The organism is Tardiphaga sp. GW821-FHT12E02 (assembly GCF_058807155.1).
On sequence record NZ_JBXAQK010000001.1, the window covers coordinates 5,130,830 to 5,246,172 of the forward strand.

The following is a 115,343-nucleotide window of genomic DNA, read 5'->3' on the forward strand; positions in this document are numbered from 1 at the left end:
CCACCGAACAGCAGCGATGCGCGCGCCGGCATTTCCTGCCAGACCTTGCTGACATCGGCCATGCCGGCGCCGGTGGGCGCGGCGAGCTGGTTCGGGCCGACGACAAGACCGGTCAGCATTTCGCCATCGAAGATACGGAATGCGTCGCGCGCCTGCGCGCCTGCGGTGGCGGCGTCCCTGCTGACGTCCAGTTCCAGCCGTCCAGCCGATCTCCCTTCGACATAGCCTCGGACAAATCCGGACAACTGCCCGCGATCGAACACCGACGTGTGGATCTCGGTCATGCCCCAGCGCGGGCGCATGACCACGAAGCCGCGCTCCGACTCGATATAGGTGACGCCGGGCACCGCGTCCTCGATACGCACGCGGCGACCGGTCTGATCCATCAGGATGGTGCTCTTGATGTATCCGTCGCCATAGCGCACGCTGCCGCCGGACAGATCGATGGTCGAGCCGTCCCGCGCGATGATTTCCTTTCCACGCAGGGCGATCGTACCGCCCGTGGTCATGAACTGGCCGATGTCGCGCGCGATCAGGTCATAATAGCCCGCCACATCCGCGATCCGGACGCCGAACCGCGCATCGAAAGTGATCTTCCGGCCGCGCAATGCGCTGTCGCGCAGAACCGGATTGATGCTCAGCTCGGCCGCGCGCAATTCCGCCTGAATGGCGTTCTGCTCCATCGCAACCGATACGTCGCGCAGGCCCGAGACGTCGATCCGCGCGCCCTGCCCGATATAGACCCGGCTGTCGAGGCCGGTGGTGGCCGCCTCGGGCAGTGTCCATAGTCCGATACGGCCGGATGGCAGATAGAGCGTGGACTCATCAAGGGCGAGGATCTTGTAGCCGGCGACGTCCATCATCGACTGCCGATAGCCGATGGTGCCGACCGCCTTCTGCCCGCTGTCGTCGGGCGTGATCGCGGTCACGCTGCCTGGACCGAAGGTGACAGTGCCACGCCGCTGATTGGCATTGGGGGAGCCGATATAGCCGCTTTCGGGCGCGGGCGGGACGACCTCGGTAAAGGCCTGACGGTTCGGCATCCCCTCGACAGCCCGCATCACGATGGAGCCATTGGCTTCCACGCCGGTGGTGGCCAGCAACACGCCGGTCTGATTGATGGTTTTTCCGGTCATGGTGATATTGCCGAGCGGCGTCGACACCAGTCCGGAATTCTCCGCCACGCCGCCACGATCGACAGCAAGCAGATAGCCGCGGATATCCGGCAGCGCGCTCTTGTTGATGACGACGCCGCGGCCGGCGGCGAACACGACCTGACCGTTTGGCGCTTCGATGGTGCCGCGATTGACGACATTGTGGCCAGCCAGGAACGCCTGGCCGTAATTGCCGATCCTGATCTGCGCGCCCGCGTCGATCGTTACGCCGTCGAGCGGCGCGAATACTTCGCCGGCCAGTGAGCGTTGCGATGTGGTGGTAAAGTCCTCGCCGAAAGCGACCGGGAGATCGCCGGTGAAGGACAGCAGGCCATTGAGGAATCGCGCATTGCGCGCGGTCACATTGGCCGGTGAATCCGACAGATAGCTGGCGCCGCTCAGGCCCGGCAGTGCAATTTCGAGACTCGATGCGACCAGTGTCGAGACATTGATCTGGCTCGATCCGCCGAAGACGATGCCGTTCCTGTTGATGGCATAAACCTGGCCCTCGGCCTTGATGGTTCCAAGGATGCGGCTCGGCGCCAGCGACGGATCGATGACGCGATTCATCACGATCCAGTTAGGCACGTCGCTGCCACCGGCGGTCTGGTTGAAATAAAGATCGGTCTCGCGCCCGATATTGAAGCTGCTCCAGGTCAGGATCGCTTTCGGCTGGGTCTGCTTCACCTCGACCTGGATACGTCCGCCCTGCGGCGCGGATGTCGGCGCATTGGCGCCCTGCCACAGGGTCGGATCGGCACCGGCATTCGGCGCGACAACCAGCCCGCCGGCTGTCAGCCCGTTCGGCACCGCGCCGGATGCAGCCATGGCCGCCGCGCGGTCGAGCTGCAATCTGGCTCGCATCGCGGCCAGGCTGGCATTCGCGCGGGCCATGGAGATCGATGTCTGCACAGCCGCCGCTGCCGCCGCCTGCTGCGCGCCCGCCTGCGCGGCGGCAGCGGCATTTGCGGAAGCTGCACCGGATCCGCCACCGAGGCTGCGTGCCTCAACGGCAACAAGCGATCCCATCAGCAATGCCGTCACGCTGGCGCCTGTCAGCAGAGCACGGCGAAAACGCAAGTCCGGCCGCTGCGCAAGCTTGCGGATCATCTGGGGCCGAACGGTCATGGCAGGTCCTTATCAGAACGGATGGCCATCATTGACGATGCGCCGGGAGAGCTCCGCTTGATGAGTCGCTTTTGATCGCTTCAATCCGCACAGGCTTGTGCAAATAAATTTGCGCCGGCCGGCCGGCAGACGATCAGCTCAGGATCACAACTCCGGCGGGAAACCATGTCGCCCGAGCGCCGAACGCATTTGCGAGCTTGGGAACCACGTCTTCGATCCGGTCGAGACTGAAGCGCGCCGTGACCATCCGGCGTCCGAGCGCCTTGTTAGCGACGATGATTTTTCCGCGGCGATAGCGATTGGCTTCCGCCACCACATCGCTGAGCGGCGCATCGAGAAAGATCAGCTGTCCGCTGCGCCACGCCGTAACGACCTCGGGATCGATCGACATCACGGAGCCAAGGTCCTGACCGGAATAAGAAATCTGCTGCCGTCGACCGATCGAGGTCACGCGATCGCCGAGAGCGATCTCGATCACGCCTTCGAGGCAGGTCACGCGCACGTCGGAAGCGATATGCCGGATACAAAAGACGGCATTGCGCGAGCGCATCCGGCCATCTGCCGCGATGACTTCGAAATCCTGCGCGCCCGTGACAATCGCCCCCTCGCCTGAAATGAGTTCAATCCGGCGCTCGCCATCCACTGCAATGCTGGTCTGCGTATTCATCTCCAGCGTCACATTATCGGCGAGACTAAGCCGCCGTTGTTCCCCTGTTGCGGTCAGGTAGTCGGACGCCAGCACGTCCGGAAGCGAAGGCCATAAGCCGAGCGGCGGACTGATCATGGCATATGAGGCAGCAGCGGCCATTGTGCCGCCGAGAAAAACGCGGCGATTGACAAAGCGACGCGGCATGATCGGCTGCGCAACAGCTGCGCGACGCGCCGCCACGTTGCGCGCGGCAGGCGCCAGCTCGGACCACAATTGCTTTGTCTCGTTAAACGCCCGGGCATGGTGCGGGCTTTCACCAAGCCAGCGCTTGAATCTGGTGAGATCGCTGGCACTTGCGCTGCCCGGCCGCAGCTTGAGCAGCCAGGCCCGCGCTTCCTGATGCGGCAGATCGGTCTCGCGCTCGGTCATTGCCCCAGATTGCTCGATAGTATCGTCAAAACCGGTCATCGCCAGTCCTCCCTGCGCTGGAGGCCTTCGATGTCGCTTTGCGAATACGTCGCGTTGACGGCCGCTGCAACTGCGCGGCGCAATGATCCAGCGCCTTTCTGAGCTCGCTCTCGACCAGCCGCGACGAAATCCCGAGCGACGCAGCAATATCGAGGATTGGCGTCTCGTCGAGTCGGGCAGCAAGGAAGACGGCCCTTTGCCGTGGCGGCAATGCCTCGATCGCGCGCTCAAGCGCCGCGATCTCGAAGCGGCCCTCGGCCATCCGGTCAGTTTGCGCCATCTCGTCGGCAAGGTTGATGGCTGCCTCGATCTCCACGGGCGATGCTTGCCGATCTTCTGATCGTCGTAGCACCACGGCGATGTTGAGCGCGATCCGGTACAGATACGCATCCGGGCGTTGGACGCCTGTGATATCACCAGTGCGGTTGAGCCGCACATAGGTCTCGTGCAGCGTTTCCCGGGCGAGATCGCTCGATCCCAGGCGACGCCGCAGCCGCAGAAAAAAGTCATCATAGCGCACCACGAGAAGATCGCGCAAAGCTGCCCAGGTCGCGGTCATGATGCGCTCAGTGTCCCATCGCCACGCAATTTTCGGTCAGCGGACCCGCCACGTCAGCACGCCTCCGCAGCAAGCGGCAGGATCAGCATCATGATCGGCTGTGGCAGATCCGACGGCGGCGGGACGTCGAAAGTGACACGCTTCAGCGCTTCCACCAGACCATGACGCGACGACTCATCGGTCGCGTCGAGCATTTCCAGTCGCTCCATCGCGCCTGAAGCGGCAATCCTGAATCTGACAAGCACGCGCTCCCTGCTCACCACGGCTGCTGGCGTGTGGCAGAATGCCCGTGCAAAACTCCCTTGGATTTCGGCGAAGAATGCAGCGTGCCGACTGCTGGTCGGTCGGGAGGCTTGCTCGACCGGCTGCAGATCCGATAGCGCCACGATCGTGATCGCGCCCGGCGCGACCGCGCGGGCGGCGAGGCCCGACGCAGCCAGGATGAGCAGGATCGCTTCGTCGGCGGTGAAACGTCCCTTCAGACCGGAAGAGTGGTGGCGATATGTCAGCGCACTGTCGTAGATCAGCTCGATGCCCGTCGCGGCGCCGAAGGCGACCAGTGCCGGGCCGAGCGGCTGCGCGGCAATCTCGAAATCGAAACGGTCGGTGCGCGCGGCAGGACTACCGCCCGCTGCCGACATGACCCATAAAACGCAGATGCCGAGGGTCACAACGATCAATACACTCAGCCGCCTGGCAGCCTGACCGACGACCAAAGGCCCGCCGCTGCGCAACTGTCGTGATTGAAAACGCTCCAAACGCATGCGCTGACGCCCCTGCCGCCCGCGACTGAGTTTGACTATCCCGGATCAGGCTACCACCCGCCTTTTAGATACTCTGTATGACAGTTTTCTGATGGTCCGCTTTGCGCCAGAAGATGCTCGGCGCCTGCGCGGTCGGAATACCCGCTCTCGTGCCCTTGCACCGATTTTCATCTAACAGCGGACGTCGAGCACAAGCCGACATCGTCAAACCGATGATCCGTACAGCGCCGCGTGTTCGGCCTGATACGGCCCGTAGGATTCCTTCAGTGTCGCGAGATTGAGCAGCATCGTTGCCACCAGCGTCTGACTGGCGTCACGAACCTCCGTGCATACCCACAGGCTCTCGGTGCGCTTGCTGCCGGACATGGCGACCACCTCGCGCTGGACGCTATAATCCTCGCCGACAAAGAGCGGCCCCTTGACCACGCGGATCTCCTGATCGGCGAAAAGACCGACAGCAGGGCCCTTTACGGGAAAGCCGTCCTTCTTGCTCGTATGCTGGAACAGCACGCTCAGCATTTCCATCGGGATGACGGCGCGCCGCCACGGGGTGTCATTGCCGCTGTAATAACGCGATGGCTCGGTGATCACCTTTAGCTTCTGCGCCAGTGAAAATGGATAGAGGTCGCCCATATGCTGGTCGAGATCCATCCGCACTGTCTGCGGCGCCGTGGTCATTCCGATCGTGACGTCGCGCAGGATGACCGGATCGGTCAGAGGCTTCAACTCGGTCAGTCTCACGTCGAGCGCAGACGGCGACGCACCGCCGCCGATCGATGCGCTACCGCGCAAAATCTCGGTGCCGTCGCGCTTGATCGTACGGATCGCCGTATAGCGCGCGCCGACGGCAGGATTCTCGACAACTGCCTGCACCTCCTCGCCTTCATAGGCGGCATTGCGATAATGCGCCGAGATGCAACCGCTTTCGAACCATGCATCGCCCCACAATCGCGCGCAGAGCGGCGCGAACTGGCTGAAATGCGTCGGACCTTCGATGGTGCCGCCCTTGAAGCCGAGTTTCTGCGCGGTCGCATCGTCGTGGATCGAGGCGTGAGAATCATAGGTCTGTGCGTGCAGCATCTGCCGCGGCTGACGCCACGGGCCATGCAGCGCGCCGTCAACATCCTGTATCTCGGTATCGAATGCAGCACTCGTCATCGCATCACTCCAAGCAGACCGTTCACTACCAGGTATCGACACAGGGGCGCTTACGCGTCTCGCGTGCGGGCGGCGCCGGCACCGAGCGCAAGCCGGCCATGATCCAGCGCCGCGTCTCTGCAGGATCGATCACATTGTCGATCTCCATCACCGACGCGATCGACGTGGCCTTGCCATTGGCATAGAGTTCGGCGACCTTGTTCTTGTAATAGGTCTCGCGTTCAGCGGGATCGGCGATCGCCTCCATCTCCTTGCGGAAGCCCAGGCGCACATAGCCTTCGAGACCCATGCCGCCGAATTCGCCGGTGGGCCACGCGGCCGTGAAGAACGATGCATGGAAGCCGCCGCCGATCATGGACTGTGCGCCAAGCCCGTAACCCTTGCGCAGGACGATGCCGAACAGTGGCACTGTGATGCTCGCCCCCGTGACGAACATGCGCGCGACATGGCGCACGATCGCGGTCTTCTCCGCCTCCGGCCCGACCATGAAACCCGGCGTGTCGCACAAGGAGACCATGGGAATATCGAAGGCATCGCAAAGTTGAAGAAAGCGCGCCGCCTTGTCGCCGGCCTCGGCATCGATGGCGCCGCCCAGATGTTTCGGATTGTTGGCGATCAGCCCGAACGGCTTGCCCTCAATGCGGATGAAGGCGGTGACCATGCCGACGCCAAAGTCGCGGCGGATTTCGAGCACGGACTCCTCGTCCGCGATCAGATCGATGACCGCACGGATATCATAGACGCGCAGGCGGTTTTCCGGGATCGCACGGCGCAGCAGGCGCTGATCGGCCACTTTCCAATCGGCCACCGGCCCCTGGAAATAGGACAGGTATTTCTGTGCAATGCGTGTCGCCTCTTCCTCGTCCTCGACCAGGATATCGACGACGCCATTCGGTGACTGGAACGTCACCGGGCCCACTTCGGCGGGATGATAAACACCGAGGCCGCCGCCCTCGATCATCGCCGGGCCGCCCATGCCGATAGAGGCATTCTTGGTCGCAATGATAACGTCGCAGCAGCCGAGCATCGCCGCATTGCCGGCAAAGCAATAGCCCGACACCACGCCGATCACCGGCACAAGGCCGGAGAGTTTTGCAAATTGTACGAAAGACGGACCGTCGAGGCCCGTGAGACCGAGACGATCGGTATCGCCGGGACGGCCACCGCCCCCCTCTGCATAAAACACCAGCGGCATCCGCCACTGCTCGACCAGCGTAAGCATGCGGTCGATCTTCTTGTGGTTCATATGGCCCTGGGTACCCGCCAGCACGGTGTAGTCATATGAGATCACCATGCAGCGCGCATGGCGTTCACCGAACGACTTCGCGTTGACCGTGGCGACACCGGCAATCAGGCCGTCGGCCGGGGTGTTCTTGATGAGATCGTCGATCGACCGTCGGCGGCGCTGGCCCGCAATGGCGAGGCTGCCATATTCCATGAAAGAGCCGTCATCGACGAGTTGCGCGATATTCTCGCGCGCGGTGCGTTGGTTGGTCTTGCGCCGCCGCTCTACCGAGCCAGGACGGTTCTCGTCATAAGTGTTCGCTTGTCGCGCCAGCATCTCTGCGAGGTCGGGACGAATGTGATCGAGATCGACCGCCGCTTCCTCGGTGACCGCATCGCCGGCGACGTCCTGCGGTTCGAGATAAAGGATCGCTTCGTTCTGCATCAGCGTAACACCATCCGCTGCGACGATACGCATGACCCGCCCCCCCTGCCCGGCGGTGACGAGATGCTCCATTTTCATGGATTCGATCACGGCCAGCTGCTGGCCGGGGCGGACGACATCGCCCTCCTTCACCTGGATCGCCACGATCGTGCCCTGCAGCGGTGCCGCGATGGCGATGCTCCCTTCGGGCACGGGCTCGGCAAGTGCCGCCGATGCCGCTTGATGCGCCGCTATGCCACTTGATGCGAAGAGCGACGAACTCATCCCCTGCGCCGCGCCGACGAGATCGGCGACGTTTCGATCGATGAAACTGGTGCTGACACGGTTGGCGCGGAAATCGCCATGAGCGAGAATCGCTTGAATGAAGGGGATATTGGTTGCGACGCCTTCGATCCGGAATTCGCGCAGCGCCCGCGTTCCCTTAGCGACGACATCAGCAAAGGCGAGCGGCGTGTGCACGATGACCTTCGCGAGCAGCGAGTCGAATGCGGCGCTGGTGCGATAACCGGCATAGCCGAACGTATCGACGCGCACGCCCGGGCCCGACGGCGGCTCGAACACCGCCAACGTGCCGCCGGTCGGCTGTGTGGCGCCCGATGCATCCATGGTCTCCATATTGATGCGAAGCTGCATCGCAAAACCACGCGGCTTCGGCACCTCGGCCTGATCGAGATGCAGCGACGCCAGCGTCGCACCATCGGCCACTGCAAGCTGCGACTGCACGAGATCGATCGCCAGCACTTCCTCGGTCACCGTATGCTCGACCTGCAGGCGCGGATTGGCTTCAATGAAGGCGAACGCGCCATCGCCCTCGCCAGCTTCGCCATCGACCAGGAATTCGAACGTGCCAAGGCTGTCATATTTGGCTTCGCTCGCCAGATGCTTGGCCGCCTCGACGATACGGTTGCGCAGCGCATCGGTCAGCGACGGGCTCGGCGCGATCTCCACCAGCTTCTGGTTCCGACGCTGGATAGTGCATTCGCGTTCCCAGAGATGGCTGACATGGCCGTGGCGATCACCGATGATCTGCACTTCGATGTGCCTTGCATTGCGGATCAGTCGTTCAGCGTAGACACCGTCATAGCCGAAGGCGGCCTTGGCCTCGGACTGACAGCGCGCATAGGCATCGTCCAGATCTGCGGCGCGTTCGACGACGCGCATGCCGCGGCCGCCGCCGCCGGCCATTGCTTTGATCATGACAGCGGCGTTGTCGCCGAGCGACGCAAAAAACGCCTTGATCTCGTCCAGCGTCGATGGCCCGGTGGTGCCGGCGATGATCGGCACGCCGCAACGCTTGGCGAGCTGTTTTGCGGCCACCTTATCGCCGAACAGCTTCAATGCCGCGGGTGACGGACCGACAAAGGTGATGCCCTCATCGGCGCAGCGCTGCGCGAGCTCGGGGTTCTCGCTGAGAAAGCCATAGCCGGGATGCAGTGCGTCGCAGCCGGCGGTCTTGGCGGCACCAATGACGCCATCGATATCGAGATAAGCGCGCGCACCGCGGCCAGGAATCTCCTGCGCTTCGTCGGCAATCCGCACATGCATCGACTGCGCGTCGTCGGCGGGATAAATCGCCACAGTGGCAAGTCCGGCATCGGCGGCAGCGCGCGCAATGCGGATGGCGATCTCGCCGCGATTGGCGATCAGCAATTTATGAAAGGACATCTTGTTCTCCGTCAGCAACGAATGATCGGCAATGCGAACCGCTCAGCGCGGCGCGTTGGCGTTCAGTTCCTGCTTTTTCACCTTGCCGGTGGCGGTCATCGGCAGCGCGTCGATGATGCGGACTTCCGGCACCTTGTAGGTGGCCATCCGCTCCGCGCACCAAGCCTGGATCTCGTCCGGCGATGTGTTTCCGATCGCTTCCGGCTTGAGCTGGATATAGGCCACCGGCACCTGACCCTTGTCCGCATCGTCGCGTCCTACCACGCCAGACCCGAGCACCTTGGGATGCTGGCCGAGCAGTGCCTCGATCTCTGGCGGGAATACGCTCATGCCTTTGACCTTCAGCATCTCCTTGCGGCGACCGAGGAAGTGCAAAAAACCCTGTTCGTCGATGGTGCCGATATCGCCGGTGCGCAGCCAACCATCCACCAGCGACTCTGCAGTCGCCTGCGGCTTATTCCAGTAGCTCTTCAGCAATGACGGCGTGCGGACGCGGATCTCGCCTTCGCCGCCGAGTGCAATGAGTTCGCCAGTTTCGAAATCGGTGATCTTGAACTCGGCGCAAGGCACCGGCAGGCCCACAAAGATCGGCTGCGACAACAGATCGAAGTCATTGTCCTGGAAGCCGGCGACGAATGTATTCGAGGTATGGGTCTCGGTCATGCCCCAGGATGCTTCGGCGAGAATGATGCCGGTGAGATCCTTCCAGCGTTTGCGGTAGTCAGGATTAAGCTTCTTCACGAAGGACACGACACGGACCTGATTGAGCGAGGAAAGATCAAACTCCTTGAAGCGCGGATGATCCATCAGCTCAACGGCGCCATCCACCGGCATAGCGGTGATATTGACCTTGTAGCGATCGATCGCCGACAGCGCGCCAACCGCATCCCATCGCGCCAAAAGCACCAGGGTCGCGCCGGCGAATAGCGGGAAGATCAGACCGAAATTCTCACCCGCGATCCAGAATTCCGGAAAGAACGATAGATAGACGCTGTCTTCGCGCGACACCACCGAGATGCCGTGATTGGCGGCAGCGGTGTAGACCATGTCGCGTTGGGTGTGAACGCATCCCTTCGGCATGCCCGTGGTGCCGCCCGTATAGTTCAGCGCGGCGATGTCATCGAGGCCGGCCGGCGGCAGCGGCTTCGGCTCGGGCAGCGCGGCCAGTGCCGGCAGCAGATCGGTAGCGCCGGGAATGGCAATACGCGGCGCGCGAATGGAATCCGGCACCGGAATGGTTGGCTGATCCGGAATGACATCGGCGAAAGATGTGACGATCACCTCGCGTAATTTCGTCTCCCCGCGGACCTGATCGACGACAGGCGCGAGCTGGTCCAGCGCCACGATGACTTCGGCGTTGGTGTCGTTAAGCTCATAGGCCAGTTCAAACGCGCGCGAGAGCGGGCTGACCGGCACATGGATGGCACCCAGCTTCAGAATGCCGAAGAATACGATATGGAATTGCGGACAATTCGGCATGAACACGGCCACGCGGTCGCCCTTGCGCACACCTTTCTCCATCAGCAATGCCGCGAAGCGATCGCTCTGGCGATCCAGGTCCCCATAGGTGGTGACGTGGCCGTAGAAGATCACTGCAGGTTTTTCCGGTTGCCGCTTGGCCCAGGCGCGCAGATATTCCGTCAGCGCCACTTCGCCATGAATGTAATTCGGCTTGGTCGGTGTCCCCTTCGGCCAAGCCTTAGCCCACAGGTCGTGCAATCTGGCCAGATAGTCAGCTTCGTTGAGCTTTGCGGTCATCACCGTTTTCCCCGGTTTTTGTCAGTTACGTTTCATGGTCGGATCGAGGGCGACGCGCAGCGATTCACCCAGTGTATTGAAGGCCAGCGCGGTGAACAGGATCGCAAGGCCGGGCGGATACATCTGCTCCGGCGCGATCTCCATGTTCTGATAGGCGCGCGCCAACATGGCGCCCCAGCTCGGATCCGGCGGCTGGATGCCGAGGCCGAGGAAGCTGAGACTGGCTTCAGCGAGCAACGCGGCCGCGAGCAGCAATGTGACTTGCACAATGACCGGCTGGATCGCATTGGGCAGCACATGCCGCCACAGGATGCGCATCGTCGAACCGCCAAAGCAGCGGGCAGCATCGACATAGAGCTCGTTCCGCACCACCAGAGTCCGCGCACGAACGAGGCGCGCGAGCTGCGGCGAAAACACGATACCCACCGAGATCATGCCATTGGTCAGGCCGATGCCGAGCGCACCCGTCACGGCGATCGCCAGCACGATCGCGGGGAAAGACAGGAAGCTGTCGATGATGCGGCTGATGATCGTATCGACCCAGCCGCCAAGATAGCCAGCAAGCACACCGACGGGGACACCGATCAGAACCGCGATGGCGACCGCGAGGAAGCTGGCATAGAGCGATGCCATGCCGCCATGGATCAGCCGGCTCAGCGTATCACGGCCAAGATCGTCGGCGCCGAGCCAGTGCTGCACCGACATGGTCGCCAGCGAGGCATCGAGATCCTGCGCCGTCGGCTTGTAAGGCGAGATCCAAGGCGCCAACACCGAGATCAACATCAGTGCGACCAGGAAGCCGAGGCTCACTGCACCGCGAATATCGGTCAGCAGCCAGCGACCGAAGCCCGCGAGACGACGCGGGCGCCGCGGTTGCGGCAGGGTCAAAGCAGCGTCGGTCATGATGAGATCCTCGGATCGAGGACGCTGTAGAGAATGTCAGTCAGCAGGTTGAGACTGACAACAATCAGCACCATGGTGAAGACGACGCCCTGCACCACCGGGAAATCGCGATTCATGGCCGCATTGACGATCAGGCCGCCCATGCCGGGAATGGCGAAAACGGCCTCGACGACCACGGTCGCCGCCAGCATGCGGTTGGCGAGCAGGCTGACGACAGTGAGCAGATTGACACTGACATTCTTTAAGCCGTGTCGCCACAGGATCGAGGATGGGGGCAATCCCTTGGCATGCAGCGTTCGGACCTGTTGAGACGACAGGATCTCAACCAGCGACGAACGCAGCTGACGCGCGACTTCGGCAATACCGCCGGACGCCAATGCGACCGCTGGCAGAATGGCGTGACTGAGTGCAGCCCAGGGATCCTTCATCAGCGATGCAGCCCCAGTCGCCGGCAACCAGTTGAGTTGCAGCGCGAAGAACGCGACCAGCAGCATGCCTAGCCAGAAGTTTGGTACGGCCACGCCGAGCGAAGCGATCGCCATCACGGTGCTATCGATCCATGAGCCGGGTTTGGTTGCAGCGGCGATGCCGAGCGGGATGCCGACGATGAGCGCAATCAAGAGCGCCAGCGCGACGATCAGCAACGTATGCGGAAGGCAGCGCTGGATCGACGTCAGAACGGCCTCGTTGGAGATCAGCGAATTCGACAGGTCACCATGCGACGCCTTGAACAGCCATGCGCCGTATTGCACGAGGAACGGCTGATTGAGCCCGTAGATTTCGCGGATCTCCGCGATGCGCTGGTCGGACGCATTGTCGCCAGCAAGCGTGACGGCGATATCGCCCGGCACCAGCTTGAGCAGACCGAACACGATGAAGGTGGACAACACGATCACCGGAATCGCCTGTAACAGGCGACGACCGACGATACGGAGCCGTGCTGAATGTCTCATAGAGCGGTTCACTCCGGAGGCAGGAGCCGCGCCATGCGCGGCCCCGGCGCGTTATCCGAGGGAGATATTTTCGAACTTCGGCTTGCCGAGCAGGTTGGGCTTGAAGCCCTTGACCTTGGCGGACAGCGCATCGAGTTCGAACTGAAATGCCAGAGGGGCTGAGAGCGCGGTCTCCACCGTGATCTTCTGGATCTTGGCGAAAACTTCTGCACGCTTGGCCAGGTCCTCGCTCTCGCGACTTTCCTTGATGAGTTTCGACAGCTCGGGATCGGCGGTGCGGCCGGCGTTGTAATAAGCCCCCTGATCGAAACCCAGTGCATAGGTCATGCTGGGATCGGGACGACCGGTCCAGGCTGAGACGAGCAAATCGAACTTCTTCTCCGTGGCGAAGAACTGCGCGCTGATCTCGGCGATGGTGCCGCGGGTGAACTTCAGGCGGATGCCAGCCTTGCCAAGCTGCTCCTGGATCACCTCGCCGCGACGGACGGAGTCCTGATCCGTGTAGCCGCCGATGGTGAGTTCGAGCCCATCCTTGAAGCCGGCTTCGGCGAGCAGCTTCTTCGCCTTCTCGGGATCGTGCGGATAGGTATTGGCTACGGCCTTGTTGAACGCCCAGTGTGAGCTCGGCAGCGTCATCCGAGCGGGCTCACCAAGGCCGCTCAATGTCGCCTTGACGAAGGCATCGCGATCCAAGGCGAAATTGATCGCCTGCCGGACCTTCACATTGTCGAGTGGGGCGCGGGCATAGTTGAAATAGAGCTGCACGCAATACAATGTCGGCGAGGTCACAGTCTCGAGGTTCTTGGCGCGCTCGATCACCGGCTTGAGGCGCGCCGGCAGCTGGAACGCCATGTCGTTCTGGCCTGCGACCACCGATCGCAACGCTGTGGCATTCTCGGTGATGATATTGAACTCGATGCCGTCCAGATAGGGACGGCCCTTGCGCCAGTAGTTCTCGTGGCGGGTGACGACGATGATCTCATTGTCGTTCCATTTGACGAATTTCCATGGCCCTGCCCCGACCGGCTTGCGATCGGTCTCGTTGCCCAGCGCCTTGATGTTTGTCGGCGACACCATCATGCCAGCGCGATCGGACAAAATTGCAGGGAGTGCGGTATCCGGGTTCTTCAGCTTCAGGGTCACCTGCAGCGGGCCGGTCACCTCGACCGCCTCCACGCTCGACAGATCGGGCTTGACGTTCGAACGCTGGTCCGAGCGGCTGCGTTCCAGGTTGAACTTGACAGCTTCGGCATCCAGCGCCGTACCGTCATGGAACTTGATGCCGTCGAATATCCAGCACCATGGTCTTGGGATCGGGGAACGCCCATTTCGCCATGCCGGGCTTCGGCTTCAGCGTGTCGTAGTCCCACTCCACCAGAGTGTCATACATGGTCCAGAGAATGCTGTGATCGGAGCCGGCGCCGCCGGTCGCGGGATCGAGCGACGACGGATTGGCAGGAGCGCCAACCTTCAGCACGCCCCCCTTCTTGGCCTCTTGCGCAAAAGCCGGCATCCCGAGCGCACCGGCAGCAGCCACGCCGCCCATCAGCGCGAGAATATCGCGACGGCGCAATTGCCGCGGGCCGAGATCGATCACACGCATGTCGTTTCTCCCAATGATGATGACGCGTTTAGCGTCTTCTGATTATTCGGTGGCGGCCCATCGGCGGTGGCGAAGTGGCAAGCAACACGATGTCCCGGCTTGACCTCTCGCCATTCCGGGACTTCCGTGGCGCAGCGCGGCTGCACCGATGGGCAACGCGTGCGGAAGCGGCAGCCGGAAGGTGGTGCAACAGGGCTCGGAATTTCGCCTTCGAGGATGATGCGGCGATCGACGCGCAGATGCGACGGCAGCGGGATCGGCTCCGCCGACAGCAGCGCGCGCGTATAGGGATGCAGCGGATGTTCGACTACCTCTTCCCCCGGACCGAGCTCCATCAGCTTGCCGAGATAGGTCACGGCAATACGATCGGAGATATGCGACACCACTGAAATATCGTGAGTGATGAAAACATAGGTCAGGCCGAACTCGCGCTGCAGATCAGCAAACAAATTGAGGACGTCGCCACGAATGGAGACATCGAGCGCGGCCACCACCTCGTCGCAGACGATCACTTTGGGCCGCAGCGTCAGCACGCGGGCGATATTGACGCGCTGCTTCTGGCCACCGGAAAGCTGGTGCGGATAGCGGCCCGCGGCTTCCGAAGACAGGCCGACACGCTCCAGCACCTCGATGCCGCGGCGGCGACGCGTTTCCGCATTGCCCTCCCGCATGATCTCCATCGGCTCGACTACGCTATCGATGATCGTCATGCGCGGATTGAGCGCGGCGTTGGGGTCCTGGAAAATGATCTGATAGTCGCGGCGATGCTTGCGGAATGCACTAGTCCCGAGCGCCGACGGATCGGTGCCATCATGCAATATCTGGCCTTCCGTCGGCGGCAGCAGCGACACCAGCGCCCGACCGAGCGTGGTCTTGCCCGAACCGGATTCGCCGATGATGCCGAAGGTCTCGCCCGCCTGCACCTCGAAATCCATGCCGTCGATCGCCTTGACCGTGTCGCGGCCGTCGCGGGTCGGGAACAGGATGCGTAGATCGCGAACCGCGAGCACGCCGTGGTCTTTGCCCGGAGCTGCCATCAGTTCACCGCTCCCGGCAATTCGAGCTCCGGCGCGCGCCAGCAGCGCGCAGCGCGATGCGCGTCGGTATCGATCATCGCCTGCTCGCGCTCGCAGCCGACAACAGCATGTTTGCAGCGGGCGCGGAACCGGCAACCGGCCGGCATCGCGTTGGGCGATGGCACGCGGCCGGGAATGGAGGCCAGTACGCCACGGCGCTCGCTAAGACTCGGCAACGAACGCAATAAACCTGACGTATAAGGATGGCGCGGCCGCATCAGCGCATCGTCCACCGGCGCATCCTCGACCACCTCGCCGGCATACATGGTGATCATCCGCGTGCACGTCTCTGCGACGACGCCAAGATCGTGGGTGATGAAAATCAATGCCGTGCCGGTGCGTTCACTGAGAGAGCGCAGCAGGTCGGTGATCTGCGCCTGGACGGTGACATCGAGCGCCGTGGTCGGCTCGTCGGCGATCAGCAGTTTCGGTTCGCAGATCAATGCCATGGCGATCATCACGCGCTGGCGCATGCCGCCGGACAATTGATGCGGATACTCATCGCAGCGCCGCTCCGGCGCCGGAATGCCGACGTCGCGCAATGACTGGATCGCGCGCGCTCGCGCTTCCGCCCGGCTGACGGGAAAATGGATGCAATACGCTTCTGCGATCTGATCGCCCACGGTGAATACCGGATCGAGCGCGCTCATCGGCTCTTGGAAGATCATCGCGATTTCACGGCCGCGAATGGCGCGCAATTTCCGCGGCGATAGTGAGGACAGATCGACACCATTGAAAATGATCTTGCCTTCGATGCGCGCTGACTGCGGCGGCAGCAGGCGCAGTAGCGACAGACCGGTCACGGTCTTGCCGCAACCGCTCTCACCAACGAGACCAACGCGTTCACCCGGTGCGATGCTGAAATTCACATTGCGTGTGATCGGCAGCGCTCCGCGCGCAGTCGCAAAGGACAGCGACAAATTGCGCACATCCAGCAACGGCTGCGCAGACGCGGTTGCGCGCCGATGCGTGCCCGGATCCATTGCCGTCGAGATGTCGGTAACACCCGTCACGGCGACCTCAACCGGCTTGCGGATGACGATGACGTTCGACGCGCGCCAGACGGTCCTGAGGATGGTGGCGCTCAAATGACGGGCGGCCGACACAATGCGGCTGAAGCGTAATCGACTGGACCATAGCCAGCGTAGGCGTTGTCGCCATCGTTGCCTCCCTTGCATCCCGGTCTGTCGCCGGGACTTATCGCCGTACATCCGGCTTTCCGCCGGTATCGTTTGCACGACCGTTCACCAATGAAAGGTCACCAATTGTCAATTGTCAACAATTGACTTCCGCGATAGCTAGAGATTGTTGTCGCATGACCGCGGGCATTCCGCGGCTCGGAAAGACCGGTGAAGGAGGACGTCATGGCCGCGGTGCTACGCAAGCCATCGACCGAACGAGAAGGTGCGAGTGAACGCAGATTTGCGCCGCGCACACTGCCCGATCAGGTGGCGGAGGAGCTCGGCGCCGAGATCGTGTCCGGCCGTCGAAAAGCCGGCGAGCGCCTGGTCGAACTCGATCTTGCACGCGACTTCGGCGTCAGCCGCGGCCCGATCCGCGAAGCGATCCGCATCCTGGAGCGTCGCCGCCTCGTCGAAGTGCGGCCGCGCCGCGGCGCCTATATCAAACCACTGTCGCTAAAATCGGTAGCCGATCTCTTCAATGTGCGTACTGCACTATCGATGCTCGCCGTGCGCACTATGGCGACAGCGCCGATCGAGAGCTATATCGACACCCTCACCCGCCGCAGCGACGAACTCAAATCACTGATTGAGGTCGATGATCCTATCGCTTTTGCGCGTACCATGACCCGCGCCGTCAAGACGATCGCACGCGGATCGGGCAATGAGTTGCTGGTCGAATTGCTGACCGACCTCGCTAATCACACGGTTTGGACCACGATCTGGAAGACTCCGCTAGACTATCAAACCAGCGAACTCCGACGCATGAGCGCCGACTTGATGGCAGCAACGTTGAAGGCGATCCGGCAACGCCGGCCCAATGCTGCAGTTACGAATCTCGGACAACTCCTCGACGGCGACCGAGACCGCGCAGTGACCACACTATCGCGCCTCCGCGGCGAAAACCTGGACCTGAACGCGCTATCGCATGACGATCAACAGAACAGCGCAACGATTGAATATGTCCTTGCGTCTTCGTTACAAGCGTAAGGACGCACCTGCCGTAGTTCGGAGCTAAGGCCAAGCCGCCAAACGTCCACCTTGCGTCAGGAGCGAACAGCCGCACTGGGCGATGTTTCAATGAGATGCGTCAAGGCTCTTTCGCCAATGCGTCGAGCGATTGGGCGAGGCCGCGGAACGACATCGGCAGCGCGATCTCCTGCTCGCCAGCGTTTTTGTAAACGATCTTGCCGGCTTCGGCCTGCGCGCCCAGCGTCTTTGCCGCATCGTTGGACAGCGTGACCGAAGCGAAACAAGCACCAGGCGTACAGCGCTGCCAGGTGAATTCGACTGGCGTATCGCCCGCTTTCGCAAACACGATCCTCGGCTTGCTGGTGAGCGAGACATTGTGAGGCAAGACAATAGTGGTCGGCTTGCCCTCGGCGGCACCAACCTTTCCGATGGCAACTTGCGCGATCGGCGCGTTCTGGCCTTGGGCCGTCAGGATCAGGGCCACTTCACAAACACGCTTCGCCGGTGCGCCTATCGCTTCGCAGCGCATGATCCAATCGCCGAAACTCGCCGTGGTGCGCTCCGGCGCCGAGGAAACCGGGGCAGGCGCCGCGGGTTTTGCCACATCTTTCGCTGCGTCTTTCGTCTGGGCTGAGGCCACACCGGCAACACATAGCATTGCCAGCGCAACTGCGATCGTTCGATTCATCATGTTCTGCTCACGTCCCTGCTCGATGCATCGGGCGCTCACGCAGAACCCGAACTCATTCAAAGTTAGCGCTGCTGACTTTCGCCGTCAGCCGAAAATAAACGAAATAATTCGGCTGATCCGAAATCACGTTGGTCAACGGCGTGCCTGCGGAAATATCGGCCACCCAATATTTCGACGCCTTGTAGCTGAGCCCTCCGCCCACGGACGTCAGATAGACTGAGGCAGGAAAAGTGCTGTAAACGGCGCCGTAATCCACAAAGGCGAAGGCATCGAGGCCCTCGGCCAGTGCATTCAGATGGTGATGCAGTTCAACATTGCCGTAATAGCCGGCATAGCCTGCAACACCACTGGTGGGATAACCGCGCACGGTGGTCGGGCCGCCGATCTGTAGAAGCTGGTCGCCGGCGAGCAGCTTGGTGTCGGCCCACTGGCCGTAATTGAACGTCGTTGCGATAAAATCATATGGCAGCCGCAGCGCCGCAGAATAAGTCGCGTTAACGGTGTGGAAATCCTGCGCTGTTTCCACCACTTTGAAATTTGTATGAGCGAAGGAGAAGCTCGGCGAGAAGGTCGATGAGAATTTCTCGCTGGTATAGGCCATCGTGAAACCGACAGTCTGCTTGCGCGTCTCATTGTCGGTGATCTGCACCTCGGCCTGGCTCGACGCCGAATTCGACTGCGACAGCGCGCCATTGAGCAAGAACGCGAAAGCGGAGGTTACCACGAGCGGCTGGCTCATATTCACGGCCACGGTCTGCGACCGGCCGGTGATGTTGAGATCGCGATAGGCGCCTTTGTAAACGCCGATGCGGCCGGTGGAGTAGCTCACGCCGGCGCGGCCGCTCCATGGATTGACCGGCATGTCATAGGCGACATTGATGTTCTTGTTGCCTTGCGCGTAGATGCCATAGACCGTCAGCCGGTCGTCGAGACCCAGCATGTTGTAATGCTGGAAATTGGCGCCGCCCTGGAATTCGCCGACCGAATAGATGCCCTGATTGTCGACGAACATCTGCAACACGTTCTTCGGCGGCTCCAGCACCGACAGATCGATATTGGTGAGGCCGAAGCTCACGCCTGGCTGCAGCGCCGCCTGCAATTGCGACAGGTGACCGCGATTATACCAAGCAACCTGATCCTCGAGTTTTGGCACATCGACGACCGTCCCCGGAACAAGCTTCACTGCGTCGGTGATCGCTTCCGGCTTCACGCTTTTGCCGCCCTGAACGTTCACTGCGCCGACGCGCCCTTCCACAATGCCGATGCGCAACGTGCCAGATTTGAGATCCTGCTTGGGCAAGAAAGCAATCGCCGTGATCTGGCGACGCTCGGCATAGACATCGTTCACCGCCTTCAACAGGCGCTGCAATTCGGCATTATCGACGCGGCGGCCGATATAGGGCGCAGCAATCGCATCGAGTTCCTGCTGCGAGAGGAACTCGGATTTGTCGAACACCACTTTCTTGAGCACGAAAGTCGGACCGCCGCTCGGCCCGATCACCGTGGGCGATGCAGCGGGGCCGATCACGCCAGGTATGTTCGGATCCGGATCGGTCTCGCGACGGAGCAATTGCTGGCCGCGCAGATTCTCATTCGACACGCTGCCGGGATCCGGCAACGGCGGGAGATTCTGAGACCAGACTGACGAAGATGATACGCAAGCAACAACGAAACCGGCGACTGCCGATAGTGATCTCGCTCTACGAATCACGAATCGCTCCCGACGTTTGATTCACATCAATCGCCGAGAGATGTTGTGGATGCAAGGCCTTTCAGATTGACAACAGGCCCCTTGATCGGCCTGCGCACACGACGATCGCGCAAGGCTTCCATGAAGTGCACGAACGCATCACCGCGGAAGAACGCGCCGCTATAATCGGGCGAGTCATCACGCAGCAGAACCGAGCCGACGCCGGTGAAAGTACCGATGCGATCGAAGTCGCGCACCATGCTGCCGCCCGGCATGGTCAGGCCGTTACGCCATTCGATGACCTCTGCGCGCTCGCTATATTGAACGACCGCCGCATTGGTGAAGGTGCGGACACCGTTCTGGAACATGTAGAACTGCTTCGACGGCTGGAACAGCTGCACGTCGAAACCGAGCACCGGCTTCGGCGTGCGATTATCGGCCCAGACCACTGCCAACGGCGCGGTGAACTTCATCCAGCGGCCGATATAGGCATCGGGCATGGCGTAATCGAGCGCGTTGGTGCGGATGTCCGCCTCGTTCTCGCGCAGTAGCGGCATCACGACGCCCATGGGGGCATCCACATAGACGCGGGCGCGTTCGCCAACGCCGCCGCGATAACCGGTCAGCGTGAAGATCAGCGGCGTCGACTTGTAGCCGCTGGCATGCAGCGCATCGATCTCCGTCACCTGCGCAGCGATGGTGAAGGGATTATCGACCGTGGCATCGCGGAACCGGGCCGCGGCCGGCGTCTGCGCGAACAGGCTGGCCGAGCGCGAGGTTCCGATATCGATATCCGCACCGGCGCTGAGATCGACATGGCCGCGATTATCGGCGCTATCGCGCGTCGCCAGCACATTGGCGGAGGCGAGTGCGCCGACCGCGGTGACGAGGATATCGCCATGCAGGGCGGTGAGGTTGGAGACGCGGAAATCCTGCTGCGCATCCACATCGATGCTGCCATTGCCGGTGACGACGGAACCCGCATTGATGCTGGCGAGCGTGACCAGGTTGATGTCGCCGACCGTGGCCGAGGCATCGATGGCGTTGGTGCGGATGCGCAGCGGATTGGCGAGATTGGTGATCAGATTGGCGCTGCCGACGGGCATGCCCTTCTGGTCCACCGCATAGCGATCGGCCTGGGTGACATCGCCGACGCCGAGCGCAGAGACGATGCGGATGCCCGCGCCGGCCGCGGTGGTCGTGAGATCCACCAGCCGGTCCGGATTCTCACCGCCAATGACATGGCCGCCGGCGGTGATGTCGATGGCGGTCGCACTGCCGCTGCCGGCGACGATGCCGCTGACCAGCGCATTATGCACGGTATCGACGCGCACCGAGCCGAGCTGCGCCGTGACCCGTGCGCCGCGCAGCATCTTCAGCGTATCGGCGGCGACATCGATATCGCCGGCGGCGGAGATAACATTGCCGCTGGCGGTAATCACCCAGCGCTGGCCGGCCGACATCAGAATATCGGTGCCGGCGGTGACCGGGCCGGCAATGGTGCCGTCATTGGCGGCGACCAGCGTGGTGGAGGTGCCGGACAGCGCCGCGCCGATGGTGAAATTGAGACCGGCGACGCCGTAGAGATTGATCAGGCCGAAATCGGCCGTCGCGCGGATGGTGCCACCCGGCGAGGTGCCGACATTGAGCGCATTGCCGAGCGTGCCGATGGAACCGCTTTCGGCGGTGAGCACGATATTGGCGCCGAGCACATTGACCTGGCGATCCTTATTCGCATTGAAGATCGAACCGGCGGCGCGGATATCCACGCGGTTCGGCGAATAGACCGTATCGATGAACGCATCGGGTGAGCCGTTCACACTGCCCGGCAGGGCGTAGAGATTAACCGCATTGAGCGCGCGCGCTGTGATGGTCGCGCCCTGCTGCAGGTTGAGCAGCAACGGCGAGCCGAGGCCGATGGAACTATAGGCGGATTCCAGCACGATATTGCCGGTCTTGATCGATGACACGCGGCCGGGATCGATCGACGCGAGATCGGCATTGGTCAAAGTCCCCAGCGCCTTGATGCGGGTCTCGCCGGGCACCGCGATCTCGCCCAGCGCAAGGCTGCCGCGCGACGCGATGAAGGCCTGCCCCTGGTCGATATTGCCCGTGGTGGTCACCTGATCCGTAACCGTGGCATTGAAGCTCGAGGTGCTCGCCACATTGAGCGGACGCTTCGACAGCACCGTGAGATAGGTGGAGGTGCGATCGAATACGCCGGCTGCCGCCGCATCGAGCGCCGCGCGCTGCACGGCGGTCATGTTAGCCTCGTCGAGGCCCGCCGGAATATCGACAGCCGTGTTTTTCAGCCCGAGCGCCACCGCGGCATTATAGGCCGCGATCTGCGCCGCCGACGCATTGGTTGGCAGCGACAGGCCACCAATGGTGATCACCAGGTCCGAGCGCTCCGCCGTGGCAAGTGCGATCTTCTGCGCATTGCTGAGCTCCTTCACCGGATCGTTGACCGGGGTCACCACAATGCCCGGCTTGCCGTTGACGATCATCGTTTCACCGATGCCACGATCGGCAAGGATGGTGACGTTGCGGCCGGAAACGTTCGGATCCTTCAGCACCGGATTGGTGTTAGTCACGGTCTTCAGCGCACCGGCATTAAGCGGGAAGCCGAGCGCCGTGGAACTCCAGGTGGCGCCCTGGGTCAGGCTGGTCTTGTCCGCCGCCGACGCGGCATAGCTGTAACCGGCGTCGTAGCTCGTGGTGAACGAACCGACCTGCGCATTAAGCTCGCGATAGCGCGCCGTGTCTGCCGCCGCCTGATTGGCGATGTCGTTGGCGATGCGCGTGGCGATATCGGCCGGTTCGACGCCGCCGTTATTGACGATCTCGATATTGCGATAATAGGCGGACAGACTCTGATACAGCGTAGTGCCGGGCTTGTAGGTGACTTGGTAGCTTGGGTCGTAACTCGCGCCACTATCCGCCTGGCCGAGACGAAGCTGCCAGTATTGGCGATAGGCCAAAGTCTGGCTCTGCTCGAAGGCAGCGATGGCGGCATTCTGGCGATCCTGGTTCTGCGTGCCCTGCCCCTTGATCAGGCCGAGCGATTCCCAATAGGCGATCAACTGGTCGGCAGTGCGCTTGTCGATCTGCTCCACCGGATTGCCGTCGAGGACCTGCCCCGCGGTCTTCAGCTTGACGTCGCCGCCGGCCGACACGATGGAATTAGCGAGGATGGTGCCGTCGCTGTTCTTTCCGCCAGTCGTATATTTGCTAGTCCAGTCGGTCGAGTAGATATTGATATCGCCGAGCGCGCTGGCGCTGAGGCCGTAAGAGGCCAGCAACTGGTTCGCAGGCGTGGTGGCCGGATCACCGAACGGACGCTGCGACTGATCGGTGGTGAAACCGGTATTGACGTGCAGCGCGACATTGCTGACCACGGAGCCGATCGAGCCTGTCAGCGAGGTCAGCGCCACGCGATCCGCCTGGATCAGCGACGATGACGAAGCGCCGCTGATGCTGCCATTGGCGAGCAGCGTGACGCTGCCCTTGCCGGCCACTTCATTGTCCGCCGTGACCTTGCCAATGACGAGATCGCCCAGCGTCTTGATCGACACGACGCCATTATTGGCCACCGCATCGAGCTGGCCGCGCACGCCCTTGAAGCTGGTGAGCATCACAGACACCGGCGCGCCGATCGCCGAGCCGCCCTGCTCTGCCACGCCGCCGATCGACTTGCCCGCTTCGAGCTTGATCGACTGCGCCGTGATGGTCGGCTCGGTCGAAGCCTGGATGATGGACGAGTTGTTCGCCTTGATCGACACGTCACCGGACACATTGGTGACGCTGCCGCGCAAAGTGATGTCGGTGCCCGAGGTGACGTTGATCGTGCCCTTGTCGGAACCGATGAAGTTGATCTTGATCTGGTTATCGGCCTTCAGCGAATGCGTGGTGATCTGCCGGTAATCGGACGACAGCGTGTAGAAGGACGTCTGGCTCTTGTCGTCGCAAGACGAGGTCCAGCTGCAGCTATTGGTGAGCGCCGTCTGGGTCAGCTTGGTGTCGCCCTTGGCGATCAGCAGCGTATCGACGACCTCCTGGAGCGTGATATCCTTGTTGGACACGCTGCTGGTCGTGGTATCGCCGGTGATGAGCCCCGTCTTCGGGTCGATGGTCTGGACCGTCTGCCGCGTCTTGTCCACCGAGACATAGGCGCCCGGCAGCATGTTCATGGACGGCGTTTGCGATTTGCCGCTGCCGCTCCATTGCGCTTGGCCAGCCAGCGCCGAATCGGCGTTGGTGTAAGAATTGTTCGCCGACACGTCGAAGGCGTTGGTGATCGTGTAATCCGCCACGGTCTGCCAGATATAGCGCTGGCCCTGCATCGGATTGTAGACCGCCGTGCGCGTGCCATCGCCCGTAATCTGGGTCAGGCTTGTGAGCGGATCGATCTGGTCCTTGATAAATTTGCCGTCTTTGTCGAAGCCGCCCGGCACGAACTGGCCGGTCACCGCATCGATGATGCCCTGCTGCTGGTCGATATTCACGAGGCCGTTATTCCGGGTGATCACCGTATGCGTGGCATCGACGATGGCTGAATTGCCGGCATGCAGATGCACATCGGTGATATCGATCTTGCCCGCGGTGCCGCGGCCGTCCCCCTTCGGATCGGCGCCCGCATTCAGCGTGGAGAGCACCACCGGAACATTGATGTTGTTGGTGATGTTGATGGTGCCGAAACCGTCCAGCACATTCAGGCTGCCGCTGTTTGGCGACGTATTGATGATCTGGCCGAAGATCTTGATATAGCCGCCGCGCACGGTGGTGGCATCGACCACCACCTGCTTGGCATCCGCGTCATAGCTGGCGCCGACCTGGGCGGTGTAGATGCCCTGGCTGTTGCGCGCGCTTTCGGTATCGGCGAATTTGTAGGTTTCCTTCAGGCCGAGATAGTTCGCCGTCGCGATCGAGAAGCTGAGCTGGCCCGTGACCAGATTGAGCGTGATGTTCTTGCTGGGATCGCTGGCATCGACCACGAAATCATAGGTCGTCGGCGGGTTCTTGGTTTTGTCGGCACGGCCATATTCAGCCAGCTTCTGGGATACCGTCGTCGAAGTGAGGCCGCTCACGCCGGTGATCTTGCCGGCGTCCGTGGTGACGAGCTTGGTGGTCTGTTCGAGCGTCAGCTGCCATTCGGCGATGCCGCTCTGCACTGTGCTGTTGATGTTGAGATAGCGCGCCGACAGGAAGATCTGACCATTGGCGATCATGCCGAGGCCGGTCGGGACCAGACCTTCCGGCGTGATGGTGCCGCCTGGCACCAGCGTCTGGCTCGCCGGGTCGCCGCCGACATGATAGAAGCCGTTCACATAGCTCGTCACCAGATCACCATTGCGGGCGACGATGGAGATCGAGGCGGCATTGATCTTGCCCTGGATATAGATGTTGCCGGCAGCGCTGGTGATGTCCACCGCGCCGGTCGGATTATTGATCATCTTTCCGGTCTGCAGAATGATGTCCGGCGCCATCTGCAGCGTCTTGATATAGTCTCTATTTTGGGTGTCTCGCGGATTGTAGTAGGTATCGCTCTCCGGATTGTAATTGCTTTCGATCGTCACGCGGCCCGTGCTGAAGCCGCCCGAGGTGACGACGTTACCGGTCGCGAAATTGGCCGCCTTGCCGGTGGCCGCGGAAATGCCCGCCGCCGACGACACTTCGACATTGTTGACGATGATCCGGCCGGAATTAGCGATCGGAATATTCAGATTGTTGAGCTTCAGCGTGGCCGCGGTCTCGTTGATGATCTTGATCTGCGCATCGCCCGGCGCGATGAGCTGGCCGGGGCCGGTCGTCTTGCCGTCGCCGGTCTTGATCGTGTCGGCGCCGAGATAGATGTTGCCGAGCTGCACCGTGACATCGGGGATCTCGATATAGGTGCTCTTGTTGCCAACCGATCCCGGCGTGCCGGCGGCTGCGGCCTTGGCCTTGTCGTTGAGCTCGGTCTGCCACGCGGCGACGGTCTTGCCCGAGGCGGGCGTCATGACCGCGGCCTTGTAGTCCGCGATGCGGGACGCCATGCCGATGACGGTGGTAGTCGTCTTGTTGCCGCCGGAATCCATACCGGTCAGCGAGCCGCCATCGATCTGGGTCTTGATGTAGTCCGCACTGTTGTTGACGCGGGTGATGGCTCCGGTGCTGCCCAGATTCGCCTTGTCATCAGCCAATGCCACATTGAGCGTGGCGATCAGCGTCTTTTCGTCGGTCGTCCCCGTCGTCGCTGCATTTTGGATGTCAGTGAGGTTCTTGCCGATTGTCGTCGCCGAGTCCCTTACGGCATTAACCGACGTCAGCAGAGAGCTGTTGCTCTGGACGATCGTGCTCTGGCCAGTAGAGACGCCGCTGAACGCGGTCGCGATATCGAAGCTGACCGAGTCGAACGGCTTGGCGCCTTGTGCGACATCGTTCTGGATGCTGACGATGGCGCGGACGCTATTGTTGATATCGTCCGCCGCCTTCTTCACATCCTTAAGGGAATCAATCGCATTTTTTAACGCCGTGCTGCCGGTGATCAGCAGCGAGTCGATGCTCGAAACCTTGCCCTGGAAATCCCGCGCGGTTTGGTCAGAGCCCCCCATCAGGGTGTCGTAGTTGAGAAGCCCACCGAGGCTGAGAAGCGCAGACTGGGCGTTCTTCTTGACCGCGTAATTTGCAGCCGTGGCATCGATCGTCGCCGTCAGCGAGTTCGGGTCGAGCTTGCTGCCATCCCAGGACAGAGCCACATTGCTCAATCCGGATGTCAGATAGGTGCCGATATTGGTCGTCACCTCGCCCTGGAACGTGGCGAGTGCATCGGTGAGCGCCTTCACCGTCACCGCATTGCTGCCAGCCGGCGCGCCCGCGGTGACGCCGTTCTTCAGGGTGAAGACACCTTTCGGATCCGTGGTGGTATCCATGAAAGCAAGGCCGAGCGACACCAGCTTGTCCTGCAGGAACACGCGCTCGCTCTGATAGGCAGCCTTGGCGATCGTGTCCTTCTCGTAGAGCGCGATCAACGAATCGATCTGGCCGAGCCGATCGAGGATCGCGCCGCCGGCCTGGAAGGTGCCGATATTCGCAGCTGGAATGGCGATATTGCCCGATGTCTCGATGCACAGGTTTCCGCCAGAGAAGCTGCAGCCGTCCTTGTAGGTGATCAGCAGCGACTTGGAGCGCGAGATGCCGGTATCGACGAGGCTGTCGATGATCATCGTGCTCTGGCCGGTCTGGGAAGCGCTGCCGCCCTTGATATCGAGGGTGACGTCGCCACCGCCGAACAGGTTGCTGAAGAAGGACAGGAACTTGCTGGCGCCTTCGCGATAGATGTCTTTGCCGGTGCCGGCGGCGGTCGCGCTCAACACGCCCTTGTCGGCAAACAGAGCGATATCGCCTGCGGCATGCACGCCGGCCGTGGGGCTGACGTTACTGTCAGGCACGGCGAAAATGGTGAGAGAGGCATCGCTGGTCAGCGTCGAGACCGCATCCGGCGAGGTCTTCACAGGCAGCGCGGTGTCGTTATAGACATCGACCACTGTGTTGACCGACATCGCCTGCGCCTGATCGAGCTGGCTGCGGCCGGCCAGCAGCGTGACCGTACCGCTTTTCGGCAGCGAACCATCTGATGGCGAGGTACCGTTACTGGCTTCGACCTGCGCATTGCTGCCGACGGAGAGCATTGCAATAGCATTGACCGTGGCGTTCGCCGCACCTTCGGCTGCGCCGGCAAGGCCGCCGGTGGTGACGCTGGTGCGCGCATCCACATTGGCATTGTTCCAGGCTGCTGCCTTTACGTCGCCGACATCGACGATGAGGCTGCTGGAGTCACCGAATGTCACGCTGGCCTTGGGCGTAACCAGGACATTCGACTCGCCGCGCGGCAGCTGGATCGCACCGAGGGCGTCGACCTTCGTCTTCTGATGAACGATGATGTCGTTGCTGGCATTGATCTTGGCCAGGCTGACGCCGGTGGCCGGCGCCAACAGGTGAACGCTGCTGTTCTCGCCGATGCCGGCCATTGTGGTGGCCCGCACCTCGGTGCTGCCGACTGCCGCCGCCGCGTTAAGGAAGCCACCTGCGCCGGCCTTGACGTCCCAGCCCATCTGATCGACCGAGGTGACATTGCAGCCGGTCTCGCAGACGAAATAGCGCCGCACCGTATTCATCGCATCGATGTTCAGGTTCTGCGCATAGGCGGTGACATTGTTGCCGAGGCCCGCGATCACGGTGCTGTTGGTGAATTGCGTGAGCCGCGCGCCGGTCTTGCCGGCCACCGCTGCCTGGGAGCTGTCGGCAGTGCCGGAGAACACATCGGTGTGGCTCGCAGCAAGCGACAAGGCGCCGCTAGTCGCTTGCACCAGCGTCTTGCCAGATCCCGATGGGTTGGCGATCTGCGCAACAGTGGTCGCGAGCGATGTGGTGCGCGCATCGGACGACGCGCCGGCCACCAGGCCGCCGCTGCCCGTCGCCGAACTCGCCGAGGTGTCGTGGCTACTGGTCGCGGCGAGGCTGACCGAGCCGCCTTGCACCGACACCATATTGGTGAAGGTGGTGCTGGTGGTCGTATTGGTCGTGGCGTTGGCGTTGTTGGCACCCGCGGCGACGATGCCGAAAGCGCGGCCATCCGCGCCGGCACTGGCCTTGCTCTTGTTGCTGGCGTTGAAGGTTAGCGCGCCGGTGACATCGATCTTGCCGCTATTGCCGTTGGCGATCGCCTGCGACGCATCGGTGGCATTGGCGGAGGTGGCGGTGATGCCGGCGAAAATAGCCGCCGATGTGCCGCCGGCCGTCGCTTTGGCGCCGCCGGATTCCACCTGTGCATTGGCATTCAGCGAGCCGCCCGTGAGGCTGCCGCCGGTGAGATCGATCTTCACATTCGGCGCCAGGCTGGCCGTGGCAACCGAGCCGCCACCGGCAATGCCGCCCGCAAGCGCGAAGCCCTGGGCGTTGGCGGTGGCGCTGTTGGCGGCATAGGCGTTCAGCGTGACGTCGCCGCCGGTGGTGATTCTGTCGTTCTTGATCGTGACCAGGACTGGCAGTTCGACCTTGGCGGTCGCGTCCGCGCCATTGGCTGCAATGCCGATGCCGCCAGCGACAGCCTTGGCTTCGGCATTGGCGGTGTCGCGCGAGGCCGCCTTGGCGGAGACCTTGCCCGAAGTCGATGTACCGCCATCGACCGTGAGGTTTTCCAGCGTGGTGTTGACCGAGCCGCCCACCACGGCGGAGGCCACCGACACACCGGCGGCACCGAGACCGGCGATGGAGAGGCCGGCGGCGCGGGCATCGAGCGCGCGCTGCGCATTGGCCTCGGCGGACAGGCCATTCGTCATGTTGATGGCGAAGTTCGTGATGCCGGCACGCGTGACCGAACTGTCGTTGATGATCGCGACATCGGCCTGCAGCGCGGCGACGAGGCCGGCACTGCCGGCATAGGATTTGACGGTCGCGGCGTGAACCGTATTCGCCGCAACGGACACCGATGCCGCGTCAATGGTGCCGGTACCGCTGCCGGTGATGGTGGCCGTCGTGGTGCTGCTATTGGTGAGGATGCCGACGCCCGCGCCGGCGCCGATGCCGCCCACGGCCAGCGTGCCGGTCAGCGCATTGAAGCCGACCTGATCGCGGCCGTTGAGCGCAACGGTGCCGCCAGCGGTGATATTGGCATTGCCGATGGTGGCGGAGGTGCCGGCAACGGCGGCATTGGGCTTGGTCACCTGGCCGGTGACATTGACCGTGCCGAGCTTGTCGGTCAGCGCAGCATTGGCATCATTCGCACCAGTGGTGGAGGCGGAGCCGCTCGCATTCTTCTTGTTGGCGGCGGCGACCGTGCCGGTGGCCGAGGCGCCCAGCTGGCTGCCCACCGACAATTTGTTGCCGGCAAAGTTGGTGACGCCGCCAGACCCGTCCGTCGTGTTCAGCTGGCCCATTGCATCGCTGTTCGGCGCAAAGCCGTCGCCGATCGAATAGACCGAGACGCCGGCCGACAACGACACCAGCGAGACCGCCGCGCTCATGGCGGAGGAATCGATCGCCTTATTGGCGAGCGCCGTGAGGATGACATCACGGCCGGCCTTCACATTGGCGCCGTCGCCGATGGAGGCGCCGACATTGCTGTTCAGCACGCCGACATCGACCGCGCCGGCAAGGCTGGCGAGACCGGACAGCGAGGCCCCGTAATTCTGCGAGACGATGCCCGTGAGATCGCGGGCGGTGACCACTACATCCTGATTGGCGCCAGTGCCGTCGCCATTGATGATGGCACCGGAATTGATCGTCGCGAAGGTGTTGGTGTTGAAGACATTGACCGTGATGGCACCTGCCGCGGCCACGAAGGCACCGGCGCCGCCGCCGACGGAGAAGATATAGGCGCTCTCGACGGACTCGGCATCGACCAGCACGCCCTGGCCATCGCGGGTGGCCGTGAGGTCGTCGCCGGTGAGGGCCTTGAAGGTGGTGCTGCCATTGGCGAGGCCGGTCACCCTGGCATTGGACGCAATGGTGGCCTCGGTGGTCTTCTTGATCAGACCGACGCTCACCGCGGCGCCGACGCTGCCGCCGCTGGACAGTGCAATGCCGCCGGAGAAGGTCGCCTCGCGCGTGCTGTCGCTGGCGACGACGACGACATTGTTGCCGGCCTTGACGACGGCATTGCTGTCGATCAGCGCACGCGTGATGTTGTCGATGGAGGTCAGCGACAGGCCACCAGCAATGCCGGCATAGCCGCCGGCCGCACCAGCCGCAGCGATCATGGCCAGATCTTCGGCCGCGAGCGCCGTGACCGAGATGTCCTTTTTCGCCGCCACCTCGGCGCCGTTACCGATGGTCGCTGTCGTGAGATTGTTGATGACCGCCGTGCTGATGCTGGCACCGACACCTGCCGCGCCGCCGACGCCCGCAGCGCCAACGACGTTCAGCGAATAGGTGTCGCTGGTGGCCGCCACCACGACCGACTGGTCGGTACCGGCGTTGGTGGGATCCTGATTGATCTTGGCATTGCTGCCGATGGTCGCTGTGGTGGTGTTGAGAACGATCGGCACATTACCGGACAGGCCGACGCCGGCCAGACCGCCGACCGCACCGCTGACGACCACCGAACGCACGGTATCCGCCTTCGCAGCATTGACGACCACGCCGCGCGACGTCGCCGTCGTGGCGTTGATGGTGCCCTTCTTCAGCAGCAGATAGGAGCCGATATCCTTGACGTCGCCGGTGGTCAGCGGCGTCAGCGACTGCTTGCCATTAGACACGCCGTTCAGCTGGGGCACGCCGATCTTGTCGCCTGAGATATAGTCGCTGAACCCGGTCTGATACGCCTTGATATATGTAAAATCGTTGTTGGAGCCGAGGCCCAGCGCCGTCACCACAGCGTTAGCGCCGATCATTGCTGAGACCGTCGAGCTCAGCACCGTGACGCCGATCGAGCCGCCGACGCCGCCGGCGGGACCGATGGCGCCGCCGCCGAGCGCCAGATTGTCCTCACCGGTGGAATTGGCGATGACACCAACATTGCCGGTGGCCGTGATCTCGGCCGCCTTGATCGTTCCCGACGAGGTCGTTTTCGTTCCGGCGACTTCGGCCTTGGTGGTCTCGTTGCGGGTCAACACGGTGACAGCACCGCCAAGTCCGTCGCCGAGCGCCACGCCGGCCGCAAGGCCCAGCATCGCCTCCGTGGTCGTCGCGCTGACGACGACATTGCCGGCCGCCAAGTTACCCTGGCTGTTGCTCAAGACACCCGAATTGATCGTGGTGCCGGCATCGACCAAAGCGATCGTGGTCGGGAGTTCCGTCACAACCGTGAGGCCGACACCGCCGCCACCACCCGCCGCAATCCCCGCAGCGCCGCTATTGATGTCGATGCTGTTCGCCGAGCTGACTTCGACGGTGCCGTTTTTCTCAAGCGCCGCATCGACAGTCGAACCGCCATCAATCCGCGCCTGGGTATCCGGCTTGAGGACGACAAGATTGAGGCCGCCCGCGGCGCCCTGCGCCAGCGTGGCCGTGCCGATGATGATCTTCTCGTTGTTCTCCGCATGGACGCGGACGCCGCCATCGGCCTTCACCGTGGACGCGGTGATGGTCGCTGCGGTCTTGGTCGCATCGGTGAGGCTGACCAGCGCGGCGGAGACACCGGCCGCGGTGGCCGCGACGCCATAGCCGTCCATCTTGCGCTGCGACAGCGCCACAACATCCATGGCACCCGCGGCGATATCGGCGCCATTGGTGACGGTCGCGGTGTTGTTGACATTGACCACGGCCACCGCGATGCCGGCGCCGCCGCCGATGCCCGCCGCAACCGCGCCATCGGCGATCTTGGAATCGACGACATCGACGGCGCGCACATTGACGCTGCCGCCAGCCTTGACCGTCGCCGAGCCGATGGTCGCCGAATTGCCCGGCGCAATCGTGGTCGGCAATGTCTGCTGCAGGGTCAGCGCGCCCTTGTATTTTTGCGCGTCTGCACTCGCCTTCTTGACGTCGCTATTGGTGGATGACGAGAGGAACTTGCTATCGATGCTGTCGTCCGATAGCTGCCGCTGGGCATTGTCGTTGAACGAGCCATTGCTGTTCATCTTCGCGCTTTGATCCGCATCCGGACCATTGGCGATGGCCAGTACCGAGATCGCCGCACCGACACCGGCGACGCCGCCTGCCACGCTCGCCACGATGGACGAGGTCTGGCGGTTGCTCAGCGCATTCACGGTGACATCGCGCGCCGCATTGACGATGGCGCCATCGCCTATGAAGGCGCTGGTGGCATCGGCGATGACAGCCACATCGACGGCGCCGCCAATCCCGGCGATGCCGCCAGCCAGCACGGCTTCCTGCATCGACACCACGGTGCTGCTGCGCGCCGTGACGGTGACATCCTGATTGCCATTCGCGTTGGTATTGATCGTGTTGATCTCGGCACCGCTCGCAATGCTCGCGCGTGTCTGATCGACGAACACTTCGGCCGCGACCGCGCCGGCGACGCCTGCATAGGCACCGCCCGCGCCCGCCACCACAAAGCCGGCGACGCTCTGGCCCGAATTCGCCTGCACCAGCACCCCGCGGCCCTTCCGCGTGTTGCTGAAATCGGTGCCGGTATATTCGTCGAGATCACTACCCTTGCCGAGGCCGGTGACCTTGGCACCGGCACCGATGCTGGCGCTGGTGTCCTTGACGATAACCGAGAAGCCAATGCCCATGCCGACACCGGCGCCGCCGATGCCCACCGCGAGCGTGCCGCCGGTCACGGCCGCACGCGTCTGGTCGTCAGCGAGAACAACGACGTTACCGTTCGCGAAGACAGTGGCGCCGCTGTCGATCAGCGCTGTGGTGGTGCTGGTGGAGACGAAGCCGGCGAGGCCTCCGGCGACGCCGGCCGTGCCCGCCGCGCCAACGCTCACGGCCGCGCCGGCATAGTTCTCGCTCGCCCGCGCGGTGACCGCGACATCGTTCGCAGCATTGACCGTGGCACCCACACCGATGGACGCCGTCGTATTATTCTTGAAGATAGCCGTCTGCGCGCCAGCGCCGACGCCGGCGGTGCCGCCCACTGCGACCGAGCCGGCAATGCCGAGATGATAGAGATCGCTGCTCGCCGCCACGGTAACCGACTGGTCGGCATTGCCCGCTGCGACGCCGCTCTTGTTGATATGCGCACCGCCGCCGACGGTGGCCTCCGTGGTGCTGATCACCACCGGAAGATCGCCCGAAATGGAAACGCCGGCCGTGCCCGCCGCCGAGCCGCTGACCGCGACCGAACGGAACTCGGCGGTGGCGGCAGCCGATACGGCCACGCCACGCACGCCGGTTGTCAAGAGCTCGGTGTTGCGCTTCAGCCCGATTAGCGATGCACCGGCTTGCAGACCGTCGACAACAGTAACGGGATTGACCTCGTCGAAGGACTTGTTCGTGCTTGTGAGCGACGACGCGCCGGGAATGACCGACAGTGCATCCGTCACGTAATCGACGAACGATCCCTTGATGCCGGTGACGACATCCGTCACACGGAAGCGGCCGAGGCCCTCGACGCTCGCATTGCCGATGGTGGCCTGGGTGGTCTGCAGCGCGACCGACACGCCGATGGCGCCACCGACGCCGGCATTGCCGCCCACGGCAACGCTGCCGATCAGGCGGTTGAGTTCGTTGCTGTCGCGCGCGAGAACGGCGACATTGTTCTGCGCGAGAATGTCGGCGCCATCGGCGACGCTGGCCAGCGTCTTGCCGTCGAGCGTGAAGGACCCGACCGAGCCGGCCACGCCGGCATCGCCGCCGGCCGCAAAGCCCGCCACCAGCGAATAGGTGTTCTGTGCGCTCGCGGCTTCCACGATCACGTCGCCGCCCGAATGGATGATCGCCTGTTCGGCGATCAGCGCCGTGGTGCGCTTGAGCAGCACATTGGCATCGACACCGGCACCAACGCCGGTATTGCCACCGACGCCGATGGTGCCGGCGAGATCGACGACCAGCGTCGAGTCCTCGGCCGCGACGCGCACCGTGCTGGTGCTGTCGGTCGTGGTGATCTGTGCTTTCTTGCCGATGGTGGCGCTGACATCGTTTGTCAGCACCGTCGAGGCGAGCGCCACCGCGACGCCGACATTGCCACCGCCCGAGCCGGACACGACGGCATCGACAACGATCTCCTTGTCGCTCGCCGTCACCTCCACACTGCCCTTGGCATCGACAACTGCTTGTTCGCCGATGGACGCCGAGATCGTGTTGTTGATCAAGCTGACCGCAGCCGCACCGCCGACGCCGTTATTACTGCCGATGGAAATGACGCCGCCGACATTGACCAGCAGCGTATTGTCCGCCGCATTGACCGACACATCGCCGGTCTTGGCCGTGATCTTCGCGCCATTGCCGATGGACGCATCGCTGGTGATGAACTGGAGCAGCGGCGTGGCCACGCCCGCAATGGCATTGGAGCCCGCGGCAGCGCCGGCCATGGCGACATCGATCAGCCGCTCGCTGGTCTGTGCGGAGACCTTGACCGAACCGGCATCGACGATGGTGGTGCTGCCAGAATTGGTTTCAATATGCGCGATGGCCTTGTTGCGCACGGTGGTGTTGATCAGCGTGCCGCCGATGGCATTATTGCCGCCGCCGGCAAAGCCGCCGGCCAGATTGAGTGTATTGGCTGTGTTGCTGGCCGCGACATTGACGAGGCCACCCGATGTCAGCTCGCTCCCGGCGCCGGTTTTCGCGGTCACCTCGGCACTCGAATAGATGACGCCGAGGATGCCGGCAATCCCGTTGGAATTGGCGACGCCTGCGGCGATTCCGAACAGATCGATATTGTGATCCGCACCGGCAACGACGCCGATCGAGCCCGAATTTGTAATCTGGCTGCCAGCGCCGATCAAAGCATCGACCTTGCCGGAATTGACGATGATGCCGAGCGAAATGCCGGCGGCATTGGTGCCGCCGGAGCCTGCGAGCGCGCCGACCAGCGTGCGCGAAATCGCATTGTCCGCAGCTGCCACGCTCACCGCGCCAGTGGTGTCGATTTTCGCGCCGCTGCCGATCGAGGCGCTGGACCCTTGCAGCATGATCTGCAGCGCAAAGCCGCCGGAAATCGCAAGCTTGTCGGTGGACGCCGAGCCCGCCACCACTTCGGTGTAGAAATTGTTGCTGCCGAGCAGTGGCAGATCGCGCGCCTGATCCGCGATGTCCTTCAGCGAACCGAGAATCTTGGTCTTCTCCGTCGCGATCAGCTTGGCGAAATCGTTCTTGAAGGTGCCGACGGCATCCTTCGCCTTGGCGGCGCTATCGATATCGCCGATCAGCGTCTTGGTGCTATCGAGCTGTGCCTGCATATCCTTGTTAACGTCGGCCAGCGCGGCGGAGCCGGTTTTCACCAGTTCCTTGATCGACGAGAACAGATCATCGACGCGCGCATTGGTGGCCTTTACGCCTACGCTCGCCGCGTTGATGGTCGCCGCATTGCCGATGCTGGCCCTGTAGCTGTCGTTGGAGATCACCGCGGCGATCGAGGCACCGACGCCGGTGCCGCCGGTGGAATAGCTGCCCGACCAAGCCTTCGCCGTCAGCGCGCTGGTGTTCAGCGCCGTGACTTCGAGCGCGCCTGCATGGGTGGCCGCTCCGACGCCATCGATCGTGACCTGATCACCGATGCTGGCCGTGGTCTTCGAATTCGAAATGCCGATGGCGAGCGCGCCCGCTACTGCGAGCTTCTTGCCCGATGCGCCGGACATGGCTTCCGCGGTGAAACCGCCGAGCCCGTTATTGACATCCGAGATCGCCGCCACGGTGATGTCGCCGCCGGCATGGACCTTGACCGATTTGCCGATGCTGGCCGTCGTCGTGTTGCCGACAATGGCCAGCGCGGCGCCGACGCCGATGCCGTTGTCCTGCTTCTCGGACACCGACGCGGCACTACCGAGCGCCTGCACCTGATCCTTGCTGGCGGCCTTCACCAGCAGACCGTCTGCGACTGTCAGCGTCAGCCCATCGACCACCTGCGCCTTGACGCTATCGCCGACAATGGCCGCACCAAGAGCCGCTGCGACCGACAGCTTGCCGCCGCTATCGGCATTGCCGGCGCCGTCTTTCTGAAGGCCTTTCTGCTCCTGATCCATCGCGCCCTGGGCGGGCGCGGAGCCGAGCGTCTTCGAACTCGTGGAATTGGTGCCGCTTCCTGCACCAGTATCGGCAGCACTGCCGCCGCTGGCGGTGGCGGTGGCCGACGCCATATAGCTGTGGGTGCCCGCCGCGGTGATCGCCAGCTTGCCGGTATTTGTGCTCGTGCCTGCGGTAGTGGTGATGTCGCGTGCGACGCGCGCCGTCGTATCCGTGGTGACAGGGCCGCCATCGGAGGACAGGAGATTGAACAGGCCAGTGCCGGTGATCAGCGCTACCGCGCCGCCAATCGCGGTGTTGCCGGTGGCGGAGCCCGAGGCGATCGCGCTGTGCGAGCCGACACCCGCGGCGCTCACCGAGACATTGCCACCGACATTGAGCAGCGCACCGGATTCGATCGCGGCGGTCGTCTTTTCCTGCAACACAGTGACAGCGACCACCGCATCGAGCGCAGTGCCGCCTTTAGCGCCGGCTTCCGCCATCGTGTCGGTGTCGAGGCGCGTGTCGGCCTTCACCGACACCGCCTTGGCGCCGGTGACGGTGGCATCCTTCGCGAGAATCGCTTCGCTGCTGTTCAGCACCGTGTTGAGCCCCACCGAGGCGCCGATACCAACCTTGGCATCCTTGCCGTCCTGCGCGGCTAGCGCCGACGCGGCCACATAGGCTTCGTTATCGGCGGCGATGGTCACGCCATCGATCGCACCGACCGGTGTAATGACCACATGCGCATTGGGCGCAAGGCTCGCACTGCTTGTGCTGGTGAGCACATTGACGGCGAGCGAGCCGGCAATCCCGATCTTCGCACCACTGGCGCCCGATTTCGCCACGGCAACGATCTGATCGAGGCGCCCCAGTGCCGTAGTAGCGGATGCTGCCTTCGGCATGGTGGGGCCGCCGACCACAGCAGGTGACGGCGTGCCGAGATCGGTCTTCAATGCCGCAACGTTTAGCGCCGATGCGCCATAGTTGCCGGCCGCCACACCGGTGATCTGCCCGGCAGTGGTTGCCGTTGCCGCTGTGCCGAGTTCGGCACGGTTGTCCACCGAGACGACATTCACCGCCACCGCGGCCCCGACGCCGACCTTGGTGGGTGTCGAGCCGCTCCCTGAAGCGGCACCGGCCGAACCATCGGCGCTGGTCTTGGCATCGACATTCGAGATCGACGTAACCGACAGCGCTCCGCCGGCCTGCACGCCCACCGATGACGGCACGAAGGCCTTGACCGTGACCATGGATACATCGACGGCAATGGCCGCCGCGACGGCGACACCACCCTCACTGGTCGTGGCCTTGCCATCGGCGCTGGTCTTGCCGGCCGCGATAGCGGACTTCTGATTGTCATCGCCGATCTTGGCGTCGGTCATACGCTGGGCGCTGTCGCCAGACTGCTTCTGCACCTTCTGATCGACCGAACCATCCTTGTCGGTCGATTTGCCGCTGTCATCGGTGCCGTTACCGCCTTGCGCGCTGGCAATCGCCGCTGTGGCCGCGAGCGACGCACCATTTGCGGCAAAACTCACAGAGCCGGCAGTCTTGATGCTCGACGACGTGGTTGCGATCGTCTGTTCGTCGAGGATGGCGATAGCCAGCGCCGCGCCCACGGCGGCCTTGCCGCCAGCGGCCGATCCGCTTGCCTGGGTGAGCGCACTCGTCAGCTGCGTGGCTTCAACCGATACGTCGCCATGCGCCTCTAGGCCGCCATTCAGGGCGCCGATCGACGCTTTGGTGCGATCCGATACCAGGCTCGTGGCGATCACCGGCGTAACGGCAACGCCGCCCTTGGCGCCCTGCTCCGCCTGCGTGACGACGCCGTGCACGCCAAAAGCCTGCAGCGTCACATAGTCCGCGCCGGTCACCGTCGCATTGTCGATGAGTTCGGCTGTCGAGCGCGTGGCAACGAGATTGAGCGCCACGGAGGCGCCGACGCCAACCTTGTCACCGGAGGCACCACCACCGGCCGGCGTCGCGCGCGCGATGGTCGAGCTTTCATTGTCGCTAACGATGGAAATAGCACCGGCGGGGCCGGTGATGCGGACGGTCGCCGAACCACCCACCTGAGCGGAGCTCTGCGTATCGACGAGATTAAGCGCCACCGCGCCGGCAAAGCCGACATTTGACGCACCGGCACCCGCGGAGGCATTGCTCTCGAACACATTGAGGCGCTGACCGCTATTTGCCGCGATGGTCGGCTTGGCCTGTTTGGCAGCATCCACCGCCGCCGGGCTTTTCACCGTGACCACAGGCGCGGTGACGCCAAGATTGTCCTGCGCTGCCTTCATCGCCAGCGAGGCAACTGAATACTGGCCGGCCGTCACGCCGGCAACTGCCGCCGCTAGGCCGGACGACAGCGGCGAGCCGATGCCAAGCAATGCGTCGTTATTGGTGCGCACGAGATTGATGGACAGGCCAACACCGATGCCGACCTTGGCCGTCGCATCATCGCTGCCGACAGCCGAACCATCGGCCGTGGTCTTCGCGTCTGCATTGGACACCGAGGTGATCGACAGTCCACCTATGGCGGTGACTCCGATCGCGGCGGGGACATAGGCCTTCACATTCGACTGCAGCACCGTGGCGCCGATGGCGGCGGCGACTGCGACCGAGCCTTCGCTGGTCTTGCCCTGGCCATTCTCGCCTTCGGCGGCCTTCTTCGTCGCCTCTTGCTGGCCATCCTTGCCGATATTGGCGCTGGCCTGCTTGCCGCTGGCAAGCTGAGTCTCCTTGCCGATCTTGGCATCGGCAGAAGCGTCGCCATCGGTGGAATTGCCGTTCGCATCGGCCTCCTTGCCGCCGGAGGCGCTGGCCACAGCCGCCGTCGCGGCAAGCGCTGCGCCCTTGGCGGTGAAGCTGACCGAGCCGCCGCTATTGATATTGGACGAGGTGGTGGCGAGGGTTTGCTCGTCCAGCACTGCAACGGCCAGTGCGGCGCCGATGCCGGCCTTGCCGCCGGCTGCCGTGCCACTCGCCTGTGTAAGCACGGTGGTGAGCTGCGTCGCCTCGACGCTGATGTCGCCGCCGGTAATGAGCCCATTGGTCAACTGGCCGATCGATGCGCGCGTGCGATCCGAGGCCATGGTGAGTGCCAAAGCGGGCGTGACCGACACACCGCCTTCAGAGCCCTGCTCGGCCTTGGTGTCGATCGCGTGCTCGCCGCTCGCCTTCAATGCGACGGCTCCTGCGCCCGCGAGCGAAGAGCCATCGGCAAGTTCCGCTGTGGACCGCGTGGCAACGATATTGAGTGCCACCGAGGCGCCGATGCCGACCTTGGCTCCCTGCACGCCGGTGCCGGATGGACCGGCCAGCGCTGTCGCCGTGGAGAGATCGCCCGCCGTCACCGAAACGCGGTTATTGTTCAGGATCGCGACGGCGCCGCCGATGCGGGCGAGGCTTTCGGAATCCAGCAGGTTTGTCGCCAGTGCGCCGGCTACGCCGACATTGCTAGCCGCGGCGCCAGACGTTGCGCTCACTGAGAATGTATTGTCGGCAGCGGTGCCACTCATGGTCGCCGAGACATCGAGCGCGCCGGTCTGGATCTTCTGGTCCAGCAGCGATTTGTTCGAGATATGCGACAGGCCGATGCCGACGGCCACACCGACACCATTGTTGCCGCTGGCGCTGGATCCATCGGCGATCACGGTGGAGGCATTGCCGGTGAGGCTCTTGATCGCCGTGGCGCCGGTGACCACCGCTTGGGTGGAGGACGCCATCTGCGCCAGCGTGGTGGAGGTCACGTCCGCGATGGCAAGCGCGCCCACCGCCTTGACGCTGCCACCGCTGGTCTCGGCCTGATCCTTGTATTTTGCGTCGGTCAGATATTTGTCGCTGTTGCTGTCGCCTTCCTTGCCGCCCTGGGCGGAGGCTTTTGCACTGGTGGTGGCCACGACGCTGGAGGTCGCCGCAAGCGTCAGCGAGCCCGCCTCGATCTTCGCCGTATCGGTGATCACCGCAGACGTGGCGACCTTGAGGATATTGACCGCGACACTTGCGCCGACCGCAGACGAGCTGCTGGCATCAGCCTTCGCGGTGCTGCTGACGATATTGTCGGCGGTGAGTTTCAGCGCGCCGGTGACCTTCATCTCGGCATCGCCGCCGATGCGCGCACGCGCGGTGCTGGTGACATCCACCAGCGCTGCAGCGGCACTGCCGGACATGGTAGATTCCAGCGTGGTCGTCGCCTTTGCGGCCAGCGTCGCCGAAGCCGCGGCAATCTTGGCGCCGCTGAGCACATCGATTGTGGCAGCGACATCGCTAATGCCGAGCACACTGGCGGACTTGTTCACTGTCGCCAACGCTGCGACATCAAACTTGCCCGACAGCGTTACGTCCGCATTCTGTACGGTCACCGAAGCCTGAGGCGTCGCATTGGCCGCAGTGGCATCGGCAATGATCTTGAGATCGCCGGCCGTGATCACCGCCCGCTTGTTGGACGCATCGCCGATCAGCACGGAGGCATCGAGGCCGTTCTTCGCGATGGCGTTCAATGTCACCGTACCGGCCGCGCCGCCGCCCACCGAGCCGGCGAGGATTTTCGCACCACCCTGGAGGACGAGGTGCGGTGCCGTGAGCGTGACGTCGCCGGAGCCGCTGGCCGCGGTGGTATCGATAAAGCCATCCGCGGCAATCGTGATCAGCTTGTCCGCGACCAGGATAACGCTACCGCCGTTGGTCGTGATGTTCGGCTTGTGCCCCGCATCTTCGGACGCGAAATTGCCGACAATCAGCTCATCCGGATCAATCAACAGCGTGCCGGCCTTGCCGGCGCTCGCACCAAGATCGACGTCGATCTTGCCGAGCGCCACCGTCTTGACCGCACTGAGCTCGACGAAGCCGCCATTGCCGGTGCTGCCGGCCGCCGCGCTGAACTTCGCGCCATCGGCCACCGCAAGATTGTTGTCGGCCTTGGCGATGATCTCGCCGGCATTGGAATTCTTGCCGACACCCGCGACGCTCATCTTTGCGGTGCCGCCGATGGCGATATCGCCGCCCGAGGTTACGGTGATCTTGCCGCCATTGACGCCGGCAGCGCCGTTGGCCTTGAGCGAACCGGTGACATGGACCGATTTACCGGATGCAACGGAAATCGTGCCGGCGCCGCTGCGACCGGCGCCGGCGCGCACCGTACCGGAGATCGCCACACTATTGGCACCGCTGATGGAAATGCTGCCGCCATGGGCGACAAGCTGGCCGCCGCCCTTCCAGCCCTTGGTATTGACGGTGGCGTTGAACTGCGCGCGCTGCTCCGCCGCGCGTTGTGCGGCCTGCAACGAACCTGCGATCTTGATATCAGTCGCGGTGATCTTGATCGATTGCGTGGCATTGACACGGCCATTGATGACTACCGACCCATCCGGCGACAGCGGCACGTCGCCGGTGACCACACGCGCGACAAGCCCGTCATTGACCTTGCCGTTCACGATCATCGCATCGATGGTCGCGTTGTTCGGCGTGACGACGGTGAGGCTGCCGACATTGACGCTGCCGCGTGCCCCGACCACGAGGCCGTAGCTGTCGGCGAACACCACATTGCCGCCGATGCGGCCGTTCTGATACGAATTCAGCGTGCCCTGGATATTAACCTGGCCCTCGCGCACGATGTTGACGAGCTTGCCGGCCTGATCGGGCACGATCAGGTTGACGGTGTTGCCTTCGGCCGCCGAAAACGTCTTGAACGAATTGAACGCGTTGCCGCCGCTCATCGTCTGGGTGGTGATGGTGGTCGTGCTGCCGTTGACGCGCACATTGGTCGCGGTCTGGCCATCGGTCACGATGCTGTTGCCGGGCGACTGACGCTGCACGCCGGCGGGGACCGTGGCACGCGCCTGCGGCGCTGTGGGCATCCGCGCCTGCATGCCGCCAAGATTGACCGCCTGCGCATGCGCCTTCGGTGCGTAGGACACCAACGCCATCGCCGCCAGCGGCAGCCAGGATGCGCCGCGCATCAGCGACAACCGGCGGGAGCGCGTGGAGCGGCTGGCACGATGAGCACTGGCAATCATATCGTTTCTTCTCGGCAATCTGGCGCGCACCACCGTTCGCGCGCAAGCCGTGCTCGCGGGCGGTGAACCGCTACGAAACTGGGACCGTTAAGCGAGAAGCGTTTGCGCGCGTCTCGCCCAAACAGCGTCGTTCAGCTCAATTTTCGAATGGCGTCGATCGCAGTCAGGCTCGAAATATGAGCGTAGATCGCCTGCAGGAGACCTTCCTTGCGCAGGCGTAGAAAATCCTCGTCCGACAATTCGTTCAGCCGCCCGGCATCCACGGTGAGAATGCCGTGCAAGGCCAGCGTCTCGCCGGACTCGAACTTCGCATCGATTGTGACCGGTCGCAGCAGATCAAGCTGCACCAAAGTCGCCATCGCAGCCTCGCCGCGTTTGGCGGCGAGGAAGAACTCATTCATCAGATTGATGCGGTCGGTGAGGACCGGGCGCTCGGTACCTTCATCAGTGAAGATACGTTCGCCCTCTTTGCCTTCGGGCAGCGCATAAGTCTGATCGATGCAGGTGATCGGGTCGCGGCCTTCGATCTCGCCGAACATCAGCGGATAGCGGCGCAGATAGGCTGGAATGTAATTGCCCTGCCATCGGCCTTCGTTCACCAGCGCATTCTTGCCCGAACGCAGCCCGACAAGGAACACTGGCACCGGCGCACCCACGCCCGGCAAAAAAACGATCGGCAGATGTGGAGCCGCAGCGACGAATTCGTCGAATACCGCCGGCACGACATGCGAACCTGCCGCGAAGCCGAAGCGGTTGTCAGCGACATCGAAGGCGAGTTGACGGTGATTATCACGATCAAGAGGGATAATATTACCGTAGAAAATAACACTATCGACCAAGGCGCTTCCCCGAACCAAATACCAACCAGAAACACCAGTTCATCGATGAACTGATCTCACTCGTCTGGTGCTTCGATCATTGGCGCGAAGTGTCGCAGTCGAATGGAGACCGCTCTCTTTAACGTGTCCTTCAGCATAGCTGATAGGCAAATTCGTCAAACTGGATTTGAACTTTAGTTTTTTCTTGATCCAGCGTCTCACGCAGCGGAACTTTCTGCTCGAAGCCCCTTGGCGTATTCCACTGACATTCCACCGAACTTTTGCCTCGTAGCCGACTACCTAACTTTCTTCGTCCGCGTTGCGCCAGAAGCGGTCATTAGCTCTAGTCAGGCTATGGCCGCGTTATCCTTCGCCAACTCTGGCATCGCGCAACCGTTTGAGATCCGGCGCAAAACTGAGCGTCTGCTCGGCGCGCGCCAAAGCCAACATCGCATGCGCACCGGCGGCTTCCGCCATTTCTGTATCGCCAAGCTGCGCCAATGCACGCATGGCCTTCTGCAGGCGAATTCCGACCTCGACCAGCCCCGCACCATCCCTAGCAATCGGGGCGAAACCGTCGTTGAGCAGTTCAAGCGCGGTCACTGCCGGGGCGAATACCCGAGGATACTTGATATCCTCGCCCGGACGATCAGCCCCATCGACCCAGTTTGAAAGCACGCGCACCATCGTGCCGATTACGTCGATCGCAGTGCCTGGGTCATTCACAGCCGGCGAAAGCGCGCGCGAAGCCACCTCCGACAGGACGATGAGGCCGAAACGTGGGTCCTGTTCGTAGGAGCGCTGATCGCCGATCTGAAAACAGGCGGCAATCTTTTGCGCGATGTCTTCGTCCCGGCTTCCGACCATTACGGCGAGCTTGCGGTCTAGCGTAGCGAAGGTGCCAGGCAATGCCGCCACGCAAATGTCGAATTGACCTTGTTCAGCCAAATGAGACAGTCCGCCAATATCGATGCGGCGGACGTATCCAACCTTGCGGGCGATGACGCCGTGGCCCAGCGGCTCGATCAGAGGCGCTCGTCTGCCGCCTAGATATGGTTGTTTCCGCCGATCGTCGATCGCCCTCAGCGTGACTCGCTCGACCTGATCGATGGTTTCACCAAGCCGCCCAAGCCGCGACAGCCGGTGGATCCAGCGCAGCAGCATGACGATGATCAAGACGACGACGACGATTGTCGCGGCAAACAGCACCAGACGTCCGCTTGATCCGTAGGCGCCCGTAGAAAGGGCGATCAGTCCGACCAGACTAAAGACAAAGGCGCCGATGAAGGTGGCGAGCGCGCGCTGGGCGGTGCGATCCTCGACCACTAGCTGCGCCGCACGCGGGGTCGCGCCGGTGGCGGCGGAAGCGAAGGCTTGTACCATGGTGGAGATCGAGAACGTCGCCACCGCGAGCATGCTGGCGGCGATGATGCCGAGAATGCGGTCGACGGCATCGGCGCCGACCTGGCTCGACACCGCATCAGGAATCCATCGATCGAGAAACAGGGCGCTGAGCGCCGCTCCGACGCCAAGCAGGCAATAGAGCGCCACGGTAAACCAGAGTTGGTTGACGACGTCCTTTGCGATCCAGCCCAGTTTCAGTTTCATCAGCAGCCCTATTCCTGGTCTACCGAATGACTGGCTAGGTTATTCTGATTGCTATGCGGCATCGTCAGAACGAAACGCGTTTGATCGGGCGTCGACGTCACCGAAAGCCTGCCGCCATGTGCTTGCGCGATCTGGGAGGCGATATGCAGACCGAGACCGAGTCCGTGTCCGGAGTCGCGCACCTCGCCTCGGAAAAACGGCTCGAACAGCCTCGCCATGGCCGCCTCGGGAATGGCTTCTCCGGCGTTGGTAACCGAGAGTTCAAATGTGCCGCCAACCGTTCTGGCGTCGACCCTCACCGGCGAGTGCACGGCGCCGTGGGTCAGTGCGTTGCCGACCAGATTTGATACTAGTTGCCCCATCCGCGACCGATCGCAATCGACCGATTCGGAAATCGCGAAGTCGGTCCGGATCTCGCGGGTCGGATGTGCGATCCGTAGTTCGTCGACGACCTGCAGCAAGACCGGCTCGAGGGGACGCTGGGCGTCGCGGATCAAGGTGATGCCGCTGCCTAGACGGCCGCGAGCAAAGTCCAGCACGTCGTCGATCAGGCCGGCCATCCGGACGACCGTCGTGTTCAACATCGAAAGAACCTGAAACTCGGTATCGCTCTTCGGCGAGTCCGAGCGCTGCAGGATGCGGACCCCGGCGCTGATCGAAGCCAGCGGATTGCGCAGGTCATGTCCCAGCACGGCGATGAACTGCTCTCGCAGCTCCGACGTTACCCGCTCGCTTCGCAACCCCTCCTCGGCCGCAGAGCGCGTCTCGATGAGATTGCGTTCGTAGAGCCGACGGTCGGTCGCCTTCAGCACGACGACGCGGGTTAGTATCGTCCTGCCATCGGCATCGCGCTGTTCGGCAGCGTTCATGATCACGGGCAACTTGCCGCCATCCTTCATGACGAAATCGAGCGCAACCTCGCTGAAGGAGCCCTGCATGCGGAGCAGCGGCGCGATGTGGGTCTCGAAATAGATACGCCCGGCGATGTTGAGAAATTCGTGCAGGCGTTTGCCGGTCAACTCAGCGTCGGAAAATCCGATCCAGGCCTTCATCGTCGCGTTGACGCGCGACACACAGCCGTTCGGGCCCAAAGTGACATAGCCACATGGCGCGTTCTCGAACAAATCCCTGAATTCTTCCCCCGTCTGTCGTTCAGACATAGGCGCGTATCGCGGTCACGACTTCGGCCGGGGCGCTGAGATTCGGGCAATGGCCGGTCGCTTCGAGGTGGACAAGCTGGCTGCCTGCGATCTCGCGGTGGACATACGCGCCGACCTCTTCGGAGGCGATGATATCGTCTTTGCATTGCAAGATCAGGGTCGGCAACGTCACCTTGGCGAGGTCCGCCCGGTTGTCGGACGTGAATGTCACTTTGGCGAACTGCCTGGCGATGTTCGGATCCGTCCGGCAGAAGCTGTTGGTCAGCTCTTCGCCGAGTTCCGGCCGACCGGGATTGCCCATGATGGCGGGCGCCATCGAGGCCGACCAGCCCATCTGGTTCTGCTCCAGGAATTCCAGCAGCTCGGCGATCTGCACCTGTGAAAAGCCGCCATGATACGCGCCATCATCGATGTATCTAGCCGATGGGCCGACCAGGATGAGTTTCGAAAACAGGTCGGGTGCCTTGATCGACGCCAGCACACCGATCATCGCTGCCACGGAGTGACCGACGAAGACGGCATTGTTCAGTCCCAATTCCCGTCCGATTTCGACCACGTCGTCGGCATAGCCGGCCAAGCTGTCGTATTTCGTGGCGTCATAGGCTCTGAGGTCCGAGCCTCCGGCTCCGACATGGTCGAACAGGACGGTTCTGAAATCCTTCTCGAACGCCGGAGCAACGAAGCGCCACATGTTCTGGTCGCATCCAAACCCATGGGCGAAGAACATGGCGGTCTCTCCGGTGCCGCGGATTTGGACATTATTCCGTTCTGCTACGATCAACGCTCGTTCCTGTGTTTCTCAGCGAACCCTATACGCCGAGGAAGAGGTGCTGTGGAAGACTTTCAGCACATCGCAGGTAGTATCGTATTCACTTCAGGAAAGCGTGGAGGCCTCGCCAGCTAAAAGGCCGTATGTCGGCATCCAGCGGGCAACCGTTGCTTCCGACAAGCCATTTTGAAAGACAGTTCAAGGCGACTTGAGACGAGCCAGCTTGGCGCAAAGATCAGACCACGACGTTCCGTTCAGGCGACTCCCCTGTTCTGAACGGTCACCCTTTCGGACAAAGGCGATTAACGGCACCCAGCATGTCAACTGACAAGTACGGTTTTGGGAGGAAGACGGCCTGGGACGGCATGTCCGCCGGACTCGGACGGTGCTTACCGCTCGCAATTATTATAGGTATCAACGGCCAACGATCTTTCACGGCTGATGCAAGCTGCAATCCGTCCATGGCGCCCGGCATATCGATATCGGTAAAAAGGAGATCAATCTCGTCCTCAGCCTCGAGAAAGTCCAACGCCGCTCGAGCGTCCTTCGCTACGACGGTCGAATATCCAGCGTCGCGTAGTGCGTCATCAGCCCACATGCTGATGAGAAAATCGTCTTCGACAACCAAGACACGCACGCGTATCACCTCGCTCTGCTGCGACATTGCAACTTACTGCAACTAAGGGGATTAAGCTTCGTTCCAAGGTTGCAGATTGTTTGACAAGGATGGTTCCGGACAAGTCAAAGACCAACGCTAGACATACGGATCCACATTTCGCGTGCGACTGGTTGTCCCCTTCGCGCCAAAAGGCGCATCACCATGTGATGCGCCCTAGTGCGGTCACTTACAGATCAACTTGCTCTGACATGGCCAGCGCGTCATCCACTTCGATTCCGAGATAGCGTACAGTGCTCTCCAGTTTCGTGTGACCGAGAAGCAATTGAATCGCGCGAAGATTTCCGGTTTTCTTGTAGATTTGAGTTACTTTCGTTCTGCGCAACGAATGCGTTCCGTAGCGCCGTTGGTCCAGTCCGATGCTGGCTACCCAACGATCGACGATCCGGCCGTATTGCCGAGTAGATAGATGAGGTTTAGCTGAACTTCGGCTCGGAAATAGAAAATCTGACGCGAGCAACTTCTGTGTGGCGATCCATTTTTCCAAGCTGCCCCTTGTCTGCTCCGAGAGTTCAAATTGGACTGGGCGCCCCGTCTTCTTCTGAATAATTGTCGCTCGATTACGCAACATCCCGGAAATCGTAAGATCTCTAACTTTTATGCAGGTCAGATCGCACGCGCGAAGCTTACTATCGATCGCTAGATTAAAGAGAGCCAAATCCCGAAGGTTGGAGACGACCTCCAATCTGGCTCTTATTCCCCAGACTTCCTTCGGCTTAAGCGGGAGTTTCTGACCAACAATTTGGCCTTTATTCCAAACAGGCATGGAGTCCGCTCCGATGCCGACCCGCCCACCTCCTCGCTCCCAAGAGCCAGAAAGCTTAAATCTGGAATGTTCAACGGCAGCTTAGCGCCAAGAGCGGCCATTCGCCAGAGGCGACACGATAGAGTAAGCGTCACTTGCTCCGAGGTTGGCGTAAATGCGCGTTCCGCCTGCACAGCAGTGACAGCATCGGTGCGGGCCAGATAGGTTGGAACAGAACACGTAGTCCAACTCGCCTGAGCTAAGCCGCCTCTAGTTCTGCTCCTAAGTGGAACAAGCACCCTGCTGGCTAACCAAATAAGTGTCAGTCGGCAAGCGCGACACGGCGATGCGCCTGTCTAAGCTAGTACTTTCGCTTACGCTGTTCCTGAGCCAGCCATTCACCGTAGACTTGCCGCTCTGGTATACCTCTCTCATTCGCGTCGCGGCGAATGTTTTCTTGTATCTCTCGAGATGGCGGAGGCAATCCTGTCTCCCGCTCATGCGCCTTGCACTTAGCGGCGATCAGACAAAGAACGACTAGCAGGAATAACCCAGTAGCGATCGCGATCATCGGCGGGCCAAGTAAAGTGAGTCTCTGTCGGAATCAAGCTCGATCCCGCAAGCGCTGGTCGAATCCATGGTAGAACTAAATTCCAGCATACCAGTCGTAGCCGTTGTCCTCCCAGTAGCCACCCTTCCCGCCACCGATTTGCGCGAAGTTCGAGACAAGTTCAATAGCTCGGATGTACTTGTTCATCTTGTAACCAAGCTGCCGTTCCACCCGAACGCGGAGCGGAGCGCCGTTCGCGACGGGCAAGCTATTTCCGTTGAGCCCATAAGCCAAAATGGTCTGCGGGTGATATGCGTCGATCATGTCCAGTGAACCATAGTATTTCACGTCTCCAGATAGCCCCTGCTCCATGGTGTCGAAGCAATGGAACACGACATACTTCGCTTCGGGCTTAGGCTTGGCCTCGTCGAGGATCTTCGACAGCTGGACGCCGGTCCACTTGGCTATGCAACTCCAACCCTCGACGCAATCGTGGCGCGTGATCTGGGTGCGACTTGGAATCGCCTGGATAGACTCAAGCGTTAACCTGAGTGGCTTCTCTACCAGCCCGCCGACCTCCAACCTGTACTTTGAGAAGTCCGATGAGGCGAGCTTCCGATAATCCTCGTCCTCAGGGTCGGAGGTCCCGTTAGGCTTTTGTGGCTGACGAATATCCTTTTCGCTGTATTCTCGAGCAAGCCAGTTTTCACCAAGCAGCAACCGCTGAACGCGGTATGTGAGGTCGTTGGCCTTCTCCAAAATGCTGCGGACTTTGTTATCCGGTGCACTAAGACCATCGAGCGCGTTGCAACCAGTGAGCGAAAGGCTGGCCGCCGAAACGGCTGCACCGGTGATAAACCGACGGCGTGACATTGCTAGTTTCAAGTCACCGCTCCTTCGCCCGCGTTTCAGGCCGATCGGCTCGATACCATCCTGTGATCATGGATCGCATTTCGTTGATGGGTCCGGCGGCAAATACCATGACGATGTGAATAACAAAGAACAGCACCAGCGCGGACATGCCGAGAAAATGGATCGTTCGCGCCGTCTGCCGAGGGACAGCCGCGATCAGCCAAGGTGCGAACGCGTCCATTCCAGGCGACATCAGGAGACCGGTCACGATCATCAATGGAAAGAGGCCGAACAGCACGCCTGCATAGGTCACTTTCTGCAAAGTATTGTAGCTACGCGCTTTGTGAAACCGAAACTTGAGATGGTCGACGACATCATGCGGTAGCCGCCGGATATCTCGCCAGCCCGGCACCACATCGCGCCACGCATGTCCATTGATCAGACTTGCGATCCACCACAAGAGCAAGGCGAACACCAGAACCCAAGCGAAAAAGAAATGTACGACACGTCCGGTCGCCAGATCCTGAGATGATGGGATCGTCGCCCAGGTTGGAAAGCCCCGCGATGTCGGTTTGCCGTTCTCATAGCTCAGTCCCAGCCAGCCGCTGGTATCGAACTTGCGACCGAAAATCGTCGTGGTGCCCTTAGGTCCAGCATCGGTGTTTTCACCAATCATGGAGACGACTGCATTGTCGAATTCAAAGCCGGATTGCTTACCGAGATAAAGCGTTGGATGCGCGTTGAAAATTTGCAGACCTGACAAGAGAAGAAAAAACAGCGAAATAGCCCAAGTCCAGTGCGTTAAGCGCGTCATGAAACGCTGCTTGTAAACGAGCTGGTCGGTGTCACTCGCCGGAGTGCCCTCGGATCGATCGTCGGACGCAATGGTCATGTGGTCTTCGCCTCGAACGTACGGGGACTTGCGATGCTTCCTATTGGAACCGATCTCCATTAAGACTCGATCACTCCGAAACGGTTCCCACAGGAGTTGCTTTGAACACAAATTCAGCGAGCTACGATATCGAGCCTGTACAAATCCTTTCCGATGGCGAAAGCGGATGTCGTGCCGCCGGTCTGTTTCACAAACCGAATTTTATTTACAGATAGTCCCATGCTCGCAGGTACCCAGGTCAGCCCGCCGTCTTTGGTTTCAAAACCACCTGTGGAGCCTCCGACCCATCCATGCCGCTCATCGAGAAAGTTGATCCCATATGGCACCCACCGAGGATCGTGCGTTACCGTCTGGCGCTGCCAACGTTCGCCTCCGTCCTCGGTCTTGACCACGTATCCTCGCGCCTCGCCATCAGGTGCCTGATAACTGATGATCGTCCCGTATCCCACATTGGCGCTGGGAAATGCCAGCTTCCAATTATTGTCCCCCGCCCGATTGCTTTCGAACACCGTTCGCCAAGTTTTGCCGCCGTCGACCGTCTTCAGGATCTTGGCATGTGCCCTGTCCTCGTCGGCTTCGCTGGCGCCCGCGATGAATCCGACCTGCTCGTCGATGAAACGGATGTCGAGGATCATGCCAGTGACGCCACTCATGTCCCGGGCGGCAAACGTCCTTCCGCCATCGAAGGATTCGAGCATGCCCGCTGGGCCACCGACCCGACCTCCGGCGCGGATCGCGGCGACCTTATCCCCCACCTTGAGAATATCGATCGCGCAGACTCCGGTGATTTGCTTGCCCGATACGGTCCGAACGGGGGTCCAATGTTTTCCACCGTCAAACGTCACGTAAAGAGGTTGTTTGTCCGCGACGTTCGGGAAATAGCCCGGGCCAACATTCCCCAAGAATCCAACTCTGTCGTCCGCGAACTCGATGGCCCGAACGTAGGTTCCTCGCCTCGACCAGATCCGCCTCCATGTCGTCCCGCCATCCACCGTGCCGTAAACCGCCCCGGTTCCATTGCCGTACCAACCCGTCTTCTCGCCGGCGAAAGCAAGCGCATCTTGCTTGTTGTTGAGCATATATCTCGCCGTCGGAACTTGAACCCATTGGTCGTCAGCATGGGATGCGCCGGCCAAGCTCAAGGCAACGGCGACTACAACAGCTATTTTGCACATTGCTAGTTGTGTCCTTGATCGTGGCGCGCGGAAGCCGGCGAAATAATTAGTTCCACACAGCTGCAGCTATGAAAATCGCATCATGCATTTTCATTCGTCTCAGCCTGCCATGACAGCGGCTCATCTGAAACTAACGGACTTGCGAAACGTAATTCTGCGGACAATGGAAAGTTCAACGTATGAAATTGACACTCACCGCAATTGTTGCAGGCTTCGCGATTTCGATCGGCGCGGCAAACGCTGCGGGCACTCAGCAGGAACAGGCAGCCTGCTCAAGGGATGCAGTTAAGTTCTGCCGTCCCTTTCTCAGTCAGGGAGACCTTTCGGTTCTGAGCTGCCTTCAACAAAACCGTCCACGCCTTAGCAAGGCTTGCAAGGCAGTGTTGCTGAAAAACGGAGTATGACGCCTGATTCGAGGAAAACAGGTCTACCGTCCTCCGCGAACAGATCGCATCGCCGACTGCGTCCTTGGGGTACGCATATCCCGCACATCATCCAAATAGATATGGTTGGATCAATACGATAAAGACCACCAGCATCACGAAGAACGCGAGAGCGACGAGCAGCGCGTCCTCCTCCGAATCGGGATCCTCTTCTCTTTGAAGCGTTCGGCGCGTCATTGATTCACCTGTGACGTTTGCCTGCTGGATCGCTCGGCACTCCAAGCAAACAGGCACGCTGTCGCTTCGGGCGACAGTTTTAATGTCGTGACGTGGATACGGACAACGACGTACGCACTAAGCCACATCACCGCATTATCGATGCATAAAATCATATGACGCATGATCTTCTTTGCATGCGACCTCAATATAGTTACGCGGGATTTTGCAACGCGTTTCAGTCTCCCATGTATTCTTGGTATCGCTCTGCTCAGCACAAACCCCAGTTTGTTACTTTTGCGCAACCAAGAAACCACTCGCGCATCCGGTCGTAGCTGAGAGGAATGACAAACACATCCGATTTTCAACACGCCACATCCTGTGGTGGCGGAGACGTGTGTCTGGACGCGTTTGCGAATGTCTCTCGGATCAAACCACATTCTTCGGGAACTGAACGTCGATGAACTCGCCTTCGTAAAGGGCGGTGGTTCCGATGTCGATCTTCTAGTCGGCGCCACTGTGCAAGAAGCTGGCCGACCGACTGAATTCATCTATTTTCCCCAAGTTGGCTCCATATCTTTCTTGGTAATCTCAAAATCAGGAGGCTTCACCGAAGCGGGATTTGTGGGCGAAGATGGCGCCGCCGGATCTCTCCATGATTATGAGACGAAACTACACTTCACGCGCGCGGTGGTTGTCGTTCCCGGCCGCGCATTACGCTTGCAAGTGCGACGTTTTGAAAGCCTGATCAGGAGTTCTCCGAGCTTTACTCGCATGATCATGCTCAACAACAATCGCATCGCGGAGCGTGCTCAACAATTGACTGCCTGCAACCTTACTCATCGACTGGAGCCAAGACTGTGCCGCTGGCTGCTTCAAGCGTTTCGCGGCGCAGGCGGGCAGAGGATCGAGATGACACAGGAAGCGCTGTCGCAATTTCTAGGGGTCAACCGCCCGCGATTGAATGAAGCGCTGAAGTCGCTGGAGGCTGCAGGCGCGGTCGCCGCCTCTGCTCGCGGTATCATCCACATACTAAATTACAACGAAGTCCGAAGACTTGCGTGTGAGTGCGCGAGTACTTTGCGCTTAGTTCCGGGGTGAAGCAATTATTTATTTGTTAACAATGTGTTCTCTGGAGAACAGACAACGACCGACAGCTGCGACGTTATTGATTGATTGCAACATAAAGGGGGGGGGTGAAGCGTGGCTTCCAAACTATCAGTCAATGGAAAAAACCCAGTAGACGAACGCAGACGTTCGTTCTTGAAGTTGGCAGGAATGACGGCAGTCGCCGCCGTTGCGTTTGGTGTCGACATTCCCGGCTTGCGTCTGAATGAAGCGTTTGCCAAGTCCGGAGCAGTCGACCTTGGCGGTGGCGACGTTGGCGTCCTCAATTATGCCTACGCACTCGAACAGCTCGAGGCGGCATTCTACACGCAGGCTCTCGCGACTCCGTATGCCGGGATGAGCGCTTATGAGCGTTCAGTTCTACGAGATATCCGGGATCACGAAATCGCGCACCGCGCCTTCTTTGCGAAGGCGTTGGGCCGCAACCGAATACCGAACTTGCAGCCGAACTTCACTGCCGTCGATTTTGCCGACCGCCGCAGCGTCATCACGACCGCCAGTACATTCGAGGATCTGGGCGTCTCAGCATATAACGGTGGCGGGGCGGCCATCAAAAATCCAGCTTATCTAGCAGCCGCAGGAACGATCGTTTCCGTGGAGGCCCGCCACGCAGCGGTTCTGCGCGACATCATTTCGCCGTTGTCGGCCAATTTCGCCGGCTGGGACGTCGTGAACATCAACGGCCTCGACGTGGCGCGGCCACCCTCACAGGTTCTGCCCATGGCGGCCCCTTTCATCGCGACACCCGTCTCAGCCAGCCAGCTGCCCTGATTTCAGCTTCAAAGGTCACCTTTATGAATTCCGAAAGCCCAATTCTCGATAGCCTGGATCCAGATCTCGCCGACCGGATCGTCTCAGGCAGCAACCTATTCAATTCCACGACCGCAAAACTGGGGCTGCTGGCGACAACACCGGTTCTTCTCGCAGCGGCATCGACGCAAGCATTCGGCCAAGGACTACCCGGCCAAGTCGTTGACATTCTGAACTTTGCTCTCACGCTTGAGTATCTCGAAGACGGCTTCTATCGCGCCGCCCTCTCCCAGCCCGGGCTCATTCCGCCACAATTTGTCGAGGTCTTCTCAACAATCAGCCGGCATGAATCTGCGCATGTCAGCACGCTGCAGGGCGCGCTTGGGTCGGCGGCGATCGCGCAGCCCAAGTTCGATCTCACTGGCGGTGGCAAGTACCCCGACATTCTATCAAACTTCCGTACCTTCGCATTAGTCTCGCAAACACTCGAGGACGTCGGCGTGGCCGCATACAAGGGCCAAGCGCCGAAGCTCACAGGCGGCGGCGACCTGCTGACGACAGCCCTTAGGATCCACTCGGTGGAAGCCCGCCATGCCGCAGAGGTACGACGCGTCCGAGGTGTTCGTTCCTGGAGCGGCGCATTCGACAAGCCGATGTCCAAAGCACAAGTGCTCGCGGCCGCACGCCCCTTCATCGTCGGCTAGAGGCGACGCGATACTTTTCTCTCCTCCTTTACCGCGTCCGCCTCAACTACCAAACCCCAGAAAGGAAATACAATGAAGAAGATTTTGATCGCTGCCTGCTGCCTCGCGTTTGTTGGTGGTGCAACTGCTGCGTCTGCTCAGATGAATAACGGTGGGATGCTGAACAACTCCATGAGCAAGAACTCGATGGACGCCAATAACAAGATGATGAAGAAAAAGAAGAAAATGAAGATGAAGAAAGGCATGATGAAGGGCGACGGCATGATGAATGACGGCATGAAGAAGATGTAATGGACCTGCCGCGCCGCTTTCGCGGCGCGGCATCTACGCATGGTTCCGCTCAATGAAACAGCGTGATCTGGCGACAATTGTCACCGCGTGCGTGATTGTGGGCGCTCTCGCGCTTTGGGTAGCGATCAACTTGATCGACCGGTACGCCTTTTAGCGGCTCTGGCCGCGAAAAATCTTGTTCCGTTTTGCAACTGAAACGGTCGTTAGCGGATGCCGTCAAGACATATAGGTTGCATTGGACACGCCTTGGCTGCTGCTGACCTTGCTCAAGACAATTCTAAATAAGCAAGCGAACGCGCCTTAGTTGGAGCGGATCATCTAGGAAGACCGCTTTGCTCAAGTTTGATGGAAGACGGATTGGCTACAACGTCGTAACGGGCTGGTACCGTCTCTACGTTGTGAAGAGTCATCATCCTTGGCGAAATAGCCACCAGACTATCCAAGTCCATCTTCGGACCTGGCTTGATCACCGGTTCGCTTGGCCGATCTTCGGAAGGTTCATACCAAAGCGACTTCTCGAGTGCTCCACCTTCCAGTGCCTGCGCCATTAACTGCCCCATTTCCGGACCCGTGAGCGGGACGAGCGTGCCAGCATCATTCCTATAGAGCTGAGGGCGAAAAAACAGGGCATGGATACGTGGGTCATATCCGTCGATCACCAGAAAGTACTCTGGCTTCGCGAATAGCTTTCGCTTTTTGACAAGTTTCCGCTTCTGAGTGGTCATCGCAACGCGAAGTTTCTCGCGGGTTTAACCGACGATTTTGGATGCTTCCAGCAGAATAACCCAATCTCGGGTATGAGCGTTATCCGGATGAATCGGAACGAGCGTGCCGTCGTCGGTCATTCAAAATCATATGAAAGACTTCGTCCACAGGACACTTGAAAGCCAAACGCGAATTTGATGAACAAGGACAGTCTCGGTGCGATGAGACGCCTTAGCCGTGATGGGACACCCAACCGAAAGGTTTGGAGCCATTTTGCCAGTTCGTCTCATCGCTGCCATCAAAGCGCTCGGCTATCCATGTTAAAGAGAACCGAACTTGAAGTTAATGCCAGCACGAACGAGATCGCCGTCGTTTCGAACGGTTGCGCTATAGTTTCCCGGTCCGCCATTCACGCCTGGAATAGCAAAACCTCGCTCACCCAGATCATAGTGGATGTATTCAACTTTGAGCGTGACTGCACTGGAGTTGAAGATGTTCAGCCGATTAAACACGCTGTCTGATGTCACGGCATACTCCATGCCGCCACCATACGCATAGCCGGTCTGTATGCCATTCTGCCGCCCTTGGAAAAACGGTATCGCGCCGTTTGGAGCAAAGAAGGTGACTTGGTTATCAACGCCGCCGTAAGCGAAACCACCGGTTCCGTAAATGAGGAGACGGTCAAACGCGTAGCCTACTCGGCCGCGTACCGTGCCCAAGAAATCGAGATTTGAACGATACTCGTTGACGCGGGTGGTAAGCGGAGCACCGGGTGTCACAAGCGGACCAAAGTTAGTCGTATTACTTAACGTCTGGGTTTGGCGAAGATCAGTATACGCGGCGTCGGCTTCGATGCCGACCACGATGCCCGCGCCTGCTCCAAATTGATAGTTGTATCCAATCTGTCCGCCACCTGTGAAACCGTCGCTTCGGACGGTCGTGCCGAATGGACGCAAGCCCGCGGCCAAGGCAGCGTTGTTGTTGGCCAAGTCACCAACGGTATTGCTAAAGCGCGTATCTGCATCAAATGCATATCCGGCATTAAGACCGAAGTAGCCGCCTGTCCAAGTAAAGATCGGCGCGGCCATCGGCATCGCTTTATTGTACATCCGCGGCGCCATATCTGCGGCGATGGCGGGTGCGGAAAGTGCGAGGGTTATAAGGCTTGCGGTTCCCCACAGGTAACGCTTCATCATTGCCTCCTCAGCTTCAGCCACAGCGGCAGAGGCAATGCTATCGAAGTTTAGAGCTTTGCCTGTTGCTGTATTGAGACACTATCAATCTCAATGACAATACCAGTGAATTTAGGTATCGGGCGGCAGCTCTTTACGCAGCGATCCAGCCGCCTGAGCAATCCTTTGAAAAAAGATGTCATTGCGAGGATGGAGCAGCTCTCTTGGGCATGCCCCGCACAATAGCCTCGGTCCACTGGGGATCGCTAGCCAGCCGCACAGCTCGTCACCAAAAACGAGACCACTGCCACATCTATCGGACGCTATACCGATTAGTCGCTGCGCAATACGGCAAGATCTGATTTGATTCAGACACAATATCGGTACAAACGGCATTACGCTGCACGCGCAGAACTGAAGCACAAACGATGCCCTTGTTTACGAATGTCGATGAAATCAGACCGCTAAAGTGAAACACATATGCTTATGCATCGTAGCTTGAAGAGTTCGCAGTTCGATTTCTGCGGCGCAACTCCCAGGGAGAGAACGATGAAGAATTATGTAATTGCAGCTGTACTTGTTGGTGGCCTCGCAATGTCTGGTTCGGCTGCTTTTGCCGAAAATCCAATGGTCGGCGGTGCTGCAATGCCAGCCACAAAAAACATCGTCGAGAATGCGATGAACTCCAAGGATCACACCACGCTCGTTGCCGCCGTCAAGGCCGCAGGCTTAGCCGATACATTGCAGGGCAAAGGACCCTTCACGGTATTTGCGCCGACCAACGAAGCCTTTGCAAAACTACCAGCCGGAACTGTTGACACTCTGCTGAAGCCAGAGAACAAGGAAAAGCTTGCGACCATTCTGAAGTGTCATGTCGTTGCAGCAGACGCGATGTCGTCCGCCATCGGCAAGATGATCAAGGATGACAAGGGCGCGCATACCGTCAAGACACTTGGCGGCTGTATGCTGACGGCGAAGATGGACGGCGACAAGATTACGTTGACCGACGAGAAGGGTGACGTTGCAACCGTGACCATCGCTGACGTCAAGCAGTCGAACGGCGTCATCCACGTCATTAACACTGTGATGCTTCCGAAAGCGTAAGTATCGCTAAGCGATGGCCTGTCGGCCTTTTTCACCGACAGGCTATTCGCGGGAAATCGCCTAACGTTTTTTGCAGTGGTGTTGCCAAGTGGTGAGGCGCTTTGACTAAGCTATTCTTACCCTGAAGGTGTCGATGCTCACGCCACTGATGTTCTAGAAAGCGCACTGCCCCCAAAGCCGCAACACTAGAGACCCCGAATGACTACGGTCAGGAAAGCGTGAACCATAGAGAAAGCCCGGAAGTAATCCGGGCTTTCTTTCTCAATAGTAGCCGTATCCGCGATTATAGTAACGTGGGCCGCCACTATAGTACCCGCCACCGTAGGCATAGCGCGGCGGTCCATAGTAACGTGGGCCATATCCGTAGCCGTAGCCTGGACCGTAAGCGCCGTATGCTCCGGCAGCCAGGGCGCCTGCTGCGAGACCAAATCCGATACCGGCGCCCCCGAAGCCGCCACTGTGATGGTAGCCACGGCCGCCACGAGCTTCTGCGGGCGCGGTAAGTGCTGCTGTACCAATTGCGGCAACCGCCGCGATAATCAGTGCTGTTCGTTTCATATTATCTCCATTTCTATAACAATAAGCAGGTCATGCGTGATTGGTTGCTACTGGTCTCGAATCCTTTTCCACCCTTGCGTTACCGACGTGAGTAGCCACGCTTGCTACTGCACAGGTGGATAAAGAAAATGCCGTACGCACTTTTTGAAGACGATGCCAAACTTAGCCAAGAGTTTTCGACGGAACAGGGAGTGTGGCAGCACGCTGATGAAGCCGGGCTTGTTGATTTGGTGGATGGCAAAACGGTGCTCGAGGACGGATACGCCATCCAGCCTTGCAGTTCTGATGAAGCGACTGGAAAACCTATAGCCGTTCCGCCTGTGGTAAGCTGACCGGCAAGAAAGAGCCCGCACTAAGCGGGTGCTAGGGCGTCGTTCTGGTTTGGATGGCGAGGACGTATCTCTTTGCAACGCTGGACGACGCGCAGGCCCATTCCGTTCACGCACACCTTCTCCATCACATGGCAGAATCTGCACACAAAGACGCGGACTGTTTCACGCTCCTCCTCAGTGCGAGCTTCAAAACCTGCGAACATCCGAGTGCTACCGCAATCCGGACAAGTGATACCCTTCATGGTTTTCTCGTCCTCCCAATTGGACTCAAGGAAGGTCTCTCCTCTTAGTTCCGAAAGCGTTTGCTGAAGCCCGTCCGCCTTTAGGCGAACCTCCAGGGCTCCCGCGCGAATGGCCTTTGTGTCCCCTCAGCAGGGCCTTTTGCTTTTCTACGAGTCTCCGTATGGCCGTGGAGAGGCAAGAAAAAAGGCGCCCCCGGGGGGGCGCCTTCAACTTGGGGGTTGTTTTTGAGTTTCAGACCCGCGCGCCTCTAAGGGCGCTTCGGCAGACCGGAGGGCACCGGCTGGAACGGAAGTGATACGGACGGGCATGCCCGGCAGTGCATTTTGCTGCACTTTAGTGAACCGGAACGGACTCGCCTGTTTTTGGTTTTATCAGCGAATTCCGTAGGTTAGACCTTAAAGTCTATAGAGGATCTGATCGGTCTAGAACCGCTCGACTTTCAGGACTAGTTGTTAGTTCGCTTTGCGCCAGAAGCTGCCATCGCGCATTCTGGCATTTATATGCGTACCGCAAGAGAGCGATATCTAGGGGGTCACGTGTTGCGTGGGTTTGCCAAACCACCGCGCTACTATGAAGGCGGCCTCACCGAGATCGGCCGCCCTTCCGGTCGCCCAGGCGGTAACGCCATCGGGCCTGACGAGCACAACCTTTGCGCCGAGCGCGTCTGTCGCGTCTTTTGCGACATAGTGGATGCAACAGCGCCAGCGAGCCACGAGCGCCATCAGCGATACGTCGGACGTGCTATCAAGCGGAAGGCCACGTCCGTTCGCAGATGCCGTGACCCTATCGCCGTTGCCCAATTGGAAGTCCCGCACGCTGCGGCCGGCTGGCGAATGGTGCCCGCCCAGATCATAGCAAATCCCGACACCCACACCCGTCCGGCGAAATAGGTTGTGCCGTCGCGTGTATCCGTGAGGTCACGGATGATGGCTTCAATTGCGCGGGAGCTGGCGCTCGGCCGCATGACTGCGACTTGGGCTCGTGACCAATCGAGTATCTGCGCGCCGCGCCGGATGCCGGTCCTGCGCATAGCTGTCAAGCAAGCCTTCCGGAGCATCTCCTCTGATCGTTGCGGCGAGCTTCCAGCCGAAATTATCGCATCGCCAAGTCCGAGGTTCAGACCCTGGCCGCCTAGTGTCGAATGGATATGCGCAGCGTCCCCGGCCAGCGGCACACGCCCCTTGCGATATTCGGTTGCCTGAGAGGCGCGGTCGGTCCAGATGGAAGCGAGCAATAGCTTCGAGACGGTGACGTCAGCGCAAGGCCAGCACTGAGTGCAAAGGTCGGGCGGCAGTGGCATCGAACCATGTCTCCACCCGCAATCTCCCCAAAATGGTAATTTCTGAACTGCCGGCCGCAGACTTTCGGGAGTCTGGCGGAGCGCAGGGCAGATTACGCCAGCCAGAGACTTATCCGAATATACGGAAACCGGCCAAATACCGGCCTTTCTTGTCAGATCGGGCGATCCGGCTAAACGCCCGGACTGCCTGGCTGGGGCGGGAGTGCTGTTCGAAACTGTCTCCAGAGATTTCACTGCAAACAGGGAATTTTACAGGGAAAATGCGCTAAGCAGCAGAGGCCGCGCCCCTGTCGCCACCATTTTTGGCTTCCTCTAAGCGCCATTTTGAAAATTTCCCTGGAAACTGATCAGGGAATTTCCCTTATTATGCAGGGACGCATCAAAACGCGATCAGCGATTTTCGCCCCTCTCGAAGTGTTCGGTCGGAGCTAAGAATAGCTACTTCAGCGGCGCACATTCGGAAGTCACTTACGAACGGGTTCTCCCGACTGGCAGAGACGTGGAATCGGCAGCCGGCGCCATGGTCAGAATGTTTAAGCTCTTCAACTCGTCCTGTTTGAACACGAACAGTCGGTCTTTCGGCGTTTCCATTGCATGCACCCACACCTGGAGATTGATCCCCATATCGCCAAGGTAGCGTTGACAACGTGCCGAAATGCGCTGCGCATCGCTCATATCGTCGCGTGGAGCGATCGGATCCGGCTGGTTGGGAGAAAACACCTGATGCACGCCGATCGCCGCTTTGTCGCCGGCACGGCGCTCGACACCCCCGAAGAACATCAAGGGACAAGACGAAGCGCAAAGCTTGCCGGCATCGACCTCGGTGGCCAGCTTCCTTTCGCGGATCAGCCGGCCCATCGCTAAGGCATCGCCGACGGATCCGCCCGGCGAGTTGAGCACGACCGTCTTTACATAGTCGCCACGCTTGCCGATCTCGGCGGCAAACGCTTCCGAGACACCGGGTGTGATCATCCCCGTGGCCAATAGCCGTCCGCCGCCAACAAGTTCGAAGGTCATCGCCTTGGCAAGCGCCCCATCCGGTTGTGGCATCGGTACGCCGCGCCGATCGTTGCCCGGAAGTAACGGTGCCAATATCGCCGGCACGCTCAATCCAGGCGTTGCTTGTTTGGTATCTGCTGGCGACGATGCAGGGTCTGTCGGCTTCAACAAGTCATTCATGCCGGCGAGATCAAGCGCCAGTACCGCGATGGTGACGCCGACGACGCCGCGAAAAATTGTTCGCAGGATTGCGTCGTCGGGATAGTCCGCGAGCCACGCAGAGAACCGTTGCTGCAATGTGGTGCGTCCCATGACGCTCACTTGCCCTGACGTGCGGTGGACAGCGGGGTAACGTTCTCGTCGCTGGCGACTTCGGAGACGCGCGCAGGCTCATCCGGCGGCACCGGATCGGGGGTGCCCTCGCGCGCCGCCGCGACTTCCTTGGCCATCTGCAATGCCGCCATCATCTCGCCAACGGTCATCTCGCTCGCAGCAACGGTGGGAGCGCCTTCACGGCGGATGGCAGCATGCACCACGCAGAGGATCAGCACCAGCACCGCCGGCATCAGGTCGATAGAAATCGCGCCGGCCCAGCTCGGGATGAAGTCGCTGGCATAGCGTAGCACGGCTTCCGCCGGCGACATGGCCTGGAAGCGCACCGGCTCGATCTTTGGCAGCGCCAGGATCTTGTCCGCGGCGTCAGCCAGCGAGTTGGCCTGCGCCGCGATCGATCCTTCGACCTTGCTCACGACAGCAGTCTGTCGGTCCGCGAGATCACCGCGTCCGCCAGCAGCGGGCGCGATGAAGCCGGAGGTCAGTGAGGTCGCGGCGCGTTTCACTGCGGGCGCGACCGAGGTCTGCTGCAAATTGGCGATCACGCCCATCAGCGCCAGCGACTCGGTGGCAAATGCATCGCTGCGGCTTGCGATCGGGCCGCGATCGGAGATCAGTTCGCGCATCTTCGCGAGATGCTTGCCGCCTTGCTCGAACAGCGTGGAGACGCGCTTGCCGGAGTTTTGAACCTCCTGACCGAGCCCTTCGAGCTGGCCGGACATCTGGGTCAGGAGCTGCACAACGGTGCCGGAACCCGACGTGCCCGTCAGCGATCCGGTGCGCTCGGCATCTGCCAGTTTGGCGAACCGCGACGACGCAAGCTGGATATCCGGCAGCAGGCTCTGCGCGGCGATGGCGTTGCTGTTCGCCGTGTCGAGATCGCGGGTGTAATTCTGCACAGTAATGGCGAGATGCTGCTGAACCGCCGCCGCGCCGGCCAGTGCCGAGGCGTTGAGCCAGGACGACATGGCCACAATCATGAGCGAGCCGAGCGCCATGCAGCCAAACATCAGCGCGCGCCCCCGGCGGTCGACCACATGCGGCATGAAGTGCATCAGGAACACCCAGAAGGCATAGATGCCAACCGAGACGGCGACCGCATAGATGACGGCGGCGAAGAACACTGTCGTCGGGCTGCCGTTTAGAAGTTCGCGGACGCCGAGATACGTATAGACGCCGGCAGCGAGAGCGAGGATGGCAGTGGTCAACCGCAGGGTCACTTCGAGGCGGGCGACGCCCTTGGAGAGAATTGCGGATACCGAAGCGACAGGCGCGGTGACACGAGGCGCGGAAAGGGGCATGGGTCAGTCCCGTTTCAAAAGTCATGAAATGTGGTGGCCAGCGTGCGCCCCCGGATCCGGCTCTTAAAATTCGGACCCCGCTCGCTAAGTCACTCAGCTAACGAAGAAAATCGGCTAGATTGTGTTCGTCGCGCGAGGTTTGGACCGGACCGCAGCCTGCATTTGTGCGGCGCGCCCACTAAGCGGCGCGATCGTCGAGAAGACTTTTCTGCCGCTTTGCGTTCATGAGATTGAGAAGGCCGGCGGCCGCTCGTGCGTCGCTGAGCGCGCGGTGATGGCTTTCCAGATCGATGTCGAAAGCGCGACTGAGGTTGCCGAGGCCATAGGATTCAAGACCCGGATGTGTCTTCCGCATACCCGCGCACGTGCACACCTTCGGACATCTGAAGCGACGCTCCAGCCGCTCGAACTCGCTGGATATGAACCCGTAGTCGAAATTCACATTGTGCGCGACGAAGATGCCGTCTGCCATGAACTCCATGAAGCTATCTGCGACCGTTCCGAATACCGGGGCGTCGCGCACCATCGCGTTCGTGATTCCTGTCAGTTGCACGATGCGCGCAGGTATCGACCGTTGCGGATTGACCAAGGAATGCCACTCGCCAACGACTTGATGGTTTCGGATCTTGACGGCGCCAATCTCGGTGATGCGATCATACGACGCCATTCCACCCGTGGTCTCGACGTCCACGACAACATAGTCCTGATCGGGATCGAAGCTGTAGCCGACGCGGCCGATCTCGACGGCGATCTGCGCCTTGCCGAGCTGTCGAAGACGGGTCAGCTGGTTACGACGGATTACGTCCCCCTCGGCTTTTACCTCGCTAAAAGACACTTTGCCGTCTTTCGCAAGCATCAGGTCCGGGAAGCCGTCACGCATTGAGCGGAAATCTCGGCACATCGCTTCCATAATGCTCGCCAGTCCCGCGAGATCGACACCCGTCAAAAGCACTTGCAGGGCTTCGAGACTGACGTGATCCCAAACGAAGAGACCGTTCGGTCGTCCCCATCTCGCTGCAACGGACTTCAGAACGAAGCTCAAAGCCGAACCGGACCGAACAGCTTGCAGCTTGGCCTCGATTTGAGGCGCGAAGCGATGGGCAAAGCTGCCGTCTTTGAGACAGCGCGGCACCCAGTCAAAACCGCTGTTCAGCTGATCTGCTTCGAACAGTTCATCCCAGAACATGAGGCCGAACAACGAAAGCCAGAGGGTGTTTTCCGCGAAGAACACGCGGAACCCCTGTCGCCGCTTGTAAGCCGCAACGCCCGCTTCCGGATTGCCGCGATGGGCATCATCGATCAAAATTGTCGCCGCAGCTCGCAGCATTTCGGTGCATGCGCCTGTTCGGCGGCCACCAAATTTGCGCGCATGAAAATCCATGGCGAATGTAAACTCGTCGTCCGACACCGGATCGTCGATCATCTGCCGGATGAGCGCCTCTGCCTCGGTTTTCTCACCCGCGGCATAAATGATCCGCACCAACCGCTCGCGACAATCTGCGGAATCGCTGGCCTGATATAGCCTTCTTGCAAGATCAAGATCGCCGAACTTCTCGAAATATTGGCCAACACGACATGCAATACGGCCACGCAGCTCCGACGCATAGTCCGTCGGGCAAGACGGTCCGGTAAGGATTGCATCGGCTGCCTGCTGATAAACGTCGAGGCCTTTCTCCTCGATACGGTCCGCCAGCTGACTGTAGTAGAAGCAGGCCCTCGCTTCTTCAGCATCCTCGAAGCGCGCGCTGAAACCTGTCGCACCGTTGGTTCTGAGCAGCCCGAGATCACGGAGCGCGAAGTTCTTCAGATCGACCTCGGTTTTGCCGAAATAGAGATATAGCTGGAAATCGATCGGCGCGGTGTTGGCCAACACCACAAACCGCTCACCGTCGCAATATTCGATCGCAACGTCGAACGGGACACGTTCAACGAAAAACGCGATCAGCGTGGGTTTCGACCATGACGAGCGAGCATCCGAATAGCCGGCGCTCCTGGCTGAGCCCAGAAGCTGGGCCTTCGGAAGGCGCGACAACAAAGCCGCATAATCCTGCACAAGGAGAGAACGAGCATGCCCAATGGCCGTGAGTTCGTTCAATGCGGCCTGCGTATCTCCAATCTCAGCATATCTGAATTGATCGCGATTGAAGACCATGCCGCGTCGATTGATCATGCGCACAAGAAGACATTGCGCGTCGCGCGACATCCGACGAAAACATTGGGAGAAGCGATGATGCTCTTCGGTCAGTATCGACGCATAAGCCTTCGCGACGAAGCCGAGCATCTCCGTGAAATGGTCGAGATAATAATATGTCGGAAGTTTTGGTAAACTCATCGATTGCCGCTACAGCTCCAGCGTGGGGCTCAGGTCGCGTCTGGTGAATGACTTCTCTAAGCTCCATCGGACAAATGTTCACTTTTTGTTCAATCGCAGAGAGAATGTCAAGGAACACTTGCCGCGTCGGCGCGGCTCGTAGACGCGAGTGCCCATCGGCACTTCACTGTTCCGTCGTGGAACATAGGGGTTAGCGCAAACATTGAGCGTCTTCATGCCCTAACAGGTGCTCCATGATCGATGACCTTTGGTACAAAAACGCTGTCTTCTATTGCCTGTCAGTCGGCAGCTTCATGGATTCCGACGGCGATGGGATCGGTGACTTCCGGGGACTGACGCGACGCCTCGACTATCTGCACGGCCTCGGCATTACTGCTATATGGCTGATGCCTTTCCAGGCATCCCCGGGCAAAGATGATGGCTATGATATCTCCGATTACTACGGCGTCGATAAACGCTACGGCACGCTAGGCGACTTCGTTGAATTCACCCATGGCTGCCATCAGCGCGGCATCCGCGTGATCATCGACCTCGTCGTCAATCATACGTCTGATCAGCATCCATGGTTCAAGGCCGCGCGCAGCTCGAAAGACTCGCCCTATCACGACTGGTACGTCTGGTCAGACAAAAAACCGGCCAATGCGAACAAGGGCATGGTGTTTCCAGGGGTGCAGAAGACAACCTGGACTCACGATAAGACATCGAAATCGTGGTACTTCCACCGGTTCTACGACTTTCAGCCTGATCTCAATACGTCCAATCCACACGTCCAGGCCGAGATCCTCAAGATCATGGGCTTTTGGTTACAGCTTGGCGTATCCGGCTTTCGCATGGATGCGGTGCCCTTCATCATTGCCACCAAAGGACCCAAGGTAAACAAGCCGGTCGAGCAATACGATATGCTGCGCGTCTTCCGCGAGTTTCTGCAGTGGCGCAAGGGTGATGCGATCGTGCTGGCAGAGGCCAATGTGCTTCCGGAAACCGACATGGAATATTTCGGCGACGATGGTGACCGGATGCACATGATGTTCAACTTCCACGTCAATCAGCATCTCTTCTACGCGCTGGCTGCGGGCGATGCCCGTCCGCTGGCGGCAGCCATGAAAGTCACAAAACCCCGGCCGGCTACCGCACAATGGGGACTATTTCTGCGCAACCACGACGAACTCGACCTTGGTCGCCTCTCCGAAAAACAGCGGAAGATCGTTTTTGAGGCGTTCGGTCCAGACAAGTCGATGCAACTATACGACCGGGGCATCCGTCGCCGTCTCGCTCCGATGCTGGGCGGTGACCGCAGACGTCTCGAGCTCGCCTACAGCCTGATGTACACACTGCCGGGTACCCCTGTTCTGCGTTACGGCGACGAAATCGCGATGGGCGACGATCTCACCCTCCCCGAACGCAATTGCGCACGCACGCCCATGCAGTGGTCAACCGAGCCTCACGCCGGCTTTACAAAAAGCGAGCGCTCGAAAAACCCGGTCATCGACAAAGGGCCTTACGGCTACGATCATGTCAACGTCGCCATGCAGCGGCGCGATCCGGATTCACTGCTGAACTGGACAGAGCGCATGATCCGAATGCGCAAGGAAGTGCCTGAAATCGGCTGGGGCGATTTTGCGATTGTTGCAACGCGCGATCCGTCCGTGTTGGCAATCCGCTACGACTGGCGCAACAATTCGGTTTTATTCGTCCACAACTTCAACGAGGAGCCGCGCGAGGTCACTCTTGCCATCGGACTGGACGACGAGCGGGATCTGCATCTCATCAACTTGCTGTCCGAAAGCCACAGCCACGCTGACGATCACGGCAAGCATCACCTCATGCTGGAGGGCTACGGCTATCGCTGGTTCAGAACTGGCGGGCTAGATTATCTGCTGAGACGTAGCGACATTGACATCCCTCAATCGAGGTGATGTCTGGGTGACGCTTTCGCCATCCTAGGGAGGTGACACGTTCTTCTCTGCTGATCCGCGCTAAAGAACGGCGCGGACCAAGCCGAGCTTTTGCGCTTCCTGAGCTTCAAGGTACCAGTTGCTGGGCGCTTTCAACAGAAGATCGTCCATCGCGATCTGCGACCCACGAATGAGATTTTCAAAACCTTCATTCTGGATGGCAATCGAGCATTTGATCTCGTTCAAGGTCGCTTCAACAGACGCCAGACACATGGTCAATGGCCCATCAATGGTCAGGGTCTTGCTCAGCTTGCGCTCGTGGATCATCAACCGGCTGCCGCGGGTGACGTAGCGGTTCTCCCGTGCAAAGAAGCTCATGAAGGTCACGCCCGCCGAATAGATGACTGCTTTGCCTAGAAAGACAATGTGCCGATCGGGAAAGATCTCGCTGTGAAAGCGTATATCTTCGCCCATCATGCGGGCAACTTCCGGATCTCCCCCTAAGGTGGAAATTTCGACAACGACCAGCGGTCTATCGAGCGCTGCATCAAGCTGCGCCCGGAAGTTTTTGTACATGTCGTAGTCAACATTGCCCGACAGCAGTATCGCGGGGGTCTGGAAATCCTGCGTCTGCAATGGCAAATCGTGTGCTGTCACGCCGACAGGTGACGTTTGGCTCATTTCGGTTGAACCGGCGCTTTGCCGAGGTCTTTCTCATGCATCGGCGTCTCGCTCGGCTTCACCTGCCCGCTCTGCTGAGCTTTTGAATCCTGAGCGTGCTGTGCGTTCATGCCTATGAACGCGACGATGACAACCAGTCCGACGACAACGCCGGCCAGGAGAAAAAACTTGCTCGTACCCTTTGGGGGCGGGGTTGGATGCGGATTGGGCATAATATCTCTCAGTTGGCCTGCGCTATTACCTCGAACACGGCAGAGACAGCCAAAGTTCCACTCACATCACGCCGTTGAACGAGGTCTTTGCTCGCACTTAACCACACATATTGCTTACGCGGCGGCGTCAGGCTGCTCTCCTTCCCCGCGAGTTGTCCGTGGAAGAGCTGCAGCCGTCTTGCCTCGCCTTCGGCTCCAGCGAACGTTGCGAAATTCGCTGGCAGCAGTCGCGATAGCCGCAGTGGCTGCACCGTCGGCGGCGGTATCGAGCGCGCCTGGATGGGCAAATGAGCTGGTAAGCTATCGAACGTATGGAAAGAAAGCCCGGGCGTAAGACTCGGCTTTTTACTCTGAGCGAACTGAGCAGGACACACGCGCCCTGACCTCGCCCGAATCGAAGCGGCGGCGCTACTCGTCGATGTCCTGACGCCGGTTCAGCGATCGCTCTCGCAACCATCGAATGAAACTTTCGGAGGCCAGGCAGTCTTGGGCGGCTTGCTCTGTGCTGAATAGCCCGGCATCTGTTCAATGGTGCTATCCGGCCATCGCACTTCGATGATGTAGCCCTCACCGCGGGGCGCGATATCGAACTCTGGATGAGGCATTTGCGCCATCCTTCCAACCAACGACCGAGATGCCTCTCACCTGTTCAGGTGAAGCTCTGTCGATACAGTACGGAATTTAACACGACATCACGCGGCGCTATGTCCGGTAGCGGACAGACACCTCAAGTTGCCCGCCGTAGACGAAAGTATAGATTCGATATAACAATTATAGAGTGAAACGTGTCATCCACGAGCCTAGTTCCATGCCTAGCTTGCAGCCAGAGGCGTGATCTTATTGCAATTAAACAAGATGCCGAGGGTAAAGGTGAGATCCGGTCGTTTCGCTGCCGAGCATGCGAAGAGACGGTGCGCTATCTTCTCCGCGGTCGGGGTCAGCCGATTGTTCTCGACCGTTAAGCCGTGACTGCCAACAGTCAGCCAACGTAGGCCGCCCCGTAATTCGTATGACCGCCAAGCCCGTGCTCGCCCAACTCGTGATGAACCGCTCAACGTCTCGCATGAAGTGATGCGCCGCCGTCTCCGTCTAGTCAGGAGACAAAGTAGGTCCCGACGTCACGCAGATGTCGCCGAGATTGTCTTGGAACGTTGACGTCCCAGCGCGCTTTACTGTGTGGCGGTGGATCTGGAAACAGCAGTCGTCAAAGAGGCCGCCCGACATAAATCCCGGGCGGCCTCTTCCATGAAAGGACCGGCGATGGCTGAGCAAGACACAATTCCAGTGAAGTCAGCAACGAAAGCACGGGGCGCTGAGCGCGGACCGACGGTTAGAAACGTGCTGGTGGCAAGCCTGGGATTGGCGATCGTGGCATTCGCGATCATTTTCCTAACCTTCTTCCACACGTGATGCCGCATAAACCGAAAACCAAGGCAGCAAAAGGCGCCGTTGTCGCCGTCCCAATGGCAAATGAGCCGTTGGCGCAGGTCGATTCATGGATCGCGAGCCAGGAAGAACGAGGCTTGTCTCGTCCAGAGGCAATACGACGACTCGTTGCAATTGCTCTTGCTGGCGTAGATCCGGCGCGTGCGAAGAGATCTGCGACTTCTTCAAAATCGGCGCAGCTCGCGGGAGATCAACTTGATCGGATGTCGGACAGATCCGCCACTGTGGCGGAACAAGAGACGCGTAAGCACCGCCTACTGAAAGGGCCGTCAGAGTTTCGCGAAGTGCGGAAAGATCGGAACAAGCGATGAATGGAATATCAAGCAACATGTTGGCTAATGCAGCGAAAGCCGAAGCCGCCTTTAAGCCTGCTATCCCAAAGACAGCGGCGCTAAGTGAGCAAGCGTTGGAAAAACAAGCATTCGACAAGAACCGCGAGCGGCTGAAGAGCGAGCGCCTGAATAGAGAAGCGGCATCAAGACAGAAATAACGTTTCTTGCAGCTCAGTGTGAGCCAACAATAGAAGGGCCACCTTTGTGATGGCCCTGCGGCATGAGAGAGCTTTGGTCGGCTTCCCTTCGGCCACCAAATCCAGCGAAGGCACCAGCCTGGGCGATCAGAACTGTCTTCCTACAGCTGTTGCCGATTACTTTTCGCCGCCTCCGGCCGAGCTGGCCGAGCCCTTGGCATTGCTCGCAGGGCTATTCTTGCCACCCATCGAATTAGCGCTATTCGTGCCGCCGGCCTTGCTGCTCATCATCTTCGATGACGATTTGCGCGGCTTAGCGTCCGCGACGCTCACGGTCAAACCCGCAGCGATCGTGGCGACGGCAAGGACGGAGAGAAACTTCTTCATTTTAGGCCTCCCTGGGTTTTGTCGCTGATGAACCTACCGGTTCTCGCTTAGTTCCCGTGCCTCCCAATGGATCAAATCACAAAAGACGACGTTGCACGTCCCCACATGGAAAAACCGGAGGTCACTATGAGCGTCGAAGGAAAAGTCAAAGAAGGTGCCGGCTTTGTGAAGGAAGAGCTCTACGAGCACGGCAAGGACCCCGAGAGCAAGAAGAAGGCCCAGGAAGGCCGTGATCTTCGTAACGAGGGAAGGATCGAAGATGGCAAGGCCCCGAAAACCACCCCACCCGGCTCGGGTCATTCAGAAAAGTAGATTGGACCAGACGCTCGCCACACAGGCGAGCGTCTTTTTTCGCTTTAGCGGCGCATAGACTCAGCAATGCGCCCGCTTTCGCGATCTGTCGTACCCAATCGTCGCCGGCGATCAATTAAGCCCATGGCAGGAGTCACCGTGACTCCGTGAAGCACGATTGAAAAGAGAATGATGAGAGCAGTTGTACTCAGCAAGATTTCGGCTCCGTCGAAACCTGGTTTCTGTAGCGCAAACGCAAGATAATAGACCGAACCTATGCCGCGGATGCCAAAGAAGCTGATTGCGGCTCTTTCGATCGGTGGGCACAACGTGCCGGCAAGCGATAACCATGCAGAAACGGGACGCACGACCACGATCGCAACGAGTGCGTAGGCGATCGAACTCCAGGTCAATTTGTGCAGCAAATCGCTCGAGATAATAGCGGCTCCGAACAGGACCAGAAGAACCATCATCAGCAACCGCTCTAATTGCTCGGAAAAGTCGTGCAATGTTTGGTGATATTGATTGTTGCGCTCCGCCGCTCGCAGCGCCAATCCGGCAACGAACACTGATACGAAGCCATAACCATGGATCGCCTCCGAAATACCGAAAACGATGATGGTTATACCAATTGCTACAAAGCCATCGCCGGTACGCGACAGTTTCGCGCGGTTTGGTATGCGAAAGACTAGCCATCCCAAACCGTAGCCAAGCGCTGCCCCGATGGCGACGCCCACACCAAGGCGCCACAGAACGTCGATTGCAAACCAACGCATTGCCCAATCCATCGTGGCTTGGTGAGTCTGCGTCATAGCGATCGCCAACATGACGAATGGAAATGCCAGTCCATCATTCAGACCCGCCTCAGATGTCAAAGCGAAACGCGTGTCGTCCTCTTCGCCTGATTTGGGCGGGCCCACCTGAACATCGCTGGCAAGGACCGGATCGGTCGGTGCCAGCGCGGCTGCGAGCAGAAGCGACGATGCCCCGGACAGACCGAGAAACACGTAGCCCATTCCCCACAACCCTGCGATCGTCAGCGGCATCGCGACCAGCAGCAATCGCCAAGTGATCATCCAAGTGCGCCATCCGACCTTACGATCGATCTTGAGGGCAGCGCCCATGAGCGAGATGATGACGACGAGTTCGGTGACCTTCTCTATCACCGATAGGCGGGTCACGGGATTTGGTATTTTGAGCTCGGGTGCCCACCAAAACGCGATCGATCCGATCATTACACAAACGATCGGGAGCGAAAGCGGCGCCTCCTTCAAGACCATCGGAAGCCATGCCGTTAGAAGGATCAGCGCGCCAAAGGCGACCAAAAGTATCATCGATCCGCCCGCCTGATCGGGTTCATCATATCCTTCTGTACGCGCGAGAACGCTCGACATAATCGAAAACCGCACATCGTGGTGCGACAGGGCCACCTCATCTGGTTAAGAGCTCACGGATCCTTGCAGCCAGCACATCTACCGCGAAAGGCTTGGTCAACACTACCATCCCGGGTGCGAGGTGGCCGTTTCCAATTGCGGAATTTTCTGCGTACCCGGTTATGAAAAGGACCTTGAGATCGCGGCGGCGCTCGCGTCCGGCATCGGCCATCTGCCGGCCATTCATGCCACCGGGAAGACCGACGTCGGAGATCAGCAGGTCGATCCGCACACCAGACTGCAAAACCTTGAGCCCTGAGGCGCTGTCAGCCGCTTCAATGGCCGCGTATCCAAGATCTTTCAAAACGTCAGTGATCAGCATACGCACCGTGGGTTCATCATCGACCACGAGGACTGTTTCACCTTCACGCGCAAACTCGATCGGGATCTTAGGCATGTCGCCGGCGGTTTCCGCATCGCCATAGTGACGCGGCAAATAGATGCAAATCGTGGAGCCGTGCCCAAGCTCTGAATAGATGCGCACCTGACCGCCGGACTGCTTGGCAAAACCGTAGATCATCGACAATCCAAGGCCGGTGCCCTGCCCGATCGGCTTAGTTGTGAAGAATGGATCAAATACCTTCGCCACGATGTCGGGTGACATGCCCGTTCCCGTATCGGTGACACACAAGGAAAGATACTGCCCGGACGGTACGTCATGGGCTCGGGCGGCTTCGAGATCGAGCCATTTATTGGCGGTTTCGATCGTGATCCTCCCGCCATCCGGCATCGCATCACGCGCGTTGATGCACAGATTCAAAAGAGAATTTTCAAGTTGGCTGGCATCAACCAGCGCTGGCCAAAGACCCGAAGCGCCGACGGTCTCGACTTGGATGGCCGGACCCACTGTACGCTGAATAAGGTCAGTCATGCCGCCAATCAGCGAATTGACGTTCGTCGGTTTGGGGTCAAGAGTTTGACGCCTGGAAAAAGCGAGCAATCTGTGCGTCAAAGCTGCTGCCCGTTTTGACGCCCCCTGCGCGGCAAAAACGTATTTTTCGACGTCGTTTAACCGCCCCTGCGCCAAGCGGGTCTGGATCAGTTCGAGCGCTCCGGATATGCCAGCCAGCAGATTGTTAAAGTCGTGCGCGAGGCCCCCAGTCAGTTGCCCCACCGCCTCCATTTTCTGTGACTGGCGAAGTGCTTCTTCCGCTCTCAAAAGCTCAGTTGAACGCTCTGTGACGCGCTGCTCGAGGGTTTCGTTCAACTCACGCAGTTCGTGCAGAGCCCGATCACGCTCCTCAAGCAAGGCGCGTCGCTCCGCGACATCGATTACCACCCCGGGAAAGCTCGTCGGCTTACCATCAGAAGAATGGTCCACCCGACCGTTCGCCTCGATCCAGTGATACTCGCCATCCGTCCGTAGGACTCGATATTGATGGGCATAAGCTCCGCCGCGCGCGATTGCTTCTCCGATTGCTGCCGCTAAATCTTTCTGATCATCTGGATGAACAGTTGCGACCACCTGTTCAAGGCTTAAACCTTTGCGGCTCAGCGAAGGATCAAGACCAAAGGCTCGGGCAAAGCCCTCGTCAACCGTAAATCGATCACTGGGTATGTCCCAATGCCAAGTCCCGATAATCGCGCCTGCGGCCAAGGCCAACTGAACCCGCTCAACATTCTCCCGCGCTAATGCTTCACTGAAACGCAGTCGCTCCTCAGCAGACCGCCGCTCGGTCGTATCGTTGAACAAGATTGCAATTTGCCGTTCATGCGGCTCACCGACACGAATCGCACGCACATCAAACCAGCGTTCAAAATTCTTTGCATAGTTTTCGAACGTAGCCGGTTCACCGGTTTTGGCCACGTGGCCATATGTTTCAAACCAGAAACGCTCCAAGTCCGGTGCAAATTCGGTCACCCATTTCCCACGGAGATTGACACCGGCTTGCTTTTCGAAAGCTGGGTTAGCCTCGACAAATCGATAATTTACCGGCCGATCATCAGCGTCGAACTTGACCTGAACAATTGCGAAAGCGACATCGATTGTTTCTAGCACAGTACGAAACCGCGCTTCACTCCGGCTGAGCGCTGCCTCAGCGCTTCGCATTTTAGTAAGATCCAGCATCGCGCCGATCATTCGAACAGCTCGGCCATCGGCGTCGCGGATAACATGTCCCCGATCAAGAACCTCCGCGTACGAGCCGTCCGATCGTCGGAAACGGTATCCGTCCGTCCAAGCGTCATCGCTGCCATCGATGACGGCATGAATAGAGCTATCAATGCGAGCTTGGTCATCAGGGTGGATCTGAGAAATCCACCATTCACCGGTCATCTCGGCGCGAGTAAGAACGTGCCCGTAGGTTCGTTCGAGAGCTTCGTTCCAGTGGACGCGATTATTTGTCAGATCCCAGTCCCAGACTGCATCGTTGGTGGCTTTGCCAGCAAGGCGATAACGCTCCTGCGTTTCGGCCAGAATGATGCCTGACAAATGCTCGCTCGTGCGATCCCGCAGGATCTTAACAAAACCGAGATGGGTGCCCCCGTCAAAAAGCGGCATCATCTCGCCGGAAGCCCAAAAGCGCTGGCCATCCTTCCGCATATGCCAACGTTCATCCGACGCTCGCCCCTCGGCGAGCGCTTGACGCATCTCGTACGACACACGGTCGTCGTCTTGATCTTCCGGTGTGAAGACGCGCGAGGCATCCCTCCCGCGCATCTCTGCAGCGGTCCACCCCATCGCGCGCTCGGCACCTGGATTCCAGTCGGTGATGATACCGGCGGGATCTGTGATGATCATTGCGAAATCTGCAGCGCTTTCGAAAATTGCGCGCTGTCGGGCTTCACTACTTGCAAGAGCTTTACGACTGGCATTCAGCGCGTCAATTAGGCTTTGCGAAGCAAAGTCGCTCCGTTGCAACCGCTGTGCTGCCTCTCGCTGGTCGCATGTTGTGGGTTGGTCGTCAGAATACTGTGCTGTTGCTTGCGCCGCCGCCCTTGCTTTCTCCGCGATATCGCCATCATGCGGGGCATCTGATCGCGGCGACCGGTGTTCCAAATAAAGCGGATCAACTCCTGCCTCAACCAGCGCAGCGCGCAACAGAAGAACTTCAGCTTCCAGATCTTCACGGCTCCGAGAATGCAATTCGGCAGTGCTCACGTGTGATAATACCCTTCAAAATAGCTATATCAAACAAACCGTTTCTCTAACTCACATTCTGCGCGAGCGTTTCAGCATAACGTGGCGAGCGCCCCGTATGTCGGCTCGCCGCACGCGCGCTCGACCGGGTTGAGTTCCCTCAGAAGGTGCACCGCGAGAAACACACTCGACGCTGGAACGATACCCAAAATGAGCAGTTCGAATGGCGGGCTGGAAGGGGAATGCATGAAGATCTTGGTTGTTGAGGATTATTTCCTCATCATGATGTGGGTTGAAGATGCATTGCGTGACGCGGGCCACTCCGTGCTAACAGCTGCATCGGCGGACGAAGCGATTAACGCTCTTGAGCTTTGTGAAGATGTAGATTTGCTCTTCACCGACATTGATATGCCGGGTTCCATGGATGGTCTGCGTTTGGCCGCTGTTGTCAGAACTCGATGGCCGCCGCTTAACATTGTAGTTGCAAGTGGCAAGCATCGGCCTGTCGCTGGTGAGATGCCATCAGATTCTGTATTTCTGCCAAAACCCTATCTTTCGACAGACATGCTTACCGCTCTGGACGTGGCTAGTAGACACTAGCGTGGCAATGAAGATAGCTTCCATTCTGAGCGGGTCATGCATTTCCCCCGGGCGCCGCATTCAAACCGCGCCGGTCAGAAATTGAACGCCGAAGAACCCGCGACAAAACTTCCACCGAGTATGGTTTTTGGATAAGCTCGAAGCCCTGATGCGCGTTCTCTGCTAGAACGCTGCTGTACCCCGACGTTAAAACGACGGGCAGTCCTGGATATTCGTCCCGGATTTTGGTCGCCAGCTCGACCCCGTTGATTCCCGGCATAATGACATCGGAAAATACGAGATCGAACGCAAACTCGCCTTTGGCAAGAAGATCGAGAGCATCATTGGCAGACCTTGCCCATTCCGTCACGTAACCCAGATCCTCGAGTAGCTCGGTCGAAAAAGTGCCCACATCCGTATTGTCTTCGACCACAAGAATACGGTGGCCGACACCACTCGATGGATCGGCTCGCTGAGCGGCCGCGGGAGGTGCCAGAGAGAGAGCTTCGGAGCGAGGGAGATACAGTGTAAAGACGGTCCCCTTCCCTAATTTGCTGCTGACCAAGATGTCACCGCCGGACTGCTTGGCGAACCCAAAGACCTGACTGAGTCCCAGCCCCGTTCCACGACCGACTTCCTTTGTCGTGAAAAAGGGCTCGAAGATTGTCTGCAGCAGCTCTGGCGCAATTCCGGTTCCAGAGTCCTCAATCGACACGGCAACAAAGTCGCCCGGCTTGGCCCCATGCGATCTGACAGCCGGAATTTCGTTTGCAGGATGTGCCGATACGACAAGCCGCCCTTCGCCGTTCATGGCATCCCGAGCATTGACGGCAAGGTTGACCAGCGTCGTTTCAAATTGACCGACGTCCGCATTCGCAAACAGCTTCTCAGACGAAGCATTCACTTCGATCCTAATGCGACTGCCGACAAGCGGTCGGATCAGATTGGCGATGCTCGCCACTTGGGCAGCTACGTCAAACGTCACTGGCGCCAATGGCTGTCGTCGCGCAAACGCCAAAAGCTGCCCCGTCAGGCGCGACGCGCGATCGGTCGTGTCGGAAATGGCATCGACGTAACGTCGCCTCCGTTCCTCCGGGAGATCACGGCGACGAAGGAAGTCAGTGGCTGACCTAATGATAGTGAGCAAATTGTTGAAGTCGTGGGCAACGCCGCCCGTCAGTTGCCCCACCGCCTCCATTTTCTGCGCCTGTCGCAGTGCTTCCTCGTTCAAACGGCGATCCGTCGTATCGACCGCTTCGGCAAGAACCGCTGTTACCTGGCCGGTCTCATCGCTCACAGGCCGCAGTGCAAGGTCAAAGCTTCGGCTCCCGACCGGCAGTTGGAGTTCAATCTCGGTCCGCGCAGTCAACCCAAGAACAGCTTCATTAAACGCACGTTCGACGACTTCAGCGGCCCCCGGCGTTGTTGTGAACCATGGGCCATCCCAAAATGCTCTGCCAACAACCCCTTCAAGGGTAACATTGGCAGCGGTCAGCGCAGTTGCGTTGGCATACAGCAGCCGTCCGGCTAGATCGAGCAAGCCGTGATGTTGATTCGTTGTTTCAAGAATTGCGCGGAGCTGAGATTCACGAGCGCGAAGTTGGCTTGTACGGTCGGCAACCAGCGTTTCGAGACGATCATTGATACTGCGCAGGTCGATCTCAGCTTGCTTCGCAGCTGTAATGTCGTGTGCCACTCCTATGAACCCGATGTGCCTCCCAGCCGGATCCCAACGGGGTTGCGATTCCGAGCGAATCCATCGGAGCTCGCCATCGGAACGCCGATAACGCGCCTCCAAAACGAACGGCTTTAAGGAAGCCTCGCCCGCAATGCTTTCATTCAGGACGCGTTGAATGTCATCTGAATGCAAGATCGAGCGCCAATCGAAGGCAAGCGCCTGTTCGTAGGGAACGCCGACAAACTCAATGTATGCGCGGTTAGCGAAACTTCTTGTTCGATCCATCTGGGTAACCCAGATGGGCACGGGCGCACTGTCGGCGATGAGCCGGAAGCGCTCCTCGCTTTCCCTCAACATTTCCCGTGAGAGCGCGCGTTCCGTAATATCAATATGCGCGCCAATCATACGAATTGCGCGCCCTTCCGCATCCCTCTCAATCCGGCCTTCCGCGGCGATCCAGCGAACCTCGCCATCGCTAGGACGAATGATGCGATACTCAGATGAATAACGTTCAGCCTCGCCGCGCAGTACGTCGAGAAACTGGATCTCAGCACGCTCGCGATCTTCCGGATGCAAGCGCCTCACCCAGTCTTCGTGGCTCTCGTTGACAGCATCCACCGGCAGCCCGTGGATCGCCAAATATTCGGGCGAGCGCCGATTCTTGAAACCGTCTCTCAAATCGACGAGAACCCCGCCGACCTTCGCTATCCGCTGAACTTCGGCAAGTTCGCTCTCGCGGTCGCGCAGTGTGCGTTCTTCCGATTGGTCGATCACTTCTCGCGCCTCAAATTCAGGAAGATCCAAGCTATCGCAGGCCATCATTGAAATCACCGCATGCCTGATAGCACATGACAATCGGCGTCTTGTCTCTGCCTTAGACCTATCCAGGCGACACACTATTTCTGTCTAGTGTCGATAACTCCACTGGCGCGTAGGCCTGCTTTGATCTTTCGGACGCCAGCGAGTGGCCTGCCGATTTCTCGCGCCTTCTTTTGCACCGCGGATGTCTTCCTGCCCAACGCCGCGCTGGCTCGCATCAAGCTGGCGCCCGTCTCAGCCAAGGCAATGAGTTTAGCGACATCATCTGGGGTCCAGGGCTTTGTGATCGGCATCGTATCTCCCGCTCAAATCTCGAAACTAACAACGGCCAACGAGTGCCGAAGTCGCCCACCCGACATTGCGAGGTGAAAAATTACCTTCCTTGCCTGCCTCGCATGTGGTCGAATGTCGCACCCTAGAAGAGGACACAGTTATGCCCGACGGCGCAAGAGATCAACATGTGCAGGGTTTTGCGCGGTTCTTTGGAGATCTCGCCAATAAAACATCGCTCCTCGCTGGGCGGGCATCGACCTTCGTGATCGCATTGACCGTTGTGGTGGTCTGGGCCGTGTCAGGTCCATTTTTCGGGTATTCCGACACCTGGCAACTCGTCATCAATACCGGAACGACGATCGTCACCTTCTTGATGGTGTTTCTGATCCAGAACTCTCAAAACCGCGACAGCGCCGCCATCCAAGTCAAGCTCGACGAACTGATCCGGACAAGCGCTGCCCACAACTCCTTCGTAGGCATCGAGCATCTTACCGATGAGGAGCTCGAAGACATCCGCACCAAATGCGAGGCACGGGCGGCCGCTGAAAAGGTCGGAGAAAAGACCGTCAAAAAAACCGGCCAGAAAGCCCGTGAAGCCGCAGATCAAGCGGTGGGATCCTGATTTCGATCGCCACATCGCCACGCCGGGAGTAGCGCGGCTCAAACCTATTCCGCGCTTCTATGATTGTTCGTCGTCTCCTTGGCCACCACCGGCTGATCAGCACTTCTGATGCCTCCGGGCTGTGGCGCTGCGGTCATCATTCGGGCATGTCCATGCTCTCTGCGTTGAGCAACTCGACTGCAAACCCAACATCCCGTGAATCGACCTGATCACGAAATTCAATTTCCAAATGTGGCAGTGAAACGGAACGACGCTTCTGGCAGCGACTTGAAACTGCGGCATCTCGCCCGGAGGAACAACGATATGAAGACATTCATTACCGCAGTCGCAATTCTTGGTCTCACAGCATCTGCTTCGTTCGCCCAGTCGGGCGCAAATCCGAGCGCTCCACAGCCCAGCTCGACCGGCGCCGGCGTCAATCAACCAGGAACGACCAGCACCGGCACAGCTGTTGATCGCCAGGACTCGATGAAGAAAGATGGGATGTCGGGAACCACCGGTATGAAGAAAGACGGCATGGCGAAGGACGGAATGTCCAAAGACGGAATGAAGAAGTAATCACCGAAGCCGCGCCCAAAGCGCGGCTTCGTTCTTCTTGCTGGTGAAGTTAGAGCACCCCCGACACGTTGACCATCGTGAGATCTGCATGACTGATACTGCTCTCACCGCATTGGCCTTCAACTGCACGCTGAAAAGCGGTAACGCCCCTTCCTCGACCGAGAAGCTTATCGGCGAGTTGCTCGAGGCATTGAAGGCTCAGGGCGTGACCGGCACATCGATTCGCGCGGCAAACTACAATATTCTGCCAGGCGTAGGATCAGACGAAGGCAAAAGTGACGACTGGCCAGCGCTGCGTGCACAAGTTCTTGCGGCAGACATTCTCATCATCGGTACCCCAATCTGGCTTGGCCAGCCATCAAGCGTAGCTAAGCGCGTCCTCGAACGCATGGACGCTTTCCTGGAAGAGACGGACGACAACGGCCGCATGCCTTCCTTTGGCAAAATCGCCATCGCCGCCGTGGTTGGCAATGAAGACGGTGCCCATCATTCGCATGCGGAGATCTTTCAAGCGCTCAACGATGTCGGCTTTACGATTCCGGCGGGCGGCGGGACGTATTGGGTCGGTGAAGCGATGGCATCGGTCGATTACAACGACCTTCAAAAGCCCTTTGAAAAGACAGTCCAGACCACCTCGATGCTCGCTTCGAATGCCGCGCATCTCGCTCGCCTTCTCAAATCAGCTCGATATCCGGGTGTGTCATAGGGTACTCCGCACCTCGGTAGTGCAACAATCGCTGCCGCTGACATCGCTACTCATGGAAAGTTCGCGTCTGTCACGCAATCTAGAAACCTTCTTAAGTTTCCGGCGTTTGCTCCACATAAAGTGAGCCCATCGGCTCGCCTAATGGAGTGTTCGATGACCCTGGGCCCGCCGCTGCGCTTCACCGCTAATGTTGAAACCATCCAGCCGGACGAGCAGGAAACAGTTCAGGGATTGATCGAGACCTTCGATGTGATCCTTGACCGAACATCGAAAGACTACGGGCACGCTGTCAGATCCGTCCACGCGAAGTCGCACGGTATTCTCATCGGCGAAATGGTCGTAGACAATGGGCTCGCGCCGGAACTTGCCCAAGGTCTGTTTGCTACCACGGGCAAGCACCAAGTCTATTTGCGGCTATCCACAAACGCCGGCGATATCCTTCCCGACGACATTAGCCTGCCTCGCGGACTTGCGATGAAGGTGCTCGATGTCGGCGGTGAACGCCTTCCCGGCGCCGAAGGCGAAAACCAGGACTTCGTCATGGTCAATGGGCCGATCTTCCAGGCCCCGACGGCTGACAAATTCCTTGGCAACCTGAAACTTCTGGCTAAAACGACCGACCGCCTCGAAGGGACCAAACAGACGCTCTCCGCGGTCCTGCGCGGCGTCAATGCAGCATTGGGTGCTGTCGGCATCGAAAGTCCCGCAGTCAACTCCCTCGGTGGTGCCCCGAATGTGGACCCACTGGGTGAGATCTATTACAGCACCACGCCATTCCGCTATGGCGACTACATCGCCAAGTTTTCGATTGCTCCCATATCGCCATCGCTGACCGAACGTACCGGCAAGATTATCGACGCATCGGATCGCCCAAATGCGATCCGCGAAACCGTGCAGCAGGAAATGCATGCGATCGACGGTATTTGGGAGTTTCGCGTGCAGCTCTGCCGCGATTTAGAAAAGCAGCCCGTCGAAGATCCGACGGTGAAATGGGACGAGCAGGACGCTCCGTTTCAGCGTGTGGCAACAATCCACGTGCGCCCGCAGGATAGCTGGAGCCCCGAACTCGTTCAGGCGGTGGATGAAAAAATGCGTTTCAGCGTCTGGACCGGCATCACCGCACATCAGCCGCTTGGCAATATCAATCGCGCCCGCCGCGCACCCTACCGCCATTCCTCGGAATTTCGCGCGCGCTTCAATGGTTGTCCTTTCCATGAACCATCCGCCTCACCTTCGGAGGCTGAAAGCGCCTCGCGGCCGGACCAGCCGGCACCCAGCCTGGGTCACCGGCATTGACCCGGAAGCGCGCGCCCATGGAAGATTCCTCTCTTGAAGAAGTTGCTTATGACGGCCCATCCGGCGGCTGGGGCTCGCTCCGCGGCATTGCAAGCGTGTTCGGCAAGGAATGGGCGACGCCCGCCGCGCTGGAAACGCTGGCCCGCCAGAACAAGCCAGGCGGTTTCATGTGCGTATCATGCGCGTGGACAAAACCGGAGCACCCGCACCCACTAGAGTTTTGCGAAAATGGCGCCAAGGCCACGCTGTGGGAACTGACGTCACGCCGTTGCGATCCTGATTTCTTCGCAAAGCACAGCGTGAGTGAGCTGCGCGGATGGAGTGATTTCGATCTTGAGCAGACCGGGCGCCTTACACATCCGATGCGCCTCGACCCGGCAACCGACAGATATGTGCCGGTGCGATGGGACGATTCCTTTGCCGCTATTGGAGAAGAATTGAAGGCGCTCGATCCGAAATCGACGACCTTCTACGCGTCCGGGCGTGCCAGCCTGGAAACCGCCTATCTCTACGCGCTGTTCGCGCGCCTGTACGGCCACAACAACCTGCCCGACAGCTCGAACATGTGCCACGAGACCACGTCGGTTGGTCTAAAAAAGGTCATCGGCTCTCCCGTCGGCACCTGCGTTCTGAAGGATTTCAACGATTGCGACGCTCTGTTTTTCTTCGGCCAGAACACCGGCTCGAATAGCCCTCGTTTCCTGCACACCCTCAAGGATGCCGTCGAGCGCGGCTGCAAGATCGTCACCTTCAATCCCGTACGTGAAAAGGGCCTGATCGAATTCGTCGATCCACAAAACCCGATTCAGATGACAATCGGCAAGCCGACCAAGCTCTCCAGCCTGTATTTTCAAGTCCGTCCGGGCGGTGACATCGCCGCCATCATGGGCATTGTCAAACATGTGCTTGCCGCAGACGAACTGGCCCATGGCACAGGCCAACGCGTGCTCGATGTAGCGTTCATCGCTGAACACACGCACGGTTTCAAAGACTTTGTGAGCCAGGCGACAGAGTCCGACTGGGCCGATATCGAACGCGAATCCGGCTTGAGCCGCGATGATCTTGCGGAAGCCGCGGAGATCTACTGCAACGCCAAGAATGTCATCGGCGTCTACGGTATGGGCGTTACCCAGCACGTTCACGGCGCGGAGACGATCGGAATGCTGGTCAACTTGCTGATGCTCCGGGGCAATCTTGGGCGTCCAGGCGCAGGCATCTCGCCAGTACGTGGGCATTCCAATGTGCAGGGACAGCGTACAGTCGGCATCTCCGAAAAACCGGAGCTAGTGCCGCTCGACCATCTCGAACATCGTTTCTCCTTTAAGGCCCCTCGCGACAAGGGCCGTAACACGGTCGAGGTTTGCGAAGGCATTCTCGACGGCAGCGTCAAAGCCTTTATCGGACTCGGTGGCAATTTCCTGCGTGCCATTCCGGAACGGGAGCGCATGGAGGCTGCTTGGCCGACCATGCAGCTGACAGTCCAGATTGCCACCAAGCTCAATCGCAGCCATCTGATCAACGGTCGTGCCGCTTATCTCCTTCCCTGCCTCGGCCGGTCCGAAATCGATGAGCAGGCGGGAGGCCCGCAAACCGTGACCATGGAAGACTCCTTGAGCTGCGTGCATGGCTCCCGCGGCCACCGCGCGCCGGCCAGCGCTATGCTGCGGTCCGAACTTGCTATCGTTGCAGGCATCGCAAAAGCGACCCTGCCGAGCAATGCCGCCGTAGCCTGGGACGATTGGACGGCCGATTACGCCCAGGTTCGAGACCTAATCGAGGAAACCTATCCCGATCAGTTCAAGGACTTCAACGCGCGCATGTTCACGCCCGGCGGCTTTTACCGCGGCAACAAGGTGCGCGACCGCATCTGGCTGACCAAATCCGGCAAGGCCGACTTCACGCGTCCGCAGTCGCTGACGTCGATGGGCGTACCGGACAGGGATCGTCGTTTTCGCCTCATCACCATGCGGTCCAACGATCAGTTCAACACCACCATTTATGGCATGTCGGACCGATTGCGCGGCATTGAAGGCACGCGCGACGTGCTCCTGATGTGCCCCGATGATATCCGGCGCCACGATCTGGTGTCTGGACAGAAGGTCTCGTTGTTTTCTGATGCCGATGATGGAATCGAACGGCGTCTTGATGGTCTTGTGGTCACGCCGTTCGATCTGCCGCGTGGTTGCCTCGGTGCCTACTACCCAGAGGCCAATCCACTAATTCCGCTCTGGTACCACGACAAGATGTCGAAGACGCCAGCAGCGAAAGGCGTGCCGGTCCGCATTTCATCGGCGGATCCTGTGGCCTGATCGTCCCTGCCCTGCCCTAAATGTGACGGCTGGCTCGTCAAAATATTCATTTTCACTCAAGGACTCGACCAATGCCCAATCGTGCGCAGCAGATTTTCAAACCCGATTTTCGCTTCGGCCTCGGCGGCGTTTCACTCGGAAACGAGTTTAACAAACATACCGACAAAGAAGCCGAAGCCACTCTGGATGCGGCATGGGACGTTGGAATACGCTACTTCGATGTCGCGCCATGGTACGGGTTCGGCCTTTCCGAGCGTCGCTTTGGCCATTTCCTCCACAATAAGAATAGAAGTGACTACATCCTCTCGTCCAAAGTCGGAAAACTGTTCAAGGCGTCGAAGACCAACAGGCATGCGGAGATCTTCCCGTTCTCCGACTCCCCCAATGACGTGGTGTTTGACTACACCGCCGATGGCGTCCGCCGCTCAATCGAGGATAGCCTGCAGCGCCTCGGTGTGGATGCCCTGGACATCGCCTTTGTGCACGACATCTCGCCGGACTTCGCATACTTCCCGAATGGCTGGGAAGAGCAGTACGAAATCGCGCGCAAGGGCGCGTTTCCGGCACTCTCCAAAATGCGCGACGAAGGAATCATTCGGGCCTGGGGCATCGGCGTGAATACACCTGAGCCAATCTTGAAAGTCCTCGAAGATGCTGACCCCGATGTTTGCCTCTGCGCGAGGCAGTATTCATTAATCGATCATGCCACGGCCGTGAACGAGCTCTTTCCAGCTGTACGCGAGAAGAAGGTCTCCCTCGTCATCGGTTCCGCGCTTAATGCTGGCTTCGTGTCGGGGAGCGGCCGTTTCAACTACGGTGCGGAGAACTTCAAGATCCCTGTCTCAGCCATCGACAAACGCGAAAAGATTCGCGCCGTTGCGGCGCGTTTCGGCGTCGATCTGCGCACCGCCGCACTGCAGTTCTCAGCCGCCCCCGATGTGGCCGTCGCGTTGGTGGTGGGCGCACGAAGCCCGCAGCAGGTATCGGAAAACTACAATTCGATGCAAACCAAAATTGCGCCTGATTTCTGGGCGGCGCTGAGGGATCAGCAGCTGATCGACGCCAACGCCGCGATCCCGCAGCCGCCGTAGCGCTCCTGTGGTCGTTGCCTTGGAACTGAGCTGCTCGATCTTTGTCTTATTCTGCAGATGCAGAGCGGCATGTCTGCCGTCGATATGTTTTAGCGGAGACACTCATGCGTTTTACAATCAATGAGCGTCAGCTCGCAGCCGAGGTCGATATCCGGACGTCGCTCCTGGATTTGCTACGTGATCACCTCGACCTCACCGGCACCAAAAAGGGCTGCAACCAGGGTGCGTGCGGCGCGTGCACGGTCCTCGTTGACGGCGAGCGCATCAATAGTTGCCTTGCCCTTGCCGTTCAATATGAGGGGCGATCAATCACGACCATCGAGGGCCTGTCCGCGCCCGGATCGCTGCACCCATTACAGGAAGCCTTCGTCGCCCATGACGGTTTTCAGTGTGGTTATTGCACGCCCGGACAAATATGCTCGGCGGTCGGCATGGCCAGCGAACTCGAGCGTGGCATTCCCAGCCACGTCACCGAGGACCTCCATGCCGAAACCATCGAGCTCACCAGTGAGGAATTGCGCGAACGCATGAGCGGCAACATCTGCCGCTGCGGCGCCTACAATGGAATTGTAGACGCCATCAGTGAGACATTCGGCGCGCGTAGCACCAAGGCAGAAGCACGGGAGCGAGCCAAATGACCCCTTTCCTCTATGAACGCGCCTCTGACTCGCAAAAGGCCGTCGCATTGGGCGGGCGCACCGGTGCCAATTTCCTCGGCGGCGGGACCAATCTTGTCGATCTCATGCGAGAGACCATCGCCCGCCCGACATTGCTGGTGGATGTAACGAGCTTGTCGGGCGAGATCGAAGATCTCGATGACGGCAGCCTGAAGATTGGCGCCGGCGCAAAAAACACCGCAGTCGCTGCGGATCGGCGTGTACGAGACCGCTATCCGATGCTGAGCCAGGCAATTCTCGCCGGTGCGTCGGCGCAGATCCGCAACATGGCCACGGTTGGCGGCAACGTGCTGCAGAGAACCCGCTGCGCATACTTTTATGATGACGCAGCGGCCTGCAACAAGCGGCAGCCCGGCGACGGTTGCGACGCCATTGGCGGGTTTAACCGCTATCACGCAATCCTCGGCGCTTCATCGCATTGCATCGCCACCCACCCATCGGACATGTGCGTCGCGCTTGCGGCGCTGGATGCGTCCGTCGAAATACAGGGTCAAAACGGGGCGCGAACGGTGTCCTTGACCGATTTGCATCGTCTGCCGGGCGATACGCCTGAGATCGAAACCGTGCTCGTGTCGGGCGACCTCATCACTGCTGTCATCCTGCCCGCCAACGGCTTCGCGGTGCGCTCGGATTACCGCAAAGTCCGCGACCGCGCCAGTTACGCATTTGCCCTCATCTCCGTCGCCTCGGCGCTTGAGATCGACGGCTCGATCATCCGCGACGCACGGCTCGCGCTTGGCGGCGTTGCCCACAAGCCCTGGCGTGCCCACGCCGCAGAAGCGGCATTGAAAGGCCGACCGGCCACGGATGCCACCTTTCGCGACGCAGCCGAGGCCGAACTGGCAGCCGCCGAGGGCCTGCATGACAATGCCTTCAAGATCGACCTGGCAAAGCGCGTCATCGTGGATGCCTTTGTTAAGCTCGCGACGAACAAGGAGACCGCGAAATGAGCCTGGTTCAGGACGCCGTTCAGACCGTGATGAAAAAGGCCATTGCGCTTGCTCCCGACAGCTGGATGCCTGGCGGTGAGCCGGATCCCTTGATCCATGAGAAGCATGGCCACATTGGCAAGCCGGTCTCGCGGATTGACGGCCCGTTGAAAGTGTCCGGTCAGGCAAAATTCGCCGCCGAATACCCCATGCAGGGCCTGACTTACGCCGCGATCCATTTCTCGACCATTGCGCGTGGCCGCATCGCCAAGATAATCACTACCGAGGCAGAGGCCGCACCGGGCGTCGTTCTCGTCATGACCCATTTGAATGCGCCACGCCTTCATCACGCACCAGCTTTCGGCACCGATGCAAAGGCGGCGAGTGGCGATGATCTCGCGGTGATGCAGGACGACCGCATCCATTGGAATGGGCAGCCCGTAGCTGTTGTGCTGGCCGAGACGCAGGAACAGGCAGATTATGCGGAATCCCTAATCCGTATCCGCTATGAGGCCGAGCCAGGGTTTACTTCGCTGGAAGAAGCACGTGCGAAGGGTGCTGAGCCGGGCCAGTTCCAGGGCGAGCCGCTCAAGCTTGAAATCAAGAACGCCGAGAAGCTGTTTGCCGCTGCCCCCGTCAAGACCGACGCCATTTACCGGACCCCTGGCCACAATCACAACCCGATCGAGCTCCATGCGGCGACGCTCGTTTGGAACGGCGACGAACTGCGCATTCACGACGCGACGCAGGCGGTCGCGCATGCGGCCTGGACCTTGGCCAAGGTATTCGGAATCGACGAAAAACAGGTTCACGTCACATCGCCTTTCGTAGGCGGTGGTTTTGGCAGCAAGACATTGTGGCGCCATCAAATCCTGGCCGCCGCCGCTGCGAAAGTGGCGAAACGCCCGGTGCGGGTGGTGCTCTCGCGCGAAGGCGTCTTCCGCACGGTCGGCGGTCGAGCGATCACCGAGCAACGCGTCGCCATCGGTGCCCAACAGGATGGCGAATTCGACGCCATCATCCATACCGGTCTGACGGCCATGACGCCGCACAATACGATGACCGAACCATTTATTGTCGCCACACGTAGCCTCTACGCGGCCAAGAGCTTCAAGCTCGAGGTTGAGACTGTGAAGCTCAACATGGTCGCCAACACATTCATGCGTGCGCCCGGCGAGGCCGTCGGCACCTTTGCGCTCGAAAGCGCGATTGATGAACTCGCGGCCGAGCTCGGCATCGACCCGATCGCCCTTCGGTTGCGCAACGAGCCGAGGGAGGACCCGACCATGGGTCTTCCATTCTCCCAACGCGGAATCGTCGAGGCTTGGCGTACTGGTGCCGCCAAATTTGGTTGGGACGAGCGAAGCACGACGCCACGGACCTGTCAGGACGGCGAGTGGCTGGTCGGCCTCGGTTGCGCGACAGCGACATATCCCTACTACCGCATGCCCGGCGGCGCGGCCCGGATGACGGTCCATTCCGATGGGCGCGCGACTGTGTCCGTGGCGGCGCATGAGATGGGCATGGGAACTGCGACCGCACATACGCAGGTCGCTGCGGACCGGCTTGGCCTGTCGCTTGATCAGGTCGATTTCCGCTATGGCGACACGACGCTGCCAGGCGTCGTGCTCGCGGGTGGCTCACAGCAGACCGCAGCGGTTGGCGCCAGCGTTGCAGCCGCGCATCGTGCCCTCCTGACCGAGCTGTTGAAGCTCGCCGGCAACGACTCGCCGCTCGCTGGTCTAAGGCCAAATGAGATTGGAGGCATGGACGGAGCTCTTTGCGCCCTTGCCGATCCCGATCGGCGCGAGAGCTATTCTTCGATCCTGTCACGCGCGCAGCGCGACGAAGTCACCGTCGAAGCCGAGGCTCCGATGCCGATGGAAATCCAGCATTGGTCGATGCACAGCCACGGCGCGATGTTTTGTGAAGCACGCGTCAACACTGTGACCGGGGAGATCAGGATAAGCCGCTTCCTAGGCTCGTTCGATTGCGGCCGCATCATCAATCCGAAGACGGCTGCGAGCCAGTTCCGCGGAGGTATTGTCATGGGCCTCGGCCTGGCGCTGATGGAAGAAGCCCAGTTCGATGAACGATCAGGCCGCATCATGAACCCGTCGCTGGCCGAATATCACGTGCCGGTTCATATGGATGTGCCGGAGATCGAGGTGATATGGACCGACGAGCCGGACCCACACACACCGATGGGCGCGCGCGGGATCGGCGAGATCGGCATCACTGGCGTCGGTGCGGCGGTCGCCAATGCCATTTTCAATGCTACAGGCAAGCGCGTGCGCGATTTGCCGATAACGTTGGACAAAGTTCTTTAAGACCGACCGGATCCGCTGCAGCACGACCAGGGAATGCACCATGGACGACATCCAGATTTCAATTCTACTTGGACGTGCTGCTTTGAAGGTTTGGCCTCAGTTGCCTCCGGAGGCTCAGGAAATGTTATTCAAAGCCGCCACTGATGATGGCGTCATCGCAAACGCGCTTGGGACCTATCTGCACGACCATCATCCCCGGACGGCCCATCCGCCAAAGCCCACCGTTGTGGCATGAAGCATCAACAGCCGTACGGAAAACACACATCACAGATTCAAGGAATGGCTCAGGCGCGGCTCTCCTGAAGGTCGATGAGAGCAAGGCCGAGTTCGGCCCTTTTCTTGCGCCGCAGGCATGCTGGCGATTCCGTCACAACAACCTCGAGGGTTGGCCGCACCGTGCCCTTAACGAAGTGCCCGCCGCGGACAGATCCGTCGGCCAAGCCAAGCACCGCATGAAGATGCAGGCTGGCCTTGCCTGAATCATCTACTGCGACATCGCCGAGAAGACTCAGAACCTCGCTTGCTTCGGCGACCGGGATATTTTTGTAATTCTTTTTCTCGTATTCATAGAATGCGACCGTCGCGCGCTCGAATGCGCCAATCGCCGTCACCGAGGCAGCTTCAATGCCGGCGTCGTTGACATATTTCGTCAGCGTCTCAAATGCTTCCTCGCCCGTTTCCAGCACGACCACATGGGTCTTTACGCCATCGTCGTTGGAAACAATTTGACCCTTCATACGTCCTTCTCCGTTTTGATCCGAAAGATGAACGATGCCCGGATACCCTAGTTCCGAATGGGGTGAACCAAGTCCGACATTGTTCGTTGGACCTTGCATGCGCTGGGTGCCAACCGGCCGTAACGGAGATGGTGGACGCGACGATTTTGCCGGTTTCTCGCCGCGACAGCAACGCATCGGTACGCGTGGCAATCTGACCCGTTCCCAGCGCGTGCGCTTGTCTTTTAATATTGTTGTCGCATACGATACAGATCGTTGCGGCTACTATCTAAGTAGCGTCTTGCGGTCACGAACACCTGCTTCGGCATGTCCGAAGATGTCTACGGCCGCGCGCTGCGGCCTGACCTCATGATCCTTTCATCACTAGCTATGCTCAAAAGTCTGTCATGACCGGCGGTGATCTCGATCAGAGCATGGCTATCCTGACAAAACCATTCCCGATGGACGCGCTGGCGGCTGCTGGGAAGGCACTTCGGCTGCGCAAAGCTTAGGCGTGCAATGAGCTTTACTGCTCACGACGAACTCCGCTCGCTTGCAACCGTTTTCGGACGTGTACATCGGCCGTAGTAATGTTGCACTTACACCGAAGCTTGTGGTCGGCTATTCAGTCCGATCGATCGCAAATGAGTGGATTATGGTGTCTGATGACGTAGCGCCAAACGCCATGTCGGCTTTGCGCCACAAGCGGCCATTCCATATCGCCCGTTATGCGAATGTCCGAAAAAGTAGCCAAGCGGCTGCCACTTGCATTTCTTCGCATGATGGGCCAAATTAAGTTCCGCAGCTTCGCCAAAGGATCTTTGCCGTGCGCTGTGTGGGTCGCTCATTTATCGCACCCTGATTTCGGCGATGCCGAACCTGCCTTCCGGCGATGCCGGCTTTCCCCATGTCCCGGCGATGCCGGTCTCCCCTTTGTCTGCCGGCGATGCCGGGCACCTTTGCTTCGTTCGAGCGGATCGCTCTGCAAAGGACAAGCGCTTCGGGCTCGCGCTGCGACCAACCCGACGCACATCTCAAGTCTTCACATGAAAAACACGCAAAGCCGAGCTTTCGCGGAAGGATAATAAATGTATCCGATCATTAAATGCACCAAGGTTTCGGTCAGCAGCATCTCACCCAATGCCAACAACGCTCGAACTCATTCCAAGAAGCAAATCGGGCAAATTTCGCGCAGTATTCGGGAATTCGGCTTCACAAATCCGATTCTCGTCGACGAGCGCGGGATCATCATCGCAGGTCACGGCCGCTTCGAAGCGGCTAAAAGCCTCGGCCTTTCTGAAGTCCCAGCGATTACGATCACTGGTCTGTCCGAAGCTCGAAAACGGGCGTTGATGCTGGCCGACAACAAGATCGCGAGCAATGCGGGTTGGGATCGCGAGAAGCTCGCAATTGAGATCCCCGAGCTGACAGCTTTGCTCGAAATCGATGGCACCGATATCAGCCTCACCGGCTTCGAAATCCCCGAAATCGACCAGTTGATGGCCGATTTCGATGAGAATGGCCCTGACATCGTGGACACTTTTGAGGAACCGCCGACGACCGCTGTCTGTCAGACCGGCGATCTTTGGGTTCTCGGACCTCACCGCCTGCTCTGCGGTAACGCCAGAAGCGAAGCTGACCTCGATCGCTTGATGGCCGGAAGGTCTGCGTCGATGGCGTTTCTCGATCCGCCATACAACGTTGCGATTGCCTCTGTCGTTGGACGTGGCGACACGAAGCATCGAGAGTTTGCCGAAGCCTCAGGCGAACAGAGCTCGACCGAATTCACTGCCTTTCTCAGAACTGTTCTGGGCAACGCAAAGCGAGTCTCGGGCGGCGGTGCACTCCACTATGTCTGCATGGACTGGCGGCATGTGGGAGAGTTGATTGCTGCAGGAACGGCAGTTTACGACGATCACATCAATACAGCTATCTGGGTCAAAACGAATGCTGGCCAAGGTAGCTTCTACCGTAGTCAGCACGAAGAAGTTTTGGTGTTTCGTGTCGGCACAGAATCGCATCGCAACAACATCGAACTCGGGCGCCATGGCCGTTCGCGAAGCAATGTGTGGACCTATCCGGGAGCGAACACTTTCCGCAAAGGCCGAATGGACGATCTGCGCTGCCATCCGACCGTGAAGCCGGTCCAATTGGTCAGCGACGCCATGCGCGACTGCACCAAGCGACATGACATTGTGCTCGACACTTTCTTGCGGATCCGGGACGACAATCTTGGCTGCAGAGCGTGTCGGTCGACATGCATATATGATCGAAATCGATCCGGTCTATGTCGATGTCGCAATTCGCCGTTGGCAGGCCTTGACTGGGAAAGACGCCATCCATTTCGAAACCGGGAGCACGTATTACCAAGGTCGGGGCAGTCCCAGTATCCAGTATGAAGGCTCCCGTTTCGTGCCGGCCGGCCCCGGAGAGAAAGCCGGCACCGAGTGCCAAGGTCGGGCCGGAGTGGGGGCGAACCCGGTCTCCACTTGCAAACTGCTTAAAACCGGAATTCTGAAACCGTCGGTCAGAGACTTTTGGGATTTTGAGCGGACTTGGGGCCGGTAAACCGCCCAAAGACTTTCCGGAATGCGCAAACGCCGGCCAAATATGGGCCATTCTAGGCGAAATCGGCAATATGGCCGAATGCCCGGACTACGTGGCTGGGGCGGGAGGGATCGAACCTCCGCATGGGGGAATCAAAATCCCCTGCCTTACCGCTTGGCTACGCCCCAACGGCCAAAGCGCGGAAATGGCGGATGGTCCCGCAGCGCGCTTCGGCTCCGCCGGTCTATAGAGAGACATCCACGATTTCAACCACCTGGCGGCCATGTTCCACCATTCCCCCAGGCGCCTCTGGCATCCCGTCGCCTGGCCAAAACTGTCTGAAATGCGCCCTTTGGCGTGTTGAGGGCCGTCTCAAATCGTGGGAAGACGGCGGAAAGCTGAAAAATGTACCCAAAGAATCCTGGGAGCGAATGCCATGACCTACCGTGCGCCCATCAACGACATCCTGCTCGCCCTGAACCATGGCGCCGGTCTCCAGGCCGCCCTCAAGGCGGGCCATTATGGCGATTTCGATGCCGATATGACCGCCCAAGTGCTGGAAGAGGCCGGCCGCTTTGCCAGTGATGTGCTGGCGCCCCTGAACCGCATCGGCGACCAGAACGGAATCAAGCTCTCGGACAAGAAGGTGACGACCGCGCCGGGCTGGCCGGATGCTTATAAGCGCTGGACCGAAGCCGGCTGGAACGCCGTGTCCGGCCCCGAGGCTTTTGGCGGCCAGGGCCTGCCGCTGGCGGTCAATGCCGCCTGCACCGAGATCTGGAGCGCCTCGAACATGTCGTTCGGCCTCTGCCCGCTGCTTACGCTCTCGGCCATCGAGGCGCTGGACGCCCATGGCAGCGAAGAACTGAAGTCAATCTACCTGGAGAAGCTCGTGACCGGCGAATGGACCGGCACCATGCAGCTCACCGAGCCGCAGGCCGGCTCCGATGTCGGTGCGCTGCGCTCGCGCGCCGAGCGCCAGGCCGACGGCAGCTATCGCGTGTTCGGCACAAAGATCTTCATCACCTATGGTGATCACGACATGACCAATAACATCGTGCATTTCGTGCTTGCACGATTGCCCGATGCGCCTGCCGGCACCAAGGGCATCTCGCTGTTCCTGATCCCTAAATTCCTCGTCAATGCGGATGGCTCGCTCGGCGAGCGCAACGACATCTATGCCTCCGGTGTCGAGCATAAGCTTGGCATGCATGCCTCGCCCACCTGCACCATGACCATGGGCGATGCCGGCGGTGCGATCGGCTACCTGATCGGCGAGGAAAATCGGGGCATGCTGTGCATGTTCACGATGATGAACCAGGCCCGCCTCGGCGTTGGTCTCGAAGGCGTCGGTATTGCCGACCGCGCCTATCAGCAGGCGCTCGCTTTCGCGCAGGAGCGCAAGCAGGGCCGCGGTGTCGGCAGCAAGACCCAGGGGATGGACCCGATCATCGTCCACCCCGACGTCAAGCGCATGCTGATGCAGATGCGCTCGCTCACCGCCGCCGCACGCACCATCTGCTACGCTACTGCCGTCGCGCTCGACGTTGCCTCACGCTCCACCGATGCGGAGACGCGCACCAAGGCCGCAGCCCGCGGCGCGCTGCTCACGCCGATCGCAAAAGCATTCTCCACCGATATCGGCAACGAGGTTACCTCGCTCGGCGTGCAGATTCACGGCGGTATGGGTTTTATCGAAGAAACAGGCGCGGCCCAGCATTATCGCGATGCGCGCATCACAGCGATCTATGAAGGCACCAACGGCATCCAGTCCATCGATCTCGTGACCCGCAAGCTCGCGGCTGGCGGTGGCGCCTCCGTATGGGCGCTTCTCGACGAATTGAACGGCATCGTCGCCCGCGTCGAAGCCTCGAACGATCCTGCCTTCGGCACCACCGGGGCAAAGCTGCGCGATGCGCTCGGCGCACTGGAGCGATCCAGCAAATGGCTGCTGGAGAAAATGGCTTCGGCGCCGAATGACGCACTGGCCGGCGCCACGCCTTACATGCGCCTGTTCGCCTCGGCGCTTGGCGGCTGCATGCTGGCGAATGAAGCATTGGCCGCGCGCGAGAGCGAAGGCGATTCAGCGCGCTACGTGTCCGTCGCGCGCTTCTTTGCCGAGAATGTCGCGGTACAGGCCGGTTCGCTCGAACGCACGGTGATGGATTCCGCCGAAGCCGTGATGGCCGCTGACGCCGCACTGCTCGGCTGAGCGGTATTGATATCCAACTATCCGCCGGTTCGGATTGATGTAACATCCGGCCGGCAAGACCTATAAACGCGCAGTGCCGCGTGCACCACAATGAATTGGGGGACGCCATGACCGAACATCTGATCGTGACCGACGAAGAGGCGACGCGTGTCATCACGCTGCGGCGGCCCGAGAAGAAGAACGCGCTCACCCAGGACATGTATCGCGCCATGTCGGAGGCGATCGACACCGCGCAGAACAATCCGGATATCCGCTGCTTCATCATCACCGGCGGCTCCGGCGTTTTCACCGCCGGCAACGACCTGCAGGATTTTCTGAAGGACGGTACCGATACGCGTTCGGCAGACTTCCGCGCCTCCAACGCGATCAAGTTCCTGCATTCGCTGGCCCACAACACCAAGCCGATCATCGCAGCCGTGGACGGCATCGCCATCGGTATCGGCACCACGATGCTGTTCCACTGCGACTATGTGCTGGCTTCGACCACCGCGACCTTCACCACGCCCTTCATCCATCTCGGCCTGGTGCCGGAAGGCGCATCGAGCCTGCTATTCCCACGCACCATGGGTCACCAGCGCGCTTTCGCGACGCTGGTGATGGGCCGCACCATGCATGCCGAGGACGCGCGCACCGCCGGATTCGTCAATGAAGTGGTCGCGCCGGGGCATACCGAGGTCGAAGCCCGCAAGGTCGCCCGCGAGATCTGCGCGCTGCCGGCGGAAGCCGTCGCCATCTCGCGAAAACTGCTCAAACTGCCGCCGGAAGATCTTACTCGCCGCATCGATCAGGAAAGCCACCTGTTCGGCGAGCGCATGAAATCGCAGGAGGCCATCGCGGCTTTCCAGGCGTTTTTCACGCGCAAGAAGGCGTAACATTTTTGCGCTAAACGAGGCGGCATGACCCGATTTCACGCGATCATCGCCGCCGCCACGCTTCTTTGCAGCCCTGTTGCCCATGCTCAGACATCGACAGGACTGGTCGATGTCACCCTCCTCGCCATCAATGACTTTCACGGCAATCTGCGTCCTGCTCCCGGCGGCATCACCATCGATGATCCCGCAGACAAGACCAGGAAGATCACGGTGCCTGCCGGTGGCGCCGAGCATATGGCGACGCTGGTCCAGCAACTCCGCGCTGGCAAGAAACATACGGCCTTCGTCGCTGCCGGTGATCTGATCGGCGCGAGTCCATTTCTGTCAGCGCTTTTCCATGACGAGCCCACGATCGAGGCGTTGTCGATGATGGGGCTCGAGATCGCAGCCGTCGGCAATCACGAATTCGACGAAGGTCGTGACGAGTTGCTGCGCATGCAGCATGGCGGCTGCCATCCCATGGATGGCTGCAAGGGCCCGCATCCCTTTGCGGGCGCCACGTTCCGCTATCTCGCGGCCAGCACGATCGATACGAAGTCAGGCAAGCCGCTGCTGCCGCCCTACGAGATCCGAAGTTTCGATGGCATTCCCGTCGCCTTTATCGGGCTCACCTTGAAAGGCACTCCCAATCTCGTCGCGCCGCCGGGCATTGCCGGCCTCGAATTCCGCGACGAGGCCGAGACAGTCAACGCGCTGGTGCCGGAACTGAAGGCAAAAGGCGTCGAGGCCATCGTCGTGCTGATCCACGAAGGCGGCCTTCCCACCGGCGGCCTCAATGAGTGTCCAGGCATCTCCGGCCCGATCGTCGACATCGTCAAAAAATTCGACAAGGCGGTGGACGTCGTCGTCAGCGGCCACACCCATCGCGCTTACACTTGCGAGATCGATGGCCGCCTCGTCACCTCCGGCGACAAATACGGCACGCTGGTCACCACCATCGATATCAAGCTCGACCGCGCCACGCGCGACATCACCAGCGCAAAGGCCGACAACATCATCGTGCATACCTCGATTCCCGCCGATCCCTCGCAGACGGCATTGCTTGCCGCTTATGACAAGGTGGCGGCTCCTATCGCGGCGCGGCCTGCCGGCGCGATCACCGAGACGCTGTCGCGCATGCCGAACATGCAGACCGGCGAAAGCCCGCTGGGCAATGTGATTGCAGACGCGCATCTCGCCGCCACGTCGGCACCGGATCGCGGCCACGCCGTGATGGCCTTCACGAATCCGGGCGGCATTCGCAGCGATATCGTCAAGAAGTCCGACGCCGACGTTTCCTATGGCGATGTCTTCGCCGCCCAGCCGTTCCGCAACCAACTGGTGACGCTGACGCTCACCGGCGCTGAGATCAAGGCGATGTTGGAGCAGCAATGGCGCGACCCGAGGCGCCCGCGGATTCTGCAAGTCTCGAGAGGGTTCAGCTATGCGTGGGACAATGCCGGCAGCGACGGCCACCGCATCATCGCAGAAAGCATGAAGCTTGGCGGGACACCGATCGATCCCGCAGCCCCTTATCGCGTCACGGTCAACAATTTCCTCGCCGTCGGCGGCGACGGATTCACGGTGCTGAAGGACGGCAAGGATGCAATCATCGGCGTCTACGACGTCGATGCATTGAGTATATATCTGCGCAGCAACAGTCCCGTCGCGCCGGGACCGCTCGACCGGATTTCGAGAGTGAACTAGCCAACCGCCGGACGGACGCCACGCACTAGCGCGACGCCTGTTTGCCATCGATGAAACTGACCTCGACGCCCTTCTTCACGGCAGCGGCAATCCGTTCGGCATCCCAGTTGGTCAACCGGACGCAGCCGTGACTGTCGCTCTTGCTGACACGCGAGGGATCGGAGGTGCCATGAATGCCATAGCTCTTCTCGGACAACCCGATCCACATGGCACCCACCGGATTGTTTGGACCACCGGCAATCGTGAACGGCTTTTTGCTCTCGACGCCCTTGAACTTGTATTTCGGGTCGTACCGATAGACCGGGTTGGCGTGGATCGACGTCACCTTCAGCACGCCCGACGGCGTCGGCTTCTCGTCGCTGCCCACACTGGCGGGATAAAAGGCCAGCAGCGCGCCGTCCTTGCCAAAGGCCTTCACCGTCTGGCGCACCTTGTCGACCTCCAGACGCGCAGCCTTGTCAGGCTTGCGGTCCGATAATTTGACGATGGTGACCGTCTCACCCGCCTTCTCAAACTTCGCCTTCGGATTGAGGATTTCGAGCAGGTCGCGGCTCATATGAAAACGCTCGGCCAGCGCCTCCCCGACGTCCGTGAAACCGAGCGTCTTCAGCGATTTCATGTCTTCCATCTTCACCGGCAGCTTATCGATGAAAGGCCCGGCGATATCCTTGTCCGTGAGCGTGTAGTCGGTGAGGACGGGCTCGCTGCTCGTCGCCTGCAGCTTCTCCCAGATCTCCGGCGTCAGAACTTTTGTCGCTGGCAGGCTGTTGGCCTCGGCAAAGGCAACAAGCGCCTTTTCAACATTGTCTCCGAACAGGCCGTCGATTTCACCGGGCGAGAAGTGAATCCTGTCGAGCAGAACCTGCACCTTGACGGCCAGCGGATGCTCCTTGGCGTCGGACGGGAGTTTTCCGGTGAAGGTTGCCGCGTTGATGGCCTCGGCCGTGAAGGCCTTCTTGTCCTTCGCGAAAGCGGGCGCAGCGGCGAGGAGCGCAAAAGCAATGGCAATCGATGTTGTGCGCATGGTCCTCACCCGGCCGTTGGTTCTCGGCGGTATTAACGGCGGGTGAGGCTCGCGGGTTCCGTGACGGAATACGCTAATAAATCGATGGCTCCTTCACGGGGCCCCCGAAATCGCTACGCAAAAAGTCGAAATCGCATCCCTCATTGGCCTGCTGGATGTGCTTCGAGAACATCCAGCCATAGCCGCGCTCGTAATTCTTCTCGGGCGCCTGCCAGGCAGCACGGCGCTTCGCCATCTCCGCCTCGGAAATATCGAGATTAATCGTGCGCGCGTCCACATCCAGCGTGATCATGTCGCCATTCTGCACCAGCGCCAGCGGGCCGCCGATAAAGGACTCCGGCGCCACATGCAGGATGCAGGCGCCGTAACTGGTGCCGCTCATGCGGGCGTCGGAGATACGCACCATGTCGCGCACGCCCTGCTTCACGAGTTTTTTCGGGATCGGCAGCATGCCCCATTCCGGCATGCCCGGCCCGCCCTGCGGCCCGGCATTGCGCAGGATCAAGACATGGTCCGCGGTCACGTCGAGGCTCTCGTCATCGACCGCTTTCTTCATGCTCGGATAGTCATCGAACACGAGAGCCGGGCCGGTATGCTTGAGGAAGCGCGGATCGCAGGCGCTCGGCTTGATAACGCAGCCGTCCGGCGCGAGATTGCCCTTCAGCACCGCAAGTGCGCCTTCCGCATAGATCGGATCGTTTACCGTGCGGATGACATCGTCATTATGCACCTCGGCGCCGGCAATGTTCTCACCCAGTGTTTGGCCGGTGACGGTCATGACGTCGAGATGCAGATGCTCCTTGATGCGGTTCATCAGGCCCGGCAGACCGCCCGCATAGAAGAAATCCTCCATCAGATAGGTGTCGCCGGATGGCCGCACATTGGCGATGACCGGCACCTTGCGGCTGGCAATCTCGAAATCATCGAGGCCGATATCCTGACCGGCGCGACGCGCCTGCGCGATCAGATGGATGATGGCGTTGGTCGAACAGCCCATGGCCATCGCCACGGTGATGGCATTCTCGAACGCCTTGCGCGTCTGGATTTTGGCTGGCGTAAGATCCTCCCACACCATTTCAACAATGCGCCGTCCGCAAGCCGATGCCATGCGGATATGGCCGGCGTCCGCGGCGGGGATCGACGACGCGCCAGGCAGCGACATGCCGATCGATTCCGCAATCGCCGTCATGGTCGAGGCCGTGCCCATGGTCATGCAGGTGCCGTAGCTGCGCGCAATGCCGCCTTCGACTTCCAGCCATTCCTTCTCGGAAATATTGCCCGCGCGACGCTCATCCCAGTATTTCCAGCCGTCTGAGCCGGAGCCGAGCGTCTTGCCCTTCCAGTTGCCGCGCAGCATCGGGCCGGCCGGCAGATAGATCGCGGGATAGCCAGCCGACGTGGCACCCAGCAGCAGCCCCGGCGTGGTCTTGTCGCAACCGCCCATCAAGACAACGCCATCGACGGGATGCCCGCGCAGCAATTCCTCCGCGTCCATGGCCAGCATGTTGCGATAGAGCATGGTGGTCGGCTTGAGAAAGCTCTCGGACAGCGACAGCGCCGGCAACTCCATCGGGAAACCACCCGCCATCAGGATGCCGCGCTTCACATCATCCACACGTGTCTTGAAATGCATATGGCACGGCTGCGCCTCGGACCACGTATTGAGGATGGCGATGACAGGCCGCCCCTTCCACTCCTCCGGCGCATAGCCTTGCTGCATCGCGCGCGAGCGATGGCCGAATGAGCGCAGATCGTCCGGCGCGAACCAGCGGGCGCTGCGGAGCTGGTCGGGGGTCTTGCGAGACATGGTTTCTTCCCTTGGATAGCCGGTTGATCCGGATGTTTGTTGATCGCTCAATCGTCGTCCCCGCGAAGGCGGGGACCCATGGACATCGTCAGCGCGAGTGAAGCGGCAGAACCGCAATGCTGATGTTCAGACTATCTCCGGTGTGTATGAGTCCCCGCTTTCGCGGGGACGACAACGGAGTTACTTCGCAAACACCTTCGAAATCGCCGCCTGCGCGTCACCCTGGATCTGCTTCAGATGTCCTTCGCTGCGGAAGCTCTCGGCATAGATCTTGTAGACATCCTCGGTGCCAGAGGGACGCGCGGCAAACCAGCCATTTGCCGTGCTCACCTTGATGCCGCCAAAGCTCTGATCGTTGCCTGATGCCTTGCTCTCGGTGACCGTCACGAGATCACCGGCAAGCTCCGTCATGCCAATCTGCTCAGGCGTCACTTTCTTCAGCACGTTCTTCTGCTCCGGCGTCGCCACGGCATCGATACGCTCGTAATACGGCGTGCCGAACTCCTGCGTCAGCTTCTCGAAACGCTGGCTCGGATTCTCTTTGGTCACTGCAGTGATCTCAGCGGCGAGCAGACCGAGAATGAGACCATCCTTGTCGGTGGTCCACACCGTGCCATCCTTGCGCAGGAACGAGGCGCCCGCACTCTCCTCGCCGCCGAAGCCGAAAGAGCCATCGACGAGGCCGTTGACGAACCATTTGAAGCCCACCGGTGTCTCCACCAGCTTTCGGCCGAGCCTCTTGACCACGCGGTCGATGATGGCGCTGGACACGATCGTCTTGCCCACCGCAGCATCCTTGCGCCAGTGCGGGCGATGCGCGAACAGATAATCGATCGATGTTGCCAGATAGTGGTTCGGATTCATCAGCCCGCCGGTGCGCGTAACGATGCCGTGGCGATCCGCGTCGGTATCATTGGCGAAAGCGACGTCGAACTTGTCGCGCATATGGATCAGCGGCGCCATCGCGTAAGGCGACGAGCAGTCCATGCGAATCTTGCCATCCCAATCCAGCGTCATGAAGCGGAAGGTCGGATCGATAGCGGTGTTCACGATGGTGGCGTCGAGCCTGTAGCGCTCGATCACCGGCTCCCAGTAATGCACACCTGCGCCGCCGAGCGGATCGATGCCGATCTTCACGCCCGCGTTTCGGATCGCATCCATGTCTACGACATTGGCGAGATCGCTCACATAGGGCGTGATGTAGTCATACGGCTTGACGAATGCGGACGCACGCGCGCGCGCAAGCGGGATGCGCTTGACACCGGCCATATTGGCTTCGAGGAAGCCGTTGGCGGCTTTTTCCATCAGGCCGGTGATATCGGTATCGGCCGGGCCACCATTGGGCGGATTATATTTGAAGCCGCCGTCTTCCGGCGGATTGTGCGAGGGCGTGACGACGACGCCATCCGCCAGGCCGGAAGTACGGCCCTTATTGTAGGTCAGGATAGCGTGGGAGATCACCGGGGTCGGCGTATAGCCGCCGTCCTTGTCGACCATCACAGTCACGCCATTGGCGGCGAACACTTCCAGCGCCGAGACCAGCGCCGGCTCGGCCAGTGCATGGGTGTCGATGCCAAGAAACAGCGGTCCGTCGATGCCGGCGCTCTTGCGGTAGTCGCAGATCGCCTGGCTGACGGCCAGGATATGATTTTCGTTGAAGGAATTATGCAGTGCCGAGCCACGATGACCGGAGGTGCCGAAGGCGACGCGCTGGGTGGAGACCGCAGGATCCGGCTTACCGGCAAAATAGGCCGAGACCAGCCGCGGCACGTTCACCAGCCGAGAGGGATCGATCGGTTGTCCGGCTTTGGGATCAACGTGGGCAGCCATGAATTCTCCTTCGCAAGCCAAAAACCCCGGCAACCGCAGATGGACGGCCGGGGCCAGGATTCATGGCATGTTTTCGGAGACAAATCAGCCGTCATCGCAGCAAGGCGTGAGGGCCGGCAAGTTCAAGCGTTATCCGACGTCCGTTGGGATGCCCAAGCCAGCGGCAGTGCAAAACAGGTGAACATTGCGATCACGGCAGCGGAAACCAGCATGCTCTCGACGGGCATTTCTCTTCTCCTCGGTTGATGGAGAAGAGCGTGCACCCCTGGCGTGCAGGCCGCCTTGAGATGGATCAATTCGGCCGAATGGTCAGGCCGCTGCCAATGCGTCCAGCTTGTCCATCGACAGCAAGCGGACGCCGTCCGGCACCACCACCAGCGCCTTGTCCTTGGCGAGCTTGGTCAGCGTACGGCTGACGGTCTCGATGGTCAGGCCGAGATAATCGGCGATATCCTGCCGGCTCATCGGCAGCGGCACGGTGACCGACTTCTGGCCGATGCGGGCATAGCGGGCCTGCAGGTTAAGCAGGAAGGCCGCGACCTTCTCATCGGCATTACGGCGGCCGAGCAGCAGCATCTGGTCCTGGGCGAGGCTTAATTCGTGGCCGGCGAATTCGTGCATCCGACGCAGCAGATGCGGCTTTCCATCGACATAGCTCAGGAAGGCCGCGCGGGAAAAACGGCAAACCCGCGCCGGGCTCACGGCCTCGGCGGCGACGCCATAGCGGTCCATCATCGCCAGGCCGAGGAAATCGCCTGGAAGCGCAAAACCGACGATCTGACGGCGCCCATCCGGCAGCGACTTGTAGAGGCGGACAACGCCTTCGGTGACATTAAACACAGCCCCGGCCTGTGCGCCCTGATCGAACAGCATGGTCTTGGCCGGATAATTCTTGACCTGGCTGAGGCGGTCGAGCTCGTCCAGCTCGTTGGGTTCCAGAGCCGCGCAAACGCTGAACATACGCACTTTGCAGTCGTCGCAGGCCCCGCGGCCATGCTTGCAATCGGCCGTGCCGCAGGTGTCGGCCGGGAGTTCCGCGAAGGTCATGGCGTGGTCCGTGGTCATTTCGAAGCTCGCAAGGGTCATATCAGCCAGGTCCTGAAATTAGCTTATACCTTTTGACATTGATCAATCAGGCCCGCCTTGATGCAGATCAATGCCTGCCTCTCCCGCCCCGGTCAGTTTGTCGCGCTATGCGGGAAACGGTCATGAAAAACGAGGAATATCAGGCACTACCCATGACCTGGGCCGAGGCTCCCGTGGCCTATCCGCTGGTCTATCTTCACGATGCCAGCGTCACGCTGGACGCATGGCTCGATTTCGTCCGGCGGCGTACCGGCCAGGGCGAAAATAGCGGCCTGATCGTCATGCGCGACCGCGCCAAAATCGTCCACGCCCTGTTCGCCTACCGCGTGGATCTCGACATCAAGGGCCTGCGGCAGCTCTGCATTGCCCAGCTCATCGTGGCGCAAATTCCGGGCTCGCAGATCGACCGGGCCGTCATCGCCGCCACGCGGCGGATGGCGGAGCAGTTCGACTGCCAGGACATCACCATCGAACAACCTTTCTGCCTGACCGCGCCCACGATCTCCGCGGCATAGTCCGTATCTGGTATACCACGGTCTGGATTGCCGATCGTCAATCGGCTAGACTCCCCCATCAAATCAAACTGCCGCCGGCCACCAAGAGCCGAGCGGCAACAAAACCATCGGGGGAAACGTGGCGCGTAACATTCTCATTCTCGGGGCCTCTTACGGCTCCCTGCTGGCAACCAAGCTTCTGATGGCCGGGCACAATGTGACCCTGGTCTGCCGCAAGAAGACCGCCGAACTGATCAATCGCGACGGCACCGAAGTCCGCATTAAGCTGCGCGACGAGAAAGACCACCGCGCCATCTTTTCCCGCGACCTGCCAGGCAAACTGGACGCGACCTCGCCGGATCAGGTGGACCTCAAGCGCTACGACCTCGTCGGCCTGGCGATGCAGGAGCCGCAATACACCAACCACACGATCCGCGTGCTGATGATCAAGATCGCCGCAGCGAAGCTGCCGTGTCTGTCGATCATGAACATGCCGCCGCTGCCCTATCTGAAGCGTATCGCCGCACTGAAGGAGATGGATCTCGAAGAGGCCTATACGAACGCCTCTGTGTGGGAGCGCTTTGAGCCCGGTCTCGTCACGCTATGCTCGCCCGATCCACAGGCGTTCCGGCCGCCGGAAGAAGCAGCGAATGTGTTGCATGTCGGCCTGCCCACCAATTTCAAGGCGTCCGCTTTTGCAGATGACGCGCACAACAAGATTTTGCGCGAGTTGGAAGCCGATATCGATGCGGTCAAGCTCGACGGGCACGATGTGCCGGTGAAACTGAAAGTGTTTGATTCGCTATTTGTGCCACTGGCGAAGTGGTCGATGCTGCTGACGGGCAATTATCGCTGCATCACGCCGGAAGAACCGCAATCGATCCGTGAAGCGGTGCACGGCGATCTCGCGATCTCGCAGTCGATCTATGAACATGTCGACGCCATCGCGCGGAAGCTGGGCGCCGACCCCGAGGATCAGGTGCCGTTCGCAAAATATGCCAAGGCGGCGGAGAGCCTCCTCAAACCGTCATCGGCCGCGCGTGCGGTGGCTGCCGGTGCGCCCTTCATCGAGCGTGTCGATCTGCTGGTCAAGCTGATCTCGCATCAGCTTGGGATGACCAATGCGAATATCGATCGCACGGTGGATGTGGTCGATCAGAAGCTCAATGAGCGCCTGGAATCCAGCACTGGCATTTGAACGCCGAGCGTGCGGCCGTGCCTGTCACGGCCGCAGCGCATATCCGCCGATATGCAGCTCGCCCGTCGATGTGCGTTCGACCACGCCGTCGAGCCCATAGACCTCGCGCAACATCGCCGACGTGATCGCGTCTGACGCCGCACCGCTGCTGTAGAGCGCGCCGTCTTTCATGACGACGACATTGTCGGCCCAGCGCGCCGCGGCCTGCAAGTCGTGCAGCACCGCGATCACCGTGGTGCCAGCTGAAGCGACCTCGCGCACGATCTGCATCACCTGCAACTGGTGCCGGAGATCAAGCGCACTGGTCGGCTCGTCCAGCAACAACAGCTTCGGCTGACGGACAAGCGCCTGCGCGAGGCTGGCGAGCTGACGTTGACCGCCGGAGAGCTGGTCGAATGCATTCAATGCGAGATCAACAATACCAAGCCGCGCCAGCACGTCGAGCGACGCATTACGAAAGCCGTCGGCACTCCATGTCGTGTTGGAGGGCGGCGATGCGCGCAACGCGCTGATGACGGCCTCAACCACGCTGAGCGACATCCGCTGCGGCAGGAATTGCGGCATGAAGGCCATCACGGCCGAACGCCGTTGTGCCGATGCGGCAAGCAGATCCTCTGCGCCGAAGCGAATAGCGCCGCTGGCAGGAACGAGTCCGGCAATTGCGCGCAGCAGTGTCGTCTTGCCGGCGCCGTTCGGCCCCACCAGCGCGGTGACCTGCCCGCCCGCAATTGGCGGCAGCGTCAGGTCGCGGAGCACCTTGCGTGCGCCATAGCCGGCCGAGAGCGTGCTGATATCCAGCGTGGGAGTGCTCATACGGCCCCTCGCCTACTGAAGATCAGTGAGAAGAACACCGGCAATCCGATCAAAGCGGTGACGATGCCGATGGGGATGATAACGCCGGGGATGATGCTTTTGCTGGCGACCGAAGCGAGTGACATGATGATCGCGCCTGTCAACGCGCTGGCCGGCAGGAAGAAGCGATGATCTTCGCCGATCAGCAGCCGCGCGATATGGGGCCCGGCAAGCCCGACAAAGCCGATGGTGCCGACAAAGGCCATGGCGGTGGCCGTGAGAATGCTGATGCGCAGCAGCGACATGAAGCGCAGCTGCGTGATGTTGATGCCGAGGCTGCGCGCGCGATCCTCGCCGAGCCGCAGCGCCATCATCGGCCAGGCGGCTCGCTGTGCGAATGGCAGGGCGATCACGGCGACAAGCGCCAACAGCCGCACCTTCTCCCAACTCGCACGGGAGAGGCTGCCCATGATCCAGAACACGAGCTGCTGCAGCGCCTGCTGGCTGGCGAGAAACTGCGTCAGGGCCACGAGCGCGTTGAAGGTGAAGAACAGCGCGATACCGCACAGAACAAGGATGTCAGTCCCGGAGCCGCGCATCCGCACCACCGACTGCAGCACGACGACGGCGATGAAGGAGAACACGAACGCATTGGCCGAGATGATCCAGTTCTGCGGCACGCCGGGAATACCGATGCCCAGCACGATGGCTAGCGCCGCACCGAATGACGCTGCCGAGGACACGCCGAGGGTGAACGGGCTCGCCAGCGGATTGCCGAGAATGGTCTGCATCTCCGCGCCCGCCGTCGCCAGTGCGAGCCCGACCAGCACAGCGAGTAGCGCCTGCGGCAATCGCACTTCCCACAGGATCGCGCGCTGCGCCCCGGACAATGTGCTGCCATCCAAGATGCCGCGCACGGCATCGATCAGACCGAGGCTGGACGGGCCGGTGCCGAGATCAACTGCGAAGGCAACGAGGCTTATGAGCGCGAGCACGAGCAGAAATACCATGCGCCGACGCACGACGCGTTGATACGCTGTTGCCGCACGTGCAGTCGCAGTCTCCGTCACTTGAGATCGACCCAATAGATGCCGCTCATCGGCACCGCGAGAAAGCGCTTGTTGATCTCCGCCATGGTCGCATTCGGATCGATATCGGTCATCGCCTGCGGATGCAGCCAGCGCGCGAGCGCTTCGACGGCCAGCAGATTGAGCGGCGTCGACATGATGTTGTGGAACAGCCCATGCACATTCTTCTCGCGCACGGCGCGCAACTCCGCAAAGCCTGGCCGTGCGACCACGGCGGCGAGGCGACCCTGGATCGTCGCAGCATCGAAGCCAGGCCCGATCACCAGCCCGCCCGTCGCCTTTAGATGCGCGCCGCCGGTGCCCACATAAATCTCAGGATTGCTGGCGATAATATATTCCAGACCGAGCTGCGCCGATGGTCCTTTGGAAACCTCGGCCGAAATGCTGTCACCGCCGGCGAATGAAATGAAACGGCCGAGATTGGCTGCACCGAGCGAGTGGCAGCAATCGGATGTACTGGCATGGGTCTCGAACAGGATGCTCGGCCGCCTCATGCCCGATGCGGCAACACGCTCCGAGATTCGCTTCATATGTGCCTCGTAAAAGGCGACATAATCCTCGGCCTGCTTGTTGCGTCCCGTCACGCGGCCGAGGATGCGCATGCTGGGAACGGTGTTGTCGAACGGATTGATGAAGAAATCCGTGAACACCACTGGGATGCCGGCGGCTTCCAGTTGCCGCGCCACATCGTTGCTGCGGCCGCCCGGCGCAAAACTGGTGCCGAGCACGGCGATATCCGGCTTGATGGCGATCGCTTTCTCCACCGAAAACGAACCATCATTGCCCATGCCCAGCACGGGAATGTCGTCGATGGCCGGAAATTTCGCGCGATAGAGCGCATAGCTCTCGCTGTCATTGCGGCGGAAATCGCCGAGCCATCCCGCGATCAGGCTGACCGGATCGGGATGGAGCAGCGACAGGCTCAGGATCTGTCGTCCTTCGGCCAGCAGAATGCGCTGCGCCGGCTGCGCCAACGTGACCGTACGTCCGGTGATGTCGGTCACCGTCAACGGCTCCGCCAATGCAGGCATCATCGCCAGCCACGCGCCGGCGATACATCCGGCAAGGCCAGCCATCACGGATCGCATATTCATGAACGTCATCATGCGCCTGACATCAGCGAGAACCGCAGTGACCGGCTGATCGCCGCCGGCAGCACTGATGCGTGGTTCTCACCCTCGAATTCCTTATAGGTCACGGCCAGCGCCGCCGGATCCAAGGTTGCGAGATCGGATGCGAGCCCCTTCGCATTCTCTACCATCTTGTTACGCCGAATCCACGAATCGTAATCGGCAGACGATCCATCGCCGGATTGCGCTTCGGCCTGTTCGAGGCTGCCGATCGTGATGAGCAGCCGCCGCGTCGGCTCCACCGGCTTCGCCGCCATGAAGCGGGCCTTAACCTGCATCAGGTGATCACCTCCGAACCAGATGGAAGGACTCGCCGCTGCATAGTTCCGGAACAGCGCCGGCCGCGTGAACAGCGTATGCAACACGAACAGCCCGCCGAAGGAATGGCCGAACAGCGCGCTCTGGTCGCAATCGGCATCGAACTCGGCCGCGATCATCGGCTGCAATTCATCGGCGATGAAATCAAGAAATTCATCCGCCCCGCCGGTGCGGCTCCAGCCGCCGCGATCCGGGCGCTGCGGCAGCGCATCTTCCGGCACCGGCGGCGTGTAGTCATAGGTGCGGCGTTCGGCATCGAGCCACAGCGTGGTGGGATAGCCGATGCCGACCACGATCGCCGGTCGCACGCCGGTGCGCTCGGGCCGGCGCGACTGCAGCGCCGTCGCAGCCGCCGCGATCGGAAAGGTGCCGTTGCCATCCAGGAGATAGACGACAGGCATTTTGCTCCGCAGCTGACCGGTCGCCGGCTGCCAGATAAAAATGCGGTAGTCGCGCCCTGTCTTCGACATCACGTCGCGAACACTGGCACCAGGCAGCATCACATTCGGCATACACACATCGCTTTGCTGGCTGTTGGGCTCGCATGATCCGGCATCGACCTCAAGCCGATGCCGGATCAACTCACTTACCACTGATAGCGGACCGTCCCCAGCGTGGTCCGGCCATTGCCATAGAAGCACTGGGCAGACGACGCACAGCCGGATACGTAGGTCTTGTCGGTGATGTTGGTCATGTTGACCGCCAGCTTCCAGCCCTTGAGCTGCGGCGACGCACCGGCCAGATCGTAGTGCACGGCGAGATCGCCGAGCGTGTAAGCTGGCACGATCATGGCAGCGCTGTTGATATTGTCGCCATAGGACGAGCCGACATAGCGCACGCCACCGCCGAAACCGAAGCCGGCCAGCGGGCCGCTCTGGAACGTGTAATCCATCCACAGCGAAGCCGTATCTGCAGCAGCTCCGACCGGCTTCTTGCCCTGCAGCGAGATGCCGCTCACGATCTGCGTGCTTTTTGTGATGTCGATATCCGTGTGCGAATAGGCGGCAATCACGTCGAGGCCCGGCTGCAGCGTGATCTTGCCCGACAGTTCGATGCCCTTCGAGCGCACTTCACCCTGCTGGATCTGGCAATAGCCGCTGGCGGCCGTGCAAAGCGGAAATGCCGTCGATACACGCGCCGTATCCGTCGTCAGCACATTGCTTTGTGTGATGTCGAAATAGGACAGCATGAAGAAGCCATTCATGCCGATCGGCTGATACTTCAGACCGACTTCATACTGTTCGCCCGTGGTCGGCTTGAATGCCGTGCCGGTGTAATCGGTACCAACCGTCACGCTCGGCTCGAACGATGTCGAATAGCTCGCATAGGGCGCGAAGCCATTGTCGAACAGATAGGTCGCACCGACGCGCCAGGTCGTGGCCTGATCGGATGGGCGGATGGTGCTGGTGACCGCTCCGGACGCGATGGTGCTCTGCTGGTTGGAACCATTGGACCAGTCATGACGGACACCGGCCGCCACGTTGAGCTTTCCGATGCGGACCTGATCCTGAAGGTAAAGGCCGGCCTGTTCGCGATCGATCACGGTCTGCGTGGTCAGCGGCGGCACTGTCACCGTACCGTAGTTCGGATTCAGGTAATTGATATTGGTCGCGGTGCCATTGCCAAAACGGGCCGTGGCCGACGACTTCTGGTAATCGAGACCCATCAACACGGTGTGCTCGAGCCAGCCGGTCACGAATTTCGCTTCCGCCTGGTTGTCGATCGCAGCGGCCTTCAGCTGTTCCAGATAATTCGTGGTCGTGCGTACGAGGCACAGATTGGCCGTGGTGCCTGCGCCGCACGTCGAGCCAGCTCCGAACGGTGTGGAGTTCGACACCGGCGCCGCCTTGAAGTCGCTCGTCACTTCCATGTAGCGGAAGTTCTGGCGCACCGCCCAGGTCTCGTTGAAGTGATGCTCGAACTCGTAGCCGACCGAGGTCTGTTCACGCGAATAGGTGTTCAGGTTCGGGTGCGCGGAGAAGAAATTGCGCGGGATCTGGCCGTTCGGATTGGTCTGCAGCGTGCCAAGGGCCGGCAGCCAGTTCGGCTGATAGCTCGACGGGTCCTTGGTGTAGCTGGCGCGCACGGTCAGCGAGGTATCCTGCGATGGCCGCCAGGTGATGGTCGGCGCGATCATCTGGCGTTCGCTGGTGGTATTGTTCACATCGGTATCGGTGTGGCGGCCGAGACCGATCAGGCGATACATCAGGTCGCCGTCTTTAGTCAGCGGCCCGCTGACATCGAAGCCGCCCTCGACGCGATTGTTGTTGCCGAAACGGGTGAAGATCTCGCCCTGCGGGGTCGCGGTCGGGTTCTTGCTGATCAGATTGACCATGCCACCGAGATTGTTCTGCCCGTACAGCACCGATGCGGGGCCGCGCAGGATCTCGACGCGCTCCAGCAGGAACGGATCGACCGATGGCATCGCATAGGAGACGCCGCGCGGCAGGCGCAGGCCGTCCCAGAAATGCAGATAATTGGCAGCGCCACCAAAGCCACCGAAGCCGCGGATGAACACGTTGTCGAAGCGATCGCCGACGCGGCTTTCCGAGATCACGCCGGGCTCATAACGCAGCGCTTCGGCCACCGTGCGCGCGCCCTGCTGCTGGATCTGCTCGCGCGTCACCACCGAGATCGACTGTGGCGTCGCAAGGATGGACGAATCCGTCTTGCTGCCCGTGCTGGTACGGCTGGCGACGATGCCGCGCACCGGACCACGCGCGGTCTCGCGCGGGGCGGCCTCGACGGCCGGCGGCGGCGTCACGGCCGCACGGCGCGCGGGAGCGGCCGTACGGGCTGCGCGCTGCTTCGGTGCGGCGCGCACGGTGCGCGCCGCCGGAGCATCCACCGTCACTGACGGGAGCGTTGAACTGGTTGCCTGCTGGGCCAGCAACGACGTGGCATCGACGAACGGAAGCGCCAGAGCGAGTGGCGAGACATGGAGCAATCGGCTCCAGCGCAATTGTGTCGTCATGTGTCGGTGATCCCCGTGAAATCCTGGTGGCGCCAGATAAAGTCCCCGGTCTGGCGCCATCGTCTCTTGGCATGCAGGGCCGGGGCGAGATAGGCGCCGACTTTCGTTTGCCGGACTCTCGCTTTTGCTCGGGGTTAGGAGACCTATAAACTGCCGCAGGCGCGGCTAGCGTAAGCTGCTCGGGGAAATGCCGAAGCGCTTGCGGAAAATCGTCGCGAAATGCGCCGCGCCGTAGCCGACGTGATAGGCGGCTTCCGACACGCTCATCTCGCCGGAAGCGATGAGCTTATAGGCCTGTTCCAGCCGGTATTCCTGCAGGAAGCCGAACACCGTCGCCCCATAGACCCGACGAAAACCATCGCTGAGTTTGCGGACATTGAGCCCCACCTGCTGCGCCAGCCCCTCAAGCGACGGCGGCTGCTGCATGGCCTCGATCAACAATTCCCGCGCCTGCCGGATTCGATCGAAATCGCGCGACGACAATTGCAATGCCTGCGGCGCGCTGGCCTGGCTGAGACACGAGGAAATCGCGAGCGCCGCGAGCTGCATCGCCTTGCCGCCGAGATAAAGCTCGCGCTCGGCACCACGGATCGGGCAATTCATGATCTGCGCCGACAGCGCCTGCAGCGCGTGGCCGGCGGAGCAGGACATCAGGAACGCGTCCTGATCGGCCGATGCGCGCGTGGCCTCGAAAGACGCCGCCATCGCCTGCGCCATCTCGGCGCTGACGAGCCCTTCCTGCATCTGCACGATCACGTAGCGCACCGGCACATCAGCCGCAAAAACCTGGTCGCGCGGCGCGCCATTCGGCGAACGGATCACCAGCGCCGCAGGGCCACAGATCTCGCGACCGGCGCCCTCGCCCACCGCGATCTGCAACCTGCCGCTGAGCAGCAATACGATCTTCACGCCGGCCGGCAGCGTCGCATTCACCCGCTTCGGTTGATCAAAACTCTGCACGCCCGCAGACACGACGAGCGCCCCCGACAGCAGGGTCAGTCTTTCGCTGGGATTTGATGAGGAAGCGGCGGCGGTCAAAGGCTTGGCGTCAATTTGGCTGAGCGGGAACCTTTGTCACTAAATCAATTACGCGGTCGCACCCAAGGTGATTTCACCTGGGGAACTTACAATTGGTCGAAATAGCAGGCCTGACCAGCCCCATCACACTATACCGTCATGCGACTCACGCGTTCACAGGAATGAGCTTCGCGATGGCCGCAAGCAGATCGGTCTGCGTGATCAGGCCGGCAATGGTCCGATCATTGTCGATGACGATGACCGCATGGGTGCGGCCATCGGTCAGCGTCGGCAACAGGGCGATCGCAGGGGTTTGCGCCGACGCCGTGGATGCAGGCGACATCCGCACACTCATATCGCCTGCCTTGTCGAGAATTTCACGCAGACCAATGGTGCCGACGAGATGCCCCTGCCGGTCGATCACGGGCAGCGTCCGCACATTGTGCTTGAGCAGTCGTGTCTGCGCGAGTTCGACCTTGTCCCACACGCCCACCGTCACGACATCGCGCGACATGATGTCTTCACACGCGACATTGCCGTGGGTCCGCAGCAGCGCCTGTAGCTCCACCTGCCGCAGCAGGCTGTCGAGATCCTCGGGGCTAATATCGAAACTCTCTTTCAGGACTTCGAGCGCCTTGCTGATATCCTCTGGCTTGAAGCCGACCCGCAATTCGGGGCTGATATCCGCAGTCCCATGCGTATTCGGCGGCGGCGCGCTCGCGAGATGCGGATAGGTGTGGCGCGACACCTTGTGAAACAGCAGGCCGAGCGCAACCAAGAGCAGCGAGTTCAGGCCGACAGGAACGAACGGAAACAGAAAGCCCGCCGATGTCACCGCCGGACCACCGATAATGGCTGTTAGCGCCGTCGCACCGCCCGGTGGATGCAGGCAGCGCGCGAAGGACATGGCCGCGATGGCGATGGATACACCGAAGCCGATCGCGAGAATGGGATCGCGGACGAAATGCGCAACGATAACGCCGATAAAAGCCGAGATCGTGTTGCCGCCGATGATCGACCACGGCTGCGCCAGAGGGCTGGCGGGAACCGCGAATAGCAGCACCGCTGACGCGCCGAGTGGCGCCACGATCAGCGGCAGGCTTGTGTGATCACCGAGCACGAAGCGGCAGATCATCCCGGTCAGTGCGATGCCCACCAGTGCGCCAACACACGCCAGCATGCGCTCGCGCAGGCTGGCGCCAGCGAGGATGGGTGTAAACAATCGGAAGCCACGGCGCGGCTGCGCCAACGCCCCTTTAGGGCTTTCGGATGTCGTCATCGAGGAGAACCGGAAACGCGCAGGCGAAATTGACGCGCGATCACCGTTGACCACGATGGACCAGCCTGCGGCATCGCAGGCGGTTCAGCTCGCAAACAAGCGAGCGTGAAGATGTTCTATCCAGTTCCACGCCTAAGGCAAGCTGGCCGATTACGCGCCCTCATCCAGCGCCACCATCTCCCGCTTCCGACGCAGCGCCGGCAACAGCGGCGCAATCAGCAGGATCACCGCAAGAACCAGACAAGCCGCGGAAATTGGACGTTCGACGAAAGTCATGAGATCGCCCTGCGACAGGATCAACGACTTGCGCAGATTGTTCTCGAGCAGCGGACCGAGCACGAAGGCTAGCACCAGCGGCGCTGGCTCATAGCCGAACTTGCGCATGAAGTAGCCGATGATGCCGAAGGCGACCATCACATAGACGTCAAACACATTGTTGCTGCTGCAATAGACGCCGATGATGGTGAACAGCACGATCAGTGGGAACAACACGTTGTAAGGCAGTTTCAGCAGCTTCACCCACATGCCGATCAGCGGCAGATTCAGCACCAGCAACATCGCATTGCCAATATACATGCTGGCGACGATGCCCCAGAACAATGTCGGATTCTGTGTGATGAGCAGCGGTCCGGGCTGCAGCCCGTGAATGACGAAAGCGCCAAGCAGCAGCGCCATCACCACATTCGGCGGGATGCCGAGCGTCATCAGCGGAATGAACGCGCCACCGGCGGCGGCGTTATTCGCAGCTTCCGGGCCGGCGACGCCTTCGATGGCACCATGCCCGAATTCCTCGGGCTTCTTCGCGAGACGTTTCTCCAGCGCATAGGATGCGAAGGACGCCACCACTGCGCCACCGCCGGGCAGAATGCCGAGGAAGAAGCCGAGAACAGTGCCGCGTCCGATCGGACCGGCGCTGCGTTTCCAGTCTTCCTTGTTCGGCAGCAATTGCGTGATCTTCGCATTGATGATCTCGCGCTTGATCGCCTGCTCGGTGTTGAGCAGCACTTCGGCGAGACCGAACAGGCCCATCACGACCGGCACAAGGCCAATGCCGTCGATCAGTTCGATACGGCCAAAGGTGAGACGTGGTTGCGCGGTAATGCTGTCGAGGCCGACAAGGCCGAGCACGATGCCGATGCAGGCCATCAGCAGCGCCTTGGCCATCGAGCCCTGCGTGAGGAAGGTGAGCACCACAAGGCCGAGCACCATCAGGCTGGCATATTCGGCCGGCCCGAAGGCAATCGCGACAGCCGCCAGCGAAGGCGCGACCAGCATCAAGGCGACAAGCGCAAAGGTGCCGGCAATGAAGGAGCCCAGCGCGGAAATCCCGAGCGCGGGACCTGCGCGGCCTTTCTTCGCCATCTGGTGGCCGTCGATACAGGTGACGACCGACGCCGCCTCGCCGGGGATATTGACGAGGATCGATGTGGTGGAGCCGCCATACATGGAGCCGTAATAGATGCCCGCCATCATGATGATGCCCGACTCCGGCGTGCCGGACAGCGTCACCGGCAGCAGCAGCGACATTGCCGAAATCGGACCGATGCCCGGCAGCACGCCGACCAGCGTGCCGATGAAGACGCCGATGAAACAATACAGCAGATTGACCGGCAGCAGCGCCACACCGAAGCCGTGAAATACGTTGGCGAGAACGTCCATGATGCCGCTCCCTCAACCGATCTCGAAGGTGCCAGTGGGCAGCATGATCGCCAGACCATGCTTGAGCACCCACCACACACCGACAGGCGCCAGCACCGCCAGCGGCACGGCCAGTGTCCAGCGCACAGGATCGATGATGCGCA

Annotated in this window: 76 protein-coding genes, 1 tRNA gene and 3 pseudogenes (2 of these 80 running past the window's edge); 28 read left to right on the plus strand and 52 right to left on the minus strand. The window is 60.4% G+C overall.

What is annotated here, in order from left to right:
* From AC1RQ5_RS24265 to AC1RQ5_RS24320, 12 genes and pseudogenes are all read right to left on the minus strand, one after another.
* Nucleotides 1–2,282, minus strand: the 5' end (the start) of a protein-coding gene (locus AC1RQ5_RS24265; RefSeq protein ID WP_493202375.1) for a filamentous hemagglutinin family protein. 9,001 nt of this gene lie to the left of the window's left edge; the window shows 2,282 of its 11,283 coding nt (coding positions 1–2,282); its start codon is at nt 2,280–2,282; its stop codon lies off the left edge, out of view.
* 133 nt (nt 2,283–2,415) lie between these two features.
* The gene (locus AC1RQ5_RS24270; protein WP_493202377.1) at nt 2,416–3,399 is read right to left on the minus strand and encodes a FecR family protein; all 984 of its coding nucleotides are present in this window, start codon (nt 3,397–3,399) and stop codon (nt 2,416–2,418) included.
* Entirely contained in the window at nt 3,386–3,958 is a 573-nt protein-coding gene (locus AC1RQ5_RS24275) for an RNA polymerase sigma factor (RefSeq protein WP_398482850.1), read from the minus strand. Before AC1RQ5_RS24275 ends, AC1RQ5_RS24270 begins: the two co-directional genes overlap by 14 nt.
* A gap of 53 nt (nt 3,959–4,011) precedes the next feature.
* Nucleotides 4,012–4,638: an STN domain-containing protein gene (locus tag AC1RQ5_RS24280; RefSeq protein WP_493202379.1), complete on the minus strand. Its 627-nt coding sequence runs from the start codon at nt 4,636–4,638 to the stop codon at nt 4,012–4,014.
* A 288-nt stretch (nt 4,639–4,926) separates the two neighbouring features.
* Nucleotides 4,927–5,880, minus strand: coding sequence for a hypothetical protein (locus AC1RQ5_RS24285; protein ID WP_493202380.1), 954 nt, complete (start codon nt 5,878–5,880; stop codon nt 4,927–4,929).
* Nucleotides 5,881–5,905: 25 nt separating this feature from the next.
* Nucleotides 5,906–9,214: a carboxyl transferase domain-containing protein gene (locus AC1RQ5_RS24290; RefSeq protein ID WP_493202382.1), complete on the minus strand. Its 3,309-nt coding sequence runs from the start codon at nt 9,212–9,214 to the stop codon at nt 5,906–5,908.
* A gap of 42 nt (nt 9,215–9,256) precedes the next feature.
* Nucleotides 9,257–10,972, minus strand: a complete 1,716-nt coding sequence (locus AC1RQ5_RS24295; RefSeq protein WP_493202384.1) for an AMP-binding protein — start codon at nt 10,970–10,972, stop codon at nt 9,257–9,259.
* Nucleotides 10,973–10,993: 21 nt separating this feature from the next.
* A complete protein-coding gene (locus tag AC1RQ5_RS24300; RefSeq protein WP_493202385.1) occupies nt 10,994–11,875 on the minus strand; it encodes an ABC transporter permease in 882 nt (293 codons plus the stop codon).
* Nucleotides 11,872–12,828 (minus strand): ABC transporter permease, encoded by a 957-nt coding sequence (locus tag AC1RQ5_RS24305; protein WP_493202387.1) that lies wholly within the window; start codon nt 12,826–12,828, stop codon nt 11,872–11,874. Before AC1RQ5_RS24305 ends, AC1RQ5_RS24300 begins: the two co-directional genes overlap by 4 nt.
* A 51-nt stretch (nt 12,829–12,879) precedes the next feature.
* Nucleotides 12,880–14,431, minus strand: a pseudogene (locus AC1RQ5_RS24310) (ABC transporter substrate-binding protein).
* Nucleotides 14,422–15,468, minus strand: coding sequence for an ABC transporter ATP-binding protein (locus AC1RQ5_RS24315; RefSeq protein ID WP_493202388.1), 1,047 nt, complete (start codon nt 15,466–15,468; stop codon nt 14,422–14,424). The pseudogene AC1RQ5_RS24310 and the gene AC1RQ5_RS24315 overlap by 10 nt, the downstream one beginning before the upstream one ends.
* Nucleotides 15,468–16,490, minus strand: a complete 1,023-nt coding sequence (locus AC1RQ5_RS24320) for an ABC transporter ATP-binding protein (protein WP_493203549.1) — start codon at nt 16,488–16,490, stop codon at nt 15,468–15,470. Before AC1RQ5_RS24320 ends, AC1RQ5_RS24315 begins: the two co-directional genes overlap by 1 nt.
* Before the next feature lie 381 nt (nt 16,491–16,871).
* Here AC1RQ5_RS24320 and AC1RQ5_RS24325 point away from each other — a divergent pair, with 381 nt between their 5' ends.
* On the plus strand, nt 16,872–17,678 hold the full coding sequence (locus AC1RQ5_RS24325; protein ID WP_493202390.1) for a GntR family transcriptional regulator: 807 nt from the start codon (nt 16,872–16,874) through the stop codon (nt 17,676–17,678).
* A 100-nt stretch (nt 17,679–17,778) separates the two neighbouring features.
* On the opposite strand, the gene AC1RQ5_RS24330 is transcribed toward AC1RQ5_RS24325, so the two are convergent.
* The 12 genes from AC1RQ5_RS24330 to AC1RQ5_RS24385 all read right to left on the minus strand — a co-directional run bounded on the left by AC1RQ5_RS24330 (nt 17,779) and on the right by AC1RQ5_RS24385 (nt 51,764).
* A complete protein-coding gene (locus AC1RQ5_RS24330; protein ID WP_493202392.1) occupies nt 17,779–18,351 on the minus strand; it encodes an invasion associated locus B family protein in 573 nt (190 codons plus the stop codon).
* A gap of 52 nt (nt 18,352–18,403) precedes the next feature.
* Nucleotides 18,404–19,951: a ShlB/FhaC/HecB family hemolysin secretion/activation protein gene (locus AC1RQ5_RS24335; protein ID WP_493202393.1), complete on the minus strand. Its 1,548-nt coding sequence runs from the start codon at nt 19,949–19,951 to the stop codon at nt 18,404–18,406.
* 137 nt (nt 19,952–20,088) lie between these two features.
* Nucleotides 20,089–42,615: a leukotoxin LktA family filamentous adhesin gene (locus AC1RQ5_RS24340; RefSeq protein ID WP_493202395.1), complete on the minus strand. Its 22,527-nt coding sequence runs from the start codon at nt 42,613–42,615 to the stop codon at nt 20,089–20,091.
* 131 nt (nt 42,616–42,746) lie between these two features.
* Entirely contained in the window at nt 42,747–43,454 is a 708-nt protein-coding gene (locus AC1RQ5_RS24345) for a SapC family protein (RefSeq protein WP_398478025.1), read from the minus strand.
* A gap of 342 nt (nt 43,455–43,796) precedes the next feature.
* Nucleotides 43,797–45,041 carry a DUF2254 domain-containing protein gene (locus AC1RQ5_RS24350; RefSeq protein WP_493202397.1) on the minus strand — a complete coding sequence of 415 codons (1,245 nt, stop codon included), beginning with the start codon at nt 45,039–45,041 and terminating at the stop codon, nt 43,797–43,799.
* Between the two features lie 8 nt (nt 45,042–45,049).
* Complete coding sequence (locus tag AC1RQ5_RS24355) at nt 45,050–46,201, minus strand: PAS domain-containing sensor histidine kinase (RefSeq protein ID WP_493202399.1); 1,152 nt, start codon at nt 46,199–46,201, stop codon at nt 45,050–45,052.
* On the minus strand, nt 46,194–46,982 hold the full coding sequence (locus AC1RQ5_RS24360) for an alpha/beta fold hydrolase (protein WP_493202400.1): 789 nt from the start codon (nt 46,980–46,982) through the stop codon (nt 46,194–46,196). Before AC1RQ5_RS24360 ends, AC1RQ5_RS24355 begins: the two co-directional genes overlap by 8 nt.
* Nucleotides 46,983–47,250: 268 nt before the next feature.
* Nucleotides 47,251–47,634, minus strand: coding sequence for a response regulator (locus tag AC1RQ5_RS24365; RefSeq protein WP_493202402.1), 384 nt, complete (start codon nt 47,632–47,634; stop codon nt 47,251–47,253).
* A gap of 181 nt (nt 47,635–47,815) precedes the next feature.
* Nucleotides 47,816–48,412, minus strand: coding sequence for a tyrosine-type recombinase/integrase (locus AC1RQ5_RS24370; protein ID WP_493202403.1), 597 nt, complete (start codon nt 48,410–48,412; stop codon nt 47,816–47,818).
* Between the two features lie 625 nt (nt 48,413–49,037).
* Entirely contained in the window at nt 49,038–49,814 is a 777-nt protein-coding gene (locus tag AC1RQ5_RS24375; protein ID WP_493203550.1) for a molybdopterin-dependent oxidoreductase, read from the minus strand.
* A gap of 13 nt (nt 49,815–49,827) precedes the next feature.
* Nucleotides 49,828–50,685 (minus strand): cytochrome b/b6 domain-containing protein, encoded by an 858-nt coding sequence (locus AC1RQ5_RS24380; protein WP_493202405.1) that lies wholly within the window; start codon nt 50,683–50,685, stop codon nt 49,828–49,830.
* Nucleotides 50,686–50,798: 113 nt separating this feature from the next.
* Nucleotides 50,799–51,764 carry a WD40/YVTN/BNR-like repeat-containing protein gene (locus AC1RQ5_RS24385; protein WP_493202407.1) on the minus strand — a complete coding sequence of 322 codons (966 nt, stop codon included), beginning with the start codon at nt 51,762–51,764 and terminating at the stop codon, nt 50,799–50,801.
* 275 nt (nt 51,765–52,039) lie between these two features.
* Here AC1RQ5_RS24385 and AC1RQ5_RS24390 point away from each other — a divergent pair, with 275 nt between their 5' ends.
* The 5 genes from AC1RQ5_RS24390 (at nt 52,040) to AC1RQ5_RS24410 (ending at nt 55,332) form a co-directional block, all read left to right on the plus strand.
* Nucleotides 52,040–52,264, plus strand: a complete 225-nt coding sequence (locus tag AC1RQ5_RS24390) for a hypothetical protein (protein ID WP_493202409.1) — start codon at nt 52,040–52,042, stop codon at nt 52,262–52,264.
* Nucleotides 52,265–52,876: 612 nt separating this feature from the next.
* Nucleotides 52,877–53,560: a Crp/Fnr family transcriptional regulator gene (locus AC1RQ5_RS24395; RefSeq protein ID WP_493202411.1), complete on the plus strand. Its 684-nt coding sequence runs from the start codon at nt 52,877–52,879 to the stop codon at nt 53,558–53,560.
* A gap of 102 nt (nt 53,561–53,662) precedes the next feature.
* Entirely contained in the window at nt 53,663–54,358 is a 696-nt protein-coding gene (locus AC1RQ5_RS24400) for a ferritin-like domain-containing protein (protein WP_493202413.1), read from the plus strand.
* A gap of 23 nt (nt 54,359–54,381) precedes the next feature.
* Nucleotides 54,382–55,041, plus strand: a complete 660-nt coding sequence (locus AC1RQ5_RS24405; RefSeq protein WP_493202415.1) for a ferritin-like domain-containing protein — start codon at nt 54,382–54,384, stop codon at nt 55,039–55,041.
* A 72-nt stretch (nt 55,042–55,113) separates the two neighbouring features.
* Complete coding sequence (locus AC1RQ5_RS24410) at nt 55,114–55,332, plus strand: hypothetical protein (RefSeq protein WP_493202417.1); 219 nt, start codon at nt 55,114–55,116, stop codon at nt 55,330–55,332.
* Between the two features lie 314 nt (nt 55,333–55,646).
* Here AC1RQ5_RS24410 and AC1RQ5_RS24415 read toward each other — a convergent pair whose 3' ends face one another.
* On the minus strand, nt 55,647–56,057 hold the full coding sequence (locus AC1RQ5_RS24415) for a hypothetical protein (protein WP_493202419.1): 411 nt from the start codon (nt 56,055–56,057) through the stop codon (nt 55,647–55,649).
* Between the two features lie 300 nt (nt 56,058–56,357).
* Entirely contained in the window at nt 56,358–57,230 is an 873-nt protein-coding gene (locus AC1RQ5_RS24420; protein ID WP_493202421.1) for an outer membrane protein, read from the minus strand.
* Between the two features lie 528 nt (nt 57,231–57,758).
* Here AC1RQ5_RS24420 and AC1RQ5_RS24425 point away from each other — a divergent pair.
* Complete coding sequence (locus AC1RQ5_RS24425) at nt 57,759–58,313, plus strand: fasciclin domain-containing protein (protein WP_493202423.1); 555 nt, start codon at nt 57,759–57,761, stop codon at nt 58,311–58,313.
* 261 nt (nt 58,314–58,574) lie between these two features.
* On the opposite strand, the gene AC1RQ5_RS24430 is transcribed toward AC1RQ5_RS24425, so the two are convergent.
* Nucleotides 58,575–58,871, minus strand: coding sequence for a hypothetical protein (locus AC1RQ5_RS24430; protein WP_493202425.1), 297 nt, complete (start codon nt 58,869–58,871; stop codon nt 58,575–58,577).
* A gap of 128 nt (nt 58,872–58,999) precedes the next feature.
* Between AC1RQ5_RS24430 and AC1RQ5_RS24435 the strand changes: the two genes are divergently transcribed.
* Nucleotides 59,000–59,203, plus strand: coding sequence for a hypothetical protein (locus tag AC1RQ5_RS24435; RefSeq protein WP_493202427.1), 204 nt, complete (start codon nt 59,000–59,002; stop codon nt 59,201–59,203).
* Between the two features lie 767 nt (nt 59,204–59,970).
* Here AC1RQ5_RS24435 and AC1RQ5_RS24440 read toward each other — a convergent pair.
* From AC1RQ5_RS24440 to AC1RQ5_RS24455, 4 genes and pseudogenes are all read right to left on the minus strand, one after another.
* Nucleotides 59,971–60,770, minus strand: a pseudogene (locus AC1RQ5_RS24440) (FAD-dependent monooxygenase); the annotation flags it as partial.
* Nucleotides 60,771–61,214: 444 nt separating this feature from the next.
* Nucleotides 61,215–62,057: a COG3904 family protein gene (locus AC1RQ5_RS24445; protein ID WP_398478023.1), complete on the minus strand. Its 843-nt coding sequence runs from the start codon at nt 62,055–62,057 to the stop codon at nt 61,215–61,217.
* 5 nt (nt 62,058–62,062) lie between these two features.
* Nucleotides 62,063–63,379 carry a hypothetical protein gene (locus tag AC1RQ5_RS24450; protein ID WP_493202429.1) on the minus strand — a complete coding sequence of 439 codons (1,317 nt, stop codon included), beginning with the start codon at nt 63,377–63,379 and terminating at the stop codon, nt 62,063–62,065.
* 178 nt (nt 63,380–63,557) lie between these two features.
* Complete coding sequence (locus AC1RQ5_RS24455) at nt 63,558–65,711, minus strand: exonuclease domain-containing protein (RefSeq protein ID WP_493202431.1); 2,154 nt, start codon at nt 65,709–65,711, stop codon at nt 63,558–63,560.
* Between the two features lie 233 nt (nt 65,712–65,944).
* Here AC1RQ5_RS24455 and AC1RQ5_RS24460 point away from each other — a divergent pair, with 233 nt between their 5' ends.
* Complete coding sequence (locus tag AC1RQ5_RS24460; protein ID WP_493202433.1) at nt 65,945–67,627, plus strand: alpha-amylase family protein; 1,683 nt, start codon at nt 65,945–65,947, stop codon at nt 67,625–67,627.
* Between the two features lie 60 nt (nt 67,628–67,687).
* Here the strand turns inward: AC1RQ5_RS24460 and AC1RQ5_RS24465 are convergent, their stop codons facing one another.
* Together AC1RQ5_RS24465 and AC1RQ5_RS24470 are read right to left on the minus strand one after the other, a co-directional pair.
* Nucleotides 67,688–68,287, minus strand: a complete 600-nt coding sequence (locus AC1RQ5_RS24465; RefSeq protein ID WP_398478015.1) for a peptidase S14 — start codon at nt 68,285–68,287, stop codon at nt 67,688–67,690.
* Complete coding sequence (locus AC1RQ5_RS24470; RefSeq protein ID WP_398478013.1) at nt 68,284–68,499, minus strand: hypothetical protein; 216 nt, start codon at nt 68,497–68,499, stop codon at nt 68,284–68,286. Before AC1RQ5_RS24470 ends, AC1RQ5_RS24465 begins: the two co-directional genes overlap by 4 nt.
* Before the next feature lie 1,774 nt (nt 68,500–70,273).
* On the opposite strand from AC1RQ5_RS24470, the gene AC1RQ5_RS24475 reads away from it, so the two are divergent.
* Nucleotides 70,274–70,435, plus strand: coding sequence for a hypothetical protein (locus AC1RQ5_RS24475; RefSeq protein WP_493202435.1), 162 nt, complete (start codon nt 70,274–70,276; stop codon nt 70,433–70,435).
* A gap of 156 nt (nt 70,436–70,591) precedes the next feature.
* Here the strand turns inward: AC1RQ5_RS24475 and AC1RQ5_RS24480 are convergent, their stop codons facing one another.
* Nucleotides 70,592–70,801, minus strand: a complete 210-nt coding sequence (locus AC1RQ5_RS24480; RefSeq protein ID WP_493202436.1) for a hypothetical protein — start codon at nt 70,799–70,801, stop codon at nt 70,592–70,594.
* A 126-nt stretch (nt 70,802–70,927) separates the two neighbouring features.
* Between AC1RQ5_RS24480 and AC1RQ5_RS24485 the strand changes: the two genes are divergently transcribed.
* A complete protein-coding gene (locus AC1RQ5_RS24485) occupies nt 70,928–71,113 on the plus strand; it encodes a hypothetical protein (RefSeq protein ID WP_493202437.1) in 186 nt (61 codons plus the stop codon).
* A 44-nt stretch (nt 71,114–71,157) separates the two neighbouring features.
* Here AC1RQ5_RS24485 and AC1RQ5_RS24490 read toward each other — a convergent pair whose 3' ends face one another.
* Both AC1RQ5_RS24490 and AC1RQ5_RS24495 read right to left on the minus strand, forming a co-directional pair.
* Nucleotides 71,158–72,486: a cation:proton antiporter gene (locus AC1RQ5_RS24490; protein ID WP_493202439.1), complete on the minus strand. Its 1,329-nt coding sequence runs from the start codon at nt 72,484–72,486 to the stop codon at nt 71,158–71,160.
* Nucleotides 72,487–72,523: 37 nt separating this feature from the next.
* A complete protein-coding gene (locus AC1RQ5_RS24495; RefSeq protein WP_493202441.1) occupies nt 72,524–75,625 on the minus strand; it encodes a PAS domain-containing hybrid sensor histidine kinase/response regulator in 3,102 nt (1,033 codons plus the stop codon).
* Between the two features lie 189 nt (nt 75,626–75,814).
* Between AC1RQ5_RS24495 and AC1RQ5_RS24500 the strand changes: the two genes are divergently transcribed.
* The gene (locus tag AC1RQ5_RS24500) at nt 75,815–76,204 is read left to right on the plus strand and encodes a response regulator (RefSeq protein WP_493202442.1); all 390 of its coding nucleotides are present in this window, start codon (nt 75,815–75,817) and stop codon (nt 76,202–76,204) included.
* A gap of 34 nt (nt 76,205–76,238) precedes the next feature.
* On the opposite strand, the gene AC1RQ5_RS24505 is transcribed toward AC1RQ5_RS24500, so the two are convergent.
* Entirely contained in the window at nt 76,239–78,683 is a 2,445-nt protein-coding gene (locus tag AC1RQ5_RS24505; protein ID WP_493202444.1) for a PAS domain-containing hybrid sensor histidine kinase/response regulator, read from the minus strand.
* Between the two features lie 430 nt (nt 78,684–79,113).
* Between AC1RQ5_RS24505 and AC1RQ5_RS24510 the strand changes: the two genes are divergently transcribed.
* The 10 genes from AC1RQ5_RS24510 to AC1RQ5_RS24555 all read left to right on the plus strand — a co-directional run bounded on the left by AC1RQ5_RS24510 (nt 79,114) and on the right by AC1RQ5_RS24555 (nt 89,706).
* Nucleotides 79,114–79,575, plus strand: coding sequence for a low affinity iron permease family protein (locus tag AC1RQ5_RS24510; protein WP_398478001.1), 462 nt, complete (start codon nt 79,114–79,116; stop codon nt 79,573–79,575).
* A gap of 303 nt (nt 79,576–79,878) precedes the next feature.
* Complete coding sequence (locus tag AC1RQ5_RS24515) at nt 79,879–80,133, plus strand: hypothetical protein (protein WP_398477999.1); 255 nt, start codon at nt 79,879–79,881, stop codon at nt 80,131–80,133.
* 88 nt (nt 80,134–80,221) lie between these two features.
* Nucleotides 80,222–80,839 carry a flavodoxin family protein gene (locus tag AC1RQ5_RS24520; protein WP_493202446.1) on the plus strand — a complete coding sequence of 206 codons (618 nt, stop codon included), beginning with the start codon at nt 80,222–80,224 and terminating at the stop codon, nt 80,837–80,839.
* Nucleotides 80,840–80,992: 153 nt separating this feature from the next.
* On the plus strand, nt 80,993–82,135 hold the full coding sequence (locus AC1RQ5_RS24525; protein ID WP_493202448.1) for a catalase family protein: 1,143 nt from the start codon (nt 80,993–80,995) through the stop codon (nt 82,133–82,135).
* A 17-nt stretch (nt 82,136–82,152) separates the two neighbouring features.
* Complete coding sequence (locus AC1RQ5_RS24530; protein ID WP_493202449.1) at nt 82,153–84,444, plus strand: FdhF/YdeP family oxidoreductase; 2,292 nt, start codon at nt 82,153–82,155, stop codon at nt 84,442–84,444.
* A gap of 71 nt (nt 84,445–84,515) precedes the next feature.
* Nucleotides 84,516–85,535, plus strand: a complete 1,020-nt coding sequence (locus tag AC1RQ5_RS24535) for an aldo/keto reductase (RefSeq protein WP_493202451.1) — start codon at nt 84,516–84,518, stop codon at nt 85,533–85,535.
* Between the two features lie 104 nt (nt 85,536–85,639).
* The gene (locus tag AC1RQ5_RS24540; RefSeq protein WP_493202452.1) at nt 85,640–86,173 is read left to right on the plus strand and encodes a 2Fe-2S iron-sulfur cluster-binding protein; all 534 of its coding nucleotides are present in this window, start codon (nt 85,640–85,642) and stop codon (nt 86,171–86,173) included.
* The gene (locus AC1RQ5_RS24545; RefSeq protein WP_493202454.1) at nt 86,170–87,162 is read left to right on the plus strand and encodes an FAD binding domain-containing protein; all 993 of its coding nucleotides are present in this window, start codon (nt 86,170–86,172) and stop codon (nt 87,160–87,162) included. The genes AC1RQ5_RS24540 and AC1RQ5_RS24545 overlap by 4 nt, the downstream gene beginning before the upstream one ends.
* On the plus strand, nt 87,159–89,471 hold the full coding sequence (locus AC1RQ5_RS24550; RefSeq protein ID WP_493202455.1) for a xanthine dehydrogenase family protein molybdopterin-binding subunit: 2,313 nt from the start codon (nt 87,159–87,161) through the stop codon (nt 89,469–89,471). Before AC1RQ5_RS24545 ends, AC1RQ5_RS24550 begins: the two co-directional genes overlap by 4 nt.
* A gap of 40 nt (nt 89,472–89,511) precedes the next feature.
* Entirely contained in the window at nt 89,512–89,706 is a 195-nt protein-coding gene (locus tag AC1RQ5_RS24555) for a hypothetical protein (protein WP_493202456.1), read from the plus strand.
* A gap of 49 nt (nt 89,707–89,755) precedes the next feature.
* Here the strand turns inward: AC1RQ5_RS24555 and AC1RQ5_RS24560 are convergent, their stop codons facing one another.
* Nucleotides 89,756–90,208, minus strand: a complete 453-nt coding sequence (locus tag AC1RQ5_RS24560) for a PPC domain-containing DNA-binding protein (protein ID WP_398477980.1) — start codon at nt 90,206–90,208, stop codon at nt 89,756–89,758.
* Nucleotides 90,209–91,275: 1,067 nt separating this feature from the next.
* Between AC1RQ5_RS24560 and AC1RQ5_RS24565 the strand changes: the two genes are divergently transcribed.
* A complete protein-coding gene (locus AC1RQ5_RS24565; RefSeq protein ID WP_493202458.1) occupies nt 91,276–92,586 on the plus strand; it encodes a site-specific DNA-methyltransferase in 1,311 nt (436 codons plus the stop codon).
* Between the two features lie 261 nt (nt 92,587–92,847).
* Here the strand turns inward: AC1RQ5_RS24565 and AC1RQ5_RS24570 are convergent.
* Nucleotides 92,848–92,922, minus strand: a tRNA-Gln gene (locus tag AC1RQ5_RS24570).
* 248 nt (nt 92,923–93,170) lie between these two features.
* On the opposite strand from AC1RQ5_RS24570, the gene AC1RQ5_RS24575 reads away from it, so the two are divergent.
* The 3 genes from AC1RQ5_RS24575 (at nt 93,171) to AC1RQ5_RS24585 (ending at nt 97,504) form a co-directional block, all read left to right on the plus strand.
* A complete protein-coding gene (locus AC1RQ5_RS24575; RefSeq protein ID WP_493202459.1) occupies nt 93,171–94,946 on the plus strand; it encodes an acyl-CoA dehydrogenase family protein in 1,776 nt (591 codons plus the stop codon).
* Between the two features lie 107 nt (nt 94,947–95,053).
* A complete protein-coding gene (locus AC1RQ5_RS24580) occupies nt 95,054–95,818 on the plus strand; it encodes a crotonase/enoyl-CoA hydratase family protein (protein WP_398484011.1) in 765 nt (254 codons plus the stop codon).
* A gap of 24 nt (nt 95,819–95,842) precedes the next feature.
* Nucleotides 95,843–97,504, plus strand: a complete 1,662-nt coding sequence (locus AC1RQ5_RS24585) for a bifunctional metallophosphatase/5'-nucleotidase (protein WP_493202461.1) — start codon at nt 95,843–95,845, stop codon at nt 97,502–97,504.
* A gap of 25 nt (nt 97,505–97,529) precedes the next feature.
* Here AC1RQ5_RS24585 and AC1RQ5_RS24590 read toward each other — a convergent pair whose 3' ends face one another.
* The 4 genes from AC1RQ5_RS24590 to AC1RQ5_RS24605 all read right to left on the minus strand — a co-directional run bounded on the left by AC1RQ5_RS24590 (nt 97,530) and on the right by AC1RQ5_RS24605 (nt 103,212).
* Nucleotides 97,530–98,528, minus strand: a complete 999-nt coding sequence (locus AC1RQ5_RS24590) for a L,D-transpeptidase family protein (RefSeq protein ID WP_493202463.1) — start codon at nt 98,526–98,528, stop codon at nt 97,530–97,532.
* A gap of 73 nt (nt 98,529–98,601) precedes the next feature.
* The gene (gene araD, locus AC1RQ5_RS24595; RefSeq protein WP_493202465.1) at nt 98,602–100,335 is read right to left on the minus strand and encodes an L-arabinonate dehydratase; all 1,734 of its coding nucleotides are present in this window, start codon (nt 100,333–100,335) and stop codon (nt 98,602–98,604) included.
* A gap of 180 nt (nt 100,336–100,515) precedes the next feature.
* Entirely contained in the window at nt 100,516–102,165 is a 1,650-nt protein-coding gene (gene pgm / locus AC1RQ5_RS24600; RefSeq protein ID WP_493202467.1) for a phosphoglucomutase (alpha-D-glucose-1,6-bisphosphate-dependent), read from the minus strand.
* 309 nt (nt 102,166–102,474) lie between these two features.
* Nucleotides 102,475–103,212 carry a Crp/Fnr family transcriptional regulator gene (locus AC1RQ5_RS24605; RefSeq protein WP_398484022.1) on the minus strand — a complete coding sequence of 246 codons (738 nt, stop codon included), beginning with the start codon at nt 103,210–103,212 and terminating at the stop codon, nt 102,475–102,477.
* Between the two features lie 191 nt (nt 103,213–103,403).
* Here AC1RQ5_RS24605 and AC1RQ5_RS24610 point away from each other — a divergent pair, with 191 nt between their 5' ends.
* The gene (locus AC1RQ5_RS24610; RefSeq protein WP_493202469.1) at nt 103,404–103,766 is read left to right on the plus strand and encodes a hypothetical protein; all 363 of its coding nucleotides are present in this window, start codon (nt 103,404–103,406) and stop codon (nt 103,764–103,766) included.
* 118 nt (nt 103,767–103,884) lie between these two features.
* A complete protein-coding gene (locus tag AC1RQ5_RS24615; protein ID WP_493202471.1) occupies nt 103,885–104,943 on the plus strand; it encodes a ketopantoate reductase family protein in 1,059 nt (352 codons plus the stop codon).
* Between the two features lie 24 nt (nt 104,944–104,967).
* Here AC1RQ5_RS24615 and AC1RQ5_RS24620 read toward each other — a convergent pair.
* The 9 genes and pseudogenes from AC1RQ5_RS24620 to AC1RQ5_RS24660 all read right to left on the minus strand — a co-directional run.
* Nucleotides 104,968–105,666, minus strand: a pseudogene (locus AC1RQ5_RS24620) (ABC transporter ATP-binding protein); the annotation flags it as partial.
* An 86-nt stretch (nt 105,667–105,752) separates the two neighbouring features.
* A complete protein-coding gene (locus AC1RQ5_RS24625) occupies nt 105,753–106,745 on the minus strand; it encodes a FecCD family ABC transporter permease (protein ID WP_493202473.1) in 993 nt (330 codons plus the stop codon).
* A 56-nt stretch (nt 106,746–106,801) separates the two neighbouring features.
* Entirely contained in the window at nt 106,802–107,917 is a 1,116-nt protein-coding gene (locus tag AC1RQ5_RS24630) for an ABC transporter substrate-binding protein (RefSeq protein WP_493202475.1), read from the minus strand.
* Between the two features lie 8 nt (nt 107,918–107,925).
* The gene (locus AC1RQ5_RS24635; protein WP_493202476.1) at nt 107,926–108,783 is read right to left on the minus strand and encodes an alpha/beta hydrolase; all 858 of its coding nucleotides are present in this window, start codon (nt 108,781–108,783) and stop codon (nt 107,926–107,928) included.
* 74 nt (nt 108,784–108,857) lie between these two features.
* Complete coding sequence (locus tag AC1RQ5_RS24640; protein WP_493202478.1) at nt 108,858–111,245, minus strand: TonB-dependent siderophore receptor; 2,388 nt, start codon at nt 111,243–111,245, stop codon at nt 108,858–108,860.
* A gap of 165 nt (nt 111,246–111,410) precedes the next feature.
* On the minus strand, nt 111,411–112,217 hold the full coding sequence (locus AC1RQ5_RS24645) for a helix-turn-helix transcriptional regulator (RefSeq protein WP_493202480.1): 807 nt from the start codon (nt 112,215–112,217) through the stop codon (nt 111,411–111,413).
* Nucleotides 112,218–112,428: 211 nt separating this feature from the next.
* Nucleotides 112,429–113,541, minus strand: a complete 1,113-nt coding sequence (locus AC1RQ5_RS24650; RefSeq protein ID WP_493202481.1) for an HPP family protein — start codon at nt 113,539–113,541, stop codon at nt 112,429–112,431.
* Between the two features lie 150 nt (nt 113,542–113,691).
* A complete protein-coding gene (locus tag AC1RQ5_RS24655; RefSeq protein WP_398482498.1) occupies nt 113,692–115,200 on the minus strand; it encodes a tripartite tricarboxylate transporter permease in 1,509 nt (502 codons plus the stop codon).
* Between the two features lie 12 nt (nt 115,201–115,212).
* A protein-coding gene (locus AC1RQ5_RS24660) for a tripartite tricarboxylate transporter TctB family protein (RefSeq protein ID WP_398482500.1) crosses the window boundary here: on the minus strand, nt 115,213–115,343 show its final stretch. It continues 355 nt past the right edge of the window; only the last 131 of its 486 coding nucleotides appear in the window; its start codon lies beyond the right edge, outside the window; the stop codon is at nt 115,213–115,215.

Bases quoted from the DNA above. Each gene is read 5' to 3' on its own strand.
- AC1RQ5_RS24270 (WP_493202377.1), bottom strand. From the start codon at position 3,399: ATGACCGGTTTTGACGATACTATCGAGCAATCTGGGGCAATGACCGAG.
- AC1RQ5_RS24275 (WP_398482850.1), bottom strand. From the start codon at position 3,958: ATGACCGCGACCTGGGCAGCTTTGCGCGATCTTCTCGTGGTGCGCTAT.
- AC1RQ5_RS24285 (WP_493202380.1), bottom strand. From the start codon at position 5,880: ATGACGAGTGCTGCATTCGATACCGAGATACAGGATGTTGACGGCGCG.
- AC1RQ5_RS24290 (WP_493202382.1), bottom strand. From the start codon at position 9,214: ATGTCCTTTCATAAATTGCTGATCGCCAATCGCGGCGAGATCGCCATC.
- AC1RQ5_RS24295 (WP_493202384.1), bottom strand. From the start codon at position 10,972: ATGACCGCAAAGCTCAACGAAGCTGACTATCTGGCCAGATTGCACGAC.
- AC1RQ5_RS24300 (WP_493202385.1), bottom strand. From the start codon at position 11,875: ATGACCGACGCTGCTTTGACCCTGCCGCAACCGCGGCGCCCGCGTCGT.
- AC1RQ5_RS24305 (WP_493202387.1), bottom strand. From the start codon at position 12,828: ATGAGACATTCAGCACGGCTCCGTATCGTCGGTCGTCGCCTGTTACAG.
- AC1RQ5_RS24315 (WP_493202388.1), bottom strand. From the start codon at position 15,468: ATGGCAGCTCCGGGCAAAGACCACGGCGTGCTCGCGGTTCGCGATCTA.
- AC1RQ5_RS24320 (WP_493203549.1), bottom strand. From the start codon at position 16,490: ATGGATCCGGGCACGCATCGGCGCGCAACCGCGTCTGCGCAGCCGTTG.
- AC1RQ5_RS24325 (WP_493202390.1), top strand. From the start codon at position 16,872: ATGGCCGCGGTGCTACGCAAGCCATCGACCGAACGAGAAGGTGCGAGT.
- AC1RQ5_RS24330 (WP_493202392.1), bottom strand. From the start codon at position 18,351: ATGATGAATCGAACGATCGCAGTTGCGCTGGCAATGCTATGTGTTGCC.
- AC1RQ5_RS24340 (WP_493202395.1), bottom strand. From the start codon at position 42,615: ATGATTGCCAGTGCTCATCGTGCCAGCCGCTCCACGCGCTCCCGCCGG.
- AC1RQ5_RS24350 (WP_493202397.1), bottom strand. From the start codon at position 45,041: ATGAAACTGAAACTGGGCTGGATCGCAAAGGACGTCGTCAACCAACTC.
- AC1RQ5_RS24355 (WP_493202399.1), bottom strand. From the start codon at position 46,201: ATGTCTGAACGACAGACGGGGGAAGAATTCAGGGATTTGTTCGAGAAC.
- AC1RQ5_RS24365 (WP_493202402.1), bottom strand. From the start codon at position 47,634: ATGTCGCAGCAGAGCGAGGTGATACGCGTGCGTGTCTTGGTTGTCGAA.
- AC1RQ5_RS24370 (WP_493202403.1), bottom strand. From the start codon at position 48,412: ATGCCTGTTTGGAATAAAGGCCAAATTGTTGGTCAGAAACTCCCGCTT.
- AC1RQ5_RS24375 (WP_493203550.1), bottom strand. From the start codon at position 49,814: ATGTCACGCCGTCGGTTTATCACCGGTGCAGCCGTTTCGGCGGCCAGC.
- AC1RQ5_RS24380 (WP_493202405.1), bottom strand. From the start codon at position 50,685: ATGACCATTGCGTCCGACGATCGATCCGAGGGCACTCCGGCGAGTGAC.
- AC1RQ5_RS24385 (WP_493202407.1), bottom strand. From the start codon at position 51,764: ATGCTCAACAACAAGCAAGATGCGCTTGCTTTCGCCGGCGAGAAGACG.
- AC1RQ5_RS24390 (WP_493202409.1), top strand. From the start codon at position 52,040: ATGAAATTGACACTCACCGCAATTGTTGCAGGCTTCGCGATTTCGATC.
- AC1RQ5_RS24395 (WP_493202411.1), top strand. From the start codon at position 52,877: ATGTCTCTCGGATCAAACCACATTCTTCGGGAACTGAACGTCGATGAA.
- AC1RQ5_RS24405 (WP_493202415.1), top strand. From the start codon at position 54,382: ATGAATTCCGAAAGCCCAATTCTCGATAGCCTGGATCCAGATCTCGCC.
- AC1RQ5_RS24410 (WP_493202417.1), top strand. From the start codon at position 55,114: ATGAAGAAGATTTTGATCGCTGCCTGCTGCCTCGCGTTTGTTGGTGGT.
- AC1RQ5_RS24415 (WP_493202419.1), bottom strand. From the start codon at position 56,057: ATGACCACTCAGAAGCGGAAACTTGTCAAAAAGCGAAAGCTATTCGCG.
- AC1RQ5_RS24420 (WP_493202421.1), bottom strand. From the start codon at position 57,230: ATGAAGCGTTACCTGTGGGGAACCGCAAGCCTTATAACCCTCGCACTT.
- AC1RQ5_RS24425 (WP_493202423.1), top strand. From the start codon at position 57,759: ATGAAGAATTATGTAATTGCAGCTGTACTTGTTGGTGGCCTCGCAATG.
- AC1RQ5_RS24430 (WP_493202425.1), bottom strand. From the start codon at position 58,871: ATGAAACGAACAGCACTGATTATCGCGGCGGTTGCCGCAATTGGTACA.
- AC1RQ5_RS24435 (WP_493202427.1), top strand. From the start codon at position 59,000: ATGCCGTACGCACTTTTTGAAGACGATGCCAAACTTAGCCAAGAGTTT.
- AC1RQ5_RS24445 (WP_398478023.1), bottom strand. From the start codon at position 62,057: ATGGGACGCACCACATTGCAGCAACGGTTCTCTGCGTGGCTCGCGGAC.
- AC1RQ5_RS24450 (WP_493202429.1), bottom strand. From the start codon at position 63,379: ATGCCCCTTTCCGCGCCTCGTGTCACCGCGCCTGTCGCTTCGGTATCC.
- AC1RQ5_RS24455 (WP_493202431.1), bottom strand. From the start codon at position 65,711: ATGAGTTTACCAAAACTTCCGACATATTATTATCTCGACCATTTCACG.
- AC1RQ5_RS24460 (WP_493202433.1), top strand. From the start codon at position 65,945: ATGATCGATGACCTTTGGTACAAAAACGCTGTCTTCTATTGCCTGTCA.
- AC1RQ5_RS24465 (WP_398478015.1), bottom strand. From the start codon at position 68,287: ATGAGCCAAACGTCACCTGTCGGCGTGACAGCACACGATTTGCCATTG.
- AC1RQ5_RS24470 (WP_398478013.1), bottom strand. From the start codon at position 68,499: ATGCCCAATCCGCATCCAACCCCGCCCCCAAAGGGTACGAGCAAGTTT.
- AC1RQ5_RS24475 (WP_493202435.1), top strand. From the start codon at position 70,274: ATGTTGGCTAATGCAGCGAAAGCCGAAGCCGCCTTTAAGCCTGCTATC.
- AC1RQ5_RS24480 (WP_493202436.1), bottom strand. From the start codon at position 70,801: ATGAAGAAGTTTCTCTCCGTCCTTGCCGTCGCCACGATCGCTGCGGGT.
- AC1RQ5_RS24485 (WP_493202437.1), top strand. From the start codon at position 70,928: ATGAGCGTCGAAGGAAAAGTCAAAGAAGGTGCCGGCTTTGTGAAGGAA.
- AC1RQ5_RS24490 (WP_493202439.1), bottom strand. From the start codon at position 72,486: ATGTCGAGCGTTCTCGCGCGTACAGAAGGATATGATGAACCCGATCAG.
- AC1RQ5_RS24500 (WP_493202442.1), top strand. From the start codon at position 75,815: ATGAGCAGTTCGAATGGCGGGCTGGAAGGGGAATGCATGAAGATCTTG.
- AC1RQ5_RS24505 (WP_493202444.1), bottom strand. From the start codon at position 78,683: ATGATGGCCTGCGATAGCTTGGATCTTCCTGAATTTGAGGCGCGAGAA.
- AC1RQ5_RS24510 (WP_398478001.1), top strand. From the start codon at position 79,114: ATGCCCGACGGCGCAAGAGATCAACATGTGCAGGGTTTTGCGCGGTTC.
- AC1RQ5_RS24515 (WP_398477999.1), top strand. From the start codon at position 79,879: ATGAAGACATTCATTACCGCAGTCGCAATTCTTGGTCTCACAGCATCT.
- AC1RQ5_RS24520 (WP_493202446.1), top strand. From the start codon at position 80,222: ATGACTGATACTGCTCTCACCGCATTGGCCTTCAACTGCACGCTGAAA.
- AC1RQ5_RS24525 (WP_493202448.1), top strand. From the start codon at position 80,993: ATGACCCTGGGCCCGCCGCTGCGCTTCACCGCTAATGTTGAAACCATC.
- AC1RQ5_RS24530 (WP_493202449.1), top strand. From the start codon at position 82,153: ATGGAAGATTCCTCTCTTGAAGAAGTTGCTTATGACGGCCCATCCGGC.
- AC1RQ5_RS24535 (WP_493202451.1), top strand. From the start codon at position 84,516: ATGCCCAATCGTGCGCAGCAGATTTTCAAACCCGATTTTCGCTTCGGC.
- AC1RQ5_RS24540 (WP_493202452.1), top strand. From the start codon at position 85,640: ATGCGTTTTACAATCAATGAGCGTCAGCTCGCAGCCGAGGTCGATATC.
- AC1RQ5_RS24545 (WP_493202454.1), top strand. From the start codon at position 86,170: ATGACCCCTTTCCTCTATGAACGCGCCTCTGACTCGCAAAAGGCCGTC.
- AC1RQ5_RS24550 (WP_493202455.1), top strand. From the start codon at position 87,159: ATGAGCCTGGTTCAGGACGCCGTTCAGACCGTGATGAAAAAGGCCATT.
- AC1RQ5_RS24555 (WP_493202456.1), top strand. From the start codon at position 89,512: ATGGACGACATCCAGATTTCAATTCTACTTGGACGTGCTGCTTTGAAG.
- AC1RQ5_RS24560 (WP_398477980.1), bottom strand. From the start codon at position 90,208: ATGAAGGGTCAAATTGTTTCCAACGACGATGGCGTAAAGACCCATGTG.
- AC1RQ5_RS24565 (WP_493202458.1), top strand. From the start codon at position 91,276: ATGTATCCGATCATTAAATGCACCAAGGTTTCGGTCAGCAGCATCTCA.
- AC1RQ5_RS24575 (WP_493202459.1), top strand. From the start codon at position 93,171: ATGACCTACCGTGCGCCCATCAACGACATCCTGCTCGCCCTGAACCAT.
- AC1RQ5_RS24580 (WP_398484011.1), top strand. From the start codon at position 95,054: ATGACCGAACATCTGATCGTGACCGACGAAGAGGCGACGCGTGTCATC.
- AC1RQ5_RS24585 (WP_493202461.1), top strand. From the start codon at position 95,843: ATGACCCGATTTCACGCGATCATCGCCGCCGCCACGCTTCTTTGCAGC.
- AC1RQ5_RS24590 (WP_493202463.1), bottom strand. From the start codon at position 98,528: ATGCGCACAACATCGATTGCCATTGCTTTTGCGCTCCTCGCCGCTGCG.
- araD (WP_493202465.1), bottom strand. From the start codon at position 100,335: ATGTCTCGCAAGACCCCCGACCAGCTCCGCAGCGCCCGCTGGTTCGCG.
- pgm (WP_493202467.1), bottom strand. From the start codon at position 102,165: ATGGCTGCCCACGTTGATCCCAAAGCCGGACAACCGATCGATCCCTCT.
- AC1RQ5_RS24605 (WP_398484022.1), bottom strand. From the start codon at position 103,212: ATGACCTTCGCGGAACTCCCGGCCGACACCTGCGGCACGGCCGATTGC.
- AC1RQ5_RS24610 (WP_493202469.1), top strand. From the start codon at position 103,404: ATGACCTGGGCCGAGGCTCCCGTGGCCTATCCGCTGGTCTATCTTCAC.
- AC1RQ5_RS24625 (WP_493202473.1), bottom strand. From the start codon at position 106,745: ATGGTATTTCTGCTCGTGCTCGCGCTCATAAGCCTCGTTGCCTTCGCA.
- AC1RQ5_RS24630 (WP_493202475.1), bottom strand. From the start codon at position 107,917: ATGAATATGCGATCCGTGATGGCTGGCCTTGCCGGATGTATCGCCGGC.
- AC1RQ5_RS24635 (WP_493202476.1), bottom strand. From the start codon at position 108,783: ATGCCGAATGTGATGCTGCCTGGTGCCAGTGTTCGCGACGTGATGTCG.
- AC1RQ5_RS24640 (WP_493202478.1), bottom strand. From the start codon at position 111,245: ATGACGACACAATTGCGCTGGAGCCGATTGCTCCATGTCTCGCCACTC.
- AC1RQ5_RS24650 (WP_493202481.1), bottom strand. From the start codon at position 113,541: ATGACGACATCCGAAAGCCCTAAAGGGGCGTTGGCGCAGCCGCGCCGT.
- AC1RQ5_RS24655 (WP_398482498.1), bottom strand. From the start codon at position 115,200: ATGGACGTTCTCGCCAACGTATTTCACGGCTTCGGTGTGGCGCTGCTG.